The organism is Bacillus sp. PK6-16, from assembly GCF_056530295.1.
In genome coordinates, this window is record NZ_CP096511.1 from 4055598 (window position 1) to 4170940 (window position 115343).

Below are 115343 nucleotides of genomic sequence, written 5' to 3' on the forward strand. Positions count from 1 at the left end.
GTCGTTATGCAATCACCATTTGTGGATGAGACAGTGATGAACTTAGCAAAAGAATTCAAAGATCCACAGGCGTTAGAACTGTATCACGTCATCGGTACAGAAGAAACGGCTGTAAAGCGTACTGATGGACAAGTATCTGATTTCGTAGGGCCGAACCGTGAGTTAAATACGCTTCTTACAGATAGAAACTTCATCACGCATTACGAGGAATTTGAAGGCAATCATACTTGGAAATATTGGCAGACTGATTTACCGAAAGCCTTCTCTCATATTCTATCAATGAAATAATAGAGAGCAGTATTCAGAATAATTTGATATAATAGATAAAGAGATTTATTTATCTCAAAATCTAACTAGACTTACAAAGGGAGGAATTGGAACATGAAATTAGGCATTGTAATTTTTCCATCTAAAATGATTCAAGATAAAGCGAACGGATTGCGTAAACGTTATGACCCGCACTACGCATTAGTTCCGCCACATATTACATTGAAAACACCCTTTGAGGCGCAAGATGAACAATTAGAGTCGATTGTAAACGAGTTACATACAATCGCAAGTAAAACGAACCCTTTCACCCTTCATGTTGGGAAAGTTGGTTCATTCGCACCTGTTAATAACGTCCTTTACTTTAAAGTAGAAAAAACACCTGAACTTACTTTCTTAAATGAAGAAATGCATGGCGGGTTATTCACGCAAGAACGCGAATATGCTTTCGTACCTCATTTAACAATCGGACAAGGCTTATCAGACGCAGAGCATGCTGATGTATTGGGCCGACTACGTATGAAAGATTTCTATTATGAACAACCAATTGATCGTTTCCATCTTCTATATCAATTAGAAAATGGAACATGGACTGTACACGAAACATTCCGTCTTGGAAAGGGGAACAACTAATTTGCACGCACAGATTGTACAAACGGACGAACAACTAAGAGATGCATTCTCTGTACGTAAACAAGTGTTTGTAAATGAACAACGTGTCTCTGCTGAAGAAGAGTACGATGAGTTTGAAGAAACTTCAACACACGTTGTTATATATGACAATGATGTTCCAGTTGGTGCTGGACGTTTTCGCACCCTTGATGGTATAGGAAAAATGGAACGCATTTGCGTGCTAAATTCCCATCGCAAAAAAGGGATTGGAAAAATTGTTATGGATTCGCTTGAAGCGTATGCAAAAGAAAATTCGCTACCAAAATTGAAACTTCACGCTCAAACACATGCTGAAGATTTCTATAAAAAACTTGGATATGTAACAAGTTCTGATGTATTTATGGAAGCAAATATCCCGCACGTCGTAATGATAAAAGAATTGTAATTTGAAAGCAGGAGGTGACCCCTCCTGTTTTTTTACATTGCTATTTTCTTTTTCTTCCGCTAAAGTTAAATGTTGATGCTATAGTTTTGAAGGTGAACATATGACACAAGAAAAATTTTCACAAAAATCGTTAACACACGCTGATATTCCGCGTGCGACATATCATATTCCGAAAACATCTACCCATTTAATTATGGAAGAAGATGTAGATGCGGCTTATTTCCGCGCTCTTGAACAACAAAATGTTTTTTTAAACGAAAAACAATTAGAAGCCGTGCGCACAACAGAAGGTCCTGTTCTTACACTAGCTGGTGCCGGAAGCGGGAAAACATCTGTTTTAACAACTCGCGTTGGTTATTTAGTAAATGTAAAACAAGTTCATCCACGAAATATTTTATTACTTACATTTACACAAAAAGCAGCTGAAGAAATACGAAGTCGTGTTGCGAAGTTACCAGGCATGAATCATGCAGCAAGTAGCTACGTAGTTGCTGGTACATTCCACTCTGTTTTCTTAAAATTGCTTCGTAGCCAAGGGTATAATCAGCAAATTTTAGCAAATGAAAAACATAAACAAATTATGATAAAGAAAATCTTAAAAGAATTGCGTTTAAAAGACGATTATGATGCGGAAACGATGCTCGCGATGATTTCACTTGAGAAAAACAAATTAAATCGTCCGAAAGATGTAAAAGCGAAAACACCAGTCGAACAAGAATTTAAAGAAGTATACGAACGTTTTGAAGAGGTAAAACAAAGATACAATTATATTGATTTCGATGACATCTTATTGGAAACATATTATATGTTAGAAAATAATGCTCCTTTACTAACTCAATTACAACAACGGTTTCACTACATTGAAGTAGATGAGTTTCAAGATACATCGTATGCACAATATGAAATCGTAAAATTGTTAGCCACGCCAAGAAATAATTTATTTATCGCAGGTGATGACGACCAGGCGATATACGGCTGGCGAGGAGCAAGTCACCAAATTATTTTATCTTTTCCCAAAGAATTTGATAACACAACAATCATTGCACTAAATACGAATTATCGATCCAATCCCTTTATCGTCGGGCTTGGAAATGAAGTTATAAAATTAAATCAAGAACGTTTTGATAAAGAGCTATACTCTGTTCGTGAGGAAGGTGTACAACCTTTTTATGCAAGACCTGCTACGACTCTTGACGAAGCAAATCAAATTTTGCAGCTTATTCAAGAAAAAGTAGAGAGTGGTGAACGTAACTTTAAAGATTTTTGTTTACTGTATCGCACACATTCTGTAAGTCGTTCGTTACTTGATCAGCTTACCATTCATAAAATCCCGTTTATTAAACACGGGGCGAGCCAATCATTTTATGAACATTCTTTAATCAAGCCTGTATTAGATCATTTAAGACTCGTGATTGAGCCGTTTCGACTAGAATCACTTTCAAACATATTGCCGACGATGTATATCGGACGTGATGATTGTATTTCATTTATTGAACGTGAACAATGGAAATATGGTGAGGGACGCTTCCCTTCTCTTCTTCATTTCTTACTATTAAATCCAAGCTTAAAACCTTTTCAAGTGAAAAAGGTAAATGAGCGCATCGATTTTATTAAGTTTATTAAAGAATTAGAACCGAAAAAAGCATTAAAAGAAATCATTCATGGTAAAGGAAAATATTTAGAGTACTTACAAAGTAACGATCGTTCTTCCTTTACGATGCATAAAGACATACAAGAAGAAATGTTGGAAGAATTAATGGAGTCTGCAACTCGTTTCACCGATATTCCAGCTTATTTACAATTTATCGACGAGGCGATTCAAGGTCAAAAAGAAATGGAAGCATTAAAAACAATGCCGCAAAAAGATGCCGTTTCACTTATGTCAATCCATAACGCAAAAGGCCTTGAATTTCCATGTGTCTTTTTACTTGGAGCAAGTGATGGAATCCTGCCTCATACTTCTTCTTTAAAAGATGCAAATGATCGTGTTACGGAAACTTCTGAAGCGTTAGAAGAAGAACGCCGATTACTGTATGTCGCCATTACACGTGCGAAAGAAGAACTTTATATTTCTTCTCCGCAATTTTTCAGAGGAAAGAAATTAGATATATCTCGTTTTTTATATACTGTGCGAAAAGATTTACCTGAAAAGACATCCACTAAATAAGGATGTCTTTTTTTATATCACGTTATGTACATCCCTCCTATATAAATTCCTTGTTTTTATCGTGAGAATTAACGTAATATCAGCCATATTCCACTCATATTGTAATAGTGTATGTCAGAACTCACGAGAAGGAGTGAACATAATGAGCTGCAATTGTAATGAAGATCATCAACATGAGTGTGATTTCAACTGTGTATCGAATGTTGTTCGTTTTATACATGAACTACAAGAATGTGCAACGACAACATGTGGATCTGGTTGCGAAGTTCCATTTTTAGGTGCACATAACAATGCATCAGTAGCGAATACACGTCCTTTTATTTTATACACAAAAACTGGAGAACCTTTTGAAGCATTTGCACCATCTTCAAGCCTTACTAGCTGCCGTTCTCCCATTTTCCGCGTAGAAAGTATAGATGATGATGACTGTGCTGTATTGCGTGTATTAACTGTAGTTTTAGGTGATGGTACCGCTGTACCACCTGGTGACGACCCAATCTGTACGTTTTTAGCTGTACCAAATGCAAGACTAATATCAACCTCCACTTGCATTACTGTTGATTTAAGTTGCTTCTGCGCTATTCAATGCTTACGCGATGTTTCTATTTAAAACTAAATAATGAGTTAAGCATGGATTGGGTGGCAGATAATTCTGCCACCCAATCCATGCTTAAAGAGTATTCTTATGTAAATTTCTTAAAATTGGGAACTTGTCTAGAACATAGAACCTGTCCTTTTCATTAACTGAAAGTAGAAACAGATAAAGGAGTGAAAAACATGTTCTCTTCTGATTGCGAATTTACTAAAATCGATTGCGAGGCGAAGCCAGCTAGTACACTACCTGCCTTTGGTTTTGCTTTCAACGCGTCTGCACCTCAGTTTGCTTCACTATTTACACCACTATTATTACCTAGCGTAAGTCCAAACCCAAATATTACTGTTCCTGTAATAAATGATACAGTAAGTGTCGGAGATGGCATTCGAATTCTACGAGCTGGTATTTATCAAATCAGTTATACATTAACAATTAGTCTTGATAACTCACCTGTTGCACCAGAAGCTGGTCGTTTCTTCTTATCATTAAATACACCAGCTAATATTATTCCTGGATCAGGTACAGCAGTTCGTTCTAACGTTATTGGTACTGGTGAAGTAGACGTATCCAGCGGTGTTATTCTTATTAACTTAAATCCTGGTGACTTAATTCAAATTGTGCCAGTTCAGTTAATTGGAACTGTAGACATTCGTGCTGCAGCATTAACAGTTGCACAAATTAGCTAGTAAAAAGCGGTATTTCTAATACAGAAATACCGCTTTTTATATATAATAAAAAACACTCACAGTAGCATGAGTGTTTCATTCTTCATATTGTTTTATTGTGTTCTTCTTTTTCCCACAATTGCATCCCTTTTTCTTCACAAATCCTTGTTGTTGTAATTGTTCTTGATATGCCTGTTGTTGTGCTTGGTGTTGTTGCTGTATATGATACCACTGCTGCAGGTCATATGAATTTTGCCTTGGATTATTGCTCACAGCAAACATCTCCTCTACTGTCAATTCTGTCTATTTACTATATGAACAACTCTTTATTTCCGTTCCCTCATTCTTTTAAACTCCGCTTTTTCTCTTATTATGAAAATATATTATTCTCCCATAAAATATCCTGTAATCGTTTCAATGATTGCTGCTGCTCCTGCAATGGCTAATAATGCAAGTAACGGTTCTGCAACGATAGGAATCCAATTATATAAGACTAATAAAAAAGCACTAACCCATACACCTGTACACCAATAACAGCTTAACAATTCGCCAATCCACTTTCTTAATCCTTTACCTTTCACTTTTGTAAACGTTGATACACTTCCATCCGGCTCCGTAATCTCTAATTCATCAATAAATGGTCTTCGCAAAAAGGCTGTAATTTTATCATAAACAATTAAACGAGTGAGCCTAAAAGCAGCTAACGCAAAAATAAAAAATAAAAGCCAGCTTGTAAACAGCATGATTCCACCTTCCCTTATCCTCTTTCGCCTATTTAAAAAAAAAGGTCTTGAGATTGTGACCAAATCTCCTCGACTCCAATATCTTATTAATGTAAATACAAACAAGAAGATAAGGAGTGACATTAATGAGTTGTAACGAAAATAAACACCATGGCTCTTCTCATTGTGTAGTTGACGTTGTAAAATTCATCAATGAATTACAAGATTGTTCTACAACAACATGTGGATCTGGTTGTGAAATCCCATTCTTAGGTGCACACAATACTGCATCAGTAGCTAATACACGCCCTTTTATTTTATACACAAAAACTGGAGAACCTTTTGAAGCATTTGCACCATCATCAAGCCTTACTAGCTGCCGTTCTCCAATTTTCCGTGTGGAAAGTGTAGATGACGATAGCTGTGCTGTACTACGTGTATTAACTGTAGTTTTAGGTGACAGTTCTCCGGTACCACCTGGTGACGATCCAATTTGTACGTTTTTAGCTGTACCAAATGCAAGATTAATATCTACAACTACTTGCATTACTGTTGATTTAAGCTGTTTCTGTGCGATTCAATGCTTACGCGACGTTTCTATCGTAAAGTAAACTAAAAAACTATTGGGGTGGTAGAAGCTTTCTACCACCTTTACATATTTAAAAACCGGCCATACTAATCGATTGGATATCATCTATAGACAGCCTAATATCTCTCATACTATTTTGCGGCATAATAGATACAATGCCATTTCGATACGATATGATCGATCCAACATATGAGACTGTAGCTGTTTTTATTCTGCACCTTACTTTCGGAATGTAATGAGGGCGGTTTAGTAAAAAATGAATTTTTTCATCATTATTCATATCCTTAAATGATTTATTATACGGGACAGTTCTTACTGGTTCTGGTTCTTGCTCTTCTTGCTCTTCTTGTTCTGCGTGTTCTTCTTTTTCTTCTATTTTTTCTTCCACTTGCTGCTCTTCTTGTTGTTCTTGTTCTATTACCTCTTCCACAGCACTACTTACAATATTTTCTTGTCTATTACTTTTCTCTTTTTGATCTTCATTTTCAAAGTTTGTCAGGATAATCCTTTTTATTTTCGGTGCAGCAAGTTCTAAACTTACTTGCGTGATATATAACAACGGTTTTCCAACTGTTGAACTTTTATTTTTATTCTTCACACTCGTCCCTCCCACTTCCATACGTAGCTAAATAAATCGTGTACTATTATAGTTATATTCATCACCTGATAAGAACTTTCGTTAAAAATCGTTCTTTCTCAGAACAAATAAAAAGGACAATCTCATCATTTAGAGATTGTCCTTTAAAATTTAATATTATATTTATCCTAGGATATGATACCCTGAATCAACGTGAATGTTTTCTCCTGTTACACCTCGAGCTAAATCACTGAATAGGAATACTGCTGTATCGCCAACTTCTTCTTGCGTTGTTGTGCGACGAAGTGGTGCGCGCTCCTCAATTTCTCTTAAGATTGAGTTGAAATCGCCTACACCTTTTGCAGATAACGTACGAATTGGTCCTGCAGAAATAGCGTTAACACGAATACCGTGTTGACCTAAATCGTTCGCTAAATATTTCACGCTCGCTTCTAATGAAGCTTTCGCAACACCCATAACGTTATAATTTTTCACAACGCGCTCGCCGCCAAGGTATGTTAACGTTAAAATATTTCCGCCTTCTGTCATTACTTTTTTTGCTTCTCTTGCTACAGCTGTTAAAGAGAATGCACTAATATTTTGTGCAAGTAAAAATCCATCGCGAGAAGTATCTACAAATTCACCTTTTAAGTCATCGCGATTTGCAAAAGCAATACAATGTGCTACACCGTGAATAGTACCTACTTCTTGTTTAATTGTTTCAAAGCAAGCTGTAAGTTCCTCATCATTCGTTACATCACAAGGTAATACAAGTGATTCTTGTCCTTCTAATGTGTCCGCTAATTCACGAACGTTTCTTTCTAAACGTTCTCCTGCATATGTGAATATTAATTTTGCACCTGCATTATGCAAAGAGCGAGCTATTCCCCATGCAATACTTCTTTGGTTCGCAACGCCCATAACAACAAATGTTTTCCCTTGTAATAGTTCCATGATATATCCTCCCAGAAATACTTATACTTGTTATTAGTACCTGATACTATAATTATAGTACCATAAAACCGCTTAAAGGCAAACAAAAAAGTCATTAACAGAAATTTGTTAATGACTTTTGGTTTCTATAAAAAACCGCTCTAATCCTTCTTCCCAAGACGGCATTTGTGAAAAACCATTTAATCTTAGCATGTTATGTTGAAAAATAGAATATTTGGGCCTCGCAGCCGCAGCCCCGAATTCTTCCGTTGAAACAGGTAATACATGCACTTTCATATTGGCGTACGAAAATATCTTTTGTGCAAATTCAAACCAAGAGCATGAGCCTCTGTTTGATACGTGGTATGTACCGTATAAAGAAGTATGAATGAGCTTATTAATAACCATATTCAAATCCGCCACATACGTAGGAGAGCCAACTTGATCCGCTACAACAGATATTTCATCTCTTTCTTTTCCTAATCGCATCATCGTTTTCACAAAATTATTCCCATATTTACCATATAGCCACGATGTGCGAACGATAAAATATTTATTATGTAACTCTTTGACGAACTGCTCCCCCGCATACTTAGAGGCCCCATATATATTTATCGGTGCTGGACTATGAAATTCGTCGTATCCATCTGGTCTGGCGCCTTGAAATACATAATCAGTACTAATATAAACTAGCTTCGCCCCTACTAATTGTGAAGCAACCGCTACATTTCGAGCTCCGATTGCATTTATTCTATATGCAAGATCCTGTTCTTTCTCCGCATGATCTACTTTCGTATAGGCAGCACAATGAATAATTATATGTGGTTTTATTTCTTGTACCACTTGTTGTATTCGGGATATATTTGTCACATCTAATAACTTTTTATCAAATGGATATATATCATATTCTTCAGAGTCTAACTCTTCAAATAGTTGCTTTCCTAATTGACCGTTTGCTCCTGTTATGATAACCCTCTCTTTCATTTAACATGCCCCTTACTGGTCTTTTAGTGGTTTCCACCATTCCTTATTCTTTTCATACCATTTCACCGTCTCTTGTAATCCTTGTTCAAACGTATATTTCGGTTCCCAATCAAATTCATTCTTCATTTTCTCTGCATCAATCGCATAACGACGATCGTGCCCTAAACGATCTGTAACATATTCAATGTCTTTTTTTGTTTTTCCTAAAAGAGTAATAATTTGTTCCACAACTTCTACATTTGTTTTTTCATTATTTCCACCTATATTATATACTTCTCCGACACGTCCCTTATGCAAAACAACGTCAATCGCACTGCAATGATCCGTTACATGTAACCAATCTCTTACATTTAAACCATCACCATATAACGGTAGTTTTTTTCCTTCTAGTGCATTCGTAACCATTAATGGAATTAATTTTTCAGGATACTGGTACGGTCCATAATTGTTAGAACAACGCGTTACTATAACCGGTAATTGATATGTTTTATAGTAAGATAGAGCTATCATGTCCGCGCTCGCCTTACTTGAAGAATATGGACTATTTGGAGCTAACGGCGTTTTCTCTGTGAACTTCCCTGTTTTTCCTAAAGAGCCATACACTTCATCCGTTGATACTTGCACAAGTTTTATATGCGAATATTTTTTAACTAGTTCTAATAAAGTGACCGTCCCAATTACATTTGTATCATAAAAAGGAATCGGATTTTCAATACTACGGTCCACATGTGATTCAGCTGCAAAATTTACAATCACTTGTACGTCCCGCTCTTTTATAACGTGTTCTAATAGCTCTCCATTTTGAATTTCTCCCTTTACAAAAAAGTAATTCGGGTGATCCTGAAGAGATTTTACGTTATTTAAATTCCCGCTATATGTTAATGCATCGTAATTAATAATTTTATATGTTTCATAACTTTGTAGCATGTAATGAACGAAATTACTTCCAATAAATCCAGCCCCACCTGTTACTAATATATTCATAAACAACGCTCCTACTTAAAAACTATCTTCATATTCCTCTAATAATGGTAATATCTGATCCTTATCGGACAATATAGGATCGGTTACTGGCCAAGGAATTGCTAAATCTTTATCTTCCCAAAGTAATCCTGAGTCATGCTCTGCGCTATAATATTCATCTACTTTATACATAACGATAGTATGCGGAACAAGCGTGCAAAATCCATGCGCAAACCCTTTTGGCACTAGTAATTGCCGATGGTTATCTCCACTTAAAATATATCCTTTCCATTGTTTAAATGTTGGTGATTTTTTTCGCAAATCAACGATAACATCATAAATTGCCCCTTGCATAACTTGAATGAGTTTCGTTTGTGCTTTCGGTTTTTTTTGAAAGTGTAGTCCCCGAATCGTTCCTGCCTTAGCCGAATAAGATACGTTATCCTGTACAAATGAATACGTTATCCCTAATGTTTCTAGCACCTGCTTATTATAACTCTCTGAAAAAAAGCCACGCTCGTCTCCAAACAACCTCGGTTCTAACAATTTTGCATCGGTAAAATTTGTTTCTACAACTTTCATATTCTCACCTATTCTCCGTTAAACTGTTTCCCAAAATTAATATCACGCGCTAACGTATTCGCCTTTTGAAGCGAAGCATGAGTTCCCGCATCAGTCCACCAGCCGTTCATTTCATTATAAGTAAGTACCCCTCGTTTTAAATACCAATTATTTATATCTGTAATTTCAAGTTCTCCCCGTGCAGAAGGTTTTAATTCTTTAATATAAGAAAAGACTTTCGAATCATACAAATAAATTCCCGTAACCGCATAAGAACTTTTCGGCTCTTTCGGCTTTTCTTCAATTTCAACTATTTTTCGGTTTTGAATATGTGCTACGCCAAATCTTTCGGGATCTTCTACAGATTGCAATAGCACTTTCGCACCTTCTTTTTGATTTGCAAACTCTTCAACATACGGAAGAATATCATCTGAAAAAATATTATCACCTAATATAACTACCATACGATCATTCCCGACGAAATCTTCACAAAGCCCTAACGCCTGTGCGATCCCGCCCGCTTTATCTTGCACACGATACGTAAAGGACACTCCAAATTCATGACCACTCCCTAAAAAGCTAACAACATCCCCCATATGCTCTTTACCTGTAATAATCATAATATCTGTAATATCGCATTGTTTTAGCTTATATACCGCATGATAAATCATTGGATACCGACCAACAGGAAGTAAATGTTTATTCGTTACTTTCGTTATTGGATATAATCTCGATCCAGTACCACCTGCTAAAATAATTCCTTTCACTTTGCATCTCTCCTTTATGATGGAGATAATATATCTTTGTAATGTTCTACAAACACTTTCCGGTACTTCTCATATGTATCCGCATCAAACTCATCCCCGTTGTAATGAATACACCATAAATTTGCTTGATTTGGGATACCGATTAAATAACCAGCCCTTTGAAACTCTAAAGACTGTGACACATCATAAAAGTGAAACCCTTGAAACAAATCTTCTCGCCACGGAATATCATACTGCGTTGCCATGAATAAACCATCAATTGCCTGAACTGACAAAAATGGTTGATTACCATAAAAAACCTGATCTAAATTTAATAATTGATAATTCCGTCTTCTATACTCAATCACTTTCCCTACTAAATTTTTTCCTTCCCACCATATCCCGTTATTCGGTAAAAACTGAGCTCCAGCGACTCCTATTAAACCAAGCTTTTCATTTTCTTTAAAAAGAGATATAAGTGTAGAAAACATGTCTCGATTAATAAGATATGTATCTTGATGTATATACACTTTGTATTTCGCTGGATATGAAAGGGCTCGGTTGTATGCACTCGCCATACTTTGTGCATCTCGTATCGGAAAAATTTGTACGACATAACCAGGGGGAACAAAAATGTTTCTTATTTGGCTCTCACATTGTTTGAAAAGCTCCTCATTATTTACACAAACAACGACTAATATTGTATGATCTTTCATTTTTGTCCCCCCTTTTATTCTTCCTTATTTATATCTGACATATAGTGTTCCACAAATATTTTTCGATACTTTTCATAGTTCGTCATATTCACATCAAAATGATAATGGATACACCAAGCATCGCGCTGTACAGGTACACCAACTGTATATCCTGCTTTTTTAAATTCAAACGATTGAGATACATCATAAAAATCAAATCCGTCAAATAAGTCTTCTCGCCACGGAACATCATATTGTGTCGCCATTAATAAACCATCAATACATTCTACAGGAATAAATGTTTTTGATTCATGATACGGTTGTTCTAAACTTGCCATATAAAACAAATCATTCATATAACCAATGACCTTTCCTACAATTCCACGCCCTTCGTTCCATACACCAGTTGGAGGAACATATTGCGCTCCAACCATCCCAATCATACCAAGATGTTCATGTTCCTCAAATAATTGAAGTAATCCGTATAAAAAGGCTCTATTTATAATAAAAACATCTTGATGTATATACACTTTATACTTTGCTGGATGCGAAATGGCTTGATTGTATCCACTCGTCATACTTTTCGCATTTCGAATCGGCATAAATTGGACAATATATCCTGGCGGTACTAACAATTGCAATATATGTCGCACGCAGTTTGCATACAATTTCCGATCATTTATACATGTAACAAATAATATTGTTTTGTCTGCAGCACTCATAATTGTGATTTTTCAGCTTCAATAATATACTGAAATACAACTGTCTCAGCCATGAAGCCACTTCCAAGACGATATTTTTTACAAATTCCATATAACTCCTCAATAAGCGGCTCATACATTTTATGATCAACATATACACGATCTACTTTACTAATTGAATATCCTGCTTTTAAAAACATTCTTAGCATTTCATTGAATGTAAAGAAACGAATATGTGTTTTATCTAATAAACCATATTCTGTATACGTCCAATTTCCAGCAAGCAAGGGAGCTAATACTGAAATATGAGCAACGTTTGGTATACTTGCTAAAATCACACCATTTTGCTTTATATATGGCTTTACTTTTTCTATTACAGCCCATGGATTAAATAAATGCTCTAATACATCCCCAAATAGGACGCAATCAAATTGCCCCTCCTCATAAGGAAGATCTATTTTTTCTATATCCCCTAAAATAACATGATCTAGTCTTTCCTTCGCTTTTTCTGCCGCCTCTGGAAATGCCTCAATTCCTGATACACGTGTACCGTTTTCTTTAATAGCTGCTCCCAATGCACCGCTCGAGCAACCAATATCAAGAACTTCTTTCCATTCCTTTTTTATATGCTTTAATAAATTCGGATTCGCTGCATTATAATAATGCTCGGATTTTTCTTCATATAAAGAACTTTTTTCGCGACTCATTTCACACACTCCTTATGCAAATTGAATTAGAAATATAAATCTCATATGAATTCTATAAAGTGCAGATTTTGTTCATCCCCCACTGATTATTAGCCCACAAATAGTAGTATAAAACCTTTTATTTATATTGGTTACGTTACTGATACTCTAATATATAACCAATCTATTAGAGTTAGAATAACGATACATCATTTCTAAAAAACGAAACCTATTACACTTTATATGGTTTATCAAAAACTCCCCGAAAATATTTACGGTTATATTCAATTGCAGCATTATTCGGAACATAAGAAGCTGCTAATTCATTGTAATAATACGCTTTATCCTGCTCCCCTAACCTGCTATAACAAATACACATTTGTAAATAGGGTAGCCATGTGTAGCTAGCTGGACTATGGAAAGGACTCTCCGTTGCCATTGGTACTTCCGTTGCAAGTTTAAACCAAAATATCGCTTCATTATATTTTTCTTGTTCCATATATATATATCCTATTCTTGTACAATTCTCTCCTCTAGGGACGCCATACCGAAACGACTTCACACAAGATTCGATTGCCTTCTCCCACATTCCGAGCTTTGCATAGCAATCTCCTAACTTACCACATGCATAAATTTTCTCTTCATACCATCCTTCGTCTTGATTAAGAAATGTTTCATATAGAAGAACTGCATCATCATATTTTTGGTTATCCGTAGATTCATTTGCGTAATAAAATAAATCTCTCGGACTTAATTCTTCACCTGCCGCTACAGTATTTTGAAAAATTTTCAAATTACGATTTGTTACTTTTTTTTCTTTTTTATGTGTAATAGCAACATTACTACTAAAAACCTCACCAGAAATAGCTAAATACTCATGAACCTTTCCAAACCATTGGAATTGTTTTTCACGCTTTACAAGTCGATTTCTTTTTGTACAATATAAAGGTTTCCCGTTAGAATCCATCGCAAGATGATAAGGCATCGAAACAGCATCAATTTTAGGATCTAATTCTCTTTTTAAAAGTTTCAATGCTTCTTGAGCATCTTCTAATAATACGTCATCTGCATCTAGCCACAATATATACTCTTGCGTCGCTTTTGAAAAAGAAAAATTTCTTGCTGCTGCAAAATCATCAATCCACTGGAAATCATATATGTTAGAAGTGTATTTCTCTACGATTTCTTTCGTTCGATCGACGGAGCCTGTATCAACCACTATAATTTCATCCACAATTTTTTCAACTGTGTCTAAACAACGGGCTATTGTCTCCTCCTCATCTCGAACAATCATACATAAACTAATTGTAATTCCTTGCTTGTTCAACATAATCACCCTCTTCCAAATCAATCATATGTTATACATATACTAAACTTTCCATTTTTTTAAATTGTTCAAGTAGTTTAAGATTTCTTTTCAATAATTCAAATGTCCGTGTCATTTTCTTTCGGTTTTGCATCTACTATATAATGAACGCTTTATGGAGGTGAATTTATGTCAAATAATAATTATTCAAATGGATTAAATCCCGATGAATCTTTATCAGCTAGTGCATTTGACCCTAATCTTGTAGGACCTACATTACCACCGATACCACCGTTTACCCTTCCGACTGGGCCGACCGGGCCGACTGGACCTACGGGACCTACGGGGCCGACTGTACCTACCGGGCCTACGGGACCTACGGGGCCGACGGGACCTACGGGACCTACGGGTGGCACTGGGACTACTGGACCTACGGGGCCGACTGGTGACACTGGGGCTACTGGACCTACGGGGCCGACTGGTGACACTGGAGCTACTGGACCTACGGGGCCGACTGGTGACACTGGGGCTACTGGACCTACGGGGCCGACTGGTGACACTGGGGCTACTGGACCTACGGGGCCGACTGGTGACACTGGAGCTACTGGACCTACGGGGCCGACTGGGGCTACTGGACCGACTGGACCGACTGGACCATCCGGACTAGGACTTCCAGCAGGATTGTATGCATTTAACTCCGCTGGGATTTCTTTGGATATTGGACTTAATGCTCCAGTACCATTTAATACTGTTGGATCTCAGTTTGGTACAGCAATTTCTCAATTAGATCCTGATACTTTTGTAATTAGTCAAACTGGATTCTATAAAATTACCGTTATCGTATACACTGCAGCAGTAAGTCTATTAGGAGGACTTACAATCCAAGTAAATGGGGTATCTGTTCCAGGTACTGGGGCCACTTTAATCTCAGTTGGAGCACCTATCGTTGTTCAAGCAATTACGCAAATTACGACAACTCCATCATTAGTTGAAGTAATCGTTACAGGGCTTGGGCTATCATTAGCTGTTGGTACAAATGCATCTATTATTATTGAAAAAATCGCTTAATTTTTTACTTAGCAGTAAAACTGATATCAGTTTTACTGCTTTTTCAATTTCAAATTCAATCATGAAACATTCGCTATCTACATAATCATATTGTTGTATGACATTTTGCAGGAGGCACAAATATGGAAAGTAAATCTGCTGTTCAGCTTTATCTCGAATTGCTAAAGAAGACCATTTTATTTGAAATATGGTTAGAATATGAGGCATACTTACCCGCATCTCTACATATTTCGAAAGAACTAGAATTCGAGCCAGTTACAGTCCCCCTCCCTTTATTCATTAAGCAATATGCTGAAAACCATAACTTAAAAATTGTAAAACCAAATGTTTCAAAAAGTGAACGCCATGATGGAATGGATTGGCCAAGAGCAGCACATAGTATGATTGGTCGAGAACGTATGAACCAATTACAAGAGGCGATGGAAACCGTTGTTCGTGAAAATATAGAAGGTGATTTTATTGAAACAGGTGTATGGCGCGGAGGTTCATGCATTTTTATGAATGGTTTTTTACAAGCAAACAACATTACGAATCGTAATGTGTGGGTTGCAGATTCATTTGAAGGTTTGCCAGCACCGAATCTAGAACAATATCCAAAAGATTACGGTGATTATTTACACACATTCGATTACTTACGCGTCTCTTTAGAACAAGTACAAGAGAATTTCAAAAAATATGATTTGCTAAATGATCAAGTGAAATTTTTAAAAGGCTGGTTTAAAGATACTTTACCAACAGCACCAATCGAAAAAATTGCAATTGCACGGCTTGATGGTGATATGTACGAATCCACAATGGATGGTCTCGTGAACTTATATGATAAAGTTTCTAAAGGTGGCTATATAATTATCGATGACTACGGGCTACCGCCATGCGCTGAGGCTGTGACAGACTTTAGAAACCAACGAAATTTAAAAGCCCCTATTACTAAAATTGATGTATTTGGCGTTTATTGGAGAAAAGAATAAAAAAGATTTAATCTATAGGAGATTCCATTTTCACTCATTCTTCTCTTACTTCTAATCCAATTAAGTATTCTTTTTCGGAATCTCCCTACATATAACAATTGTTTTCCTGTGTTCTCTCACTACAAATTGAAAATTTTATTAATAGATTTACTGCATCTTCTCATACAAGAAAGGGGTATACTCATGAGCGAAATTAACAAAGAAATGACTTTACTCCCCCCTCCTGAACTCGTCCAATATGTAGGTGGCGACTTCAAAAGAGTTGGAAAAGAGTTCCTAAAGCATTTTATTCAAATTGGCGCTTTAAAACCAAATGAAAAAGTATTAGATGTAGGCTGCGGCGTCGGCCGAATGGCTGTACCATTATTGAATTACTTAAATGATGATGGGGCGTATTATGGATTTGATTTGTTTAAAGATGGAATTGCTTGGTGTCAAAATAACATTTCAACTATGCGTAATAATTTTCACTTTGAACATGTTGACATATACAATCAATTCTATAATCCAGAAGGAAAAGAAGATGCCTCTCAATATCGTTTTCCCTATGAAGACGGGACATTCGATTTTATCTTTTTAACTTCTGTATTTACGCATCTTCTTCCAAAAGAATTAGAACATTACGTATCTGAAATTGTACGTGTATTAAAAAAAGACGGGAGATGTTTCATTACATTCTTTCTTATAAATCCTGAATCGTCCTATTATTTAAATGCAGGACAAAGTACATTAGGTTTTTATCATCGAATCGAAAATTGCTACGTTGTAAATAAAGATATTCCGAATTTCGCAGTTGCTTATCCTGAGACAGATATTTGCAATCTATTGAATAAGTACGGCCTAGAAATAACCAATAAGCCGCATTACGGTTTATGGTGCGGCAGACATGAATATACAAGTTACCAAGATATTGTTCTTACAAAAAAAAGCTTCTGAAAGGAAGTTATGTATGATGAATGAAAAAAATCTACCTCTCGTTTCCATCCTTATTCCTACTTATAATCGGCCTCATTATTTCAAAATTGCTCTAGAAAGTGCATTGGCACAAACTTATTCTAATATTGAAATCATCATTGGAGATGACAGCACAAATGATGAAACAGCAACTTTAATACGCGAACAATACTTACCAAATTATAAAAATATAACATACATTCGAAATACCCCTACTCTAGGACAATTTCACAATGACCTTATGCTCATAGAAAAATCAAATGGTGAGTATATAAATTTTTTAATGGACGATGACGTGTTTTATAAGCATAAAATACAAAAAATGATGACCTATTTTGAGCAAGATCCCAATAAAAATCTTGCTCTTGTTACTTCTTATCGAGTACGCATTGATGATCATGGAAATCTAATAGGTGATTCCCATCCAACACAAAGGTTATATAGTGAAGACACCCCATTAAACGGGATATTTTTAGGTAATTGGATGTTAAAGGGCGGACACAACATTATCGGTGAGCCTACAACTACTTTGTTCCGAAAGGAATTGCTCACTGAACCTTTTGGCACCCTTAAAGAGCGACAATATTCTTGTAGTGTTGATATGGCCTCATGGATTTCTTTACTTTCTAAAGGAAATGCAATATACATTTCTGAGCCTTTAAGTCAATTTCGCTACCATGCTGGACAACAAATACACAATAAGCTCCTTCAAGGTTGTGAAGATTTCACACACCTTGTTATAACAGCAAAAGAATATGGCTTTTTACAAAATACTACGGACTATAGAGCAGCTCTACTTAGTGCTTACCAATGGTGTAAAAGTTCCTTAAAATACTATCTTCATCAACTAGATATTTTTCCTGACGCACATGTACGTCTCTCCCATTGTTTGGATATAATTATTAAAGAGCTAAACAATTAAACTACTCTGCAAAATTAAAAGTGTATGGACTATATGTGAATCATTCGTATAGTTCATACATTCTTTCTCATACTATAAAGTGAAACTTTAATCAGCTCTCACCAATCGGGCTTTTACGGGCAGTTGATCCCCCACCTAACTTCTTCGCTTTCGCTGAATTTTGAGGTGGGGGTCTTACTGCCCATTAATGCGGGATAAAATCCATTACTATAAAGAGCAGTAGAAAGGAATACCTACATTGAAAGATCCAAATTCTCAATATCAAATAGACTACGTATTACTATTTATTTTATTTGCCATTGGGATTGTTAGTTGTTGTGCTATTGCAAGTGCGCAAGCCTCTTTACCGCCATTTTTACAAAACGTCAATTTTGTACTAAAGCAAATCCAATGGTACTTCATTGGATTTATAGCCATTGGTGTTATTATGATTATCGATTTCGATCGTTATCAAAAAATTGCTTGGTATTTGTATAGCTTTGCAATGGTACTACTTATTGGACTAGAACTTCAAGTACCAGGTGCCGTTACAATTAAAGGCGCTACCGCTTGGTACAGGCTCCCAGGCATTGGAAATTTTCAGCCTTCTGAAATTATGAAATTGTTTTTAATTATCGTCATTGGAAGAATTATAGCAAATCATAATGAGAAATATTTTTCCCAAACGATACATGACGATTTTTTACTACTTGGAAAAATATTTGCGACAAGCTTGCCACCACTACTACTTATTGCAAAAGAACCAGATTTAGGAAACACAATGGTCATTTCAGCGATGCTTGCAGCAATGATACTAGTTTCTGGCATCCGATGGCGTTTTATTTTCGGATTAGTTTCAGGTACTTTCGTTGCTGGATCTACATTAATATATATTTTTTTTACTCACACAGATTTCTTTAAAGCACACATTTTAAAAGAATATCAATTAAATCGCTTCTACGGATGGTTAGCACCTTACAAATATGATGCACAAGGCTATCAATTAAGACAAGCATTCTTAGCGACTGGATCCGGAGAAATGCAAGGAAAAGGGTGGGAAAATGGACAAGTATATTTTCCAGAACCACATACAGATTTTATTTTCACTAATGTCGCTGAACAATTTGGATTTCTAGGCGCAAGTGTCATTATTTCTCTTTTTTTCTTACTCATTTTTCGAATGATTCATATTGCTTTAGAAAGTAATGACCCTTTCGGTAGTTACATTTGCGCTGGTACAATCGGAATGTTTACTTTCCAAGTATTCCAAAATATCGGGATGACAATCGGATTACTTCCCATTACAGGGATAACATTACCTCTTATGAGTTATGGAGGAAGTTCACTGCTTACATACATGATTGCGATTGGATTCATTTTAAATGTTCGCTCAAGAACGAAAATCTTTATGTTTAAATGAACAACACAAAAACGCTATATTTTTATCTCTATCCTTTTTTAGATATACTAATGAAAAATACGATGGAGGTTTAAATATGAAATATGACATTATAGGAGATATTCATGGATGCTTCCAAGAGTTTCAAAATTTAACAGAGAAGCTAGGATATAACTGGAGTAGCGGTCTACCGGTTCACCCTGACCAACGTAAACTTGCATTCGTTGGCGATATTACAGACCGTGGTCCTCATTCATTACGTATGATTGAAATTGTATGGGAACTTGTCATACATAAAAAAGAAGCTTATTACGCTCCTGGAAATCACTGTAATAAACTATATCGATTTTTCCTTGGGCGTAATGTAACAGTCGCTCACGGACTTGAAACAACTGTTGCTGAATATGAGGCACTTCCTTCTCATAAGCAAAACATTATAAAAGAAAAGTTTATCACTCTTTATGAACAATCACCGCTCTACCACATACTAGATGAAAAAAGAGTAATCGTATGTCACGCTGGGATTCGGCAAGATTACATAGGAAGACGAGATAAAAAAGTACAAACCTTTGTATTATATGGCGATATTACAGGAGAAAAGCATGCCGATGGCTCACCTGTCCGTCGCGATTGGGCGCAAGAGTACAAGGGGCAAGCTTGGATTGTATATGGACATACGCCAGTAGCAGAACCTCGATTCATCAATCAGACAGTCAATATTGATACTGGTGCTGTATTTGGTGGCAAATTAACCGGATTACGTTATCCTGAAATGGAGACTATCTCTGTTCCTTCTTCTTTACCTTTTGTCGCTGAGAAATTCCGTCCAATTTCATAACTACCTTACTTAGCGAAAGATTACTGTATTATTTAGGCAGATCTCATATAAAACTAGGTAAAGTAATTAAAAAAAGATGCAATAAAGTGCATCTTTTTTTAATTACACTACATATAATGTCGCAGGAGGTGACAGAATGAAGAAAAAATCTTCTAAACAAAAAAGAAAATTTCCCCCTTTATATCTGCCCATGTACGGAATTAACAACTGGTGTAGTATTCGGGCTGCAGCGATAGAAGAACTGGAAGAACAAGAGTCATCAAAAAAAAGCAAAGTAAAACCAACATATGTCTCTTTAGAAAATGCTGTGATGAGCCGCATAATCGATCGCAGAAAAATAAAGATGCAACAAAAAAATAAACAGCTCTCAAATCAAGATGAACAGGTAATACATTCTAATCAAACAGAAGAAAAGACGGAAGAAAATATTTCTGTAGCAATAAATAAAAAAGTGGAACCAGAAATTCCAGCTGCTATTATAAACAAAGTAAAAAAAATAAAAGAGGCATTGGCTTCATCGAATGATATACAAACTGAAAAACCACTCATAATTGAGACACCTACACCTGAAAATACAAAAGTTAAAAGGGGCGGCCGATATGCATATGCGGAAGGGCTTCACTCTCATGCGGAGGGCATGGCAGCACATGCGGAAGGCTTATTAACACACGCAAAAGGTTCTTTCTCTCATGCAGAAGGATCAAACTCAAAAGCAACCGGACATAGTTCCCATAGTGAGGGAAGTGAAACGACAGCAGGCGGAGCTTATTCTCATGCAGAGGGTAAACAGACGATTGCTTTAGGCGAAGCAGCACACGCAGAAGGAACCGCAACTATCGCTAACGGATCCTCTTCTCATGCGGAAGGTCATCATACATCAACAGCTCATTTTGCAGGTAGCCATATTATGGGGCGCTTCGGCACTGCAGAAGAAGCTTATTCTTGGTTTATTGCAAATGGTGTAAGCGACACCGACCATAATATCGGGGCTAAATGGCTTGCCCATAATGGAGAAATGTACATTGAGGGTGCGTCTTACAATGCAAGTGGAACGGATTTTGCACAAATGTTTGAAACCGAAGATCATAAACCTATTGATGTCGGTTATTTCGTTACATTTAGTAGCGAAGAAAAAATTCGGATAGCTACTTCACACGACTCGTTCATTTTAGGAATATCTAGTGCAACCCCTGCCCTTATAGGAAATAGCGGGGCTTTAAGTTGGCAAAAACGTTATAAAACAGATAACTTTGGAAAACGCCAATATGTATGGACGGAAGCCGAAGAAATACAACCTCTTTTAAATACAGAATGGGATCCAACTTGCAAATATGTAGCAAGAAAAGATCGCGCCGAGTGGCTTCCTGTCGGATTAATTGGACAAATGTTAGTACGTGATGACAGCACTTGCGAAGCACATGGATATTGTCGTCCAAATGACAATGGCATTGCTACAAAAGCCGAAAGTGGATTTTTCGTTATAAAGCGTACGGGTGAAAACCAAATTTTAATATTATTCCGCTAAGAAAAAAGGGAACAAAATTCTTTATAATATAAGAATTTTGTCCCCTTTTTAAGTATGCCGCAACACTTCTTGCATATCGCTTGGAAGCTTTATAGTGAAAGACATCTCTTTCTCTAAAATAGGATGATAAAACGTCAAAGATTTACTATGAAGTGCTTGCCGTTTCATTTCATCCCTTCTCCCTCCATATAAGCTATCACCAAGTAACGGATGTCCTATATGAGCCATATGCACACGAATTTGATGCGTTCTTCCTGTCTCAAGCTCAAGCGCTACATGTGTCTTATGATATGTACTATCAATTACCTTAAAATGAGTAACTGCCCTTTGTCCATCCTCACAAACCGTTCGCTCAATAATGCTATCAGATTTTCGACCAATTGGTGCATCAATCATTCCTTCTCGTTCTACAATCTTTCCGTGAACAATTGCTTCATACGTTCGTTTCACAGCTTTTTGTTGATGCTGCTTCGATAAAAGATGATGCACGAAACGATTTTTTGCAATAAGCATAAGCCCCGAAGTATCACGATCTAAACGTGTTACGATGTGCACTGTACTTGCAAGATGCTGCTTATCATAATGAGATAACAGCGCATTGGCAACACTTCCTGCCGGATGTTCTCTAGACGGAATCGTTGACATATTCGCCTCTTTATTAATGATAAGAACCGCGTCATCTTCATATATAATGCATAAAGGAATATCTTCTGCCATCATCCCTTCACTTCTTTCCTCCACTGGAAAAAAGACACGTAATTCTTCACCAGCACGCAACTGATGACGAACACTCGCATGTTGACCATTTACTTCAATTGCTCCGCCATGAAACTTTATATCCGTTAAAGCGGCTTTAGAAATACCTTTCGTTTTCAAAAATTCCCTAACTAAAGTTCCCTCTTCAGCCGGCCCTATATCCCATTTCAATGTAAATCTGTTCAAATATATAACCCTTTCTATTTATCTGCAACAAACGAGTCACGAACTCGTTTCCAGAACGGGAATGGGCGGAAACGAACAAATCGTACTTTCTCGTTTGCGACGCGATACTGGATTGATTTCACATCTTGATGAACCATCGTTAAGTGATCCACTGTAATTTGTAAGTTCATTCCTGCAGCTGGCTTTAACACACATGTATGATGCTTCGGCAATACGAGTGGCGATCCTACAGTACGAAATACACGATTGTTAATGGACGCCATTTCTGCAATTTGAATCGCTTCAATAGATGGGTGAATAATTGCTCCGCCAAGCGCTTTATTATATGCGGTACTTCCTGAAGGAGTAGAGATACAAAGGCCATCTCCGCGGAATGTTTCAAAATATTCTCCGCGTATTTCTACTTCTGTTACTAATGTACCTTCTGCACTTTTTACAGTCGCCTCATTCATCGCTAAATACTGTGACTCTTTACTTCCATTCACATAGCGAATAATAACTTCTAAAAGCGGATATTCCACCACTTGGAATGGTGTTTTCGCAATCGCAATTACTAATTTCTCTACTTCTGTCGGTAACCAATCTGCATAGAAACCTAGATGTCCTGTATGTACACCAACAAATGCTGTTTCATCCAATCGATTATAATAACGATGAAACGCATATAAAAGCGTTCCATCTCCCCCAACAGAAATTACAATATCGGGTTCCTTTTCATCCATTATAAATCCAAAATCTAGCAAGTACTCTTTCATCGTGCTTGCCAGTGTATCTGATGATTGATCTCCCTTTGACATAATTGTAAATTTCATCGCCCAACACCCTTTAGTTTATGATTCGGAATCTTTCGTTTCTTGCTTTCTTGAAAAAGCCTTTTGCGCTTCTTGAATTTCAAGACGAATAGAAGACATTTCTTCATCTAATAAAAACGCCGCTTCAGCTGCACGTTGCAATCGTATTTTAATATCTTCAGGAAAACGTCCACTATATTTATAATTTAAAGAATGCTCAATTGTTGCCCAAAAGTTCATTGCTAGCGTGCGTATTTGGATTTCTACCAATACTTTTTGTTCACCTTGAATCGTTTGAACAGGATAACTAATGACAACATGATAAGAACGATAACCGCTATCTTTCTTTTGCGTGACATAATCACGTTCTTCCACGATTTCAAAGTCATTTCGTTTTCGAAGATATTCTACAACAGGCTTAATCTCATCAACAAATTGACACATCATTCTAAGCCCAGCAATATCCTGCATATCTTCTCTCAATCGGTCTAGCGGTACATTTCTCTTCTCCGCTTTATCAATAATACTTGCAACCGACTTTACCCTTCCTGTTACAAACTCAATTGGAGAATGCTCTGTTAACATTGCAAATTGAGTACGCATTCCTTTTAGTTTCACTTTTAGCTCTGCCACCGCTTGGTGGTAAGGTGCTAAAAATTCTTCCCAATTTCGATTCATTTCAACCACCACCAAAATCAATCCATTTGCTTATAGAAATACTTTTTCTACAGCAGTTACTAATTCTTCTCCGTAATTTGCATTACCTTCAATATTTTCAACTAAATATTCTACTTCTTCTTTTAATCCTTCTAATTCCATTTCAATGTCATTCACGCGAACGAACATAACCACATCGTTATTCATCGCTTCATGCATTGCTTCCCAGCATGTGTGCGGAATACTTACATAAATGAAAGATGATTCATTTTCTAAGATATATAAAAATGATAAATTGTCTGAGTCTACAAGTACGTGATTACGCGCACTTAACTCCTTTACCTCTATTTCACTATTTTCCGCACAAAAAATAAGAGCATTCTCTCTCTTTTCTACGCTCTTAACTTGGATTTTATTTTGCATGCTCTAACTCCTCCATCTCAACTTCCTGTCTTACTTAACAGTATTATTGTATCATAACATGGACGCAAACAAATAAAACATTGAACCAAATTTATGAAAAAGCGATAATGTGTAAAGAATTATTTTTCAAAAGGAGATTATACAATGACACAAGAAATTGAAATTGAATTCAAAAATATCGTTACAAAAGAAGAATTCGATACATTATGTAAATCGTTTTCTATTGAAGCATTTACAAAACAAGTGAATCACTACTTTGAAACACCTGACTTCTCGTTAAAAGAAGCTGGCTCTGCACTTCGTATTCGTCATAAAGGAGAAACTTATACGTTAACGTTGAAACAACCTGCAGAAATCGGTTTATTAGAAACGCATCAAGTCGTAACAGAAGACGAAGCAAAAATGATGATGGAAACAAACACAATCATTCAAGGAGCAGTAGTAGATCAATTACACAAATTACAAATTCCTGTTTCTGCTTTAACATATATGGGTAGTTTAACAACAGAAAGAGCAGAAACATTATTTAAAGGCGGAACGCTTGTCTTTGATCATAGTTTCTATTACAATCACGATGATTATGAAATTGAATTTGAAGTGCAAGATGAAGAAACAGGAAAAGCTGCATTTATTCATTTATTAACGCAACATAACATACCTGTTCGCCATACAAATAACAAAGTAAAACGCTTTTTCCTTGCCAAACAAAAAAAAGCACGCTAAAGTGAAAATTCCACTAGTGAATATGTTTCACTAGTGGATACATCTCACTAAAAAAGTTTACACCCGTAGAATAAGCAAAGAATCTTTGAGAAAGCTGTTTATTTGCCCTCTCGAACATTCCATTGCTACAATAGATATACATTTCATGGAAAAAGGAGTTTATAAAGGATGAGCAAGCAACCGATGACACCATTTGAAGCAATTGGCGGTGAACAATGCATTGCAATATTAGTAGATACATTTTATTCCTATGTCAGTAAACACCCTGACTTATCTCCCATCTTCCCGGAAGATTTAACAGAAACCGCTAGGAAGCAGAAGCAATTTTTAACACAATATTTAGGTGGTCCTAATTTGTACACTGAAGAACATGGTCATCCTATGTTAAGGGCACGCCATCTTCCGTTTGAGATTACTCCAAAACGAGCAGAGGCTTGGCTATCATGTATGGAGCAAGCAATGGATGATACTGGAGTTCATGGTCATATAAGAGAGTTTGTTTTTGAACGTTTAGCATTAACCGCTCAGCATATGGTTAATACTCCAAACGAAACAGGTGAAGTGTAATGGATAAGCAGGAAGCAAAGCATATAAATATGCCATCTCCTTCCGCATGCGAGCATAAGTCTGTAGAAGCATATTTATTTATTGATCCACTTTGTAAAGATTGCTGGGAAATTGAGCCTTTTATTATTAAACTATGGCTTGAATACGGGAAATACTTCTCTATTCGTCATATCGTAACAGGAAAAGTGGATGGAACGAACGCTTCCTCACACAAATGGAATAAACCTGCTAATATTCGATTTGTGTGGGAAAAGACAACCAGTTTACAAGGTTTTTCATGTGATGGAAAGGTACATATGCAAGAAGCATCGTCAACACCATATTTAGTTTCGATGGCAATTAAGGCAGCGGAGTTGCAAGGCCGAAAAGCAGGTTCGAAGTTTTTGCGAAAACTCCAAGAATACATTTTCCTTGAAAATGTATCAAACCCTGACTGCGAACTATTACTTGCATGTGCGAAAGATAGCAATATTGATGTAGAAGAATTTAAAAAAGATCTACATTCTGCTAGTGCAAAAAAAGCTTTCCAATGTGACTTGAAATTCACAAATGAAATGCATATTACAGAAATACCTTCCCTCGTCTTTTTTCATGCGAACTCAGATGAAGAAGGTATTAAAATCGCTGGAAATTATTCCTACGATGTATACGTACAATTATTGAAAGAACTTGTAAAATGTGAAATTGAGCCAGAACCATTACCACCTTTAGAAGTGCTACTAGAAGCAACACAATTTATATCTTCAAAAGAAGTAGCATTTATTTATGATTGTCCGCAACAAGAAATTGAACGCGAACTAAAAAAATTACAACTGAAACGAAAAGTACAAATGATAGAAGTAAAATGCGAACGTTATTGGAAATGGATAGCAAAAGAAAAAGACCTGGTGTAAACACCAGGTCTTCTTCTTTACGGCTTATAAAAATATTAAAGGGGATGGGAGAAATTTTCACGTTCAAACAAAGGGGTATATGTTTGTATGTGAATTCGTTCACGCTTATTATATTACAAGATTCGACGTCAGATGACAACCCCTTTTGTCGAATTTCACACTTTTGTCACATTCTAAACGTTTTCATTTTTGAATAAGCTATAAAAAAGGTCATTTAGGGGGTTTATTTATGAAAAAATCTTATATTGCTCTTCTCTTTCTAGCTGTCATCGTTTCTTTTTTCTTGTACATCCTCTCTCTACTACAAGCTTTTCCTAAAATTATTGCCTTACCTCTTTTATTCGGAATCATCGTTATCACTCTCTCTTATTTCAATTATAAAAAACGATTCAAAGGGTTTTAATTTTAAAAATCAGTCGTAAAACTATCCTTTCAGTTAGAAAAACAAAGAAATTCACCTTTCTCTCCGACAAATATCGACATTGAATCTATTCAACAAAAAGACGAGGATACAATCCCTCGTCTTTTTTCATTACTTTTCTTCAAATAATAATGCTTCTAATTCATTTAATTTCTCTTCAAATACTTGTAGCGCCTCTTTTACTGGTTCAGGAGATGCCATATCTACTCCTGCTTTTTTCAGCACTTCAATTGGATAATCAGAGCTTCCTGCTTTTAAGAACTCGTTAATATAACGTTCTACTGCTGGTTGTCCTTCTTCTAAAATCTGTTTAGATAGAGCTGTCGCTGCACTAAATCCTGTTGCGTATTGATATACGTAATAGTTGTAGTAGAAGTGTGGGATACGAGACCATTCTAAACCAATCTCTTCGTCGATTACTAAAGCGTCACCGAAATATTTCTTATTTAAATCATAGTAAATTTCCGTTAACATGTCTGGCGTAACAGCATGTCCTTCTTGTACTTTCTTATGAATAATATGTTCAAACTCTGCAAACATCGTTTGACGGAACACAGTACCACGGAACCCTTCTAAATAATGATTTAATAAATATAGACGCTCTTTCTTATCTTCTGTCGTTTTTAATAAATAATCATTTAGAAGTGCTTCATTACAAGTAGATGCCACTTCTGCTACGAAGATGGAATAATCACCATATACGTGCGGTTGTGTTTTTCTTGTATAGTAACTATGCACCGAATGACCAAACTCATGAGCAAGTGTAAATAAATTATTTACATTATCATGCCAGTTCATTAAAATATACGGATTTGTTCCATATGCACCAGATGAATATGCCCCGCTTCGTTTTCCTTTATTCTCATACACATCTACCCAGCGATTTTCATATGCCTCTTTCAAAATATCAACATATTCATCACCAAGTACGTTTAAAGATTTTAATAAAAGGTCTTGCGCTTCTTCGTATTTCACATTCATTTTCACTTCTGGTACAAGTGGTGTATATAAATCATACATATGAAGCTCATCAAGTCCTAGTGCACGCTTACGAATATCGATGTAACGGTGTAATAAATGTAAGTTGTCATTTACTGTTTCAACGAGTTGATCGTATACTGCTTCCGGAATATTATTATTGCTCAGTGCAGCTTGGCGAGCAGAATCATATTTACGAACACGCGCATTGAAATTATTACGTTTTACTGCTCCGCTTAACGTACTTGCGAATGTGTTTTTAAATTTTCCATACGTTTCATATACAGCTTTAAATGCATCTTTGCGAACACGAGGATCATCACTTTCTAAAAACTGAATGTAACGGCCATGTGTAATTTCTATTTCTTCTCCGTCTTCCCCTTTAATAGATGGGAATTTTAAATCCGCGTTATTCAACATACCGAATGTATTGCTTGATGAACTCATTACTTCAGATGCTTCCGCTAATAAAGCTTCCTCAGCTTCTGATAATACGTGCGGGCGTTGACGTGTAATTTCTTCTAATGCATGTTCATATACACTTAAATCTCTATTTTCCTTCAAGAATGTTTGCAGTGTATCTTCTGAAATCGATAAAATTTCAGGCACAATATACGCTGTGCTACTAGATACTTGTGAATATAAATTTGTTGCACGATCATTTAATGCTTGATATACAGAGTTTGTTGTATCTTGATCGTAACGCATATGAGCATATGTATATAACTTACCTAATCGCATTGATATTTCATCTTCATATTGCAATGCCTCAAGTAAATTGTCCGCAGAGTCACCAAGTTTCCCTTTAAATTCAGTTAACTTCGGTAATAGCTCTTTAATAGCTTGGAATTCTTTTTCCCATTCTGCATCCGTTTGGAAAATATCTTCTAATCGCCACGTACTTGCTTCTTCAATCTCGTTGCGATCTGGTAATGCTTTCGCTTTGTTTTGTTCAGACATTCTTTAAGTCCTCCTTTAAATATCTCTACTTAAGTACAATTCGTTTTTTTCTTATGTAATTCCTTCACAATCATTCTTTATTATATCCGCTTTTCCTCCTCTCATGTTAAAATTTGCCTCAAATAAAGTTAGCGCATGTATTAAGCAAATCTCATCATGTTTCATAATTTCCTCCTCTGTTTTTAACATCACGGCATCCCTTATTTTTCGGTACGTATAAGTTCCCACTTTACGTAAAACACCTATATAGCATAAAAATGTCATATATTCAGTAACTGCCATTTTCCATATGTGCTGCGAAAAGTACGGAAGTGTCCGCCTTTTCGTATACCTTTTTACATAACTACACACGTATTGAAGAGAAATACACTCTCCCACTGCAAGCTCCCCTATACACTTCATATATAGAAAAGCTTGCCATATAAATGGGTTTGTTTGAAAAGCAAATGCAGAAGGGAGTGGAACACCAATTTCAGAAGGAAAGCTCGCTGGGGTACATTTAAATTGATATAAGAGGCGTAATAATGACTTATAATTATAATTCCAAATCGGTAAGGCATTTTGGCGAAAGTTCTTCTTTCTCTTCTTCCACTCTTCACCCAATCTTTCTTTCCCGAAAGGAACAGGAGAAAAAAGCATTTCAAAAGTAGTCGCATCAGTTGGTAAATATATAGTATGTGAGAAAAAAACATTTGTAGAAAAGGGAGTGACAAATGCACATTTCATAAATGATTTTTGTTTCGGACAGAAGAAAATAAGAAGTGGCTGAGGATAAGATTGTAAGGAGAAAGCCATAAGTGAGGAAAATTTCATCCAATATGCAGATTGCTTTTTCAATTGATTTCCACCAACGATCCAAATGACCTGTATACCAGTTTGCCAATACGAATATGTTCTTTTGTACAGCTGCTCTATAGCGAGGTTTGCACATTGGTATTCAATTGCAATTTTTCTACCCGCCCTCTCTACAAAAACATCTGGTCGTTGCTTAATTTCTGGGAGGTAGTACTCTATATCCACCTGAAAGTTTTGACGTTTGAACCATCTATATAACAATTCTTTACCATGCATATGATACTTTGATTCCGCTTCATAAAAGGCAAGACATGAATCCACTTTTTTATGAGCAAAATGCCAACTTTTTTGTTTCCCTAATTTCATTTGCACTTCCTTTCCGCAAGCTACACAAAAGAATCGTTCTTGTTGACGCATACGGCGCAAAAGCTCTTCATTACAATTATAGAGTAAATGAATTTTTTCACCGTTTTCTCTTTTAGCGATAAATATCGTAATCACACCCTTTCAGCTCCTTATATTCTACAATTTGTTACAAATTCCTTTTAAAAAAGAGATGTCCCAATTTCGGACATCTCTTTTTATAATAAAGGTGATAATAATCGGTACGTTGATTCAACAATTCGTCTATGAAGACGTCTTTTATGAAAATGATCACCATGAATTTCACTTGATTCTTCTAAATCATCTTTAAAGTCTTGAACAAGTTTTCGAATGCTATCTGTATCATATAAAAAGGCATTTACTTCAAAATTCAAATGAAAACTTCTCATATCCATATTAGCTGTCCCAATTGAAGCTAAATCAGAATCAACGATGACAATTTTACTATGAAGAAAACCTTTTTCGTATTCATATATCTTTACTCCTGCATCTAAAAGCTCTGGGAAGTACGATCTCGATGCGTAAAAGACAGTACGCTTATCCGGTTTACTCGGCATTAATAAACGAACATCAATACCAGCAAGTGCAGCAACCTTTAATGCGGATAAAATATCATCATCCGGAATAAAATACGGCGTTGCAATCCAAATTGATTTCCGAGCAGAAGCGATCATTGCGAAATATAAATGCTTAATCGTTTCCCACTTATTATCGGGGCCACCTGCAACTAGCTGCACTCCTCCCCAATGATCACCCTCAACTGCTTTTGCTTGTAAATATTCTGGGGCTAGCACAGCCTCTCCAGTCATATAAAACCAGTCTTGAAGGAAAATAAGTTGTAAACTTTGAACCGCTTCACCACGTAAATACAAATGCGTATCTCGCCAAAAGCCAAAATATTTATTTTTCCCTAAATACTCATCACCGATATTTAATCCGCCTACAAACCCTTCGTTCCCATCAATCACAACAATTTTCCTATGATTTCGATAATTAATCTTATCGTTTAAAATCGGAAAGCGCACAGGAAAGAATGGAATCATTTCTACACCTGCATCGTTTAATTCTTCAATATACGATTTCGATAACTTAAAACTTCCAACCGCATCATATAAAAAGCGAACAACAACGCCTTCTTTCGATTTTTGTATTAAAATATCTTTAATTTCTGTTCCTAATTTATCATCACGCACAATGTAATATTCCATATGAATGTGATGTTTCGCTCGTTTTAACCCATTTAAAATAGCCCGAAACGTTTCATCTCCATTTGTTAATGTCCTCGTTTCAGTTTGAAATGAAATATTTAAAGCTCCTAATCGATCCGCTAAACGAAATAACAGTTCTTGATGCTTATGATTGCGTAAAATTCGTTCTTCGTAATCTTCATGCCCTTTATATTGTAAAAACGCCTGTTCATCAAGTAACGCCTTCTTTTGGAACATTCTTTTTCTTCGAAAATTTTGTCCAAATAATAAATAAGCAAAGAAACCAAATACCGGAAAAATTCCTAAAACAATTAACCATGTAAGTGTTTTAGATGGATGTCGATTTTCTAAGAAAATAACGCAACCAATTAAAAACGCAGATACTGTAAATAAAATACTAATAATACCTAAAATCGAAACATCTTTTATCCCAATCACATCTGAATAAAATGCTACATCAATAAACATACGTAACGAAACAAATAATGCGAACAATAGCAGTATAAAGAAAATCAGCTTTAACGTATTTTTCATCTCTTACCTCCTAACTAAGAAAGCTTTCCTATTCTTCATATAAAAAGCCGATTTCATACTACAGAAATCGGCCTACGTTTTAGCAGGAAAATTATTGCGAATCGTTTCAAGCGCATGCTCTTTCACAATTTGTTTTCCATACTCACTTACACGATGAATTGTTAAAGTTGATTCTTCTCCATATTCTAAAATAATACTTAAAATACGATCGATTTCTTCTTCATCATGTAGCACTTCATCGAATTCCACATATACATAATAGCGGTCCTCAAATGAATACAGCTCATCTTTTATATCTTCAAAGATAAGACGATGACTTAATGAAATGACATCTTCAAAATCATTAAATTTAATTAAAAAGCCAAACGTACCATCTTCATTAAAGTTTGTTCCTGTTTGTTCTTCTACCTCTTCGACTAATTCTTGTTGGAATAATGATTCGATGCCTTCATCTAGAGGAATATCTATAATTTTGTCTACCCCTATCGGTAGTTCCAGCTTTTGTCCGTCCTTTGAAAGCTCTGCTTTCGTGACAAGTACTTCAATCCCTTTATCGACTGCTTGCACTTGAATCCATAACGGTCCATCAATAAAGAAATCGTCATGATCACGAGCTTCGTCCATCATCTCCCAAAAGAGCTCTTCACTTCGTTCGCGATCATACCAAATTTCTTCACGATTAAATCCTCTATCCTCTATATCAATGTACGTAATAAAAAATTTCATCGTATGATCATTAATTCTTTCAATATCCAAAATACAACTCTCCCTTCCTGCTTAGAATTGTTATGAAGGGATTCCCCACTCATATGACAAATCAATAGATTCTTGTACTCTCATTTTATGATAAGATTCTCCAGAATGGAAATAAAATCGATTTATTTTACAAAAATAGTTATATGCCTATCTTTACTCGATAAACTACATAAATATATTATTATAGCGATTTCTTACTTACAAAAAATTTGGACATACATTTCCACATTCCCCCGTACACTGTAATAAAGTGAAACTTCTATTAGAAGAGATTATCTAACAACAACTTTCTTCATCACATACATATAGTTCGCTTATTAAAACATCATAAATGGAGGCAGACGAATGGACTTAGAGTTTTTAACATCCGTACTAATGATTGTCGGTATCGATGTTGTATTAGGTGGTGACAATGCAATCGTCATCGCACTAGCTAGCCGAAATTTACCTGAATCGAAACGAAATAAGGCTATTTTGATCGGTACTCTTTTAGCGATTGTACTAAGAATCATCCTTACTATACTAGCTGTCTATTTACTCGACATTCCATTTCTACAATTGATTGGCGGGGTTTTACTTACATTAATTGCAGTCAATTTATTAACCGATAATAGCAACGATCTTTCTTCTATTCAAGGAAAAACAACTTTATTTCAAGCTGTGCGGACAATTGTTTTCGCGGATCTCGTTATGGGGTTTGATAATGTTATTGCCATTGCAGGTGCAGCTCACGGGAGATTTTTACTCGTCATAATCGGCTTACTCATTTCTATCCCGATTATTATTTGGGGCAGCAAACTTATTTTAATACTTATGGAACGATTTCCATTCCTCATTTATTGCGGTGCAGCGATTCTTGCCTATACTGCAGGAAAAATGGTTACACATGAAGACAGACTTGCAACCTTTTTTCATAACAATCCAAGTTTCACTACAAGCATTCCTTATTTGTTCATTTTCACTATTTTATGCATCGGCTTTATCGTACAACAAGTTCGATTACGCAATGTGAAACATTAAAAAAAACCTTCTACTATATAATAGGTAGAAGGTTTTCATATTATTATAATTAATTTACAAGACGTTGTGCTTCACGTAATTGGAACGTTCTTACTGTACGTGGTAAGAAACGACGAATTTCGTCTTCGTTGTAACCAACTTGAAGGCGTTTTTCGTCAATCATAATTGGACGACGTAAAATCCCTGGATAGTCACGAATCATCTTATATAAATCTTGAAGTGGTAAAGACTCTAAGTTTACATTCAATTCTTGGAAAACTTTCGAACGAGTAGAAATAATCTCATCCGTTCCGCTTTCTGTCATACGTAAAATCTCTTTAATTTCCTCAATCGTTAATGGATCTGAGAAAATATTACGTTCTGTATAGGGAATATGATTTTCCTCTAGCCATAATTTCGCCTTTCTACAAGACGTACAGCTTGGAGAACTATATAATGTTACCATACAAAGCTCACTCTCCTTAAAGAGTACAAATTCTGTACTAAATACAGTTTTAATTTCTAACTTCAGCAATTTTTCGCGATAACTTGTCTTATTGAAAAGTACAAAAATCGCATTTCATGTAAGCAACAACTTATAATAAACAACAATTACTTTTAATAAGTAACTTCTATAATCATTATACAATAGATTTTGCAAGAAATATACAGTAAATTTCCTGCTAGTTGAGAAAACTCTTCCGTGCATTTCACTGCTATGTAACATGATTACGCTCACTTCAGCTGTACTTTAACAATAACTTTCAATCCTTTTACTACTCACTTCTCATAGATTTTTCATATAATATATAGTTATTTATCTATAATCTTCCCTATGAAAAGGAGAACGTTTTCTTACTTTTTCTTGATAAATCAATTAAGAAATGTAAGACTATACAAATGAGAATAAAAAGGAACGTTTGTTCTCATTTTAACAAATATCCTCCCTCCTGTCTACACGATTTCTAAAGTAAATTAAATATTTTTCTGACATTTCTTTCTTTTTTATTTTTTATCTCATACAATAAACATACAGACAGGCAAAGGGGGAGTTTTCAAATGATTGCTTTTTTTATTGATTTTATTACGGTTGCTGCCCTCATCATCGGAATAACAGCATTGATTGGTGTCATTACAAATAGCATCGGCGAAAAGCTCTTTGGTGGAAAAGAAAAAATGAAGTTTGTTAACAAAAGTTTGGGTGTACAATCTGGCTGGAACCAAGTTGGCGGAAAAGGCATTTATAAGAAACGAACGTATTAAAAAAAAAGCAGGCGATCACCTGCTTTTTTTCTTATTTCTCTACTGACGCCCATTTAAAGCTTAAATCGCCGCCATATTTATGGTTATACATATTTTTAATTGAATCTCTTTGTAAATATGCTCTACCACGTTGATATACTGGAACGATCGCAGCATCATCAAGTAACATTTTTTCAGCTTCTAATAAGTTCTTCCAACGAGCATTTACATCGCTTCCATCTTTTTTCGCCTTCATAATGATTTCATCGTATTTTGGATTAGAGTACTTCATCTTATTTTGTGACCCATCTGTTACAAACATATCAAGATATGTAATTGGATCTGGGAAGTCCGCACTCCATCCAGAGAATGACATGACATAATCGCCCGCATCTTCTAATTTTAGTTTTTGTGCGAATGGTTGTTGTTTAATTTTTACTGTTAAACCTGGTAAATTCTTTTCTAATTCACCTTTTAAATATTCACCAGTTTTCTTTGATAACTCTACATCTTCATTTAATAATTCTAATTCGATTTCATTTTTACCAAGTTCTTTTTTACCAGCTTCCCAATATTTCTTCGCTTCTTTCACGTTTGGTTTTACAATATCCCCGTTTACAGCACGGAAATCTTTTTTATCTGGTCCTTTAATGAAGTTATCAGGAATTAATCCTGTTGCTGGCTTAGAACCGTTATTTAATAATGTATCCACGAATGGCTTACGGTCAAAAGCAAGTGAAATTGCTTTACGAATATTTTTATTTGCTAAAGCTGGATCTTTTTGATTTAAACGAAGGAAGAATACAGATGTATCTTCTACTGTTTGGAAATCTGGTTTTCCTTTATATTTATCAATAAACTCCGCTAATAACGACGCTCGATCAATTGCATTTGTTTCATATAAGTTAATTGGCGTAGATGTATCTTTTACAATATTAAAGTTTACTTCTTCAATCTTCACTTCTTTATTGTCCCAATATGACGCGCTCTTTGTCATTTTAAAGCTACGTTCATGTTGCCAATCACTTAATGTAAATGGTCCGTTATAAAGCGTTGTATTCGCTTCTAAACCAAACTTCGTACCTTGCTCTTTCACAAACTTTTCATTCACAGGATAGAAGATTGGATATACCATTAAATCTACAAGGTATGGAATTGAATTATCTAATTCCACTTCTAATGTATAATCATCAATCGCCTTTACCCCTAATTGATCCGGACTCATCTCTTTTTTATTAATTTTCTCTGCATTTTTTATATCATACATAATGTACGCTGATTTCGCAGCTGTATCTGGGTTAATCGCTCTTTGCCATGCGTATACGAAATCTTTTGCCGTCACAGGATCACCATTTGACCATTTTGCGTCTTCACGTAATTTAAATGTATATTTTTTACCATCTTCTGATTTTTGGAATTCCTTCGCTACACCAGGAACTAGCTTATCATCTTTTCCTAAACTGTATAAGCCTTCCATCGTATTACCCATTACTCTTGAAGAAACTGCATCAGCTGATAACGCTGGATCCATCGTTGGAATTTCTTGCGTTTCAATTAAGTTAATAACTTGCTTCGCACCGCTTTTCCCGCTATCCCCTTTTGCGTTCGCTTGCGGTTCATCTTTTTGGTAGCTACATGCCCCTAACATCATGCTCATTGCTACTGTTGATACTACAAAAACTGGCATCTTTTTTTTCATACTTCCACCCTCCACAAAAATGTTAGCCCTTTCATTTTCAAACAGAAAGAAATATATATATGTTCTAATAATTCATATTATACACACAAATATATTTTTTGTATATTTATATTTCTATTTCATTAAAATTTCCTGTTAAAAAATAAATCTTTGTAAACGTTTCATATTGCTGATTATTCTTACTAAAGTGTTAAAAACAATATTTTTTATACTTTTCTAAATTATCAGAGAAAAATGAATTTTATATCTCATAATACTTTATGTATAATTATCCTTTTGTTTTTATCATAAAATAGCACTCTCTTCATAATAAAAATATGTAGGCTAAAATGAGTGCAAAGGTTAAGAAAGTATGTTACGATACATTTTGCTAAAAATAGATATCGGTAAAGAGGGGACGGACATGGCAGCAATTCAGGCAAAAAACGGGCCTACTGAGAAATTAAGTTTATTCTTATTAACATGGCCTATTTTTCTAGAAGTTTTTCTTTTTATGTTAATGGGGATCGCTGATACTTTCATGTTAAGTGCATTATCAGACGATGCTGTATCTGGGGTTGGTGCAGCGAATCAATACCTCCATATCGCTATTTTGGTACTAGAAGTCATCGGGAACGGCGCAGCTATCGTCGTATCTCAATACCTCGGTTCCAAACGCTTTATGGAAGCATCTAAAATATCAGCATTAGCCGTCACATTAAATTTAATAGTTGGGCTCGTTATAAGCGCTGGTTTTCTTTTATTTTCGAAACATATGATGCTCGCAATGAACTTACAAGGCGATGTACTAACGTATGCGCAAAACTACTTATCTATCGTCGGAGGAGCCATCTTCCTACAAGCTATTATTAACTCATTAGCCGCAATTATCCGTGTACACGGTTTTACAAAGCAAGCGATGTTTATTTCACTCGGAATGAATATGATTCATATCGCTGGAAACTACGTACTCATTTTCGGGAAATTTGGTTTCCCTGAGCTCGGTGTACAAGGGGCTGCCATTTCTTCTGCTGTCAGCCGACTTATAGCGCTTATTGTTTTCTTCTGGTTACTATACCGCGTTATGGAATATCGTGTAAAATTACAATATTATTTCACCCTATCAAAAGAATATATCGGGAAAATTTTAAAAATCGGGATTCCATCTGCTTTTGAGCAAGTTATGTATCAAGCTTGTCAAATTGTCTTCTTATACTATGCAACATATTTAGGAACGGAATCGTTAGCGGCTAGACAATACGCTACGAACATTTCTATGTTCACTTATTTATTCGCTATTGCAATTGGTATGGGAACAGCCATTATTATTGGCCGCCTCGTTGGTGGTGGCGAAAAAGATGAAGCATACGAACGCTTGTGGAAAAGTGTAAAATGGGCGATTGGTGTAACTTTATGTATGGTCGCTCTCGTTATTACATTCCGTACACAATTAATGGGACTGTTTACAGATAATCCGTACATTATCGGGTTAGGCGCAAGTGTTCTTTTACTAAGTGTACTACTTGAAACGGGACGTACGATGAACATCGTCATCATCAATTCACTTCGTGCAGCTGGTGATGCAAAATATCCTGTTTTAATCGGTGCATTCTCTATGGTGTTAATGAGTTTACCACTAGGTTACTTTTTCGCCTTTCATTTAGATATGGGGCTCGTTGGTATTTGGCTAGCAATCGCCATCGACGAATGGACACGTGCCATTATTATGTTCTTCCGCTGGAAAAGTAGAGCATGGGAGCGTTATGCACTTGTTAAACCTGAAGAACAAGAGGAGAATGTTTCTGTTCAAGTTCAGTAATTTTGCATATGGATATCACTAACGATACATGAGATTTATATCGGCGATTCTTTAAATATATCGACTGACCGACAAATGTATACAATTCTTTTATATAGTAGAAAAAGAGCCATCCTTCCATAACAGAAGAATGGCTCTTTTTTTTATTGATAAATCTCTTTATATTTCTTGTACTCCGCTTCCGAACATAGTACGAAATGTCCTGGGCGAATTTCACGCATTGTTGGTGCTTCACTACCATAATTATGCTGTGATGGATCATATACGATACGTTTACGATTGCGCTCATAATCTGGATCTGGAAGTGGAATCGCTGATAATAGTGATTTCGTATATGGATGAATTGGATTCGCATATAATTCATCACTTGTTGTTAACTCAACGATTTGGCCACGGTACATTACACCAATACGGTCACTAATGTATTTTACCATTGATAAATCATGGGCGATGAATAAGTATGTTAAACCTTTTTCTTTTTGTAACTTTTTCAGTAAGTTTACAACTTGCGCCTGAATCGATACGTCAAGTGCTGAGATCGGCTCATCGGCAATGATAAATTCTGGGTCTACAGCAAGCGCTCGAGCGATACCGATACGCTGACGTTGTCCACCTGAGAATTCGTGTGGGAAACGGTTTGCGTGCTCTTTATTTAAACCAACTGTGTTTAATAGTTCATGAACACGGTCCATGCGCTCTTTTTTACTTTTCGCTAATCCGTGAATATCAATACCTTCTGCGATAATATCCCCTACTGTCATACGAGGATTTAATGATGCGTATGGATCTTGGAAAATCATTTGCATTTTACGGTTGAATTTCTTCAGTTCTGCGCGTGATTTCTTACCATGTACGTTTTCACCATCGAACAATACTTCACCAGCAGTTGCATCATATAAACGAATAATTGTTCTTCCAGTTGTCGATTTACCACAACCTGATTCTCCTACAAGACCAAATGTTTCTCCGCGGTAAATATCAAATGAAATATCATTAACCGCTTTGACAACACCACCACTCACGTCGAAGTGCTGCTTTACATTTTTTACTTCAATTAATTTCTCACGTTGTTTAGTCATGTTGTTCACCTGCTTTCATTTGAAGAATGCGTTTTTCAACGACTGCCGGCGGTTTTACTTCTGGAGCTTGCTCGTGAAGTAACCAAGTTGCCGCATAGTGCGTATCACTTACTTTAAATAAAGGTGGGTCCATTTCAAAATCAATTTTCAGTGCCTGCGGGTTACGTGGTGCAAAAGCATCCCCCTTTGGCGGCTTCAATAAATCTGGAGGCGTTCCAGGGATTGCATATAACTCTTCCTCTGAACCATCTAAACTTGGCATAGATGCGATTAAGCCCCAAGTATATGGATGTTTCGGATTGTAGAAAATTTCATCTACAGTTCCAATTTCAACAACTTTACCAGCGTACATAACTGCCACTCGGTCCGCAACGTTTGCTACTACACCTAAGTCATGCGTAATGAAAATGATTGCTGCTTCTGTTTTTTGCTGAATGTCTTTCATAAGTTCTAAAATTTGCGCCTGAATCGTAACGTCTAGCGCTGTTGTCGGCTCATCGGCAATTAATAATTTCGGGTTACAAGCTAACGCCATCGCAATAACTACACGCTGTCTCATACCACCTGAGAATTGGTGAGGATATTGTTTTAAACGAGCTTCTGGATTTGGAATACCTACAAGGTCAATTAATTCTAAAGCAACTTTACGTGCATCTGCTTTACTCATCCCTTGGTGTTTAATTAGACCTTCCATAATTTGATTTCCAATTGTCATCGTTGGGTTTAATGATGTCATTGGATCTTGGAAAATCATCGCGATATCTTTACCGCGTACTTGCTGCATTTCTTTTTCTGTTAATTTCGTTAAGTCACGACCTTCAAATACGATTTCACCATTTTTAATGCGTCCAGGAGGATTCGGAATTAATCCCATTAACGCTTTAGAAGTAACTGATTTCCCTGAACCAGATTCTCCTACAATCGCCAATGTTTCTCCTTTTTTCAAATCAAAAGTAACGCCGCGTACAGCTTGTACTTCACCTGCATGTGTATCAAAGGAGACTTGTAAATCTTTTACCTCTAACAATGTTTTCATCTTTGCCTCTCCCCTCTTTTACTTACGCATTTTTGGATCTAACGCGTCGCGTAATCCGTCTGCCATTAAGTTAAACGCTAAAATTAATATACTGATGACAACCGCAGGGATGAACATCATATGCGGATACGTTTGAATAGATTTATAACCATCATTTACAAGAGAACCTAGTGACGCAAATGGCGGCTGAATTCCTAAACCGATGAAACTTAAGAACGCTTCACCAAACACCGCTGATGGAATTGTAAACATTGTCATTACGATAATAGGTCCCATTACGTTTGGAATTAAATGTTTCACAATTAATTGTGTATTTGTTGCACCTAATGTACGAGATGCTAATACATATTCTTGGTTTTTTAACTTTAAGATTTGTCCACGAACAATACGCGACATCCCTATCCAACCTGTAATCGCCATCGCGAGTGTAATTGACCAAATACCAGATCCCATAATGATTACCATTAAAATAACGATGATTAAGTATGGAATACCGTTAATAATCTCCATAATACGTTGCATAATGTTATCTACTCTACCGCCGTAGAATGCTGAAATACCTCCGTATGCAACCCCAATTACTAAGTCAATTGCTGCTGCTAAAAGAGCGATATATAATGATACGCGTGTACCTTCCCATGTTCTTGTCCATAAGTCACGGCCAAGATCATCTGTACCAAACCAGAAGTACTCTTTAATATCACGTTTTTCATATTGGTCAACACCATATTGATCTGTACCGTCAAATGGTAACCAATGAACATTTTCAATAACTGGAATTTTTGGTGGTAATTTCGCTCGACCTAAATCTTGCTCTTTATACGAGTGTTTACTTACCATCGGTCCAAAAATCGCTAATAGTGCAATGATAACTAATAATACAAGGCCAAGCATCGCACCTTTATGTTGGAATAAACGTCTTCTTACATCTTGCCAAAACGTTAGGCTTGGACGGGCAATGACTTCATTATCAACATTATTTTGATTGGCTTGTTGAAATAAATCTGGAGATAATTTTTGTACATCTTTCATCATTTTTTCCCTCCCGCTAAACGAATACGAGGATCAATAATTCCGTATAAAATATCGACAATGAAAATAACTAAAATGAAGATTGCACTATAGAAAATCGTAGTTCCCATAATAACTGTATAGTCATTTAAAGTAATCGATTTAACGAATTGTTCCCCAAGTCCTGGTACAGCATAAATTTGCTCGATAACAAGTGTTCCTGTAATTAATGCCGCAACCATTGGTCCTAAAATTGTTACAACTGGAATTAACGCGTTACGAAGTGCATGTTTGACAATAATAACGCCTTGGCTAATTCCTTTCGCTTTCGCTGTTAAAATGTAATCGGCTTGCATAACTTCAATTAATTCTGCACGAGAGAAACGTGCGATTGTTGCGATAACTCCCATCGATAATGCAATTGTAGGCATTACAGTAAACTCTGGTCCTTTCCAGAATGCTACTGGGAACCAGCCAAGTTTTACCCCTACGAAATATTGCAGTAATGCGGCGAATACGAATGATGGTACCGACATTCCGAGTACCGAAATAACTGTTGCACTATAATCTACCCACGTATTATTACGAAGTGCGGCAACAATACCTAAAATTAAACCGATAAATGTTCCTAATATAATCGCTTGTAAACCTAATTGGGCTGATGGTCCAATACGATCCACAATCATGTCTGTTACTGGGCGGTTATCATATTGGAATGATACCCCTAAATCACCTTTTGCTAGGTTACCTAAGTAACGTGCGTATTGAACTGGTACCGGATCATTCAATCCGTATTTTTCAAGAATGATTTCTTTTTGTGCCGGTGATAGCTTCTCCTGGTTTTTAAGCGGAGAACCCGGAAGTAATTTCATCAAAAAGAAAGTCAGTGTAGTAATTAAAAATAATGTCAAAGCCATGTACACGAAACGTTTTAATACATAACGTCCCATATCAAGCACCTCCCCGTTTTTCTCAAAAGCAATAAGATAGTTTAAAATATTCTTACTTTTATTTTTTTAAAATAAGAGCATATGCCCATCATAGGCATATACCCTTGTAAACGATGGAAAAAAAAGATTATTTTTGTTCAACAGATGCCCATTTGTAAGTTAATTTACCACCATAGTTAATTGGGATAATATCTTTTACGGCACCTTTTACTACATACGCTGAACCTTTTTGGAAGATTGGAGTGATAACTGCATCCTCTTTAATTAACATCTTCTCTACTTCTAGAAGGTTGTCCCAGCGAGCTTGTAAATCTTTTGTATCTGTTTTAGCTTTTAGGATTAACTCATCATATTTCTGATTAGAATACCCTGTTTTATTTTGAGAACCATTCGTAACAAACATATCTAAATATGAGATTGGATCTGGGAAATCTGGTCCCCAAATACCAAACGCAATATCATATTGCTGAGAATCTTCTAATTTATTTTTTTGTGCGAATGGTTGCTGTTTAATTTTAATTGATAAACCTGGTAAGTTCTTTTCCATCTCACCTTTTAAGAATTCCCCAACTTTTTTAGCATCTTCATTATCAAAGTTTAAGAATTCTAGTTCGATTTTATCAGTTCCAAGCTCTTTCTTCGCTGTTTCCCAAAGCTTTTTCGCTTCTTTTGGATTTGTTTCAACTAGCTTTCCATTTTCAGCTCGGAAATCTTTTTTATTCGGACCTTCAGCGAAATCTTTTCCAACAAATCCGTAAGCTCCAATTGCACCGTTATTTAAAATAACTTTTGCAATGTTATCACGGTCAAAGGACATTGAAATTGCTTTTCTTAAGTTTTTATTACTTAAGTACTGATTACTTTGATTAAATCTTAAGTAAGCAACCCCTGCTTCTTTTCTTGTTTGGAACTCTGGGCTTTTTCTAAACTTATCAACAAATTCAGACGTTAAAGCCGCTCGGTCAATCGCGTTTGTCTCATATAAATTTACATCAGTTGCTGTATTTTTTACAATATTAAAGTTGATTTCTTCGATTTTAACCGTTTTATTATCCCAATATGAAGGATTCTTCTTGAATTGGAAACTTTGTTCATGTTTCCAATCACTCATAACGAATGGACCGTTATATAATGTTGTATTTGCCTCTAAACCAAATTTATCACCTTGTGCTTTTACAAAGTTTTCATTTAGTGGGTAAAATACTGGATAAACTGTTAAATCGATAAAGTAAGGAACGGGATTGTCTAATTCTACTTCTAATGTATAATCATCAATCGCTTTTACACCTAATTGGTCAGCAGGTAATTCTTTTTTATGAATTTTCTCTGCATTTTTAATATCGAACATAATGTATGAATACGTTGCTTTTGTATCTGGATTTACTGCTCTTTTCCATGAATACACAAAGTCTTTAGCTGTTACAGGTTCCCCATTCGACCATTTCGCATCTTTTCTTAATTTAAATATGTATTTCTTCCCATCATCTAGCTTTTCGACATCTTCTGCAACTCCAGGCATTCTCTTTTGATCTTTGCCAATACGATATAAACCTTCCATCGTATTATTTAATGCTGTAGAAGATGAAGAATCAGATGCTAATGATGCATCCATTGACGGAATTTCAGATAACTCTGTTAAATTAAGAATCTGTTTTCCGTTACTACTACTCGTAGCGTTCTCTTTCCCTTTTGCTTTTGCGTCATCTTTTTGGTAGCTACACGCGCTAAGCAACATACTTGCAGTTAAAGTTGATGCAAGTAATAACGGTATCTTTTTCTTCATGTTGTGTTGCCTCCCCTAATTGCACTTCCTGTACCCTCACTTGTTAAAAAGTAGAATTGAAAGAATAATCTCCAAGTTTCTACAATTTTCATTATACATATAATATAACAATTGTGAATATAGTTTTTTGTTTTTTTGTTAAAATTTTTAATAAAATATTTATATTTTTAATTTTTCGTAAAGGGATACATTAACATTGCTACCATCATCTTAAAATCAGACCTTTAATTGCGTATAATTTTCAAAAAATTAATCCTAGTACTTATTATAGCTTTTATAGTATAATAATTCTAGTAATATTTTGACGGAGGGGAATATTTTGAATAAAGTTTTTTTTCATACTTGTATACTAATTTTTATAGCGATGATTGCTTCTAGTATTGGTGCATTCCTCATTTCATCTCAATTTTTGTTGAACTTTGTCAACATTTTGTTTTATATTGCACTGTTTTTTATTCTTATCGGCGGTTTTTTATACATATTTCAAAATGGTTTTTTCAATGTAACCATTTACGCATTCCAAAGAGTATTTGGTACGAACAAAAAGATTGACTCTTTAATTGAAGAAGTCGAGGAACCTACAGATAAGAAAGAACGTATTTATAAAACATATTCATTCAAATGGACATATCCAATTTGTATTACAGGTATCTTCCTTGGGTTGTTCTCGACCCTCATTAGCTTTACTATTTTGATGTAGTTTGCAAACACTATCCCATATGATATAATAATCAGCAAAACATTTTGTTATAAAACTTTAGTTCTTTCATATTAAAAGAGCTCAAGTAACAATAAATAAATTTATATGTATGCGATGATAAAGAAGAGTACATATTGAGGCAATTTCAGAGAGCTTGTGGTTGGTGTGAACAAGTAATTGTACAGTATGGAATGGGCTTTTGAGCACCAAACCGAACCGAAAGTAGTAGGCTTTGGCGTTATATCCTAACGTTATTATGGATTAGAGAGATTTCACAGTAGTGAAATAATTAGGGTGGTACCGCGGTCCATTCGTCCCTATAGTTTTTGGGATGAATGGGCTTTTTTGTTTGCCTTCTCTTCCCCCCATCACGCATTCAATTTTAGGAGGAATTACTTATGTCAGTTATCTTTTCTGGTATTCAGCCAAGTGGAACGATTACACTTGGAAACTATTTAGGCGCAATGAAGCAGTTTACAGAGCTTCAAAATGAACACGACTGTTATTTCTGTATTGTAAACCAACATGCGATTACAGTACCTCAAGATCCCGTCGGACTTCGTAAAAACATCCGCAGTCTTGCTGCACTTTATGTAGCATGCGGCATCGATCCTGAAAAAGCTACTTTATTTGTACAATCAGAAGTACCAGCACACGCTCAATTAGGATGGATCATGCAATCTGTTGCTTACGTTGGAGAATTAGAACGTATGACGCAATATAAAGATAAAGCTTCGGGTAGAGATTCAGTTCCAGCTGGATTACTTACGTATCCACCATTAATGGCTGCTGATATTTTACTTTACAACACTGAAATCGTACCAGTTGGTGATGACCAAAAGCAACATATGGAATTAACACGCGACCTAGCAGAGCGTTTCAACAAACGCTTCCGTGAAGTGTTCACAATTCCTGAAATTCGTATTCCAAAAGTAGGCGCTCGCGTTATGTCATTAACAGAACCTACGAAGAAAATGAGTAAATCTGATCCGAATCCAAAATCAATGATCAGTATGCTTGATGAACCAAAAACAATTGAAAAGAAAATTAAGAGTGCTGTAACTGATTCTGAAGGTATTGTGAAATTCGATAAAGAAAACAAACCTGGAATCTCTAACTTATTAACAATCTACTCTTCATTCTCTGGAAAAACAGTAGAAGAAATTGAAGCGATGTACGAAGGAAAAGGATACGGCGACTTCAAAGGCGACTTAGCACAAGTAGTCGTAGAAGCAATTCGTCCAATCCAAGACAAATATAACGAACTAATCAACTCACCAGAACTAGACGAAATCCTAGACAAAGGTGCAGAAAAAGCAAACCGCGTCGCATTCAAACAACTACGCAAAGTAGAAAACGCAATGGGACTAAGCAGAAAACGTAGGTAACATATAAAGCGGAGGCGACTGCTTAGCCCTGACGGCTAAGGTTCTTTCCCACAGAAGGTGCTTTTTACCTTCTTGTGGGGAAGGTTCTTAGACGCGAAGGGTTAGGAGCCGGAGCTAGATTACATATAAAGCGGAGGCGGCTCGTTTAGCTCTGACTGGCTAAGGTTCTTTCGCATAGAAGACGCTTTTTGTCTTCTTATGCGAAAGGTTCTTAGACACGAAGAGCTCGCTGCCGGAGCTGGATTTCTACAAAAAGCGGAGGCAGCTCGTTTAGAATGTGAGAGGGATGGAGCTCCTGACGTAGAGACGCTTTTTGCCTCGCAGGAAGGCGCGAAGCCACCGAACATTCTTGCCGCTGGAGCTAGATTTCTACAAAATTAAAAAACCGCCAATTGGCGGTTTTTTAATTTACCTTTTGCTCATTTTCCATTTCCCATAACTTTTCAAAAAATGGCTGTCCTTTTACGAGACGCTCGCATAATTGTTCGTGCTTATCAGACCAGCCTGTTTTCGCTTCATCATACAGCTTAGCCCAAATATCTTCAAATTCCATATGTTGAACCATTCCATATGCTGATGGATCCCACTCTGTGAACCAATAGCGAATTTCTGCTGTGTTTTTCGTTGTATGTAATTGATCTAACGCCATAAATAATAATTGTTTTAGCTGTCTTTCTTTACGAGTCAAGCCATTCATAATGAAAGGCGATGGTGATAAAATATGATGTTCTTTTTCTGTTTCTTCTACTTGGAACTCATACTTTTCTGCTTGTACGTTTTCTACCATCTCATATACCATCTGCTCTTGGCGTGGTATAAGTCTACTTTTGCGAATTGGTACATTGTAACCAATTGTGTCAATCGCAATAATTCCTTTTCCATCTGTAACAACAAAGCAATACTCTTGCTGCAAACGTTCATGATTTTTACGAATATAAGCCTTATGATGTACGTCTTCCAGCATTTTTTGCGGAAGCTCTAACAATTCGTTCTCGATGTAATGATATAATGTGGCATCTACTTTTAATAATGGCACTTGATCTAATAGCTCAATCGTATCATCTTTCCGCCATTCGTAAAAATGACAAACGTTATACCCATTCTCTTCACCTTCAAACCAATTTACCCATACATCATGTAGATATAACATTCACTACCCCTCACTTCACTACTGTTTGTACCAATCATTATGTTCATTTTTGCTTAACTTTATTCCACTTGAGGAAATATATTCTAATTATTATTTTTTCTTCTATTAATACTAAAAAAACAGGAAATAGAACTCCTGTTTTTTTATATATGAAATGTACTTGCTTTATTCAATATTTCTTTTGCATCTATAGATAATAAAGAAAGTGTATCTTCTCCTTCCAAAGTTACACAATCTTTGACAATATGAAATCCAAGCGCATAGCCAAGCATCTTCGGATAAGAGTGAAAGCCATTTAATAAGATGTCATGTTCCCTTGTTCCTCGTTTTATACTTATTCTTTCATGTACAACATTTTTCCAATAATAAACAGCCTCTTCTTTTGAAAGATACGCCGTCCACGGTGCATTGTTTTTTTCTGTATACCTTTCTGTTACTGCTTGTTCCGCTAGCCCTTCCATAATCATCGTATCAAGTAATGTATATTCTGTTTCTTTCGTCTCAATTTGATGTAACCTGCATATGTGATGATATTCATGCGCCAATAACACTTTTAATTCTTCTACCGAATTCCGCCCACATACGAATAAGAAAATAACATGACGCATAGATAATCCAGCCCTACCGTTATACTCTTCTTGTACAGTTCGATTATAGGAATCTGATAATAAAATAAAGACAGGGACATCTGGGCCTTTTAACCAATTTTTCAGTTTATCATACTCCAGGCTCAATTCTTTCCAAATTTCCTTTTCCTCTAATTCTTTAATTTCCTTTTCTCCGCGCATGATCGGGCGATACATCCCTTTTGAAATTAAAAAGCGATACAACCTTTCTTTTGGCAACGGAATATACTTCGTAAATTTCTCACAAAGTTTTTCTGGCCGTCCATAATATAAATGTAGCCATTCAGCTGTTTCAACAATCCCCATCTTTATCCCTCCTTTTTCTTATGTATATGCTACAGGAGAAAAAGGCGTAAAAATAAATAAGGAGTTTTTTCGCAATAGATTGCGAAAAAACTCCTTATTTCATCGATTATTTATACGATTTAAATACTAACACTGCGTTATGACCACCGAATCCTAATGAGTTACTTAATACTGCATTTACTTCTTGGTGTCTCGCTTGATTTGGTACGTAATCTAAGTCACATTCTGGATCTGGTGTCTCATAGTTAATTGTTGGAGGAATTACTCCGTCTGTAATTGATTTAATAGAGAAAATCGCTTCAACAGCACCAGCTGCTCCTAATAAGTGACCTGTCATTGATTTCGTTGAGCTAATTGCTACTTTATACGCGTGCTCGCCGAAAGTTTCTTTAATTGCCATCGTTTCATATTTTTCATTCGCATCCGTACTTGTACCGTGCGCATTAATGTAATCAATATCTTCTGGCTGTAGGCCTGCATCAGCTAAAGCTTGACGCATTGCACGCACTCCGCCTTCCCCACCAGGAGCAGGCATTGTAATATGGAATGCATCTCCAGTTGCACCATAACCAGCAATTTCCGCGTAAATGTGAGCACCGCGTGCTAATGCATGCTCTAATTCTTCAAGAATTAGAATACCTGAACCTTCACCCATTACGAAACCGCTACGGTTTTTATCAAATGGACGGCAAGCCGTTGCTGGGTCTTCATTAAATGTTAATGCTTTCGCTGAGCTAAATCCTGCGAATGCCATACTTGTTAGCGGCGCTTCTGCTCCGCCTGTAATCATTGCATCAGCATCACCACGCTGAATTGCTTTAAATGCATCACCAATTGAGTTTGCACCAGATGCACAAGCCGTTACAGAACAAGTGTTAATTCCTTTTGCTCCTGTTGCGATTGATACTTGACCTGCTGCCATATCTGGAATCATCATCGGCACGAAGAATGGGCTCACGCGGCGTGGGCCTTTCTCAGTAAAAATCTTAAATTGTTCTTCGTATGTTTCCATACCGCCAATACCAGATCCAATCCATACACCAATTCGAGGTCCGTTTTCTTCTGTAATTTCAAGCTTTGCATCTGCAACTGCCATTTTCGCTGCTGCTACTGCATATTGTGTAAAGCGATCCATACGGCGCGCTTCTTTTTTATCAATATATTTCTCGACTTCAAAGTCGTTAATTTCCGCTGCTACTTTTGCTGGAAATAGTTCTGGATCAATTCTTGTAAGTCGCCCGATTCCAGATACACCCTTTTTAATGTTTTCCCACGCTGTTTCAACATCTGTTCCGACCGGTGTAACAGCTCCTAGTCCTGTAATTACGACCCTCTTTTTTTCCATACAAAATACACTCCTTTTTTTCTCTCAGTCCTTATTTACCCCAACGAAGAGCGACTGCTCCCCATGTTAATCCGCCGCCAAAACCAACAAGTATAATTAAATCACCGTCTTGAATACGTCCGTTTTGCAATTCCTCTACCATTGCAATCGGAATGGAAGAAGCTGATGTATTACCGAACTTCTCAATTGTCATACTCATTTTTTCTTGTGGTAAATTTAACCTCTCTCTTGCAGATTCCATAATACGAATGTTTGCTTGATGCGGTACTAAGAAATCCACATCTTCTTTTGTAAGACCAGCTTTATCTAAAACGCGAAGACAAGAATCACCAAGTTGACGAACGGCAAATTTAAACACTTCTCTGCCATTCATCATAACATACTCGTCTTGATAAAGGTGCTTGCCGCCACTTCCGTCTGCTCCTAATTCAAAAGATAGAACACCTTTACCTTCTGAAACAGCTCCCATTACGATAGCACCGGCTCCGTCTCCAAATAGTACTGCTGTATTTCGATCGTTCCAGTCTACAATTTTAGATAATTTATCACTACCAACTACTAATACATTTTTATACGTTCCTGTTTGAATAAATTGCTGCGCTGTAATCATTCCGTACATAAAACCGGCACATGCTGCACTTAAATCCATTGCAGCTGCATGTTTCGCTCCTATTGCTTCTTGAATTACACAAGCAACTGCTGGAAAAGCACGATCTGGTGTTACTGTTGCTACTAAAATAAGATCGATATCCTCTCCGCTAATTCCTGCATCTTCAAGTGCTTTTTTAGAAGCCTCTACGGCCATATATGAAGTATCTATTGTATCATCGGCAATGCGTCTTTCTGCAATTCCCGTTCTCGTACGAATCCATTCATCGGATGTTTCCATTATTTTCTCTAAATCGTGATTTGTGACTACTTTTTCTGGCACATATCTTCCGATCCCTAAAATGCCCACGTTCACATCGCAGCCCTCCGTTTTATATCAATTATTATGACTTGGTACTAATTTTAAAACATAAATGTATTTTTGTCTAGAATATATTTCGCATAAAACAGAAAGCTAACGCATTATTCACGTTATTTTTCATTAAAAGAAACAGAAACATACCTCTCAAATATAAAAAGACTCAAACCGCTTCTATTTACGGTTCGATCCTCTCTTTCATCTAAAAAGATGCTTTTTTATTCTTTATCTGTTTTCCTTCTAAACTAGAGAGTTCTCCTCACTACTTTTCCTTTATCCTCTTCATATCTCTAGTTTTCCCCCAGGCGAGAATAAAAAAGGCCCTGACCGCTTCTATCCACGGTTCGGGCCTCTCTTCCATCTTAAGAAGATGCTTTTTATTCTTGATCTGCTTTCCTTCTAAACTAGAGAGTTCTCCTCACTACTTTTCCTTTATCCTCTTCATATCTCTGGTTTTCTCCCAGGCAAGAATAAAAAAGGCCCTGACCGCTTCTATCCACGGTTCGGGCCTCTCTTCCATCTTAAAAAGATGCTTTTTATTCTTTTTATTCTTTATCTGCTTTCCCGAGCTCATAGGCCTCGTTCATAACTTTCATTAACAACTCTAACACCGGCTGTGCCTTCTCCATATCAAGTGGAATTCCATTATCATCTAAAATTGCCTTTGCTTCCGGTAAATGCTTCATTGCGATTTGTAAAAACTGCATGCTTTTTTCGTTCATATTATGCTCTTCCTCTCCATTAAAACTTTCACATACAATAGTGTAACACGCGTACTACCCTTCGTATAACTCTTTATATTTTTTCATGTGTGCCAGTTGTTTATTTAAACCGTATTCTAACGGAGTATTTCTTTTTATTGAAATTACCTCGATAGCCTCATCTCTTACTTCGTTATTATTTTTATTTACTTTATCATCCGCGCGTAAAAGATTCATACCTTTTTCCCATAATGACTGTTTACCACTAAGTAAATTGTATATACCAAGCTGCTCCCCGTTCGTTCCATTTTCCCATAAGTATTCACATACATCTTCAACGTAAAGTAAATCATTCCCCTTTTCCTCAATCGTACAACGGCACTCTTTTTCACCTAATTCTGATAAAATAAGCTGATGAAACATCATAAAGGACGGTTGCCACGGTCCATATAATGTTGGAACTCGAAATACACTATATTGTAAATTCCCTTTTTTCAATCCTTCTTCTACTTTCAAAAATAGTCGCTTATTTTCGGATTCATCTGTACTGCCTACTTCAATAGAAGAAATTAAATTTAACTTCACTTTTTGTTCTTCACACATTCTTATAATTCGCTTTAAATATTGTAATATGACTCTTTCATTCCGAAATCCACTTTGCTGATTTGGCTCATATAAGCAAAAGTAAACAGTATCGAATCTCTCTTCCTCAACCAATCTCCATCCATCTTCATCTCTTATCGAATAATACGTAAATAATGCATTTCTCCCAATTAATAATAACTTCTCTTCATTAATTTTCGTCATACTATCGAATTCATCAAAATCAAGACCATATACTTCCACTTCTTCTGCAATCATTTTATTTACAAGGTGATAACCTACAAACGTAAGTGCACCTACAATTAGCACGCGTTCCATACCACCAACCCTTTCCCTCTGAAACAAATAGCTCCTCATTTATGTATATGGGAGCTTCATAATTCTTCTTCATATTTTTTAAAGAAATCGGTCGTTTGCCTAACCATTTTATATTTCACATCTTGCAGATGGAACAAGACAGAAGTATCACATTGATTTAGTTGCCTCATTTTCTCATATCTACGCAACTGCTGTTTTCTTCCTCTTTTTTCTTGTGTTGATACGAAAATTTTAACAGGTACACAAGATGGAAGAAGCGTAAATGATTTCTTATTTATTTTTAATTCTAATTCTTCTTCTTTGGCATCATACGCCAAACTTAATTCCTTCACGAGTCTCTTGTAAAAAAACTTATGCTCTTTCTCAAACTCCACATATTCTGGTAAATCTAAACACGGATTTAACATAATGACAGAGCGTATACACTCAGGGTATTTGTTCATCATTTCGAGTGCTACAAGTGCTCCCATACCATCTGCCATAATGTGCATTTTCGCATTCAATGTCTCTTTTCTCAACACAACGTCATATAAACGTTTTGCTAGACGAACAGATTGGTCGTTTCCCCAATGTCTTCCGTATAAATTAGAAGAAAAGACTGTGTAGCCTTGCTCAATAAGGCCATGTAAAAAATAAGATCTACCCGCATGCTGTGTCCATAAACTTGTACCATTCTCAATAAAGTAGTTATAATCACCGAGGAGCATAACAGAAAATCCATTTGGCTTCTCCGGTAAATAAATGACACATGGTTCTTTTTCTAAGTAAAAAAAACGTTCCGTAATACTCATTTTTCCCCCGCCTTATTTTCTAAACATATAAAACCACTCTTTTATAATGTATGAACGGAATGCAAATTTGCGTTGAAAAATCTACAAATATTTTTCTATATTCTTTTTTCAATTGTGTTACAATAAGGACAGATTGAACGAATAGAGGTGTAAAATATGCGTTTCATTTGGGCATTAATTTGGTCGTTCTTACTTGTACATATGATGAGCTATGTAATCGGCTCTATGACTGGCGGTACATACGACTTTAACCAAGCGTCTATTTTCTCAGTTGTTCTTGCTGTGTTAGTACTAGCAATTTCAGCTGCAATTCCAAACGAGCCAGTAGAACAACACTAAAAAAAGAGTCCGGATTTTATCCGAACTCTTTTTTATTTTTATTTCACATGAACGACTAATTCGTTATTTTCTACATCAACAACTACGTGACTATTACCAGTAATTGTTCCTGCAATTAATTCTCGTGCTAATTTCGTTTCCACTTGACGCTGTACGTATCGTTTTAATGGACGAGCTCCGTACATTGGGTCGAAACCGGCTTCCACAACAAATTCTTTTGCTGCATCTGTTAATTCTACTGTAATGTGACGGTCAGCTAGACGACCTTGTAGTTCTTTTACAATTTTATCAACAATGCCTTTAATTTCATTCGTTGTAAGAGGTTTGAATAAAATAATTTCATCCACACGGTTTAAAAATTCAGGGCGGAAATGTCCTCTTAATTGCCCCATTACAAGGTCTCTTGATTCCTCTTTAATCGAACCATCTTCTTCTAATCCATCTAGTAAATGAGCAGATCCAATATTTGAAGTCATAATAATAACTGTATTTTTAAAGTCCACTGTACGACCTTGCGAATCTGTAATGCGTCCATCATCTAACATTTGTAATAAAATGTTGAATACTTCTGGATGTGCTTTTTCAATTTCATCTAATAAAACAACGGAATATGGTTTACGTCTTACCGCTTCTGTTAATTGACCGCCTTCTTCATATCCTACATATCCAGGAGGTGCACCAATTAAGCGAGACACGGCGTGTTTTTCCATATACTCAGACATGTCAATGCGAATCATTTGCTCTTCACTATCGAATAAAGACTGGGCTAACGTTTTTGCAAGTTCTGTTTTACCAACACCTGTTGGCCCTAAGAAGATGAAAGAACCAATCGGGCGGTTCGGATCTTTAATACCAGCGCGAGCACGAAGAACCGCGTCTGACACTAAGCTTACTGCTTCCTCTTGTCCGATGACACGCTCTGATAAGATTTGCTCTAAGCGTAATAATTTCTCGCGTTCACCTTCCACGAGTTTCGCAACAGGAATACCAGTCCAGCGTGAAACAATATCTGCAATTTCTTCTTCACTTACTTCCTCACGTAATAAACGATTTTCTTGTTTATTATGCGCGCCCATTTCTTCCGCTTCTTTTAACTCTTTTTCAATTGCGGGAATTTTCCCGTGACGAAGTTCGGCTGCTTTATTTAAATCGTAATTGCCTTCTGCTTCTTCTAATTCACGACGCAAACGTTCTAAATGCTCACGTAAGTCACGAACTTTGTGAATGTCTTCTTTTTCTTTCTCCCATTTTGCTCTCATGCCACTGGCAACTTCTTTTAAATCCGATAATTCACGTTGCAATGTTTTTAGACGCTCTTGGCTACCACGATCCGTTTCTTTCCCAAGAGCCGCTTCTTCAATTTCCAGCTGCATAATGCGGCGCGTTACTTCATCTAATTCTGTTGGCATAGAATCAATTTCTGTACGAATTGTTGCACACGCTTCGTCAACAAGATCAATTGCTTTATCTGGTAAGAAGCGATCTGAAATATATCGATCTGATAAAACAGATGCTGCTACAATCGCACGGTCATGAATATTTACACCGTGATAAATTTCAAAGCGTTCTTTTAATCCACGTAAAATGGAAATCGTATCTTCAACAGTTGGCTCTTCTGCTAATACTTGTTGGAAACGTCTTTCTAGCGCTGGATCTTTCTCAATATATTTGCGATATTCATCTAGTGTTGTGGCTCCAATACAATGCAGTTCACCACGTGCAAGCATCGGTTTTAACATATTTCCTGCATCCATGGCTCCTTCTGTTTTACCAGCTCCAACTATTGTATGAAGTTCATCAATGAATAATAAAATGCGTCCTTCACTCTTTTTAATTTCATTTAATACAGCTTGCAGACGCTCTTCGAACTCACCACGGAATTTCGCACCAGCTACGAGTGCACTCATATCTAACGCAAAAATCGTTCTATCTTTCAATCCTTCAGGTACATCCTTTTTCACAATACGCTGGGCTAGCCCTTCAACGATTGCTGTTTTACCAACACCTGGCTCCCCAATTAAAACCGGATTGTTTTTCGTTTTACGTGAAAGAATACGGATTACACGTCGTATTTCACTATCACGGCCGATTACAGGATCAATTTTCCCTGCTCTCACTTCCGCCACTAAATCACGACCATATTTTTCTAACGCTTCATAAGTTGCTTCTGGATTTTGACTCGTCACTCTTTGATTCCCCCGAACTGTCATTAAAGACTGTAATAAGTTATCTTTCGTAATATGCAATCTTGTAAATAATTGATTTATATCGCCTTTTTCTTCAGAAAAAGCAAGCAATACATGTTCTACTGAAATGTAATCATCCTGCAGTTTTTCTGCTTCTTTCCCTGCTCTTACAAGCAGTTGTTGCAGAGCGCTCGTTACATACAATTTTCCAACTTCTGCACCGCTCCCCGTTACAGAAGGTTTCTTTTTAATTAAACTTTCAGCACCTTGCTTTAATGCTTCTATATCAACATTCATTTTTTGAAATATACGTACCGCTAACCCATCTTGCTCTTCTAATAATGCAAGTAATAGATGAACAGTATCCACCTCTTGGTGATGATGAGATACCGCTAAAGATTGGGCACTCATAATCGCCTCTTGTGTTTTTGTTGTCATTTGATTTAAGTCCATCTTTACAGCCCTCCAAAAGTTCGACTTTCTTTGACCTTTGATTTGATTATACGCCAACTGACTTTTTTATACAATAATTTTGCCTATGTATTTTCAAACTTATTATTTGAAAAAGAAAAAGAGAGCATTCATTATACTGCTAAAAAATACGGTAAATGAAATTACAATGTGTAACGACAAAAAAGCCGCAATAATGATTGCGGCTTCTGTTACGGTTTTCTTTTATATGTCCACTGGCGGTTATGATTCGTGTTATCCGGAAACTTTTCACCGGCAGTTAATTTCACCATTTGCGGATCTTTCACCATACTTCCCGTTTCACCAATTTCTACGTAAATGCCATCATTCGGCGCTTTTTGTCCAGAACGAAACCTGCGATTTTGTCCCATCTTCATTCTCCTTCCATGACGTCTTGCCTCATTAGTATATCCATTTTAAAAGAAAGCTTTTCTGTCATGTTTAGGAAACAGTACTACATCTCATTCTTGTACATATATATGAATGACACAAGCGTAAGCAGGGATTTCTTTCCTACTTGTAGAAAAAAAAAGAAACCAACCTACTCTAGGCTAGTTTCAAAGGAGAGTCAAACATATACGAGAAGATTACATGTTCATTATATGCCTCATCACACGAGCAATGTAACCCTTTTCACAATTTGTACATAATGAAAGAAACATTGTTTGAACTTTCTAAAAAGATGTTGACTTTTCTTAATTTCCAACGATAAATAGTAGACACCACAGCACTTTGAGACGTAAGATGGATATATAGTGAAATTTCCATCTATGGTGATTCCACCGAGTCTAACCTCTTATTTCTGCATATTAAAAACGGAAATACAGATAGATACAAAAAAATTATTATAAGAGGTGAAATTATGAACAAACAACATTTAATCGCATTAGACTTAGACGGCACTTTATTAACAGACAACAAAATAATTTCCACTCGAACGAAACATACAATTGCAAAAGCAAAGGAACAGGGACATATTGTCGTTATTTCAACAGGACGTCCATTCCGTGCTAGTTATGATTACTATAAAGAACTTGATCTTAACACACCTATCGTAAACTTTAACGGCGCTTACGTACATCATCCTCTTGATTCAAACTGGGGAACACATCACTCTCCTCTTGAGCTAGCAACAGCGCAAGAAATTGTCCGAGCTTGCTTTGATTTTGGCGTAAAAAATATATACGCGGAAGTAATGGACGATGTGTATGTTCGTGAAATTGATGAAGATAAAAAACATATTTTCGAATTCGGCTCTCCTAAGATTTTTACGGGAGACTTATTAAATATTTTAAACGATCATCCAACTTGCTTATTAATTGACGCCCATGACGAGCATTCTACTGCAATTCGTCAACATTTAACCGATATGCATGCGGAAGTAATCGACCATAGAAAATGGGGCGCACCTTGGCCGATTATTGAAATTGTGAAAAGCGGATTAAATAAAGCAGTTGGATTACAAAAAATTTCTAGTCATTACAACATTCCACAAGAGCGAATTATCGCTTTCGGTGATGAAGATAATGATTTTGAAATGATTGAATTTGCTGGTCACGGCATCGCAATGGGAAATGCCATCCCTGAATTAAAATCACTCGCAAACCATACGACGTTAACGAACGAAGAAGATGGTATTGCTTTATATTTAGAAGAGGTTCTTGGGTTGTAATCTAAAAATTTCCTACTTATAGTTTCCTGCCAAATGTCCATACTATAAGTAGACGCATGAGACATTGCGTCGATTGTTTTCAGCTAAATAAAGGGGGTTTTTCGAATGGGTAAAAAGAACAAATCAAAACGTTTTATCCAACAAGGAGCCGATGCTGTTATGAAGCATGATGCAAGATTCCCGTACAGAGGTACATTAGCTGAGGCAGAAAAAGCAAGAAGTAACTCTTCTTTTGGAGGGGTTTAAATGGGGAACTTACTATTCCAACAAGCTAGAGATGCTGTTGAAAATGCCGTATCTTGTTCAAGCGGTACTGAGCAACAAGATCTCGTGTATAGAGCAAAAAATGCTTTGCAATCCGCTTACGCAAACTCTTCAACTGCTGAAAAAGTTCAGCTCCGTGAAATGCAAGAGCAATTGCAAAACATTACGAATTTACATTAAAAAAGAGGACCAACTTCGGTCCTCTTTAATCTTTCCGAAACAATCCGAACACCCCAACTGTTTGCAGTATATTTGTAAATGCACCTGGGTCCACTTGTTTAATAATCCTCTCTAATTCGTATAACTCATAACGAGTAATAACCATCATTAACATTTCTTTATTTTCATTCGTATAAGCACCTGTTGCTGGTATCGTTGTAATCCCTCTTACTAATCGCGAGTGAATCGCCTTTCTTACATCTGCCCCATTCTTCGTAACAATTAATGCTGTAATCTTTACATGACGAGTATGAATTGCATCAATAATTCTCGTTGATACATATAAAGTCACTAACGTATATAACGCTTTTTCCCATCCATATACATAGCCAGCAGCGATAATGATAATTGCATTAAAAAAGAAAAAGTATGTACCGACAGGCTTATCTTTTATTTTTGATAAAATCATGGCGATAATATCTAATCCACCTGTAGAAGCACCCCACTTTAAAGCAATCCCTACTCCAATCGCCGAAATAATCCCGCCAAAAATCGCATTTAATATGATATCATTCGAAACCGCTCTAACAGGGATGACTTCTAGAAACAAAGTCATAAATATAACACAAAGAAAACTGAAAAAGGTGAAGGCCTTTCCAACCTTTTTCCACGCTAAAATAACGACAGGAATATTAAATAAGCTAAACAATACTCCCGTAGATATGTGAATCGATAAAAAATCACCTAATATTTGTGATAATAATTGAGACAATCCAGCAAAGCCGCTCGCATACACTTTTGCTGGCGTTAAAAATAAATTCATCCCAATCGCATTTAATAAACCTGCGATGATTACAACGATTAACTTCTTTATAAGTTCAGTATAATTCAACTTCAAATCCATTTCGAATCCACCTTTACCCTTCATAAATGCACCGCTATACATAGTCTTTACGAAAAAGGAAATGATAAACGTACAACGTTTAGAAATGGAGTTGATACATATGCCACATACGAGTGATAACGACAAAAAAGCACGCGATAATAACGCAAAACGCACACAAAAAAATGAGCAAGAGCAAAAAAATATTCAGCAAGGTAAACGTGCATACTCTAAAAAGACCGATCACCTTTGATTCCATCGTACATCAACAATTATGTTGATGTACTTTTTTACATTTTAAAGGAAAAAAACATTAAAAATTCACTTCATGTTCACTTCTATATTCTACAATAGCGATAACATATTCGGATGAGGTGTTGGCATGAGAGGGAAACATATTTTCATTATTACTGCACTAATAAGTATATTGATGCTATCTGCTTGCGAACAAAAGAATGGCTCAGCTACAGTCGCTACAGCAACAGACTCCACCATTACAAAGGATAACTTCGAAAAACAATTGAAAGATCGTTACGGAAAAGACATGCTATACGAAATGATGGCACAAGACGTCATCACAAAAAAATATAAAGTACCTGATGAAGAGGTAAATAAAGAAGTAGAAAAAGTAAAAAAACAATATGGAGATCAATTCAAAAAAGTATTAGAAAATTATGGTTTAAAAGATGAAGAGGATTTCAAAAATCAAATTAAGTTCAAACTTGCTATGAATGAAGCGATTAAGAAAAGCATTACAGAAAAAGACATAAAAGACCACTATAAGCCAGAAATTAAAGCGAGTCACATTTTAGTAAGTGACGAAAATGAAGCGAAAGAAATAAAGAGTAAACTAGATGCTGGTGCTTCATTTGAAGAATTAGCAAAACAAGAATCACAAGATCTACTATCAAAAGATAAAGGCGGAGACCTTGGATACTTCAATTCAGGTACAATGGCTCCTGAATTCGAAACGGCTGCCTACAAACTAAATGTTGGACAAATTAGCAATCCCGTAAAATCATCAAACGGTTATCACGTTATTAAATTAACTGATAAAAAAGATTTAAAACCTTACGATGAAGTAAAAAACTCTATTCGCAAAAACTTAGAGGAAGAACGTACTGCTGATCCTGTATTCAGCAAAAAATTGTTACAAGAGGAATTAAAAAAGGCAAATATTAAAATAAATGATAGTGATTTGAAAGATACATTTACTCTTATTTCTCCGCAAGGAAATTAAAAAAAGCACACCCTTATCTTTTTAGATAAGGGTGTGCTTTTTAATCTTTCATCAATATTTTCAACTTTTTCTTCAAGCTTTTATAATGCCAATTGATGTGATCTAATTCTATCTCCACTTCAATTAGCGCATCTATTAAGTCTTCTTTAGATTGCCGAGAGTTTATAATATTTTCAAGCAATTTTTCAAAACTTTTACTACTTTCATATATATCATTTAAATCCACCGCTAATATTTCACGTTCTTTTTCAGTGGATAATACGGAAAGTCGTTTTATTAATTTTTCTAGTACATTATCTTGCATTATCATAACTCCCTTTTCCTCATGGATTGCTTCTATTACCGTCATAGAAGAATAATTAATTTAAAATAAAAAAGTGTATCTCAAAATCAAACTATTTGTTTAGGTTTTGAAATACACCGAATAGACTTTACTTTTCTTTTTCAAAAATACCAGCCAAGATAAAACTAATCCCCAGAAAAATTACAATTATCACGTTAATTGTATAACCCAAGAACGACATATACGAGGTAAAACTTACTAGAATTGTATATATGAGACCTACTACTAACACCATTGTAGCTCGATAGTTTTTCCTTTTTAACATAATCACCAATAATGCTACAATAAAAACAACATTATATATACCAATCATTGTATGTATCGTCTTCATTTTACTAATCTATCTTCTTCTTTTCTTAGAATTAGTTTTTTTCGGCTTATAATCTTTATATCCTTTTTATATCCCTTATAATATCCATCTACAAAAACCGCCGCGTCCGGAATCAGCCCTATCCCTCCAACAGCTTTACTACCAGTGAATAACGCTCCTTTAGCCCTTGACTTCACTGCATTTTTTAGTATTTGCTGCTTTTGAACGCGCTGTCCTGGCGATAAATTTGCGATTTCTTTTTTCGAGTTACTTCTAGATGATTTCCATTCATTGTAATCGGATCATCTTCATCACCCAGATCCGGATCCACCGATAAGAACACACCATGCTCTGGTTGATAATATCTTGCAATCAAGTAATACATGCCAATTTCTTTATCATACATGTATCCTGCATATCCAAATGGATTGTCCGCTGCGATACCTTTTACGTCGCTCTTTAGTACGTTACCCCACGAATCATATTCATACGTTGCTACAACTTCTCTATTTTGATCTGTCATCGCAACGACATTACCATGAAGAAGTTGTAGTATACTATTTGTCTTCGTGATTTCATTGCTCAACGTACACCATTTATTAAATGCATATATTGACGAAGGGCAGTCCCATTTCCATCTATCCCATATAACGGTGGGATACTACCTCTGCCTTAAGAATAATAGATTATTTAAAATAAAAAGTGCATCTCAAAAATTACCTGTTTAATTTTCGAGATGCACTGAATCTACAAAACTTTATATTCCACTCATCATTAAAAATGAATATTATCAATGAATTAATTTTATAATCCTAGAACGACATGTATAAAATATTACTACTTTCAATATTTGCATTGTCATTCCTTTATTGCAGACCAGCATAGTTTTCAACTAAAGCTTTCCTATACCTTTTTCCTCCATCGCGAAAAATTTCTTTATGGTACTCCTCCGTTTCAATAAGAAAATCAGAAAGAGTCTTCCATATCATGGAATCAATCATCTGCTCTCTATAAATATCTTTTTCACTAATTAACAATGCCACTTCATTATGAACATCGATCACCAATAACACCTTTCCAGAAGAAAATAGTATATACAGTACATAATGATCACGCAGTGATAATCCGAACTCTTTTCCATCCTTTTCTTCCCGCCATGTGATTATGTCCCAATAGTCTTCTGATGATATATTTACATCAAACTTTGCTGCCTTTTTTACATCTTCATCATAATATCCACTCTTAGTAAAAAATAGAAAGGTTCGATATTGAAAGGTTTGTTTTGTACATATATATGCCGTACGCTCTCCTAAAACTTCGCCTATTTGTTTTAACGAATCAAGAAATTCATCTTCATCAAATTCATAGTCACTAAATAACAATACATATTTATCAAGATCACCTCTTACTACATACTCTGGTAAACTTTTTTCCATATCTACTATCTCGGCAATCCTTGTATAAACAGAACTATACTCGTTCTCGGTAAGCTGAAATAAGCTATCTATTTTTTTCAACCTTTTTCCCCTTTCCCTTTAACCTAAACTTAATAACATTATTCTTTTTCTTCTTCCCTCTTGGATAATAATCAGCAGTATTAAAACCACCACTAGATCCATCGCGAGTAGTTATTTTCCTTCCATTTTTAGTGAAATTCCTAATTTGCAAACCATTTTTGTAAAATGTTTCTTGATTCCATCCTGCTTTTCACAATCTATTGTGTAATTGGCGTAGACTTATATTCGCCTGAAAATTAGGCTTGGATTTCTTTGTCGTAATATTAGTAAACTTAAGCTTTGTACCATATTTAAATGTGTTATATGCTAATTTTGCACCTTTATAAGCTGCCCCACCAACTAATCCAGCACCAACAGCTACTGCAGCTGCTTTCCAGCCATTCTTTTTATACGCTTTATAACCATCATAAGCCGCAAAACCTGCGTTCAATGCCATCCAAGCAAAATGACCATCTGGATCGGTCAGCATGACTGGATTATTATCCGCATACGTATACCCATTCATTGTAACCGGGTCATCCTCATCGCCCGGATCAGGATCCACCGATAAAAACACACCATGTTCTGGATTATAGTATCTCGCAATCAGGTAATACATGCCAATCTCTTTATCATACATGTATCCGGCATATCCAAATGGATTGTCTGCTGCGATACCTTTTGCATCACTCTTTAATACGTTACCCCATGAATCATATTCATAGCTTGCGACTATTTGTCCATCTTTGTTGGTCATTGCTAGGCGGACACCGTCTTTGTTGTAAACGTATATGCCCCATCCTAACTTTCTATCTGTAAAAAACTTTGCAACAGAGCCATCTGCTTCATTCCATGTGTATAGAAAAGGAAGAAGACATTTTCTCGCCTCTTCCCTTAATTTTATAATCTATTAATGTTTCAATTTACTCTGTTTCCATTCGTGTTAATCCATAGGCCAATAATAAATTCAAGAGAAAACTATTTACTTACGCAAAAGCACATCAATATCTTCCTTGAATTTCAAAATACAAATTATTAATAAAACAAGTAAAGTAGCTATATTAAGAACATTAAAGATATACCAAAAAAACAACACTCCTATCAGTACATCAGATATAAATCTTTCCCTGACATTTTTTAAATATTGATTGAATTTTTTTGAAGACAGCATAACTTTCTCTAGTATAAATATGGTAATGCCAGCAAGAAAGAAGACTATCTTTTTCAAATCCGAAGGCTGATCTACTAAAACATAAGCTACTATATATATAAATAGCAAATCAATAATTCTGAACCGTTTAAGCATATTATTCACTTTTACCATTTGGCTTTCTTCCATTTCCCTTTTGATTTACCTTCGTCATATTTTAAATACCACTGTTTAGAATTCAATTTTTTTCTATAAGTTAAAGTAATTTTAGTACCCGGTTCTGGGACTGGCTTTATAAATTTTTCCCCAACATAATAGCCCCCTACTATCTCTAAACTCTTCTGTCGACTTGGAGCTTTTATATATTTTAAACCAATGTTTTTAACTACATTACCAGCATTAAAACTGACAACTGCTCTCGCAATTTGTCCTGAATAATAATTAAATTTAGTTTGCTTATAACTTCTTTGGTAATATTCATGCTTACCTTTTTTCCAATATTTATATCCACTTACAACTTTTTTTGCCTTATACCCATCCGGATCCACCATCATCACCGGATTATTATCACCATACGTATACCCATTCATTGTAATCGGATCGTCTTCATCACCCGGATCTGGATCCACCGATAAGAACACACCATGCTCTGGGTTATAGTATCTTGCAATCAAGTAATACATCCCAATTTCTTTATCATACATGTATCCCGCATATCCAAATGGATTGTCCGCTGCGATTCCTTTTGCTTCACTCTTTAATACGTTCCCCCATGTATCGTATTCATAGCTTGCGACTATTTGTCCGTCCTTGTCGGTCATTGCTATTACGTCACCGCGCGGGTTGTAATGGTAGTATACCGATTGATCTTGTATTTTCATTGCTAGGCGGACGCCGTCTTTGTTGTAAACGTATTGTCGGAGGACTTTTCCGTTCCCGTCTGTTTCGTATAGCGGGTTGATGCTGTCACCATCGTAGAAGTAACGGGTTTCTTGTCCGTTTACGTTCTTTTCAATACGACGGTTTTCGTTGTCGTATTTATATGTTGCGAACGGTTTGCCTTCCCCTTTTTTCGTTACAGCAACAAGTTGGTCTGCTTCGTTCCATGTGTAGGTGTATTTCCCATCAGATGTACGGTTACCATTTGCGTCATACGTTAACGATTCGTTTCCGAATTTTAGAAGTTGATTTCCTTCGTTAAATGTTGCGATTACTGATTTTGTTTCTTTTCCATTTTCTGTTACTTTCATACTCGTACGATTGCCAAATCCATCATACGTGTAGTCTCTAACTGTTCCATTTGGTGTAGATTCTTTTAATAATTGATTAATTGGATCATATACATAATTTGTTTCCGTTATTTTCCCATCAGGACTTTCATGTTTAATCTTCGTACGGTTTCCTGTTTTGTCATACTCATATTTCTCTAATAGTAGCATTTGCTTTGGTGTTGCAATAGCTAAATCCGATAGTTTCCCTGTTTGGTCATAATTATACGTTGCACTAGCATCATTCGGTGCGATATACGTACGTACATGGCCGTTCTCATCATAATGGAAATTATAATGTGCCCACATTTCATCCCAAACAGATGTGTTTTGATCTAAAGCATTATATTCATATTTTATTTTACTGTTATACCCACCGTGTGTAATTGACTGTTCTTTTAACTTTTCGGTTTTGCTATTTGCTTTATCATGATATGCCCAATCAATTTTCCCACCTCGGCTATCCGTTATACTCGTGATCCGATCTGCTGTATCATATGTTTTGCTTTTTTCAACCCCATTTACATGATCTTTCACTTTCGTTTCTTGTCCATTAGCATCGCGTTCGAATGTAAAGGCATCTTTTCCATTTCGCTTTTCACCTATAATGCGATCCGCTGTATCATAACCCCATTCAATCAGTGAGCCATTTGGCATTTTCGTTTTTGTCTTATTTGCATTTGCATCATATTCATATTCAATGCGACGATTTAACGCATCGATATACGTTGTAATTTTATTATCTACATCATACTCATATTTGTGTGTTTGTGTTTTCCCACCAAACATTATAGATTTTTCAGTTGTATTGCCATTATGATCATAATTATAACCAACAGAAGTTCCATTTTTTAATGTCACTTTTTTAAGTTGATTATCTTTATTGTAATCGAAAGATTTTGTATTCCCTCTCTCATCGGTTTCTGACTTTTTATTTCCGACTCCATCATAAGAAAAGGCTATTTTATTTCCTTCTTCATCATACGAAGCTGTTACATTTCCATCGTTGTCATATTCATTTTTGACAAGCACATTCCCTTCTAATAACCGAATATCATCAAACCATACTTTTCCTTTGTTTTCATTTCTAAATAACAAATAAGTATCGATATGTTTAATCGGCTTTGTCGCTGGAATGAATACCGCACTACGATTCCAATCATTCGTTCCATTCGGAAACATAGCTGTAAAATTGGCAGTACTACCATCTTGATACGTTACATCTGCTCGTACTGCATAATCTTTCGATAATTTTTCTCCTGCACTATTCTCTACTTTCTCGGATTTTGACATAGCAGTTAAAGTTAAGTTTTGTGCTTCTTTTTGATTTAGTACAACACGACTTTGGTAACTAATGTCCTTCTGATTATATTGTAAGTTTTCTAATACAATAGAAGAGCCACCATGGAATCCTTCTGTTGCTATATCTTTTCGATTACAATTTTCCGGACAATTTCTAGTCCAATTCGGAACAGATCCAGTTTCCGAATACTCTTCAAAACTACTATTTACAATTGGATTAAAACTAGATGATACATCTCCTTTTTCAAGCTGCAACTTATCAAACCAAGCTGCTCCACTTACAGATTCTCTTTCATGTTCAATGACTAAATGTATTTTTGCTTTACTTGCCTTATCTGTCGTTTTAAACGTCAATTGACGATTCGACCATCCATTTTCTGATTTTAAATTATTTGAGCGATTGTCGGACCAATCCGTTCCACCAGTCGGATTTCCATTTTCATCTAAGAACATGACATTAAAATAGGCATCTGCATTTTTCAGTGTAGTTTTCACCATACCCGTTAATGTATAGTTCGTACTAGGTTCTACTTCTACTTCCTGTGCTATTGCTGTATATCCCCAAGAACTAGCACCAGTTATTTGCGCAGTTAACTTCAATGAACCTGAGCCACCAAGCCCTCCCGGTGCTCCTTCCGCCTCCTTTGTCATAGAGCCCTTACTATCTTTATTCACCATTGCCCAATTTTGTAATGTGTCCATTTCAAAGCTTGGATTTTTTAGAAGGTTTCCTCCTACACCAATATTTTTACTCGTTTGAATGATATTCCCAAATTTATCATACTGTTTTACTTCAGCTGTTTCGGAGGCATGATTTGTTTCTGAAACAGCTGCATTTGCTTGTTGATACGCTATGGTAGTTTTCCGATCTTCTACATCTGTCGCTTTAATAACATCATTATTTTTATTATATTCAAACTTTTCAGTCCCTTTTGGATCTGTTACAGAAGTCACATTACCATTGTTATCATATGTGACTGTTTCCACTTGATTTTTAGGCGTTGTCGTTTTCTCCAAGTGATTCGCTTTATATTCATATGTTGTCGTTAACTTTAAATGCTCTGCATCCACAACTATTTTTGCTGGATTACCAGCTTGATTATAGCTATGCACCGTTTTACGAGCTTTAGCATCCGTCAACGTTACCTCTTTAGCTGCATCGTTATAAGATAATACAGATTCCTTTCCTAGCGGGTCTGTTACCTTTACTAATTTATTATTTTCATACGTATATGTCGTTTTATATGGTTTTGTTTCCGTATGTTTCGGATCAAACGTATAACGTAGTTTTCCATTCTCATAGCCATAACGATACTTCTTTCCTTCTGGTGTCGTAGATCCTACTAACTGATCATTTTCGTATTCGAACGTTACAGTGCTATTTTCTGGCCCTATAAATTGAGAAACAAATTTCCCTGTATACGTAATAGTAATAGTACGTCCTGATGCATCTGTAATCTTAATCGGCCTTTGATTTGTATCATATTCATACTTCACAACATTTCCAAAGCTATCTTTCTCTTGTTGTACTTTTCCTTGCTTTGAAAATGTTATAACAGATTGATCTTTATCTTTTAATTCAAATCCATCAGCTATTTTCTTTACTTCTAAATGAATACCATTTGGTGCTTGATATTGATTATCACCTGTTTTAGTAAATAGTAATGTGGATTTGTCTCTCGTTGTATATAAAATATTTCCAGAAGATTCTTCTTTAATCACTTCTTCTAATGAACTATGCCAGCCTTTCCCGAATAAACCAGTTCCGGTATCTTGACTATTATACGTTCGATCAATAGATACATTCGGGCCTTTTCCAGACAGATTAAAATCCGTCTCATCCATAACAAAATTCCCATTAATAGCAGTAACCTTTCCGCCAATTACATTCACTGCTGCCCAATAATCTTTCGTGCCAAGCCAAGAAACGTCATTCGAAAAAGTTGGTGTAAACTCTTGTGAAATTTCACTTTCTGCATGACCCGCTTTACTATACGCTGTTACCCGGAACCAATAGTTTTTGGAACCACCATATATACCACCAGAATTGCGGTAGACTGGAGATGGATCTAGCGAAAGCTCATTTCCTTTTTGGTCATGATGAAGTTGATATTTCCCACTAGAAATTTCCGCTTCTGTCGGCCAAATATTTTGTCCTTGCGTTGTCCATGTTGTTGTATTACCAACATCAAATGCTTCATAGTCTTTCCCGTTATAAATCCATACTTTATAACCACTTGCCTCTGGTACAGGATCCCACTTTACTGATACATATCCTGTATTACTACCCGGCCCATTTGTATAAGCTGATCCAGCTGGCCTCTTTACTTGCTCTAGCGGAACATAGGAAACTGTTTCATCTGACAACGGACTATCACCGTATGGATATTCCGCTACGATTCGAATCCAGTACCCACGAGCTGAACTATAATCCCCATATGGGCTACCTGCCAAATAAGCATTTTTGTACATTGGGCCAGGGCTTACGGAAAAATCCGTCCCCTTTCCATCTTTATGAAACTCAAATTTCCCTGCATTTATTTCATCTTGTGTAGGGAAGATTTTCTTATCTTTCGTACTCCAACTTGTTACATTTCCGACAGGAATATATTCATAGTCATATCCATTAAAAATGGCAACTTTATATCCTTTTGCACCTTGAACTGCGTCCCATTGTATATTGAAATGCCCTGCTTCACTTCCAGTTCCATTCGAATACGCTTGTACCCTCGGTTTATTCAATTTTTCATATGAATAATTAACCGCTAAATATGGCGCATTCGAACCATTTTGAGCTGCGACAAACTTCTTCCAATGCGTCTGTCCATTTCCGTTAGCATGTAATTTGAAGCCGTAATTCGGTCTCGTTCCATCTACCCACGCTTTTACTGTATTTGTTACATTAAATTGCGCCCACTTCCCGCGACCTACATTTGCTTGAGCAATATTATTTGATCCTGGCTTATTACTCCAATTAATATTAGAAACATTCCAATTTCCCGTTACTTCATCAAGCCATACACCATTTGGGCTATCTCCGTAATAATGCCATATAGCATACGTATGAAATGTTGCACTTTGAATTGTTGCACCTTTTAAATTAGAAATATCAGATTTAATAAAAGCATCATTTGTGCCTGTTCCTGCATTAAAATAACCGACTTTTAACGTATATGCCTTTTGTCCTTCATCCCATAAACTACCGCCTGAATAATTAATATTAGGATCTGCACTTGATGCATACGCATTTTCAAATCCCCTTACCGTAACCGAAGGATCTATAAAAACAGGATACTTACGTTCGGCTGATTCTAACCATTTTGGATCTGCAGTAACTGTTAAATTGTATTTCTTCCCCCCAGCAGGAGTTATCTCATATTTCACATCTTGAGATGTAACAGCTTCTCCGGATTCTTGATTAATATTTGAGTCAGCCATATAAGGCTTTGGTAGTACAAATACATTCTCCTTTTTTTCATTTTGAAAAATAATAGAACCATCTTCTTTTAAACTCGGCTGTAAATCTGTCTGTAATTCGAATGAAAAAATGTGATGCCCTGTATATTGATGGAGTACAAAGTCTTCCTTTACATTTTCATTAAATGTTGTACTTTTTAAATCAATACTTGGAAAAATCCCTTTATACCATACTGTATTCTCTTCATGCGACGCTGTAACAGCTGTCGGTTTTAATTCACCCTTTTCACCACGTGCGCCTGTCAATTCATACTGAATCGTATGTCCATCCACTTCGAATTGAACATACTTTCCATCCTTTACTACTTTCTCAAACTTCGGCTTTAATGCTGTATTTTCTGTTACGATTTTTTTATCTGGTGATTCTACTAAATTAGTAGAAACCTCTTCTAATTTCCCATTCTTTTCTGCATGAATTGGTTCAGTATATATTTTTTTAGTAAACGTACCATCTTGATTATCAAAAACCTTTTCTGTCTCCGTCCGTTCTTCTACAACTTCAGTCGGCTTAGCTTTTGCATTGGCATTTTTTTGTTTTATCTGATCTGGATGTGGAGCTGGTAATTCCTTCTCGTCTTTCTGTTCTACTTGTGGACTTGGTTCTGAATTTGGCGACGGTGTAAACGGCGGTGCCGTTTCCGCCAGTCCATTCATCGGTATAGAAGTAACAATTAATGCAACTACCATAAGCTGTATGAAGTACCTATACCATTTTTTCTTAACTTGCTTCTTTTCCATACATTCACCCCTAATTCGCATCGGTTTTATTCTTACAATTAACAATTTAAAGAATTTTCCGAGGGGCTTCAACACAAAAATGACAATATTGCGACATTTTTTCTAAAAATGTATATTTTTCGACGATTTACCATTTTATATTCCTTTTTCCTTATAAATACAGTAAAATATTTGTAGATTAAACGTTTTATTACACTTTATTTACTTTTTATCTACTTTATAATAAAAAAGAACTATCTCTTCTCTTAAAAATTCAGAGAAAGAATAGTTCTTTTTTCATTTACTTTATTTCTTAAAGTACGTCCAACCTTCTTCTTGGTAAACCTTTTCTTCTTTCATCAACTTACCAAGTGCACGCTTAAATGCAGCTTTACTCATGTTAAAGCGTTCTTTAATATCTTCTGGATGGCTCTTATCCCAAAACGGCATTGCTCCGCCTCGTTCTTCCATATATGCATAAATTACTGCAGCATCGTCTTCCATTCCTTCTTCTTTACGAGGAAGAAGTGAAATGTTAATTGTACCGTCATCTTTTACGTCAATAATACGTCCTGTTACACGCTGACCGATGCGGACTTGTTCTTTTCTTTCTGTATGGTGTAAGAAAGCACGGAAATGTTCATCTGTTAAAACGAATGAACCTACTTGAAGCGAACGATACACACGTCCGTTTACGTTTTTATTACGCATAGATGGTGTCGCATCTACAACGATTTCTTGCATATCACTATCTCTTGCTGGAAGAGCAATTAAACGATCACGATTCGTTAATTTTAACGTACAATATAATTCGTCTCCAACTTCTGGCCATACCGGCATATAAATTGGGAATTCATCAGCTGGAATTAGTATATCTTTTGATACACCAATATCAACAAACACACCTAAACTCGGAATAACTTCTACAACCTTTACCCAGTTCCAATCATACGTTGTAATAATTGGCTCCTTCATTGTTGCTGAAATACGATTTTGGTGATCAAGGTATAAGAATACGTCAATCGTATCGCCTTCTTCAATTTCTCCAGCTACTTCATTTTTATGTAGGAAAATTTCTTCTTCTTCATTCCCAACCATATATCCGATTTCCGTTTCGCGTAAAACAGTTACCTGTTCAATCGATCCTATTTGCAAATACATATTTTTTAATTCCCTTCTATATATATAAAATTATCTTTTTTATCATTCCAAACAAAAGTTAATTATAACATGATTTTTCCTATATTTGTCCAACTGCCCAAAATTCACTATAATAAAATGAGGTTACATGAATATAAATACGAAAACACTTAAGTCTAGACTCGTTTTCAGCTATACTTTAGTATGTACAGTACATAACAAGATTAGAAATTTATTTGGAGGTGCTAACTATGGCAAAAGATAGTTCTTTTGACATCGTTTCGAAAGTAGAATTACCTGAAGTAACAAACGCAATTAATATCGCATTAAAAGAAATCCAAAACCGATATGACTTTAAAGGAAGTAAAAGTGATATTAAATTAGAAAAAGAAGTACTTGTTTTAACTTCTGATGACGAGTTTAAATTAGAGCAAGTAAAAGACGTTCTTATCTCTAAACTTGTAAAACGTAACGTTCCAATTAAGAACTTAGATTACGGAAAAGTTGAAGCTGCAACTGGCAACACTGTTCGCCAACGCGCAACACTTCAACAAGGTATCGATAAAGATAACGCGAAAAAAATTAACAACATCATTAAAGAAATGAAATTAAAAGTAAAAACACAAGTACAAGATGATCAAGTACGTGTTACAGCGAAAAGCCGTGATGACTTACAAGCAGTAATTGCAGCTGTTCGTAGCGCTGATTTACCAATCGACGTACAGTTCATTAACTACCGCTAAAAAGAAAACTCCTCTTAATTAGAGGAGTTTTCTTTTTAGTCTTGTAGAGACAATATTACGAGAACAAACTATAGAAAAAAGGGTATGTGCGGTAAAAATCGCTAAGTAAATTGAAAATAAGGAAAAGACACCTTAAGACGTTTTCCCTTCGATTTGAATTACTTTTCTTAGCAATTACATCCTAGGCCAAAGTCATCTTAAAAATTGCTATAACTCATAATTCCTCTCCTCGCCGAAACGTAACAATTTATGAGTATAAGAATATTTTCCAACCTTTAATGTAATGTAAAATTAATAAGTATTTTAAAAAATGTTAATTAAAAAAGAGTTAGAAGTGGTTATTTGAAGAAATTAATATTATGGTTTTTATTGGCCACATTCTCCTTAAATACTGTAGGATGTTCTAATAATACGAATACACTAACGGATAAGTCTAACTGTATCAACAAAGCTTGGTACAAAAAAAATATGTCATGTAATCATTTAAAAAAACATTAAATAGTTAATGATAAAGGTCATAAAAAAAGACACCTCAAAGTGCCTTCCTCCGACTTGAATCATCTCAATCTTAACAATATTTGGATGTGATTAAAAAGAAGCATAAATTGTTAATAATGATGCAGACTTCAAAATAAAAAGTACACTAAGTAAACTCTTATTCAAAAATTTATATTAAACACTAATATTTTAGAAACAAGTTTATAAGTATAAAACCTACAGAGATTTTCCCTGTAGGTTTTATTATATTTCAAGTGATTTCCAAATGAATTATAAGTGACTTTTTTCAGTTTGGTTTTCTAAATATTTTTCTTTAACCATTTTTATCAGATTTTCTTTTTCTGTTAGTTCAAATATAAATAATGCTTTTTTCATGTTATTTGCAATATCTTCTTCATTCTGTTGTTTAAATCTTAATAAATTCCATCCCTTTAAATAGTAAAGTTCACCTAATAAGTATAAAGTATTTAGATTAATAGCTAATTTGATTCCTTTATCAATGTATTTTACCGCCTCTTCATATTGATAGGTCATACCTAAACATTTCGCTAAATTAAAAATGATTTTTAATTTAATCGCTTTATCTCTCGGGAAATCTAACTTATTAAAATTAGTTAAACACCTTCTTAATATAGTAATACTTTTATCATATTCTTTATTTTCCGCATAAAATATAGACATTGTCTGCATAATATCTATTTCTCTTTCTGATAAAAAATCAACATTGGTTAAAGTTAGTTTTAATGCATTATTTAAAAGCTTTAAAGCAGTTTTTATAGATCTGTTCACCTCAAATATAGCAATCGCTTCATGCCATAGGAGAAATTGTTTATCTTCTTTTGCCTGGAAATTCTTTTCATCTTTCTCTTTTTTCACGATTTCATAAAGTTCATTATATTGTTTTTGCTTTAAGCAATCTTTTATTACGCATTTTACATTTTCTACATATTTTAATTTTTTGTTTTGAGTTAATGCAAATATATTATTTGGGTCAATACCAAGTCTTTCTGATAATTGATATAATAATATACTAGATGGATAAATCACACCTTTTTCTATTTTGCTAATTTGACTTTGTGAACATATTCCATGACATAATTCGGATTGTGATATATTTTTTTTAATTCTAAGCTCTTTAATGGTAATACCCAAATCGTAAAACTCCATTTTCCCACCTACTATTTAGCACTATATTAGTATAAGAGTATTCTCTAACTTTTAATGTAATGTAAAATTAATATAGTTGCAATTATTGTTTCAAAGGTCTTTCTCTATCCGTATGGACACAAAAACAGGCTAGGAAGAAGACTTTCTCCCTAACCTGGCCCCACCGAACAAACTTACAAATCCAATAAGAAGACATGAACATAGAGTGAGTAACTTCTCATCTCATCTACGTTTCCTTTTAACTGCAATTAGAAACGCAATAAATAATACATTCACACCAACGATTAAGGAGATAAATAACCAATTCACACCTGTTTCTCCGTTAACTTTATACACGTTTGATTCTTCACGCTTTAAAACGAGATAAAATTTTCCGTTTTCCTCTCTTATAATTTCATCCTGCAACAATCCTCTTAACTCTTGTTTTTCACCAATTTCACTTGCAGGTAAGGAGACTTTTTGTGTTTCTTTCGTATTATTAATTGCTACTAAAGTTACTTCATCTTTATATTTTCGTTTTAGTATACTCATCCCGCTCTTATCATACAGAAGCTCAAACGTACCGCGTCGTAAAGACGGTCTCGCCTGCCTAAGTTCACCTAGTTTTGTTATGTGTTGCATAAACTTTTCGTCTGACTTAAAATCCATTAATCGTCTATTATCGGGTACACTTCCTCCATCTAATGCAATTTCAGTTCCGTAATAAAAATTCGGAATCCCAGGTGATGTTAACAAATAAGTAAGCGCCAACTTTAAACGTGATGGCGGATAATACATATTTTCTTTTGCAATACGCGCATATCTTTTTGTTTCTTGATCATCTAAAAACGTAACAAAGTCCCCTTCTTTTTTACTCACATCGTATAACGATTTCACCGATACATCCGCTTCGGAAAACGATTCTACTATTTTTTCGTTGTATTCGCTATCCTCCTTTGTCATAATACGAAAATCTTTCTTTATCACTTGCATATCTTTTTGCGCGTTATCCCAAAAGGAACGCGGCTTTTTTTCACTATGTATAACATAACTTCCGTCTAAATCAACTTCTTTTATCCACCATTTCATTGCGTCAATTACCTGTCGTTCGTTTTCTCCAAGCGGAATTTGAAATACAACTTTCATTCCTTTTGCATGAGCTTCTTTTACAAGTTCTTTCACATCATTGTCTGTCCCGAAATGTTCATTTACCTTTTTTAAATTTCGCACGTCTAATCCATCGTACTTTCCACTTTCAAAAAGCGGCGAAAGCATAACGGTAGTAAAACCCATTTCTTTTATGTAATCCAACCTTTTTATAATTCCTCTTATATCCCCGCCTTGATACCCTTCTAAATTACCAACTTCTAATTGTTTGTCATTTTTCGGTTCTCCATTATTGAAGCGATCAATCATAATGGAGTATATAACTTCATCTTTCCACTCTCTTTTTTCGTCTGCAAAAGTATGTATTGGTACAAACAAAACAAAAGCTAAGCAAAAACAAATGAATAGTTTCCTAGTCCGTATTTTTCCCACACGCATCCCCCAAGTTTTTAATTGTAAGAATATTATACCAATTATTCAAGAGAAACGCATATGTCGATTTCAATCCTCACAAAATAATCTATGTTACATTTTCTAACATCATGTATATAATTTTCTGAATTTTTAGTTGATTTTTAGTTTAATTTCGAATATGATATGAAACATAACAAAATGATGTTATTTTTTCTAACATTATAGGAGGAGAGATCATGGATATGGGAGATACAGTTTTTATGTTTGTAACGACAGTAATGGTCATGTTAATGACACCAGGATTGGCACTTTTTTATGGAGGTATGGTTCGCAGCAAAAATGTACTCAGCACAACGATGCATAGTTATAGCGCAATGGCTATCGTTTCGATTCAATGGATTGTTATCGGCTATTCTTTATCATTCGGACCAGATTGGCACGGGATTATCGGTACACTTGATTGGTTCGGGCTAAACGGAGTTACCTACGCACCAAATCCAGACTACTCATCTACTATTCCTCACAATTTATTCATGATGTTTCAACTCATGTTCGCCATTTTAACTCCAGCTTTAATTTCAGGTGCATTTGCTGAAAGAATGCGATTTTCTGCCTTTCTTATTTTTATCCTTCTATGGACAACGATCGTTTACAATCCTGTCGCTCATTGGGTATGGGGCGTCGGCGGTTGGCTAAGGGAACTTGGGGCACTAGACTTTGCTGGCGGAAACGTCGTTCACATCACTTCCGGAGTCGCTGGTCTTGTATTAGCTATTTTCCTCGGAAAACGAAAAAACATAAATGGTTCTTCTCCTCACCATTTGCCATTTACAATGTTAGGCGCAGGATTATTATGGTTTGGCTGGTTCGGTTTTAACGTCGGAAGCGCATTATCTTTAAATGATGTAGCTTTAACTGCATTTATTAATACAAATATAGCTGCTGCTGCCTCAGCATTAACTTGGATGCTTTCAGAGTGGTTCTTCCAATCAAAACCGACTGCGATGGGAGCTGCTTGTGGCGCCGTTTCCGGTCTAGTCGCTATTACACCAGCTTGCGGGTTCGTTACACCTTTCTCAGCTCTTCTTATCGGAGCAATTGGCGGCGTATTATGCTTCGGAGCGGTCTTTTTCTTAAAAACAAAATTCGGATACGACGATACACTCGATGCATTCGGATGTCACGGCATCGGTGGAACTTGGGGCGGTATTGCGACAGGATTATTTGCAACTACTGCCGTAAACGGCGATGGCGCTAACGGATTATTTTACGGAAACGCCTCGCTGCTGTTGAAACAACTTGTAGCGATCGGCGCAACATATGCGTTCACAATTATAATGACGTATGCCATTATTAAAGCAATCAACTTCTTCCTCCCTGTCCGGGTAGATGAGCACGAGGAACATATGGGACTTGATATTTCGATGCATGGGGAGAAAGCTTATGAGTATACTGAGCGAGTGAACTAAAAAAGAGATGCAATCTATCGATGATAGATTGCATCTCTTTTTTGCGCACCGGGTAACATACCCCACCTAGTATAACTGGAAATATATTAACGGTTTTTTGGATATATCAACGATTTTTCAAATATATCGATTGTTTCTTTCAATATATCAACGTTTCGACACAAGATATTGATTTACCAACAAATTCCGACATAACGAAACTGAAGAATACCCGCGTGTAACTTTACACATAAAAAAGACGACCGAAACCCAGTCGTCTTTTCCTATTTATTTCGGAGCATTTCCTACATATTGCGTAATATCAACATTTAATGCCTGCGCTAAACGCATACCGTATTCTTGATCTGCACGGAAGAAGTTACAAACAGCTAATAATTTTGTGCGTTCATTTACGTCTTTCAAGTCATTTGTTAAGTTTGCAATTAAGTTATCTTGCTCTTCTTTAGAGAATGAACGGTAACGCTCACCTGCTTGTTTAAAGTCATTTGGTTTCTCAATTTTTTCACGAGATACATAGCCTTCTACTTTCATAGTTGAATCGCGGTAAGCTGGGTCTTCAACTGGATTTTCAGCATGACGGCTCGGTTCGTAGTTGATTGTAGATGGGTTTTGATTTACTTGCATCGCACCATCACGTTGTTGATTATGAACAGCTGCGTATGGGCAGTTTACAGGAATTTGTAAGTAATTTGCACCAAGACGATAACGTTGTGTATCTGGGTAAGAGAATAAACGACCTTGTAATAATTTATCTTCCGATGGCTCAATACCATTTACAGTTGCACTTGGAGAGAACGCTACTTGTTCTACTTCTGCAAAGAAGTTTTTCGGATTACGATTTAACGTCATTGTCCCTACTTCCATTAATGGGAAGCGATCTTCTGGCCACACTTTCGTTGGATCTAGTGGATCAAAGTCTAAAGAGTCCATTTCATCTAATTGCATAACTTGTACGTGTAAATCCCATTTTGGGTAATTTCCTTTTTCGATTGCATCGAACAAGTCACGAGTTGCATGATTGAAGTCTTTCCCTTGTACTTCTTGCACTTCTTTCGCATTTAGGTTACGTACACCTTGCTGTGGTTTCCAGTGGTATTTTATATAAACAATTTTACCTTCTTCATTAATCCATTTAAATGAATGGACGCCGAAACCCTCCATTTCACGATAGCTTGCTGGTGTACCGTAATCAGAAAATACCCATGTCATCATATGTGTAGATTCTGGACTTAACGTCATGAAATCCCAATAACGATCTGGCGTTTGAATATTCGTATCAGGTGCTGGTTTTAAGGAATGTACCATATCTGGGAATTTAATTGCATCACGAATGAAGAAAACTGGTAAATGATTACCTACGATATCGTAGTTTCCTTCTTCTGTATAAAATTTAACAGCGAACCCACGTGGGTCACGTGCTGTTTCAGGAGAACCTTGACCATGAATAACCGTTGAAAAACGAACAAATACAGGCGTTTCAGTTCCTTCATTTTGTAAAAATGCCGCTTTCGTATATTGCTTCATACTATTTTTCGTTACGAATACACCGTGAGCACCTGCACCACGTGCATGCACAACGCGCTCTGGAATACGTTCACGATCAAAGTGTGCAAGTTTTTCTACTAAATGATAGTCTTCTAATAATACTGGTCCACGACGACCAGCTGTACGAGAATTTTGGTTGTCTCCAACTGGAGCACCTTGGTTTGTTGTTAAGCGATTATTTGGATTCATCTAAGGGGATCCTCCTCTTTCTTTCATAGTAATTATTATTTATTTAAAATTATTATAAATTAATTATTATTCAAAACTAAATCTTTGTCAACTATTTCCTTCACTTTTTTGGAAACAATTTCAGCCAAACAGTCGATAAATGCAGATTGTGCATTCGGCATATTTGGTCTAAAATATTTGGCATTTAATTCATCAGTTACAACTTTACATTCATAATCGTTGTCATATAAAACTTCTAAATGCTCCGCTACAAAACCAACTGGGCAATATATGAAAGATTCGTACCCATGCTCTTCATATAAATCTTTCGTTAAATCTTGCACATCTGGACCAATCCACGGATCTGGAGTATTCCCAGCACTTTGCCAACCGATTGTATAGTTTTGAATATTTGCAGCTTCTGCAATTAAATCTGCCGTATGCTTTAGTTGTTCTACATAAGGGTCTCCTGCTGCAATAATTTTTTCTGGCAAACTATGCGCTGAAAAAATTACGACTGCTTTCTCTTTATTTATAATATTAGTAAACGTCTCTTTTATTTGGTCTGCCCAATACGAAATAAACTTCGGTTCATCGTACCATTGTTCAATTGGTTCAATAACAGGACCACCGATTTCTTTTGAAAGACGAATAGCACGGTCATTATACGCTTTAATGCTAAATGTAGAATAGTGCGGTGCTAATACGATACTAATCGCTTGCTCGATCCCATCACGCTTCATTTCTTCTACCGCATCTTCTATAAATGGTGCAATATGTTTTAAACCTAAGTAACAAGTAAATTGATACTCTGTAAATATGTTATTCATTGAATCTGTTAATTTATGCGCCTGTTCTTTCGTAATTTTTGCAAGCGGCGAAATTCCACCAATCGCTTTATAGCGCCCAATTAAATCTTCAAGCGCTTCTTCTGATGGCGTACGCCCGTGACGGATATGTGTATAATATGCCTCTACATCGTCTAATGATTCTGGTGTTCCATACGCCATTACGAGTAAACCTATTTTTTTCTTTGTCATCTATATAACACCTCAATTTTATAAATGAGAATCTTTTTCAGAACGTTTGTTTCCAATTATAACAAGTAATAATAAGTACGTCAAAATAATAATTCTAATTAAGTATTATTTATAAGGTGATTTTGAATTTTATATGACAATTTCTTTAATAAAAAGCGACTTACATAATTGTAAGCCGCTTTTCCCTTATTCCTTAATATTTACCCCATATTCTTTAAACCAAACATGAATTTGTGCTAAATGAGCTAAAAGCTGTGGCCCAGTCATCAATTGACCAAACCATGGTGTTTGAAATGCACTGCCGCCAGACTGAATTAATCCGCTCAACTGCTCTTTATCAAACAGTTCGTGTAAAATTGAACCTTTATCCGTTAATAGATTTTGAAGCCATACTGTTACTGCTTTTGTATAGTGCGGATTGTGCGTTTTCGGATAAGGACTCTTCTTTCTATATAAGATGTCATGTGGAAGTACACCTTCTAACGCTTTACGTAATAGACCTTTTTCGCGGTTTTTATACATTTTCATTTCCCAAGGAATATTCCACGCATATTCGACAAGACGATGATCTGCAAATGGAACACGTACTTCTAAGCTCGCTCCCATACTCATGCGGTCTTTTCTGTCTAATAATGTTGTCATAAACCATACCATATTTAAATAAAATAATTGGCGTCTTTTTGCTTCTAGCGGACTTTCCCCCTCTAAAATAGGAACTTCTTGAATCGACTCTTCATAGCGCCTTTGTACATATTGTTGTAAATTTAATTTATTTCTCCATTCTTTTTTTAGAAGTTGTTCACGTGCCTCTGTAGAACGCATCCACGGAAATGCACTCGATTGTAAATCATCTTCTCTATAAAACCACGGATATCCACCAAATATTTCATCTGCACATTCTCCAGATAAGCCAACGACAAAATCTTGTTTAATTTCTCGGCAAAACCATAATAATGACGAATCGATATCTGCCATACCAGGCAAATCACGAACGAGTACTGCTTCAGTTAAATACTCTGCTAATTTTTCATTCGAAATGACGCAGCGATGATGGGTTGTTTGAAATGTCTCAGTCATTAAATTAATAAACGGAGCATCTGAATTTGGCTGGAATGCATTCGCTTTAAAGTATTTGTCATTATCTTCGTAATCAATAGAATACGTGTGTAATTGCCCTTTTCCCGATCTCTCATATTCTTTCGCTGCAATAGCTGTAATAGCGCTCGAATCTACACCACCCGATAAAAAAGTACATAGTGGTACATCAGAAACAAGCTGTCTTGTAATCGCATCTTGTAATAAAAAGCGCGTTTTCTCTACTGTTTCTTCAAAAGAGTCTTCATGTTTTTTACTTTCTACATTCCAATATCTCCATATACATAAACCGTTTTTTGAAAATGTCATCGCATGACCTGGACGCAATTCTTTTATACCAGCATAAATACCGTGGCCAGGCGTTCTTGACGGTCCGAGCCCGAATATTTCTGATAATCCTTCTAACGTTACTTCCGCCTTCACATCTGGATGCGACAATATCGCTTTTAACTCCGAACCAAATAGTAAGCGTCCGCTATCATATTTATAAAAAAGTGGCTTTACACCTAATCGATCTCTCGCAATAAATACTTGTTCTTTCTGTTCGTCCCATACTGCAAACGCATATATACCGTTTAAATGATCGACACATTCTTCTTTCCATTCAATATAAGAAGCTAATAATACTTCTGTATCAGAATGACCTTTGAACGTATATCCTCTTCTTAATAATTCCTTTCGAATGTCTTCTGTGTTATAAAGTTCACCGTTATAGCAAATGGCGTAATTCGTTTCATCTTTTAAACAAGTCATCGGCTGTTTACCGCCCTCAGGATCCACAACGATTAACCGCTTATGCCCAAATGCGACATTTCCTTTAATCCAAACTTTATTATCATCCGGCCCCCGTTTCGCTAACGTCTCAGCCATCTTCGTAACGACATCTCTTTCTCCTTCTAATGAGCGTTTATAATCCACCCATCCTGTAATCCCGCACATATAAATCATCCTTCCATCTTATTTCTTTTCTTGAACGTGCAGTAATCCCCACCCTAAGAGTGCGGATCAAAAAAATGAAAAACTTGACGATAACCTACTATCCACATATGGAATAGCATTTTCACTCAGTAAAACGTGTTTTATTGTATGCCCACCTATGTCTATATGTGTCTAGTTATAAAGAATGCACGAACTGTCTATAACAGGAATAACTACTTTTCATAAAGGAGAAATCGTGTATGATACAACGTAAACATATTTTATATAATCAGCCCCGTGCTCATACAGTCGGTAATGTAGAATATATAAACAATGAGTGGGTATTCTTTGATGATGAAAATGATGAAGCGTTTTTATTAGAAGATATTGCCGAAGATGGGTTTGAAATTTTGTATAATAACAATTGGCTACCAGCCCGTTTCTATGAACAAGATGTATTACAAATCGCCAACGAGCAACACCATTTGCAAAATGGTGAAATGATACGTATTCGAAAAAAGTTACTTCTTAGCTATAATGAATGGCTGGAGGAATTACCTGACTCTGTCTTCACATTATTAACCGAATCATTACAATCACTTCACTACTCTTTATATGATTGCATGTATTGTCATAATTATTTATCTTTCTTACCGCAAGAGGAGTCACGCGAAGGAGTAAATATTCTTTTGTTTGATAACGAAGAAATGATCTGTACACTGCAGCACCATTTCGTCCGTCACACTACGTCAAATAAAAATATGTTCCGTTTTACGAAAGTAAATGGAGAAGAGTTGCATATCGATGCGACATAAAGTGAAACTTTAATCAGTGGGGTAGCCCACTGATTATTAGCCTTCACCAATCTGATGTTTACGGGATAAAGTAAAAAACCACCTTATAATCTCCCAAGTCTTTGAGATTATAAGGTGGCTTTATTTTTTATTAGAATACTTTCCAGCCAATCGGTAATTTCAGCCCAAGATAAAATACTGCTACTAGCGCAACAATAAATAAGCCCCAAACCGCCCCTGTTGGTTTGTTTTTGCTCATTTTCACAAGAACCATTTCCATTCCACCGATAACTAAAATACCAGCTAACATTTTTAAGCCATACCACATGTGCATGCTACCTGTTGCTGTCTTCACAATACTCATGTACAACATGAAGCCTGTCACAATAATAATGATATACATTAGGCGAAGCCCCATATGTACACCTTTCCCTTTTCTTCCTGCTGAATAAAGTGAATACGCAACGAAGAATAAAATTAAACCTAACGCCCATGCTGTAATATGCATATGTACCATCGTATCCCTTACCTCCTCTTTTCACACTTTTTCACTCTATATGATAACATGTTCATTTATTTTCAGGAAATGTTTCGCTTTTTTACATTTAAATGCTATAATATTTAGAGTATTTACAAACTTCTTGTAATAACAAAAGGGGGAACAATCATGATTCAAACTAAGGATATTATCGAACTTACAGACACATACGGAGCAAATAACTATCACCCACTTCCAATCGTTATTTCTAAAGCAGAAGGTGTTTGGGTAGAAGATCCTGAAGGAAACCGCTATATGGACTTATTAAGTGCATATTCTGCAGTAAACCAAGGTCATCGTCACCCGAAAATTATTAACGCTTTAATTGACCAAGCTAATCGTGTTACGTTAACTTCTCGTGCTTTCCATAGCGATCAATTAGGTCCTTGGTACGAAAAAGTTGCGAAACTAACTAATAAAGAAATGGTACTTCCAATGAATACAGGTGCTGAAGCTGTTGAAACTGCAATTAAAACAGTTCGTCGCTGGGCTTATGATGTGAAGAAAGTGGAAGCAAACCGTGCTGAAATCATCGTTTGTGAAGATAACTTCCACGGACGTACAATGGGTTCTGTTTCTATGTCTTCAAATGAAGAGTACAAGCGTGGATTCGGTCCAATGCTTCCTGGCATCGTTGTAATTCCTTACGGTGATTTAGAAGCATTAAAAGCCGCAATTACACCAAACACAGCAGCATTCATTTTAGAGCCAATTCAAGGTGAAGCAGGAATTAATATCCCACCAGCTGGTTACTTAAAAGAAGCTTTTGAAGTATGTAAAAAAGAAAACGTTTTATTTGTAGCAGATGAAATCCAAACTGGCTTAGGCCGTACTGGTAAAGTATTTGCTTGTGACTGGGACAATGTAACTCCTGACATGTACATACTTGGTAAAGCACTTGGCGGCGGTGTGTTCCCAATCTCTTGCGTAGCAGCAAACCGCGACATTTTAGGTGTATTTGAGCCAGGTTCTCACGGTTCTACATTCGGTGGTAATCCACTTGCATGTGCTGTTTCTATCGCGGCTCTTGAAGTGTTAGAAGAAGAAAAATTAACAGAGCGTTCTCTTCAATTAGGTGAAAAATTAGTTGGGCAATTAAAAGAGATTGATAACCCAATGATCACTGAAGTTCGTGGTAAAGGTTTATTCATCGGTATCGAATTAAACGAGCCAGCTCGTCCTTACTGTGAACAACTAAAAGCAGCTGGTCTATTATGTAAAGAAACACACGAAAATGTAATTCGTATCGCACCACCTCTAGTAATCTCTGAAGAAGATTTAGAGTGGGCATTCCAAAAAATTAAAGCTGTATTATCGTAATGATAGAGAGGTTGTCCGACATGTTGGGACAACCTCTTTCTTTTTATATTCATTTATATTAAGATAAAATTGTAATTTTCTGTATTTTAAAATCGTAAAGGAGGTGCGACATGCTATTAAGATATGGTAAACATATTAACTATTTAGCTACAGCTTTTATTTTAGTTACATTCTTTGGTTTCCTACTTTCCACAACATGGCTTCATTACTCAACTCCTACTACACTCACACTACTGAAAGCATCATTTTGGACTGCTGTTATTCTTACTATCATTGGTTTTGGACGAGAAAAAAGCGCACTTACGGTTATACTATTTGGCATTTGTACACTTGCATTCATTGGTCTTTACACTTTTGCCGTTATCGATTACCTCTATAACCCAAGGCCATAAAAAAGAGCTATCTTTTAACAAGATAGCTCTTTTCTTTATTTCACTACATTTCGTAAAGTACCAATTCCTTCTACTGTAATGACCACTTCATCACCAGCATGTAAAAACTTCGGTGGTGTAAAACCTTTTCCGACACCAGCCGGCGTTCCTGTTGCGATAATATCGCCTGGTTCTAAAGTCATTCCTTTACTTATCGTTGAAATAATTTCTTCTATTGAAAAAATCATTTTATTTGTGTTAGAAGTTTGCCTTACTTCTCCATTTACTACCGTTTCAATGTGTAATGCATTCGGCGCATTAACCACCGATTTATGAATTAAATACGGTCCCATCGGACAAAATGTATCGAAGCTTTTCCCAAGGAAAAACTGTTTATGTTTTCTTTGAATGTCTCGAGCTGTTACATCATTTATAATCGTATAACCAAAAACATGCTCAAGCGCTTTTTCTTTTTTTATTTGCTTCCCTCGCTTACCAATAATGATAGCTAATTCTCCTTCGTAATCTAGTTCGTCCGTTGCATGAGGGTGACCATTAATTTGCTCATTTATGCCAATAACTGTTGTTGGCGCTTTCGTAAAGATCATTATATTTTCTGGAATAGACTCTACTCCGCCCATTTCTACCGCATGCTCACGATAGTTTTTTCCAACACACAAAATATTCTTTCTTGGCCTTGGAATCGGCGCTAATATTTTCACCTCTGTTAACGGATAATACGCCGCTTCCCCGTTCTCTTTTGCCCAATTTACAATTTCACATACTTTCTCAAAGCATTCAGTCCCTCTTTCAATACACTCTAACATTGTAATAGGGATTGTAACCTTTTCCCCTTTTTGTCTTTGCGCTTCTCTTAAGTGTAATACCTTTTCTTCTTCTTCATCTACAATACCTACAAATACCTTTTCTTCTTTCTTCGCCGTTACAAAACGCAATATTTCCACTCTCCATCCTAAAACTCATACCCTTTAATTGTATTCGCATCCGCAAGAAAAAAACCTTCTCATGCACGCTAATTTTTACAATATTCTTCTCATCCCCTATTCGTTACCCCTTTATCATTTGGCATAAAATGTAGAAATTTTACTTTTTTTAGCGAATGCATTTCTTTTTTATGAAGTTTTTGTATAATATGTACTACATATATACTAAAAATTTCATTTAGAGATGGAGCCGATTTCAATGTTTGAGCAAGCGATTGAAAAAAAACGTGAAAAAATGATTTATTTTGCTGAACGCTATGGAATGACTTCTCAAAAAACAGTGGATTGTAGCCAAGAACTGGACAGGCTCTTAAATGTAATTTGTCATGTACATACGGATTTACACCCTAATCAAACGTTCAACACACACACGCAATAATGCGTGTGTTTCTTTTATTTCAAAAAAATACACATTTTATTGGAAACGCCCATACAATAGTAGAAAAGAAAATTTTAAAAACGAAGGGTGTTTTGTATGCCAGCTATGGTCGGACATATTCGTATCGTCAATATTGGATCAAGTGGTATTTTTCATATTGGAGATGTATTTGCGATTAGGCCTATTAGTTACTCACGTGCTTTCGCCGGGGCCGGCTCTTTCAACGTTGGAGATAATGTTTCTGTCTACAATTATCAAAGTGCAACGACTGTCAACGATTCAGATGTAATCGATCAAGCGATAATTGGCTCAACTTAAAGGAGGCAATTGCATTGAATTTTTATGTAAACCAAAGTATCATCATCAACAGTATTAAAATTGATAGCATTACAACCTCTTCTGTGTTCCAAATTGGTACTGCCGGAAGTATTAAAGCCCTATCTAAATTTTCAAATACGGGCGGATTTACGGAACCGCTTCGCCCATTACAGGCAAAAGGACAAATTATTTCTATCAAACCATCAACTAGTTCTTCTTAAGACATCCTTGTCATAAATATATAGCAGGAATATTTTTACCCTCCCTATTGAAAAGGAGGTTTCACAAATGAATCAAGATATATATACTTACTTACACCAACTTCAACAAGCTCTTCAAACACAACAAGCATCCATCCTGAATTTAGAAGATCAAGTGCGCCAACTCCAAGAAGAGCTTAACGAATTAAAAAATCGCCCCTCCTCTTCTGTAGGAAAAGTGGAATACAAATTCGATCAATTAAAAGTCGAAAATTTAAATGGTACTTTAAATATTGGTTTAAACCCATTTTCAGCAAAAGGACAACAAATTGAAGATTTTCAAGTGGATACAGAAACATTGAAGGTAAACCCTGAAACCGAAACAAACCCAGACTTTTATCAAGGTATCCTCCAAGAAATGCATCGATACTTAGATGAAGAAGCATATAATCGTATTCTCCATTTTGAACAAGAAGAGAGAACACCGCTTGATGAAATGTATCGACAAATGATGGTGGATGACATAAAAAAACAGATGGAGCATCGACTCCCTTATTATTTATCACAAGCGCAATCATATGAAGGTATTTCAACAGATCCAGATTATTTACGAGATATCATTATTCAGGCAATGAAACAAGATATTGACAAAGCCTTTCTCTCCTTTATTCAGCACATACCGGGAAATTTCCGAAAGGAGTAAGTAGGTATGAACCTTAACGTTGTAAACCGTGAATTAAAAGTCGGACAGATTAAAATGAACGGTGTATCGTCGTCCGCACTCTTTTTAATTGGAGATGCAAATCTCCTCATTCTATCTTCTATTCTCGATACACCATTTGAAACAGTTACAGAGGGTCCATTTGTACCATTAGTAACAGATGTCCCTCCTACTCCAGGTTAAGGAGACTGAAAAATTATGTTGCATCATGTGTCTATTGTCCAAAATGTTTCTATTGTTTCGTTAGGGATTGCTGCCGTATTTCAAGTTGGAGATGCCAATCAAATGGAATTAAAAAGTAGAGCTATTGCCGTCCACCGTGAAATTCCTTGTTATATAAGGGGAGAAGGTAGCTTTGATGCTTTTGAAATCTTTACAGATGAACACATTACAATTCCAAAACGAACGACAGATGTAAAATTAAATATTGTAAATGAATGCCCTTTTATTGAAGTGAATAACGTTGAATTGCGGACACTTTTAAATTCTGGTTGCTTTCAAATTGGAAATGTTGATTATGGTTTTAATAACTCTCGTATTATACAAATCCGCCAATATATTACGGATGAACCTTCCGCACAATAATTCATATAGTAATTAAAAAGCTTAGTAAAGTAGGTGGATGGTATGCCTTCGGTTGTAGGAAATCTCGTCGTGCAAAACAGTAACGGCTCTTTCAACTTAGGAGATTTTTATAACGTATCTCCGAAAGAAAACACGAAAGCCTATAACGGATCTGGAGCTTCCAATGTTGGGTTTGTCGTGAATACGTTTAACGGTGTTAGCGCAACGAATACATTTGATTCTGATGTGGCAGATCAAGATCAGATTGGAACAGCGTAAAAAAAGTAGGAGATATTCTCCTACTTTTTTCTTTTATCTAATTCAAAATTATTAAAATGAAATTTTAATAAGCAAGAGCTTTACAGTCCACAAATAGTGGTATAAACAAGTAAGTAGTGAAGAGGCACTATTTCATTTTATTTAAATGATAACCCACTCTCCTCCAAAGCCTTCCTAAGCTTCGGCAAAGACGCAGGTCCCATACCATGCAGTTTTAAAATTTCTTTTTCACTATATTTTGAGAGTTCTTCTACAGTTTGAATTCCACGGTGCTCTAATGCCCTTCTTGCTGGCGCTGAAAGAAGAGAGAGAAAACCTTCTTTTGGTTTTCTCTCTTTCTCACAGACTGGGCAAGTTGGACAATCGCTACTTTTATAGTACTCGTGTCCCTGTTCACAAGTTCTTAACGTTTTTTCCGTTACCATTTTCAAGCCCCTCTATTCTTCAATATTTACAACGTGATTCCCATCAAAGAAGTATAAACATTTCTCTTTTACAGGATGTTGTAAGCTTTTCTCCAATGCTTTTGCATATAACGAAAGCTGCACTTTATATCGATCTTCTAAAATTGGTTTCGCTTGTTCGAATCCGCCTGGGAATTTCCCTTCAATCGTATCTGTTTTAAAGTCGATTAACGTAATGCCATCTTCCTCTTCAATCATGCAGTCGATAACCCCTTGGACAAGAATCATTTCCCCGCTCTTCCCTTGCCAATCTTGATATGCTTCTTCTGCTGCAAGCATCATCGTAAATGGTACTTCACGCTCAACACTTTTCGCCGCTAATACCCTTTTACCTAAGTCACTGTCAAAGAATGAAATTACTTTTTCAATCGCTATTTCTTCCGCCTGCTCGAATGTTAATAATTCCTTATTTACCATTCCAGCAATTTGCTCTTGAAGAACCTCAATCGTAATCGGCTTCTTCAAATCAACATGCTGCATAACGGCATGCACTGCTGTTCCGCGCTCTGCGTACGTTAACCCTTTTTTCTCCATAAATCGCGGGCGTGTTTTAATTGGTGCACGTAGTTTTTTAATAAAGGCGTTATCGCTACCTTCTTCAGATTGATAATTTCTCTTTATTTCTGTAACAGATTGCTTCGCACGATGAGATGTCGCATCCTCATATCCGTACTTCCACATTAATCTGTCGTACACTTCTTCTTTCCGTTCACTTTGCAGGGGAACAGCCTTTTTCTCACGAAGCGCTTCTAACAATTCTTGTTTCTCTTCTTGAACTGGCTCTGGTGCAAGTAGCGTGTTACCGTCCACAACTTCTACTTTCCAGCTAGTGTCATACCCGTAAATTTCATCTGGAATACTTCCTTGTCCTAATTCAAGAAGCATTTCACTATCACGGTGTCTATATAATGAAGGTGCAATCCAGTCTAAATAACAAGACGCTCCGGCACGTATGTGATCTGGTAATAACCATTCACTATGTTCCCTCGCATCAAGCCATTTTTCCATTTCCTTATTTGCATCCTTAACTGTGCCGATTAAAATTAACTTCTCTTTCGCACGCGTCAATGCTACGTATAGTACGCGCATTTCTTCCGCAATTAATTCCATTTTCATTTTACGCTTAATCGCAAGCTGTGATAATGTTGTATATTTAATTCGTTTACGCGGATCGATAAATTGCGAACCGAAACCGAAATCTTTATGCAATAAGAAACGTTTCATTAAGTCTTGTGTATTAAAACGACGACCGAGTCCAGCTACAAATACAACTGGGAACTCTAACCCTTTACTTTTATGAATTGTCATAATGCGAACAACGTCTTCTTGTTCACCGAGAGCCCTCGCCGTACCCATATCATCACCGCGTTCTAAAATACGTTCAATAAAACGTAAGAAGCGGAATAATCCTCTAAATGATGTTGCTTCATATTGTCTTGCGCGGTCATATAGTACGCGTAAGTTTGCCTGCCTTTGCTTTCCAGCTGGTAAACCGCCAACGAAGTCGTAATAACCTGTCTCACCGTACACTTTCCAAATTAAATCAGAAAGTGATTGTTGACGTGCAAATTCACGCCATCCTTGCAGTAAGTTATAAAACCACTCTAATTTATCATGAAGTTCTTGCTCCTCTTCAAGCGGTGCCCCTTTTAAGAATGAGCTCATTACTTCATAAAACGAGCCTTTCTTTCCATGAGCACGAAGCGTTGCAAGTTCTTCATCGCTCAATCCAACGATTGGGGAACGAAGTACAGCGGCAAGCGGAATATCTTGCATCGGATTATCAATAACGCGGAATACATTCATCATAATATTTACTTCCGTCGCTTCAAAATAACCAGTCGCGAGGTCAGCGTATACTGGAATTCCTTGTAATTTTAACTCTTCCATAATTTGCGGGGCCCACGGCATGGAGCGAAGTAAAATAACGAAATCGCGGTATTGCACCGGACGCATACTATCATTTTTACGGTCATACACTTCATAACCGGAATCAACCATCGCTTTAATGCGCTGCGCCATAAGGCGAGCTTCAAGCTGTGCTTTTTCGACTTCTGCACCTTCTTCACCGTCTATTACTTCTTCTTCCGTTTGCTGAATACATAATAATTCTGCTGCTACATCTTCACCTTCTGGATAGGTCGCACCTAGCTTTAGTTCGGCGTCAGCATCGTAGTCAATTTCCCCAACTTCTTCGCCCATAATTTGTTTGAAAATAAAGTTCGTACCTGCTAGTACTTCATGACGACTACGGAAGTTTTTCGCTAAGTCAATCTTCATTCCGCCGCCTAATCCTTCTTGTGTGAAGCGTTTATACTTTCCTAGGAATAATCCTGGTTCTGCTAGTCGGAAACGATAGATCGACTGCTTCACGTCACCTACCATGAACAAGTTTCCTTCACTCTCAGAATCTTTCGTTACGAATTTAATAATTGATTCTTGTACGAAGTTCGTATCTTGATATTCATCGACTAATACTTCAGCAAATTTATTACGATATTGGAGCGCCACTGCTGACGGATTCATTTCACCATTTTCACTTTGTTCACTTAAAATTTGTAAACAGAAATGCTCTAAATCTGTGAAATCGACCATTCCTTTATCTCGCTTCATCGCTTGGAAACGCTCTGTAAATACTTTTACAAGTTGAACAAGCTTTTCTAATACTGGGTGCATATCTTGAAAATCTCGTAAGAAACTTTCAGGTTTGCGGCTAAATAACTCTTCTTGTAATTTCTTCACTTCATCTTTCGCTTTATTACGAAGAGAGTCTACTTGTTTTACAACATCTTCATTGTAATCACTTTTCTTAATACGCTTTAACGTTTGCCACGATACGTTTTGCATCGCTTCATACACACTTGTCCACGATTCACGAGCAGCTGATGATAGCGTTCCAAGTAATGCTACATCTGCTTGCAGGGTTTCAATGCGAGGCGCTGGACCATCAGGAAGCATTGCGAGTTCAGTTGCCTTACGAATATGCTGTTCCGCTGTTTCAAGCTGGAATTTCACGTCTTCTAATAAATAAGAAGCATATACTAAATCTTCAATTGTCTTTCCTTCTACGTCATATGCTTCTACTAATTTATCAAGCCATTTTTCCGGATTTGGATGCGCCCTTGATTCTGTATGAAGCGCTAAAATCATACGTTGCAAGTCATCATCACTACGGTCACTCGTATAACGATCAACAAGTTCAAAGAAGATTGTATTATCTTCGATTCCGTACTCTTCTTCTAATATGTCATCTAGCACTTCTTCTTTTAACAATTCATTTTCTGTTTGATTCGCAATACGGAAACGAGGATCAACATCAAGCATGTAGTAATATCCTCTAATTACTTGTAAACAAAATGAGTGAATTGTTGAAATGGAAGCTTTATTTAATAGGCTCAGCTGCTTTCTTACGTGTTGAGAGCCTGGTTCATCAATTAATACCTTTTCTAACGCTTCCCCGATTCGGTTTTTCATCTCTTGCGCTGCTGCATTCGTAAATGTTACAACGAGCAGGCGGTCGACATCGACTGGATTCTCTTCATTAATAATCTTTTTAATAATACGTTCAACTAATACTGCTGTTTTACCTGATCCAGCTGCAGCCGCAACTAAAATATCACGCCCGTTCGCTACAACAGCTTTCCACTGGTCATCTGTCCATTGACTACCTTCTGGTTTTTTAGGCCAATTTTCTATCATTCTCCGCCAACCTCCTCTCTTATTTTCTCCATCGCTTCGCTATCTTTCATATCTTTTAACGATCGGAACTGATTATCTTCCAGTGACTCATCAAATTGACAAACAGACTTGAAGTTACAGAACGTACATGCTGCTTTATTTCCCATTTTATAAGGAGCAATATCGATAACACCTTCTGTAATATCTTTTCCGATATTTTCAAACGTATGGTGTACATATTTTTGCAGTACGTTAAACTCTTGCTCACTTGCAATACTTGAACGCGCACTAAAGCTACCGTCTTTTTTCAGGCCAGCAGAAATAATATCTGAGCTCCCTGTTGAAAGTTTGTTATCCATTAAACGAACAACGTCAGCATCTCCTAATACGAGTCCTTTCATTTTAAATTTCTTTAAAATTTCTTTTTCAATTTCAGCTTCAGATGCGTCACCTTTCATCTCAACGATTGGGTTATGAATATGGAAATACAATACACCAGCTGGTGATGCTGCGTGGCCTTTTTTCATCCACGTCTGTGCATTCGAAGTAACGACATCTAAATACGTTAACATTTGAAGTGCTAATCCGTAATACACTTCCGTTAAATCTAACGCTTTTGAACTTGATTTATAATCAATAATACGTAAGAACGTCCCGTTTTCATCTTCTGCCTTATCAACACGGTCAATACGGCCGACTACTTCCATCTTCACACCATTTGGTAATGAGAATTCCATCGGCGGAAGTGATCCTGTACCACCCATACCGAACGGCACTTCTAAATCAACTGGTACGAATCCGCTTGACTTCGCATGTTCACGAAGAATGATTGAAGTACGGAAAATGATTTGTTGTAGTTTTTGTTTTAAATAGAAATGACGGTTTGAACTTAATAAGATTTGTCGTTGTAATAACGGTGCGATTTCTTCTATTACTAAAACAGAAAGATGCTCACACTCTTTTATGGATAAATCCGCCCAAGTACGGTTTTCACGCAATAACTTGTCCGCAATTTTCTTTAATGCCGCATGGAATAATTCGCCGATGTCCGGCGCATCAAGCTTAAAAATATCACGCTCTCTAAGCGATAAACCGTGCTGCGCAAAATGAGCGTATGCACAACGGTTAAATAGTTCCATACGAGAGACGCTTCCTTTAATTATATCTCCGTATAAATCTCTACTTACTGCTGTACTTAGTTTCTTCGCACGATTTCGATAGAATAAACTTGATAAGACGCGGCTGCTTTTTTGTTTCCATTCATCTGAAGTTACGTAGAAATTATATACGTCCCACCAAAAGTCTAAATTCCCTTCAAATCCGTATCGCTTCCACGTTTGTAGTTGCTGCATAACGTAAGATAACGTTACTTCTGGCGTTGCTACGTATGCAATTTGTTCTGAACGTGATAAATCGTTTACATCATTCGTAATAAATGAATCTTTCACATTAGGGAACATTCTTTTTATTTTCTTAATAAAGCTAGACGCAAGTAACGTCTTTCCTTCTTCATCTGCAAGCGGGCATGAAATGTATAGCTTCTCAGATGCTCTCGTTACCATTTGATACATAACGAACTGTTCTTCTAACAAAGTTTGTCTCGTCGTTGGCGCTAATTCAATCCCTGCTGCACCAAGAACTTCTCTTTCTTCATCAGAAAGCATACCTTCGTCCATAGGTGCTGCTGGAATAACACCCTCATTTACACCTATAATAAACGTTGCTTTCACGTCAGATAACCTGGAGTGATCAATATTAGCAATTAACACTTGGTCTAATGACGGCGGAATGTTAGCAAATTGAAGCGCCTCAAGACCAGTCGACATAACGTCCGTAAACATAGAAAGAGACATTTTCTCTTCACCAAGCATCTCTACAAACGTATCAAGAAGGCTCATTACTTCTTCCCATACTTGTTCATGATCTGTCGCAAATAAGAAATCTCCACTTTCTTCTGCACGTATACGTAATTCTTCTAGTTTTTTCGGAACATCCAGTTCTTCTAAAAATAAGTAAACTGCTTCACACATTTGCATAACTGTTCCTGCACGCTTTAACCTTTTTTGCATGCGAATAACAGGTGTTCTTACAACGTCACGTAACCTATTTATTTTCTCTTCCATTTCACGTTCACTGTCTGTGATCATCCCGTTCGTATCATCAAGAGAACGATAACGGCGATACATCCATGGATCCTCTGAAGTCCATCTCTTTCCTTGTACACCGTACGCTAAACAGTAATTTTCAAATTCATCCATTTCTTCACGCATCGTTTCTTTTCTTACGTCTAATGGATATAAAAGCTCTGTTTTCACGCAACGGAACACCGCATCATAACGCCAATTCCCACTAATAATCTCGAGTGCAGAACGAATACATTCTACTAATGGGTGGTGTGACATCGGGCGCTTTTCATCGATGAAGTGCGGGATATTATAATCTGTAAATAACGTTCGCATCACATCGTAATAACTTTCCCCATTACGAAGAAGCACTGCAATATCCCGGTAACGATATTTTTCATTCGCAACAAGTTTACGAATTTCACGAGCAACACCTTCTACCTCCGCTCGTAAATTCGCAGCTGTACTAATCGTTACACTCGCTTCACCGTTAAATTTTTCATTCGGACGCGCTTCATAATGCGCTTCTAAATGCGCTAATGCTGGAGAATGAAAACGCGGCTGTTCCATAAGTGGAATTGTTTTTTCAATTTCTATTTTCTCTTCACGCGCTACTTGTTTTATTTTTTCATACGTTAACGTCGTTTCATAAAATAAATCGAGTTCATTTACTGGCTGCGCTAACGTTTTTTCATCTATCGTTAACGTGATCGTAACTCTCGCTCCGCAAATCATAAGCTGTCTTACAATCTCTAACTCTTGCGGGGAGAATGAATGAAATCCATCTATATAAATTTCCGCACCATTTACATATTCAGACTGCGGAAGCTTTTCCACTAGCAATTGCAGGTAGTCTTCTGAATCTAAGTATTTTCCAATTAAAGCACGTTCAAAATCATCGTATAATAGCTGTAAATCATACACTTTATTCGCTAGTAACTTTTGTTCGGCACTGCTACTATGCGCATCTAATTGTTGCCACATTTCATATACGTTAGATGGCGTTACATTGTAACGTTTAAACTCTGCAATCATACTGCCAAGATGTTCAAAGAAACCGTTTTGCTCCGCTGCTTTTTGGAACACCGATAATCCATCTTTACGAGACTCTACAATTTTACGGAGTAACATATGTACACCAGCTTCATCAATATGAAGACGACTCGCTCCGCCAACTTCTTGCAGTACCTTCCACGCTAATCGTGAAAAACTAAAAACTTGTGCCCGAATAGAACCTCTTACATCCTCACTTCCAATTAACGCCTGCTGCGTCTGGAATGTCATCTGTTCTGGCACAAGATATAATATTGTTTTCCCTCTCGGGCGTTGTTTTAACTCTTCTTGCACTTCGCGTAAACAAAGTGTACTTTTTCCACTTCCCGCTCTACCAATCACAAATCGAAGTGACATGTAACCCCACCTTTCACTTACATAACGAACGTTAGTTTGCTACTATAATTGTATTATAGTACACGAAAAAAGACAAACTGAGTTGTTTGTCTTTTCTATACTTCTACTTCATTATATCAACCTTTTGAAAAATTCGTTTGCACCTCTTGAATTGGCCAATATCGCAAATCAACTTTACCGACAACTGTATCAGCTTTTACAAAGCCAAAGTGTCTACTATCCCAGCTCCCGAGCCGGTTATCACCTACTACAAAAATAAACCCGGGTGGCACCAGCTTTTCTTTCGTTAACTCTTCTAATGTAAAGTCGCCTGTTAGTTGCCTTCCATTTATCTCTTTCTTATACTTCTCTAAATAAGGCTCATCAATAAATTGACCATTTATATATAACTTATCCTGCTTATATTCAATATGATCTCCAGGTAAACCGATAATCCGCTTTACATAGTCCTCTTTTTTATTCGCATGAAATACCACAACGTCAAATCTGTTCAAGTCCCCAACTTGATAACTCACCTTATTTACAACTAGCATATTGCCATCTTGCAATGTCGGCATCATTGACTTCCCCTCTACAACATACGTTGAAAAGAAAAACGTTCGAAAAAATACAGCTAATAATACACCAATTAAAATTGTTCGTATCCACTCTATGCCTTCTTTTTTCAAAGTTTTCTTCATCTGCTTCTCCCCTTATCCTTTAATACTGAAGCTTTCCTTTACAAAGAAGACTATTCTTAATGTAGTTCTAACTTTACTTCGATTTTCTTACCGACATACCATAAAATAAAAATACCAATCGCTACAATGACTGATTTCACCGGGTTATGAATAAATGACATTAAATCATGACCGATATACGTTAAAATAAAAATCATCACAAGTTTTCCGAATGCTAACGCTAGACCAAACTGTTTTACACTAATTCGGGATAAACCAGCGACAACATTTATGAGCGCTGACGGTGTAAACGGAAAACAAAATATAACAAAAATCGGTGCGAATCCTTTCCTTTCAATCCACCCCATTGCTTTTCGTACTCTCTCATGCTTATTTACAAACGAAAAGAAACGACTGCGACCAAAATGGCGGATGATGAAAAAGACAAGTAACGCACCCATTACTGATCCAAGCCATGAATAAAGAAAACCGAGCCAAAAGCCAAATGCAACAGCATTCGCCAGTACAAATACAATAAGCGGTAATGCTGGAATCAACGCCTCTATCATCGGTAAACCAATACCAAGAAGTGGTCCGAACGCTTTATAACTCTCAACAATATGATCCATATTTTCTGGTGAAAAATACTCTTTGATTGTCTGAAAATCCATTCTACACTTTACCCCTTTACTCTAAATACTATCCCTACTGTATCATTGCTTATATGAAAGAGGAAATGGTAGATACGACATATGGAGATGTATTTATTAAAGTTTCCATATCTTTCATAAGAATTCCTTCATTATTTAGCTATGATAATCTATCAATATTCGACAGGACGTGTCATTCGTTTTGTTATTTAGATTGTTTTTTTGATTTTTTCGGTAAATGAAATTACAATGGGGATTTTCTAAATATAACAATTACAACTCGGTTTTTCTAATATATCGCCTTACCTACAAAGACTGATAAAGTGAAACTTTAATCAGTGGGGATTTTGTTGATACCCCGCTTAACTTCTTTGCTTTCGCTGAATTTTGAGGCGGGGGTCTTACTGCCCACAAATAACAGGATAAACAAAAAAAGAATGGGGATTCCCCCATCCTTTCACACTTCGCCTTCCTTCACAAAATACACACTCTCATAAGCGGGTCTTAATGTTGATTCCTCTTTTTTATCAACCTCTTTAAAACAAGGACTCCCTTGTTTTTTCCTACGATCTTCATATTCAGTACGTAATTTTGCTGTACGATTTTGTTGATTTTCAAAACTAGTTTTTGATATTTCTAATTTCACAGCAAAGCCATTTATAAATCTAATAATAAGATTTCCATCTTTTAATTCTTTATTACTTTCAATATAAAAATGAGACAACCAAGCGCACTCTTTTCTAGAGTAAGAATAGGTAGGGAAAAAATAAAGTTGATCTGCTGGACTAATCGCAATCGGTGCTTTATGTGTAATATGAGTTAACTCTTTCGTTCCTTCTTTTCTGCCTAAGAAACTAGAGCCATGCTTGCGGCAACTTCTTTCTATAATATCTAGAGGTTTTTGAAATACGAAAAAAGAATCATTCATTTCAACGACTCGCGTAACAATTTTCTTTTCACTTAGAACGACAGGAAGTAAGGCCATCGTATTTTTCGTTACAACATAATTTTCGACATAGCGTTCCACTTTACTTTCCATACTCCATTATCTCCTTTTTTCCATTTATATTAGCAGCTGCATATATAATTTTAGCATCTATGAAAAGGAAATAGCTTACAAGTTCCGCTTTTTTACAATTTTTTATCATTTATCAAACATTTGTTAAATAAAAAAATCACGATATAGTAATGATTTAATTTTAAAGTTATAAAAACAGCATTTATACTACCTATAAATATTTATTATCCCTTCCTATTTTCACATCATGAAAACAATTAACTTTGCTATAATTAAAATGTAAATCCAATATATGGAGGGCCATTATGGAAGAAAAAGAGATCCAACCATCGATTCAAATGAAAAATAGTAGCGTCATTATCGTGAAAAACTCAGCTAGTATTATATTTGGTTTATTTTTCATTCTGCTATTCTTTGCTAAACCGTTTCGTAAATCAAGATGTCCAGAATGTAAAAAACGTGAGAAGAAAAAATCAGGACAAGAACAATAAAAGGCCTTCCTTTATGGAATGCCTTTTTACATTTGTAGTATCATTTTATTTATTCTTCTCCCTAAAAAAAACAACTATATTTTCTCCCAAGGTTCTCTACATCTTTTTTGATTTGTAATATGATCCTTATATAAAACATGAGAAAGAGTATTACTTGTTACCCGCTTTTAATTTTTATTAAACACTTCAAATTTGTACATCTTTATCCATCACTAACAATTCGTTAATTAGTTAACTTTGTAATATAAGTTTTGTATATAATGTCATTCAAAAACACAATATATATAAGTAGCTATTTATAATTACATTGCTTTTTATCGAATTCCAAAAAGGAGCTGTATACTATGGACAAAGAAAATCTATTAAGCCAGCAGGTTAATAGCATCCCCTCAGATGCTCTGAATACCCCTAGTAAGGAACAAGAACAACTGTTAGAAACATCATCTCAAAACGTACAAAATTCCAACAACAATGCTAACAAAAAAGATGTTACTCAAGGTCTATCTGGAAAAGATTCCCCTATTTCAATAGAGAATACAAATTTATAGTTATTTACTATCATACGCAGCAAATGCTCTTGCTGAACTAATTCTTCTACAGAAACTAATAAGCATTCCAGATAATTTTTCACCCGTTGTAACATAGAAAAAGAGATTTAGATATAAAAACAGGCTCTGAAAAAACTTTCCCCACAACAAAAAAAGGATGGCATTAGCCATCCTTTTTTCCATCATCAACTATAAAATTATAGTTTGATTACGTTTTTAGCTTGAGGTCCACGGTTACCTTCTTCGATTTCGAAGCTAACTTTTTGGCCTTCTTCTAGAGATTTGAAACCTTCAGTTTCGATTGCAGAGAAGTGTACGAATACGTCGTTTTCGCCTGGAACTTCGATGAAACCGAAGCCTTTTTCGTTGTTAAACCATTTTACTTGTCCTGTTACTGCCATGATTATTTCCTCCTAAGAAAATACAAATTTTTAATTTTTTAGTCTTCCTGTCTAAAAAAAGAATCCACACATTATCAAATACGAAACATAAACTAGTTCTCACATACTTTTTCTCGTTCGTTTCCAGCACTTGATAACATATGGATTGCTTAATTTAACTATTCAACTGACATCATCATAGCACATTAAAATAAAATGTACAATCTTTTTCGAAAATAGAATTTCTAATTTTTAGTATTTCTTATAAAATATAATTATCTCTATTCTAAATAAGGAGGAGTTTATGGCAAATAAAATTTCTAGAAAAACATTAAAAAGAATTGAAGAGGATATTGAAAATAATAATCTTGGAAAAGCAAGGGATAGATTGCATGGCCTCATCTTTACATACCCAAATGAATTACATCTTCGAAAACAACTCGGAGATATTTATTATACATTACAATATCCAGAAATGGCTGGACGTTACTGGTATCTAGAGGAGCATAAAGTGAAACTTTAATCAGTGGGGGTTTTGTTCATTCCCCACTGATTATTAGTTGAACCAATCGGGCTTTTACGGGCAGTTGATCCCTCACCTAACTTCTTCGCTTTCGCTAAATTTTGAGGTGGGGGTCTTACTGCCCGTTAATGCGGGATAAAACAGACATTATGCATGAATCATGTTTATTATTTGAAAAATCAATGGGAAATAATCCTCATCATATTGCACGTGCTTTAAAGTTTAAAGGCGATTCTAACCATATAAAAGGTTTGTATAAAGATCAACCTTTATCTTCAGTGCAGAAGAAAGTAGCAGAGGAGTTAATTTATGAGTATAAAGAAACATGGCAAGATAAGCTAGTTCCTTTTTGCTGTCTAGCATTGCTTGCTTCCCTTCTCTTTTCTGCCGTTGTTGGTCTATTTACTATTTGGAATTGGATTTTTTAATTATAGGGGGAATTTTTACATGTCAAACTACGATAACGAAGAAAAGCTAACAGGCGGAAACGTTTCGAACGTATATCGTTCTAAAAATACTGTTCGTCGAGAGTTAAAGCCAGATAGTGCAAAGATCCATAAGCTATTACAACACTTAGAAAACAAGGGATTTCATCATGCGCCAAAGTTTTTAGGTGTAGATGAAAAAGATAGAGAGATTTTATCCTTTATTGAAGGAGAAGCTGGCAATTATCCTTTAAAAGAATATATGCGATCTAATAATGTATTAAAAGAAATAGCAAAGATGCTCCGCCTTTACCATGATGCTGTAAGTGATTTTCCGTTATTAAATGATTGGAAACCGATGGATCACACGCCAAATAACATTGAGGTTTTATGTCACAATGATTTTGCCATATATAACATTATTTTTAATAATGAGAAGCCAGTAGGGATTATTGATTTCGATGTTGCTGCTCCTGGTCCAAGACTATGGGATATCGCTTATACACTTTATACTTGTGTGCCTTTAAGTAGAGTGTATTATACAGAATCCGGTGAAGCCGTTCATTATGACTCATCGCAACATGCAGATCGTATTAAAGAGAGAATGAATTTGTTCGTTCAGTCCTATGGTAAAAATATGAATGAAGATTACTTAGGAATGGTGTTGCTTCGATTAGAAGGGTTATGTACATATATGAAACGAAAAGCGCAAGAAGGCGACTTGAATTTCCAAAGAATGATTGATGAAGGACATCTAGAGCATTATGAGAAAGATATAAAGTTTATTCGTGATCATAGGGCTGAGTGGAGTTGATTTAGTAATAAAGAAAAGGAAGTATCGTTTTTTGCCGACAACTCCCTCTCTCTTTTCGAATCGTTTAGAAAATAACAAGGGGCACCTTTTATTTCGTAAACTGTGCTTCTTCTGTAGATCCTTTTAACGCTGTCGTTGATGAAGTTCCGCCTGTAATCACTTGTGCCACTTCATCAAAGTAACCTGTTCCTACTTCGCGTTGATGACGTGTTGCAGAGTAGCCGTGTTTTTCAGCTGCGAATTCTGCTTGTTGTAGTTCAGAGTATGCTGCCATGCCGCGCTCTTTATAGCCACGTGCTAGTTCAAACATACCGTAATTTAATGAATGGAATCCAGCAAGTGTTACGAATTGGAACTTGTAACCGTAAGATGCGATTTCCTTTTGGAAGCTTGCAATTGTTTTTTCATCTAGTTTTTGTTTCCAGTTGAATGAAGGTGAGCAGTTATATGCAAGTAGCTTCCCTGGATGCTCCTTATGAATTGCGTCCGCAAATCGTTTTGCATCTTCTAAATTTGGTTCTGACGTTTCACACCAAACGAGGTCTGCGTACGGTGCATACGCTAAACCGCGCGCAATTGCTTGATCAAGACCTGCATTCGTACGGTAAAATCCTTCTGGTGTTCTTTCTCCTGTAATAAATGCTTTATCAACAGGATCGATATCGCTCGTAATTAAATCAGCTGCATCCGCATCTGTTCTTGCAACGATAATTGTCGGCACTCCCATTACATCTGCTGCAAGGCGTGCAGAAATTAAATTGCGTACTGCTGTTTGCGTTGGTAGTAGTACTTTTCCACCTAAATGGCCACATTTTTTCTCTGAAGATAATTGATCTTCAAAATGCACACCTGATGCACCTGCTTCAATCATACCTTTCATCAGTTCGAATACATTTAATTGCCCACCAAATCCAGCTTCTGCATCTGCTACAATCGGTACGAAATAGTCTGTATCATCGCTTCCTTCCATATGCTGAATTTGATCCGCACGTTGAAGCGTTTGATTAATTCGTTTTACTACAGCAGGTACGCTGTTCGCTGGATATAAACTTTGGTCTGGATACATATGTCCAGAAAGGTTTGCATCAGCTGCTACTTGCCAACCACTTAAGTAAATCGCTTTTAACCCAGCTTTTACTTGTTGCATCGCTTGGTTTCCTGTTAATGCGCCAAGTGCGTTAATATAGTCTTCTGTATGAAGCGATGTCCAAAGCTTCTCAGCACCGCGACGCGCTAACGTATGTTCAATGTCAATTGACCCGCGCAGGCGAATTACATCTTCTGCCGAATATGGACGTGTGATCCCTTTCCAACGCTCATCTAATTCCCAGCTTTCTTGCAACTTCTCGATTCTTTCGTTTTTCATTTGTTCCATCCCCTTTTCGTTTTTTATAAAATTTCATAACCCGGTAATGTTAAAAATGGTACGAATTCATCATTTCGAACGAGATTTGTAAACAACGTTGTCGCCTCTTGGAATCTCCCTTTCTTAAAGGCTTCCTTACCAATCTCTCTTTCTATTTTTGCTAATTCTTCTTCTTTTAGCTCTTCCATTAATTCAAGCGTAATATTACGACCATCATTTAGTTTTCCACCTTCATGACGAATCCATTGCCATACTTGTGCTCTTGAAATTTCAGCTGTTGCCGCATCTTCCATTAAATTATAAATGGGTGCTGCTCCCCGTCCGCTTAACCAAGATGCAATATATTGAATACCTACGCTAATATTCATGCGAAGGCCCTCTTCTGTAATCGTTCCCACCGGTACCTCTAGTAAATCGTTTTCTGTTACACATATTTCTTCACGTTTTCTAAAAATTTGATTTGGTGTTTTCATAATGTGATTAAACACTTCCATTGCAACCGGTACAAGTCCAGGGTGGGCGACCCAAGTCCCGTCATGACCGTCTAAAGCTTCGCGTTCCTTATCAGCACGCACTTTTTCAAAAGCTGCTTCATTTGCTTCTGGATTATTTTTAATCGGAATTTGTGCCGCCATCCCTCCAATTGCTGGTGCATTACGGCGGTGACATGTTTGAATTACTTTCAAAGAATACGAACGCATAAATGGCGCCGTCATCGTGACTTGTGCTCTATCTGGTAGTAAGAATTTATTATGATTACGGAAACTCTTTAAAAAGCTAAAAATATAATCCCATCTTCCGCAATTTAAGCCAGCAGAATGATCTTTTAGCTCATATAAAATTTCATCCATTTCAAACGAAGCGTGAATCGTTTCTAGTAACACAGTTGCTTTAATCGTTCCATTTGGAATGCCGATATATTTTTGAGCAAATACGAATACATCATTCCATAATCTCGCTTCTAAATAACTTTCCATTTTCGGTAAGTAAAAGTATGGGCCGCTCCCTTTTGCTAAAAGAGCTTTCGCATTATGGAAAAAATACAAGCCGAAATCTACTAAACTACCCGACATATTTTTCCCATCAACTTGCATATGCTTTTCCTCTAAATGCCATCCTCTTGGACGTACAATGAGTACAGCTGTTTTCTCATTTAATCTATATTCTTTCCCTTTATCATTTTTATGTGAAATCGTTCCCTTTACTGCATCTCGTAAATTGATTTGCCCTTCAACTGCGTTTTCCCAAGTTGGTGAATTCGAATCTTCAAAATCCGCCATAAAAAGATGCGCTCCTGAATTTAAAGCGTTAATGACCATCTTTCTATCTACCGGTCCAGTAATCTCTACGCGGCGATCCTCTAAGTCTTTTGGCAGCTTGGCAATTGTCCAATCCGCTTCACGTATATGTTTTGTTTCTTCTAGAAACTTCGGAAACTCCCCTGCATCAATTCTCTTTTGTTTTTCTACACGTTTTTGTAAAAGTTCTATGCGGCGCTCATTAAAATTCTCATGTAGTTCCTTCAAAAAACTAAGCACCTCAGGTGTCAATATTTCGTTGTACGCTGGTAACATTTCTCCGGGCAATGTAACCCGTGAAGTTTGCGTCGACATATTAGCATCCCCTTCTTAAACTGTTTTATAACAGATTTGATTTCATGTTTTATATTATATAACAAATCTTCAGAAAAGGAAGTTTTTTTTGAAAATTCATTTCATTTTTTTTCAAAACGCCATTCTTTCGCGCTTTATTTCATACAAAAAAGGCCGCTGTTATACAACAACGACCTTTTTGTATTATTTTTAAATTTCACTTTGACTAGTTAAACTTTATTACTGCCCTTGTTCCATATCATGCAATATTGCTCTATGTAAAAACTGTGCGTATTGTTCTCTCGTTACCTTCATAGACGGACCGAATTTACCTTCTCCGATTCCCATTGTAATACCATTTGTTTGTACTGCACTAATTGCATTCGTTGCCCATGAATTTGCTGAAACATCATTAAAGTTATGAGATCCCTTTGCCTGTAAGTCAAAAGCATTCGTAAGAACTTGTGCCATTTCCGCACGCGTTAACGTCGCCTTCGGTCTAAAGTTTCCATTCTCGTCTCCCTGGAAAATTCCCATTTCCGTTAAAGCCAATATCTCCTCGATAAAGCTTGTTGAATTTTCATCAATATCTCCATATGGGTTTTCATATTCATCTTGTTCTTCCATATCAAACACACGGTAAATTAAAGCTGCAACTTGCTCACGTGTTACATTATCCCCAAAACCGAATATTCCATCGCCATATCCTAAAATAATTTCTTGTTCCGCTAATTCATGAATTGCCTCATATGCCCAATGTCCTTTTGGTACATCTTTAAATACAATTGTATTTGTTTTTTGCAACAGTGCACTTTCCGCTTTTACACTGTTACTCTCTGCTGAGAATAACACCCCACCCATAATTGTTAATGCTGTAGCTGTTTTTAATAATTTTTTGCTCATCTAATTATCTCCCCAATATGTATATGTTTTTTTAAAAATATACAGAATAAATAGTATAGTGACAATATATTTTTCGACACATTTCGTGACGGTTTTGTGAATCATATTACACATCATGTCTTTTTCATCGGGTTGATTATAAAGCTTGTGTATAACCATAAAAATACATAAATTCGAATAATAATTCTTTTTTAAACAAACAAAAAAGCACAAATATTTCTATTTGTGCTTTCATATTTCACTCTACTTCCAATCCTCTTTCAAATGATAATTAATAATCGCATTATTAATAAACTGAGCATATTGTTCTCTAGGTACAGGGCGATTTAATTCATACATGTCATTCCCAGTTCCTCTCACAACATTATTAGATTGTAACGCACTAATTGCGTCTTCTGCCCAGTGGCCTTTTGGAATATCTTTAAATGTATGTTTTTGTTTCGTTTCAAAATGAAATGCTCGTTTTAAAATGACAGCCATTTCCGCTCTAGAGATTGGTGCTTTCGGCCTAAAATTCCCTTGGCCATCCCCTGAAAAAACACCACGTTTTGTTAACGCCAAAATTTCCTTTTTAAAAGTTGTTGTACTATCAGAAACATCTTTATACGGATTCGCTACTGGCCCTTCTTCTTTTATCTCAAGTGTTCTGTAAATAGTCCCAGCTACTTGTTCACGTGTTATAAGATCGCCAACACCATACTTCCCGTTTCCATACCCTAATATAATTTTATGATATGCTAAATCCATAATAGCATCATATGCCCAAAATCCGTATGGAACATCTTCAAACACAATCATTTGTGGATACTCTTCCGCTTTTACAGGCGTCACATTCGTCCCTGCAAATATACCTCCTGCCATTGTCGCAATCATCATTACACCCAATATTTTTTTCTTCATTGTCCTCTCTCCCTATTTCATTCAAATAAAATGAACTTCATTGTTTCAGGAGTATTATTTTTTGGTGAATGTAAGATAAAATGTAAATCTTCTAGAAGAAATATTTCCACTACCTTTCTGCTTTATACTCCCTTCTTTCTTTTTCAAAAAGGAAGTTGTCACATCTAAGGTGTTATATACTAAAACATTCTACAATCTCTTTATAAACTCCTTTTCACTTTATAACTTCCCTTTATTGGCACCTAAAGGAGATACATAGTGGAGGCTACTATATTCATGGTTTATATTTCAGAGGTAGCATTCCCCTTCACTGATAACTCGTTTTCGCTGATTTTTGAGGTGGGGTCTTACTGCCCAGCAAATAGCGGGATAAAAAAATCATCCTTTTTTCTTAAAAGAGGATGATTTTTTTATCTTTATTAACACTCAAATATGCTACTACTTTTGAAGAGTAAATTGGGCAACTATTTGTTTTAGTTTTCCTGCTGCGTTATGCATATGTTCAATTGAAACCGAAATCTCTTGAACAGATTTTTCTTGCTGTTGAATAGACTCTTTTACCCTATCAGTTCGGTCAGATGATCTTTGGGAAATTTGAGCCATGTCTTCTGCAGAAGCCGAGATTTCCTCACTACTCGCTGCAATTTCATCTGTAGACATAGATACCGTTTGAATTTGCTCAGATACTTGCTGTACTTTTTCTGTAATTGTTCCAAATACTTTTTCTGTATGCATTACTACTTGTGTACCTGCCTGTACCTCATTATCTACTTTCCCCATCATATGTACCGTATGGTTCGTTGTTCCCATAACTTGAGTAATAAGATTCTCAATTTGTTTTGCAGAATCACTAGATTGTTCTGCTAATTTCCGCACTTCATCTGCCACAATTGCAAATCCTCTACCACTTTCACCAGCACGTGCAGCCTCAATTGCGGCGTTTAATGCTAATAAGTTAATCTGGGAGGTAATACCTTGCATAACATCAATGATTTTAACAATTTCTTCTGATTGTTCTTTCATAGTCTCTACTTGTTTCACACCGCTATGTACCGAATTTTGGATTGTATCCATCTGTTGAATCATTTGTTTCATTAATTTGTTACCACTCTCTGCATCTAATGCTGATTGAGCAGATAATTCATTTACAGAGGATGATGTATTGACTATACTCTGCATTCCTTGTGTCAACTCTTCCATCGCACCCGCAGTTTGTTCCATTGCTTGCATTTGACTCTCTGCGCCATTTGCGACTTCTTCAATATCCATAGTGATTTTTTTGGCTGCACTACTAGATACTTCTGACGCAGATGCTACTCCGTCTGCATATTGGAATAGAAGCTGAATATTATTCTCTACTTCTTGCATATTTGTTCTTAGCCCTGCAATCATCTCATTAAAATTACTTACTAATACACCTAATTCATCCTTAGCAGTATAATCACCATGTACAGTTAAATCTCCTTCTTTCGCTCTTTCCATCATACGACTAACCGTTTGTAAAGGAGCAACTATAAGCTTGCTAATAATATAACTTACTATACATATAACGATTGTAGTAACTACTACAAGAATGATAAAGGTAATAACGGAACGATCAATCATTTTTTGCGACTCTTTAAATACTTGGTCAGCTAAATTTGAAACATACGATTCTAGATCCACTGCATAACCGGCTAACTCTATTCCCTTCGGTTTTAATTCCTTCTGAAATTCATTTACCATTTGCGGCTCGTTTGTTGCCTTTGCCTTTTCAAATAATTTCTTATATGTATCTTTATAACTTGGTAAAGATTTCTTCATCTTCTGAAACAGTTCATCCTCTTGCTTACTTAAATTAAAACCATCATCATATTCTTTTAATAAAGAATCATATTTTTTAAGATCCTTTTCAATATTATTAATTATTCCCTCTTTATTTGCCACTTCATTTTGTGATGCCGTAATTAACTCTAATAAGTTATATTCTAGTGAATTTTGTGTGCGAAGCATTCCTTCTAATAAAATTGCAGAATATTGATAATCATCTACTACAACCTCTGTATCGTGCTTAATCTTATTAATAGAATGAATTGCTACACTGCTTATAATTACCATACCTAAAACTGCTAATGAAATAAGCGCTAATAATTTATATTTCACTTTTAAATTTTGTAAAAAATACATTTTTTCACCTTTATTCCTTTATATATAGATTTTTAGAATTTTATAGCTTATTATTTACAAAATCGCAATAAAAAGCAATGATAAATATTCCCAATATGAAACTTATATCTCTATAAAAAAAAGTAGCATAATAGCTACTCCTTTTTTCTTTGTTTCTCATATTGTTCAAACGTATGAATTCTTTCAAAAATTGGTGGGTGCGTATATAAGAAAAATTTCACTAACGCAGGCGGATTCACTTGGCTTAAACTTGTTTTTGATAAATATTGAAAAGTTTTCACACCAGATTTTCCGTCCTTCGTCATATTTAAAGCATATTGATCTGCCGCTCTTTCTTCTATACGTGAAACATAGTTTGTTGCTGGTTGTACTGCAAATGAGAGTATAGAAGAAATTAAGAAAAATAAAGGTAAAATGGAGAAACATGCCACTTTTGAAATTTGCAATGTATCTCCCCATTTGCGAATACACATATTTATAATACGACTAATTAAAAACATACCTATAAACGATAGCAATACATAACTTGCAACGCCAAAATATATATGTTTCATAACGTAATGCCCCATTTCATGGGCCATTATAAATAAAATCTCTTTATCTTTTAACTGCTTAAGTGTTGTATCCCACATTACAATACGGGCGTTAGGGCCAATTCCTGTTACGTAAGCATTTAATGCATTCGTTTTTTCTGACATATTTACTTCATATACGTGTTTAGCAGGAATGTCCGCTTTGTCTGCTATCGCTAAAATTTTCGTTTCTAATTCTTTATTTTTCAGCGTCGAGAAGTCGTTATAAAGCGGATCAATAACGACAGGCTGTATGAATGTTAAAAAGATTGTAAATGGAACAGAGAGCGCCCATCCTGCTAGCCACCATCTCTTCGGAAATTTACGGATAAGCCATAATAGAACGGTAACTACGATTAACATAGTCGCATAACTTTCCCAAAAACCGATAACATGATCTTTTATCCAGCTTTGTGTACTTTGCGTTGAAATGCCGTAATCAACGGACACTTTCCGGCCAATCCATTGCATCGGTAAGGCAAGCACTGTTGTCAATAATGATAAGTAAAAGAAATAAATCGCAACTTGCAAAACACTTATTTTAGTCGTTTCCTTCGACCATTTCTCAAACTTTCTTGAAATACCTAGCACAAGTACAAATAATAAAATAATCCATTCAAGAGGCGTCGCTAAAAAGTATAGTAAATTTTTCACGCGCGAATAATCTTGGCTTAGCGTAAGCTCTCTAGCACTCATAAACGTTTCTGGATCTGCACTCGTTCCCTTATACATGTCCGGAATAAGTTCATGATTCCATCCAAATAAATACCAATATATAAGTAACGCAAATCCAACGTACAAAAAAAGCGACCAACCGATAACCTTCCTCACGCTATTCCCTCCTCTATGCTGCCTGTCTATTATTATTGTAAGTTCGTACACGCTAAATTAGAACAAGCTTATTATGTGAATTGCTCTGAATCTTTTTATTTACATAAAAAAACTCTTCTACATAAGAAGAGTTTTACCTATCTTTAAACATTTTCTTCGGTTCACAATCCGTAATAAGGATCACACTTACAAACCAGCACGTACCCTACTTGCTTTTTAGATAACATAAAAAGCCTCTTTAAGGAAGTACATCTATTAATAAACTAAAATCTTGTAAAGAGAAAGAACTATATTTCATAATACCCTGTACAGCTAAAAGTAAAACAAGACCGATCACACACATATAGTTAACGCTTTCTTCATTCTTTTTTTCAGTAACGACTCCACCACTTATACATAAAATCCCCAACAAATGGAGCGCTAAATACATGAAAAAATAAGCTTCCTCCCAGCGCAAAATAACATTCACTGTCGTTATTAACACTAGACTAAGTAAAATCAAATAAAAAAACTTATTTGATGATATCGTTTCATTCATATAATTTTATACATCCCTTTCAAATTTCGAATTAATGATGTTTCAAAGCTATAAAGTAAATGATTGTTTTTATACCATAAAACAAAAGGAAAGCCACCATTACTTTCTCGAATACTTTATGAACCCACACATACTTCTCTCCATTCTTTTTGAAGATGCGCTTCATCATTTCTTCTACAATTAGACCAAATATTAGTAAAACCCCGAACACAAGTAAGAAGAGAAATAATATTTTCTTTTAAATGAGTACTAGAAAATACGTAATACTCTGGAAACACAATCGTATCTACTACAGGTTGAAGCCAATGACAAACGCTTTTATCACACATATCTGTAATAGACGTAGAATCTATAATGTCTTTTAATATTTTTTCAACCGTCTTCTTCATCTTATTTACTCCCGACTACATCTGAAAAGCTCTTTTCCTGCTCTGCATATATAACCGGCACTTCTTTACTCCAATATTTGCGATTAACAAATAAAAAGATAAGTACTAAGTTTAATCCTGTTATAAAAATAATAAGTCCAGGAAAGAATGTCGTATAATTTGAGAAATCGGCAAAACTAATAATTTTTTCTCTACTTATTAGAAAAGACGCACCTATTACAAATGCATTGTTTAACATATGTATTGCAATTGGCATGAGTAAACTTTTCGTACGAATATATACGATTGACAATACGATGCTGAATATGGCTGCACCGAGGAAATCAACATGTAACAACGCAAACAATATTGCTACAACGATGGTCGCTATGCTCGTTCCCCATTTTGTTGCAAAACGTTGAAGTAAAAATCCGCGAAAAACAAATTCCCCGATAATTGGTGCGATGAATACGACCCTAATGACTTGAGATACATATCCCCCAGTACTATCTACAATTGGTTCATGCAGGGCGTTCATAATAAAGTCCGGTGTAATCCATGCAAAACTATACATATACAAAATAAGATACCCGTAACTAAACATGCATAACATAACCGTAATGTATAAAACTTGTACCAAGTTAAATGTTTCATTTTTATTAACAAATAATGAAAATGAAATGTGGTGCTTTCTATACTCATAAGAAATCCATACCATTGGAAGGATATAGAATATAAGAATATTTATAAAAGAAGAATTTTGTATATGAAATATACTTGTTAGCAAATCGCCACTACTTCTCGCTATTAAAATTAATAGTGCAAATACAATTAAAAAATATCTAGCTCGCATCACTTGAAACGGGTTCACACTCATCTCCTCCCCTATGTTACTTTTATCATATCATTTGATTCTTAATTTTTTGCGAAAGAAAACCTTAAAATTTCCTTAAAAATTCCATAAGTTACAAAATGATGATATGATATTCGAGGAAATTAGGAGGGATGTTTATGTACCAAGCAAATATTTTACTCGTTGATGATGAAACAGCAATTTTACAATTACTAACTACCATTCTTGAAAAAGAAGGCTTTTCTCATATTACAACTGCAACATCAGCTGAAATGGCTTTATCTCTAACTAAGCAAAACAATTACGATTTAATTATTTTAGATGTAATGCTTCCTGGACAATCTGGTTTTGATATTTGTCCAATCATTCGCCAACAAACAGATTGTCCAATTTTCTTCCTATCAGCAAAAGCATCTGATTTAGATAAAATATCCGGATTTTCATACGGTGCAGATGATTATATTACGAAACCATTTAATCCATTAGAAGTAGTAGCACGTATGAAAGCACAGCTTCGGAGACATATGAAACAAACCGTACCACACGAACAAAAATCACACTCGATTTCATTTGGAAGATTTGAAATTGATCAGCACTCTGCAGAACTAACAGTAGATGGGCACATTGTCGAATGCTCCGCTCAACTCTTTCAACTACTACTCTTCTTTTGCGAGAATCCGAACTACGTATTTTCGAAAGAGGAAATATACGAAAAAGTTTGGGGAGCACCTGCCTATAATGGCGATGACAACACTGTTATGGTCCACATTCGAAAACTACGTGAAAAAATTGAACATGATCCAAGTAAACCAGAATATATAAAAACCGTTCGCGGGCTTGGTTATAAGTTCGTTACAAAGTAGGGTGACGATATGAATTTTAATAAACGACTTATTATTCAATTTATCATGCAACACGTTTTTGTTTTAGTTACATTACTTATCGCTGTAGTTGCTGCTTTTACTTATTTAATTTTTCTTCTTACTAGTACTTTATACGAACCTAACATTCCGGATTCTGATAGTTTTACAATTTCAAGATACATCTCTTCAGAGGATGGGCATATTTCGTTACAATCTGAAGTGCAAGATTTAATAAAGGAGAAAAATGATTGGCTCCAAGTTGTAGATGAAAACGGAAAGATCCTCTACCACTTTAATACACCAAATGATGTTCCGGATGCTTATACGAAGACATCTTTAGTCGCATATATACAACATCATATCGAAAGCAATTATAAATTTACATATTGGGAAATTGAATTAGAAGAAAAGAAAGCACTTGTTATTTATGGTGGTATGTTAAAAAGCAATGCGTTACTGACAGCAATTCAAAAGGATCACTCCTCTTTAATGATGGATTCGTTCGCATTAACAGATCAAGAAAAACAGTTACTGTCTAAAGAAAAAGCAACACTTCAAATATTTAATCAAAATGGCGAAGAGGTTTTTTCCTATCCAACTGGAAAGAAAAAAACATTTTCAGCAATACAAATTACCCTTAATGAAAAAGAACCGTGGAATCATAAAGAAAACACGTCTAGCTTTTACGATGCAAATAGTGGCAACCTTCTCGTTGTAACTGCAAAAAATGAGCACTATTATCCAGATGACGAAATTGAAGATGTATTTACTAAGAAGTTTCTCATCGGATGCGGATTAATCCTTCTTATCGTATTTGTTTATTTAGTCATTCTTTCTATTTGGTACGGTAATAAATTCGGGAAACCGTTATTACATGCGATGCGCTGGCTTAAAAATATCGCTGGTGGAAAGTATGAAGAACCTATTAGTAAAAAAGGAAAACCTGTCAGGTTCCGGCGATCTGGTAAAGAAAAATGGTCATTTCGTTTGTTTAGAGATGTAACAAGTTCACTAGAACACCTTTCTATTACACTCAAAAAAAATGATGCGATGAGGCAAGTACTCCAGCAAACACGAGAAGAATGGATTACCGGTCTAACGCATGATTTAAAAACACCACTTAGCTCTATATATGGCTACGCATTATTACTCGAATCGAATCAATATAACTGGACTGATCGTGATATTCAGCAATTTGGTAGTGTTATGAAAGAGAAATCTCAATATATGACGACATTAATTGATGATTTAAGCTTAACGTATCAATTAAAAAATAACAGCCTTCCTGCCCAACACGTAAACGTTGAAATCAATCAGTTCGTTCAAAAAGTGTTATTGCAATTTATTAACAATCCAACACTCCAAAATCAAAATATTGAATTCGTACCGAGCTCAAATAAAATTCAATATTTTATTGAAGAAAAATGGTTCCAGCGTATTATCGAAAACTTACTCGTAAATGCTGTAAAACATAATAACGAAACAACTACTGTCATCGTAAAATTATCACAAAACGCTAATTCCTTTACACTCTCCATTTCAGATGACGGAAAAGGAATGGATGAAAAAACGAAAGAACTTCTATTTGAACGATATTACCGCGGAACAAACACAGAAGAAAGCAACATCGGAACTGGACTTGGCCTAGCCATTACAAAACAGCTCGTTCATGCTCATAACGGAACAATTTCCGTTGATAGTGCACTCGGAAAAGGAACGACGATTATTCTTGTATTTCCGTTTCGTTCGTAGGAAAGACGCTATGTGGCGTCTTTTTTCTTCCCTGGAATAATTTTACTGTAATTAAAATTATGTGGATCGTTTTTTTTGAGGTGTTTTATCGGTATATGAAATTATATCGGCGCAATTCGAATTATATCAGCGATTTTCTAGATATATCGACTTACCGACAAAAACCGACAATACTAACCTGCTTCCCTACTATACAAAGTAAAAGTAAAAGTAAAACTATTAACAAATACATTTCTAAACTGTTATACTATAAATAGAAGTATAAACTAACTAAGTTTTGCATAAAATGAAGTAGACGAGGTGCTTCCAACACCCCGTCACTGCAACTAATTACCGCAAGGTGGAAGGTTGCAACTAAAGCTTATTTGCGCTTAGAAGACTTCCCACGCTTCGCAGGCAGACGGGTGGTCTTCTTTTTGCGCTTTTTTTGCCGTTAATTTCTTAAATCCAAAAACTATACCTTCTCTAGCTATAGTTTTTGTAATTTCCAACAAAATTTGCAAAAGAAATTCCATACGATTACACCTCCTTTCTTCACAAAATGAAGAAAGGGCATAACCTTCCACCCGCAATATTTAATTGCTATTTTATTTTACCATTTTCATATGTATTACAGATAAAACAATACAAATTTAACAATCCACTTATAAAGTGAAACTTTAATCAGTGGAGGTTTTGTTCATCCCCCATTGATTATTAGCCCTCACCAATCGCGCTGCCCGGCAAATAGCGGGATAAAAATAACCTTTCATAACTCACTATGAAAGGTCACTCCATATTTCAGCTATTTCCCTACTAACACAAACACATTCTCATCAGGTGCTTCCATTACTGCAACATGTCCTGATTCTGTTGGAAATGGTTCGCGAATCCACTTTACATCTTTATTATCTTTTAAACTTTCATACGTTTGTTGTACATCTTCTACTAATACTTCGACTTCCGTAAAATTAATATCCGGATGATTGCTTATTACTAACTCTGAACTTTTCTCATCTGGAAACTTCAATCCTATTA

General features: G+C 35.9%; 114 protein-coding genes, 6 pseudogenes and 1 other annotated feature (2 of these 121 cut by a window edge). Of the genes and pseudogenes, 49 read left to right on the forward strand and 71 right to left on the reverse strand.

What is annotated here, in order from left to right; genetic code table 11:
• The 6 genes from M1D66_RS20785 to exsF all read left to right on the forward strand — a co-directional run.
• Positions 1 to 288, forward strand: the final stretch of a protein-coding gene (locus tag M1D66_RS20785) for an alpha/beta hydrolase (protein ID WP_000084013.1). 444 nt of this gene lie to the left of the window's left edge; the window shows 288 of its 732 coding nt (coding positions 445-732); its start codon lies off the left edge, out of view; the stop codon is at positions 286 to 288.
• Positions 289 to 381: 93 nt separating this feature from the next.
• On the forward strand, positions 382 to 900 hold the full coding sequence (locus M1D66_RS20790; RefSeq protein ID WP_000765862.1) for a YjcG family protein: 519 nt from the start codon (positions 382 to 384) through the stop codon (positions 898 to 900).
• Position 901: 1 nt separating this feature from the next.
• On the forward strand, positions 902 to 1324 hold the full coding sequence (locus M1D66_RS20795; RefSeq protein WP_000543307.1) for a GNAT family N-acetyltransferase: 423 nt from the start codon (positions 902 to 904) through the stop codon (positions 1322 to 1324).
• Between the two features lie 100 nt (positions 1325 to 1424).
• Complete coding sequence (locus M1D66_RS20800; RefSeq protein WP_000191204.1) at positions 1425 to 3491, forward strand: ATP-dependent helicase; 2067 nt, start codon at positions 1425 to 1427, stop codon at positions 3489 to 3491.
• A 142-nt stretch (positions 3492 to 3633) separates the two neighbouring features.
• Positions 3634 to 4101, forward strand: coding sequence for a spore coat protein CotY (gene cotY / locus M1D66_RS20805; protein WP_001277719.1), 468 nt, complete (start codon positions 3634 to 3636; stop codon positions 4099 to 4101).
• A 167-nt stretch (positions 4102 to 4268) separates the two neighbouring features.
• Positions 4269 to 4772 carry an exosporium protein ExsF gene (gene exsF / locus M1D66_RS20810; RefSeq protein WP_000492939.1) on the forward strand — a complete coding sequence of 168 codons (504 nt, stop codon included), beginning with the start codon at positions 4269 to 4271 and terminating at the stop codon, positions 4770 to 4772.
• A 75-nt stretch (positions 4773 to 4847) separates the two neighbouring features.
• Here exsF and M1D66_RS20815 read toward each other — a convergent pair whose 3' ends face one another.
• Both M1D66_RS20815 and M1D66_RS20820 read right to left on the reverse strand, forming a co-directional pair.
• A complete protein-coding gene (locus tag M1D66_RS20815; protein WP_029948404.1) occupies positions 4848 to 5033 on the reverse strand; it encodes a hypothetical protein in 186 nt (61 codons plus the stop codon).
• A 101-nt stretch (positions 5034 to 5134) separates the two neighbouring features.
• Positions 5135 to 5494 carry a DUF1360 domain-containing protein gene (locus tag M1D66_RS20820; RefSeq protein WP_000899662.1) on the reverse strand — a complete coding sequence of 120 codons (360 nt, stop codon included), beginning with the start codon at positions 5492 to 5494 and terminating at the stop codon, positions 5135 to 5137.
• A gap of 125 nt (positions 5495 to 5619) precedes the next feature.
• Here M1D66_RS20820 and exsY point away from each other — a divergent pair, with 125 nt between their 5' ends.
• Entirely contained in the window at positions 5620 to 6084 is a 465-nt protein-coding gene (gene exsY, locus M1D66_RS20825; protein WP_001277744.1) for an exosporium assembly protein ExsY, read from the forward strand.
• Positions 6085 to 6132: 48 nt separating this feature from the next.
• Here exsY and M1D66_RS20830 read toward each other — a convergent pair whose 3' ends face one another.
• The 10 genes from M1D66_RS20830 to M1D66_RS20875 form a co-directional block, all read right to left on the reverse strand.
• Positions 6133 to 6681, reverse strand: a complete 549-nt coding sequence (locus tag M1D66_RS20830) for a spore coat CotO family protein (RefSeq protein WP_002023550.1) — start codon at positions 6679 to 6681, stop codon at positions 6133 to 6135.
• 141 nt (positions 6682 to 6822) lie between these two features.
• Positions 6823 to 7593, reverse strand: coding sequence for an enoyl-ACP reductase FabI (gene fabI / locus M1D66_RS20835; protein ID WP_000421886.1), 771 nt, complete (start codon positions 7591 to 7593; stop codon positions 6823 to 6825).
• A 108-nt stretch (positions 7594 to 7701) separates the two neighbouring features.
• On the reverse strand, positions 7702 to 8556 hold the full coding sequence (rfbD, locus tag M1D66_RS20840; protein ID WP_000664652.1) for a dTDP-4-dehydrorhamnose reductase: 855 nt from the start codon (positions 8554 to 8556) through the stop codon (positions 7702 to 7704).
• A gap of 12 nt (positions 8557 to 8568) precedes the next feature.
• Positions 8569 to 9540, reverse strand: a complete 972-nt coding sequence (gene rfbB, locus M1D66_RS20845; RefSeq protein ID WP_001024166.1) for a dTDP-glucose 4,6-dehydratase — start codon at positions 9538 to 9540, stop codon at positions 8569 to 8571.
• Between the two features lie 15 nt (positions 9541 to 9555).
• Entirely contained in the window at positions 9556 to 10101 is a 546-nt protein-coding gene (rfbC, locus tag M1D66_RS20850) for a dTDP-4-dehydrorhamnose 3,5-epimerase (RefSeq protein WP_000869418.1), read from the reverse strand.
• Positions 10102 to 10109: 8 nt separating this feature from the next.
• Positions 10110 to 10847: a sugar phosphate nucleotidyltransferase gene (locus M1D66_RS20855; protein ID WP_000676157.1), complete on the reverse strand. Its 738-nt coding sequence runs from the start codon at positions 10845 to 10847 to the stop codon at positions 10110 to 10112.
• Positions 10848 to 10861: 14 nt separating this feature from the next.
• Positions 10862 to 11542 (reverse strand): glycosyltransferase family protein, encoded by a 681-nt coding sequence (locus M1D66_RS20860; protein ID WP_000651527.1) that lies wholly within the window; start codon positions 11540 to 11542, stop codon positions 10862 to 10864.
• A gap of 14 nt (positions 11543 to 11556) precedes the next feature.
• Complete coding sequence (locus tag M1D66_RS20865; protein ID WP_001271180.1) at positions 11557 to 12243, reverse strand: glycosyltransferase family protein; 687 nt, start codon at positions 12241 to 12243, stop codon at positions 11557 to 11559.
• Positions 12240 to 12929: a class I SAM-dependent methyltransferase gene (locus M1D66_RS20870; RefSeq protein WP_242554755.1), complete on the reverse strand. Its 690-nt coding sequence runs from the start codon at positions 12927 to 12929 to the stop codon at positions 12240 to 12242. Before M1D66_RS20870 ends, M1D66_RS20865 begins: the two co-directional genes overlap by 4 nt.
• 211 nt (positions 12930 to 13140) lie before the next feature.
• On the reverse strand, positions 13141 to 14238 hold the full coding sequence (locus M1D66_RS20875) for a glycosyltransferase (RefSeq protein WP_000932908.1): 1098 nt from the start codon (positions 14236 to 14238) through the stop codon (positions 13141 to 13143).
• 165 nt (positions 14239 to 14403) lie between these two features.
• Between M1D66_RS20875 and M1D66_RS20880 the strand changes: the two genes are divergently transcribed.
• The 7 genes from M1D66_RS20880 (at position 14404) to M1D66_RS20910 (ending at position 21867) form a co-directional block, all read left to right on the forward strand.
• Positions 14404 to 15282: a BclA C-terminal domain-containing protein gene (locus M1D66_RS20880; RefSeq protein WP_242554756.1), complete on the forward strand. Its 879-nt coding sequence runs from the start codon at positions 14404 to 14406 to the stop codon at positions 15280 to 15282.
• Positions 15283 to 15404: 122 nt separating this feature from the next.
• Positions 15405 to 16250 (forward strand): TylF/MycF family methyltransferase, encoded by an 846-nt coding sequence (locus M1D66_RS20885; protein WP_000444386.1) that lies wholly within the window; start codon positions 15405 to 15407, stop codon positions 16248 to 16250.
• A gap of 183 nt (positions 16251 to 16433) precedes the next feature.
• A complete protein-coding gene (locus tag M1D66_RS20890; protein WP_242554757.1) occupies positions 16434 to 17186 on the forward strand; it encodes a class I SAM-dependent methyltransferase in 753 nt (250 codons plus the stop codon).
• A gap of 13 nt (positions 17187 to 17199) precedes the next feature.
• The gene (locus M1D66_RS20895; RefSeq protein ID WP_012593172.1) at positions 17200 to 18126 is read left to right on the forward strand and encodes a glycosyltransferase family 2 protein; all 927 of its coding nucleotides are present in this window, start codon (positions 17200 to 17202) and stop codon (positions 18124 to 18126) included.
• 238 nt (positions 18127 to 18364) lie between these two features.
• A complete protein-coding gene (locus M1D66_RS20900) occupies positions 18365 to 19525 on the forward strand; it encodes an FtsW/RodA/SpoVE family cell cycle protein (RefSeq protein WP_000654702.1) in 1161 nt (386 codons plus the stop codon).
• Between the two features lie 76 nt (positions 19526 to 19601).
• On the forward strand, positions 19602 to 20342 hold the full coding sequence (prpE, locus tag M1D66_RS20905) for a bis(5'-nucleosyl)-tetraphosphatase PrpE (RefSeq protein ID WP_000872697.1): 741 nt from the start codon (positions 19602 to 19604) through the stop codon (positions 20340 to 20342).
• Between the two features lie 136 nt (positions 20343 to 20478).
• Positions 20479 to 21867 (forward strand): peptidase G2 autoproteolytic cleavage domain-containing protein, encoded by a 1389-nt coding sequence (locus M1D66_RS20910; RefSeq protein ID WP_242554758.1) that lies wholly within the window; start codon positions 20479 to 20481, stop codon positions 21865 to 21867.
• A gap of 48 nt (positions 21868 to 21915) precedes the next feature.
• Here M1D66_RS20910 and M1D66_RS20915 read toward each other — a convergent pair whose 3' ends face one another.
• Genes M1D66_RS20915 through M1D66_RS20930 form a run of 4 tightly spaced genes read right to left on the reverse strand, consistent with a single transcriptional unit; the run spans position 21916 to position 24680 of the window.
• Positions 21916 to 22809 carry an RluA family pseudouridine synthase gene (locus tag M1D66_RS20915; RefSeq protein ID WP_001079136.1) on the reverse strand — a complete coding sequence of 298 codons (894 nt, stop codon included), beginning with the start codon at positions 22807 to 22809 and terminating at the stop codon, positions 21916 to 21918.
• A gap of 14 nt (positions 22810 to 22823) precedes the next feature.
• A complete protein-coding gene (locus M1D66_RS20920; protein WP_000673190.1) occupies positions 22824 to 23621 on the reverse strand; it encodes an NAD kinase in 798 nt (265 codons plus the stop codon).
• 18 nt (positions 23622 to 23639) lie between these two features.
• On the reverse strand, positions 23640 to 24278 hold the full coding sequence (gene yjbM, locus M1D66_RS20925) for a GTP diphosphokinase (RefSeq protein ID WP_001081482.1): 639 nt from the start codon (positions 24276 to 24278) through the stop codon (positions 23640 to 23642).
• A 30-nt stretch (positions 24279 to 24308) separates the two neighbouring features.
• On the reverse strand, positions 24309 to 24680 hold the full coding sequence (locus tag M1D66_RS20930; RefSeq protein ID WP_001180003.1) for a UPF0738 family protein: 372 nt from the start codon (positions 24678 to 24680) through the stop codon (positions 24309 to 24311).
• 144 nt (positions 24681 to 24824) lie between these two features.
• Here M1D66_RS20930 and M1D66_RS20935 point away from each other — a divergent pair, with 144 nt between their 5' ends.
• The 4 genes from M1D66_RS20935 (at position 24825) to M1D66_RS20950 (ending at position 27266) form a co-directional block, all read left to right on the forward strand.
• Positions 24825 to 25403, forward strand: a complete 579-nt coding sequence (locus tag M1D66_RS20935; RefSeq protein ID WP_000191121.1) for a CYTH domain-containing protein — start codon at positions 24825 to 24827, stop codon at positions 25401 to 25403.
• A 168-nt stretch (positions 25404 to 25571) separates the two neighbouring features.
• On the forward strand, positions 25572 to 25970 hold the full coding sequence (locus M1D66_RS20940; protein ID WP_000043386.1) for a globin domain-containing protein: 399 nt from the start codon (positions 25572 to 25574) through the stop codon (positions 25968 to 25970).
• Positions 25970 to 26863 (forward strand): ClpXP adapter SpxH family protein, encoded by an 894-nt coding sequence (locus M1D66_RS20945; protein WP_000360645.1) that lies wholly within the window; start codon positions 25970 to 25972, stop codon positions 26861 to 26863. Before M1D66_RS20940 ends, M1D66_RS20945 begins: the two co-directional genes overlap by 1 nt.
• 229 nt (positions 26864 to 27092) lie before the next feature.
• On the forward strand, positions 27093 to 27266 hold the full coding sequence (locus tag M1D66_RS20950; protein ID WP_000750355.1) for a hypothetical protein: 174 nt from the start codon (positions 27093 to 27095) through the stop codon (positions 27264 to 27266).
• Between the two features lie 129 nt (positions 27267 to 27395).
• On the opposite strand, the gene pepF is transcribed toward M1D66_RS20950, so the two are convergent.
• From pepF to mecA, 4 genes are all read right to left on the reverse strand, one after another.
• Positions 27396 to 29222 (reverse strand): oligoendopeptidase F, encoded by a 1827-nt coding sequence (pepF, locus tag M1D66_RS20955; protein ID WP_000003348.1) that lies wholly within the window; start codon positions 29220 to 29222, stop codon positions 27396 to 27398.
• A gap of 51 nt (positions 29223 to 29273) precedes the next feature.
• On the reverse strand, positions 29274 to 30518 hold the full coding sequence (locus tag M1D66_RS20960; RefSeq protein ID WP_242554759.1) for a competence protein CoiA: 1245 nt from the start codon (positions 30516 to 30518) through the stop codon (positions 29274 to 29276).
• Positions 30519 to 30598: 80 nt separating this feature from the next.
• A complete protein-coding gene (locus M1D66_RS20965; protein ID WP_000799194.1) occupies positions 30599 to 32143 on the reverse strand; it encodes a cardiolipin synthase in 1545 nt (514 codons plus the stop codon).
• A gap of 72 nt (positions 32144 to 32215) precedes the next feature.
• A complete protein-coding gene (gene mecA, locus M1D66_RS20970; protein WP_000350713.1) occupies positions 32216 to 32899 on the reverse strand; it encodes an adaptor protein MecA in 684 nt (227 codons plus the stop codon).
• A gap of 345 nt (positions 32900 to 33244) precedes the next feature.
• Here mecA and M1D66_RS20975 point away from each other — a divergent pair, with 345 nt between their 5' ends.
• Positions 33245 to 33919 carry a TerC family protein gene (locus M1D66_RS20975; RefSeq protein ID WP_000362607.1) on the forward strand — a complete coding sequence of 225 codons (675 nt, stop codon included), beginning with the start codon at positions 33245 to 33247 and terminating at the stop codon, positions 33917 to 33919.
• A gap of 49 nt (positions 33920 to 33968) precedes the next feature.
• Here the strand turns inward: M1D66_RS20975 and spx are convergent, their stop codons facing one another.
• Positions 33969 to 34364, reverse strand: coding sequence for a transcriptional regulator Spx (gene spx / locus M1D66_RS20980; protein WP_000258267.1), 396 nt, complete (start codon positions 34362 to 34364; stop codon positions 33969 to 33971).
• Between the two features lie 593 nt (positions 34365 to 34957).
• Here spx and M1D66_RS20985 point away from each other — a divergent pair.
• Positions 34958 to 35161: a hypothetical protein gene (locus M1D66_RS20985; RefSeq protein WP_000559972.1), complete on the forward strand. Its 204-nt coding sequence runs from the start codon at positions 34958 to 34960 to the stop codon at positions 35159 to 35161.
• A gap of 31 nt (positions 35162 to 35192) precedes the next feature.
• Here the strand turns inward: M1D66_RS20985 and M1D66_RS20990 are convergent, their stop codons facing one another.
• A complete protein-coding gene (locus M1D66_RS20990) occupies positions 35193 to 36839 on the reverse strand; it encodes a peptide ABC transporter substrate-binding protein (protein WP_000728609.1) in 1647 nt (548 codons plus the stop codon).
• Between the two features lie 352 nt (positions 36840 to 37191).
• On the opposite strand from M1D66_RS20990, the gene M1D66_RS20995 reads away from it, so the two are divergent.
• Entirely contained in the window at positions 37192 to 38637 is a 1446-nt protein-coding gene (locus M1D66_RS20995; RefSeq protein WP_002164600.1) for an MATE family efflux transporter, read from the forward strand.
• A 143-nt stretch (positions 38638 to 38780) separates the two neighbouring features.
• Here M1D66_RS20995 and M1D66_RS21000 read toward each other — a convergent pair whose 3' ends face one another.
• The 5 genes from M1D66_RS21000 to M1D66_RS21020 all read right to left on the reverse strand — a co-directional run bounded on the left by M1D66_RS21000 (position 38781) and on the right by M1D66_RS21020 (position 44496).
• Positions 38781 to 39716 (reverse strand): ABC transporter ATP-binding protein, encoded by a 936-nt coding sequence (locus tag M1D66_RS21000; protein WP_000166348.1) that lies wholly within the window; start codon positions 39714 to 39716, stop codon positions 38781 to 38783.
• Positions 39709 to 40752, reverse strand: a complete 1044-nt coding sequence (locus tag M1D66_RS21005; protein ID WP_000854346.1) for an ABC transporter ATP-binding protein — start codon at positions 40750 to 40752, stop codon at positions 39709 to 39711. The genes M1D66_RS21000 and M1D66_RS21005 overlap by 8 nt, the downstream gene beginning before the upstream one ends.
• 18 nt (positions 40753 to 40770) lie before the next feature.
• On the reverse strand, positions 40771 to 41787 hold the full coding sequence (gene opp3C / locus M1D66_RS21010) for an oligopeptide ABC transporter permease (RefSeq protein WP_000974106.1): 1017 nt from the start codon (positions 41785 to 41787) through the stop codon (positions 40771 to 40773).
• A complete protein-coding gene (gene opp3b / locus M1D66_RS21015; protein ID WP_000534167.1) occupies positions 41784 to 42713 on the reverse strand; it encodes an oligopeptide ABC transporter permease in 930 nt (309 codons plus the stop codon). The genes opp3C and opp3b overlap by 4 nt, the downstream gene beginning before the upstream one ends.
• Before the next feature lie 127 nt (positions 42714 to 42840).
• Positions 42841 to 44496, reverse strand: coding sequence for a peptide ABC transporter substrate-binding protein (locus M1D66_RS21020; protein ID WP_000727217.1), 1656 nt, complete (start codon positions 44494 to 44496; stop codon positions 42841 to 42843).
• A 319-nt stretch (positions 44497 to 44815) separates the two neighbouring features.
• On the opposite strand from M1D66_RS21020, the gene M1D66_RS21025 reads away from it, so the two are divergent.
• The 3 genes from M1D66_RS21025 (at position 44816) to M1D66_RS21035 (ending at position 46965) form a co-directional block, all read left to right on the forward strand.
• The gene (locus M1D66_RS21025; RefSeq protein WP_001044997.1) at positions 44816 to 45196 is read left to right on the forward strand and encodes a DUF3899 domain-containing protein; all 381 of its coding nucleotides are present in this window, start codon (positions 44816 to 44818) and stop codon (positions 45194 to 45196) included.
• Between the two features lie 105 nt (positions 45197 to 45301).
• Positions 45302 to 45518 (forward strand) — a binding site (T-box leader).
• 76 nt (positions 45519 to 45594) lie between these two features.
• Positions 45595 to 46584 carry a tryptophan--tRNA ligase gene (gene trpS, locus M1D66_RS21030; protein WP_000110985.1) on the forward strand — a complete coding sequence of 330 codons (990 nt, stop codon included), beginning with the start codon at positions 45595 to 45597 and terminating at the stop codon, positions 46582 to 46584.
• A gap of 198 nt (positions 46585 to 46782) precedes the next feature.
• Positions 46783 to 46965, forward strand: coding sequence for a hypothetical protein (locus M1D66_RS21035; protein WP_242554760.1), 183 nt, complete (start codon positions 46783 to 46785; stop codon positions 46963 to 46965).
• Between the two features lie 22 nt (positions 46966 to 46987).
• Here M1D66_RS21035 and M1D66_RS21040 read toward each other — a convergent pair whose 3' ends face one another.
• The 7 genes from M1D66_RS21040 to M1D66_RS21070 form a co-directional block, all read right to left on the reverse strand.
• Positions 46988 to 47734, reverse strand: a complete 747-nt coding sequence (locus M1D66_RS21040; protein ID WP_000966127.1) for a YjbA family protein — start codon at positions 47732 to 47734, stop codon at positions 46988 to 46990.
• A 143-nt stretch (positions 47735 to 47877) separates the two neighbouring features.
• Positions 47878 to 48666, reverse strand: a complete 789-nt coding sequence (locus M1D66_RS21045) for a DUF2268 domain-containing putative Zn-dependent protease (protein WP_000513278.1) — start codon at positions 48664 to 48666, stop codon at positions 47878 to 47880.
• A 106-nt stretch (positions 48667 to 48772) separates the two neighbouring features.
• A complete protein-coding gene (gene fabF, locus M1D66_RS21050) occupies positions 48773 to 50011 on the reverse strand; it encodes a beta-ketoacyl-ACP synthase II (RefSeq protein ID WP_000412656.1) in 1239 nt (412 codons plus the stop codon).
• Between the two features lie 31 nt (positions 50012 to 50042).
• On the reverse strand, positions 50043 to 50975 hold the full coding sequence (fabH, locus tag M1D66_RS21055) for a beta-ketoacyl-ACP synthase III (RefSeq protein WP_001100545.1): 933 nt from the start codon (positions 50973 to 50975) through the stop codon (positions 50043 to 50045).
• Positions 50976 to 51523: 548 nt separating this feature from the next.
• The gene (locus M1D66_RS21060) at positions 51524 to 51700 is read right to left on the reverse strand and encodes a ComZ family protein (RefSeq protein ID WP_153595095.1); all 177 of its coding nucleotides are present in this window, start codon (positions 51698 to 51700) and stop codon (positions 51524 to 51526) included.
• 54 nt (positions 51701 to 51754) lie between these two features.
• A complete protein-coding gene (locus tag M1D66_RS21065) occupies positions 51755 to 52627 on the reverse strand; it encodes an NAD-dependent epimerase/dehydratase family protein (RefSeq protein ID WP_012593171.1) in 873 nt (290 codons plus the stop codon).
• A 29-nt stretch (positions 52628 to 52656) separates the two neighbouring features.
• Positions 52657 to 53391, reverse strand: coding sequence for a lipase family protein (locus tag M1D66_RS21070; RefSeq protein ID WP_000028711.1), 735 nt, complete (start codon positions 53389 to 53391; stop codon positions 52657 to 52659).
• A 156-nt stretch (positions 53392 to 53547) separates the two neighbouring features.
• Here M1D66_RS21070 and M1D66_RS21075 point away from each other — a divergent pair, with 156 nt between their 5' ends.
• On the forward strand, positions 53548 to 53730 hold the full coding sequence (locus tag M1D66_RS21075; protein ID WP_001211116.1) for a YjzD family protein: 183 nt from the start codon (positions 53548 to 53550) through the stop codon (positions 53728 to 53730).
• A gap of 38 nt (positions 53731 to 53768) precedes the next feature.
• Here the strand turns inward: M1D66_RS21075 and clpB are convergent, their stop codons facing one another.
• Both clpB and M1D66_RS21085 read right to left on the reverse strand, forming a co-directional pair.
• Positions 53769 to 56369, reverse strand: a complete 2601-nt coding sequence (clpB, locus tag M1D66_RS21080) for an ATP-dependent chaperone ClpB (protein WP_242554761.1) — start codon at positions 56367 to 56369, stop codon at positions 53769 to 53771.
• 209 nt (positions 56370 to 56578) lie between these two features.
• A complete protein-coding gene (locus M1D66_RS21085) occupies positions 56579 to 56758 on the reverse strand; it encodes a YjzC family protein (protein WP_000531421.1) in 180 nt (59 codons plus the stop codon).
• A 491-nt stretch (positions 56759 to 57249) separates the two neighbouring features.
• On the opposite strand from M1D66_RS21085, the gene M1D66_RS21090 reads away from it, so the two are divergent.
• From M1D66_RS21090 to M1D66_RS21100, 3 genes are all read left to right on the forward strand, one after another.
• Positions 57250 to 58059, forward strand: coding sequence for a Cof-type HAD-IIB family hydrolase (locus M1D66_RS21090; protein WP_001041232.1), 810 nt, complete (start codon positions 57250 to 57252; stop codon positions 58057 to 58059).
• A 105-nt stretch (positions 58060 to 58164) separates the two neighbouring features.
• Positions 58165 to 58305: a hypothetical protein gene (locus M1D66_RS21095; RefSeq protein ID WP_000516816.1), complete on the forward strand. Its 141-nt coding sequence runs from the start codon at positions 58165 to 58167 to the stop codon at positions 58303 to 58305.
• A complete protein-coding gene (locus tag M1D66_RS21100; RefSeq protein ID WP_000527407.1) occupies positions 58306 to 58503 on the forward strand; it encodes a DUF3813 domain-containing protein in 198 nt (65 codons plus the stop codon).
• Positions 58504 to 58528: 25 nt separating this feature from the next.
• Here the strand turns inward: M1D66_RS21100 and M1D66_RS21105 are convergent, their stop codons facing one another.
• Positions 58529 to 59386: a YitT family protein gene (locus M1D66_RS21105; protein ID WP_000364444.1), complete on the reverse strand. Its 858-nt coding sequence runs from the start codon at positions 59384 to 59386 to the stop codon at positions 58529 to 58531.
• A gap of 100 nt (positions 59387 to 59486) precedes the next feature.
• On the opposite strand from M1D66_RS21105, the gene M1D66_RS21110 reads away from it, so the two are divergent.
• The gene (locus M1D66_RS21110) at positions 59487 to 59618 is read left to right on the forward strand and encodes a DUF3941 domain-containing protein (protein WP_001120851.1); all 132 of its coding nucleotides are present in this window, start codon (positions 59487 to 59489) and stop codon (positions 59616 to 59618) included.
• Positions 59619 to 59747: 129 nt separating this feature from the next.
• The gene (prsA, locus tag M1D66_RS21115; RefSeq protein ID WP_086385475.1) at positions 59748 to 60605 is read left to right on the forward strand and encodes a peptidylprolyl isomerase PrsA; all 858 of its coding nucleotides are present in this window, start codon (positions 59748 to 59750) and stop codon (positions 60603 to 60605) included.
• Positions 60606 to 60645: 40 nt separating this feature from the next.
• Here the strand turns inward: prsA and M1D66_RS21120 are convergent, their stop codons facing one another.
• From M1D66_RS21120 to M1D66_RS21155, 8 genes and pseudogenes are all read right to left on the reverse strand, one after another.
• Positions 60646 to 60909, reverse strand: a complete 264-nt coding sequence (locus tag M1D66_RS21120) for a hypothetical protein (protein WP_048568758.1) — start codon at positions 60907 to 60909, stop codon at positions 60646 to 60648.
• A gap of 366 nt (positions 60910 to 61275) precedes the next feature.
• Positions 61276 to 61455 carry a hypothetical protein gene (locus M1D66_RS21125; RefSeq protein WP_323653501.1) on the reverse strand — a complete coding sequence of 60 codons (180 nt, stop codon included), beginning with the start codon at positions 61453 to 61455 and terminating at the stop codon, positions 61276 to 61278.
• A gap of 86 nt (positions 61456 to 61541) precedes the next feature.
• Positions 61542 to 61921, reverse strand: a pseudogene (locus M1D66_RS21130) (RHS repeat domain-containing protein); the annotation flags it as partial.
• Between the two features lie 203 nt (positions 61922 to 62124).
• On the reverse strand, positions 62125 to 62775 hold the full coding sequence (locus M1D66_RS21135) for a hypothetical protein (protein ID WP_000717785.1): 651 nt from the start codon (positions 62773 to 62775) through the stop codon (positions 62125 to 62127).
• A 190-nt stretch (positions 62776 to 62965) separates the two neighbouring features.
• Positions 62966 to 63544, reverse strand: a pseudogene (locus M1D66_RS21140) (RHS repeat-associated core domain-containing protein); the annotation flags it as partial.
• A 192-nt stretch (positions 63545 to 63736) separates the two neighbouring features.
• Positions 63737 to 64093 (reverse strand): hypothetical protein, encoded by a 357-nt coding sequence (locus M1D66_RS21145; RefSeq protein ID WP_479831910.1) that lies wholly within the window; start codon positions 64091 to 64093, stop codon positions 63737 to 63739.
• The gene (locus M1D66_RS21150) at positions 64072 to 70689 is read right to left on the reverse strand and encodes a DNRLRE domain-containing protein (protein ID WP_242554764.1); all 6618 of its coding nucleotides are present in this window, start codon (positions 70687 to 70689) and stop codon (positions 64072 to 64074) included. The genes M1D66_RS21145 and M1D66_RS21150 overlap by 22 nt, the downstream gene beginning before the upstream one ends.
• A gap of 285 nt (positions 70690 to 70974) precedes the next feature.
• Positions 70975 to 71829 (reverse strand): CvfB family protein, encoded by an 855-nt coding sequence (locus M1D66_RS21155; RefSeq protein WP_000281265.1) that lies wholly within the window; start codon positions 71827 to 71829, stop codon positions 70975 to 70977.
• Between the two features lie 230 nt (positions 71830 to 72059).
• Here M1D66_RS21155 and M1D66_RS21160 point away from each other — a divergent pair, with 230 nt between their 5' ends.
• Positions 72060 to 72551 carry a YajQ family cyclic di-GMP-binding protein gene (locus M1D66_RS21160; protein ID WP_001040149.1) on the forward strand — a complete coding sequence of 164 codons (492 nt, stop codon included), beginning with the start codon at positions 72060 to 72062 and terminating at the stop codon, positions 72549 to 72551.
• Positions 72552 to 73319: 768 nt separating this feature from the next.
• Here M1D66_RS21160 and M1D66_RS21165 read toward each other — a convergent pair.
• A complete protein-coding gene (locus M1D66_RS21165; RefSeq protein ID WP_086385471.1) occupies positions 73320 to 74216 on the reverse strand; it encodes a helix-turn-helix domain-containing protein in 897 nt (298 codons plus the stop codon).
• 222 nt (positions 74217 to 74438) lie between these two features.
• On the reverse strand, positions 74439 to 75740 hold the full coding sequence (locus M1D66_RS21170) for an alpha-amylase family glycosyl hydrolase (RefSeq protein WP_242554765.1): 1302 nt from the start codon (positions 75738 to 75740) through the stop codon (positions 74439 to 74441).
• A gap of 212 nt (positions 75741 to 75952) precedes the next feature.
• Between M1D66_RS21170 and M1D66_RS21175 the strand changes: the two genes are divergently transcribed.
• Positions 75953 to 77185 carry an ammonium transporter gene (locus tag M1D66_RS21175; RefSeq protein ID WP_086385469.1) on the forward strand — a complete coding sequence of 411 codons (1233 nt, stop codon included), beginning with the start codon at positions 75953 to 75955 and terminating at the stop codon, positions 77183 to 77185.
• A 267-nt stretch (positions 77186 to 77452) separates the two neighbouring features.
• On the opposite strand, the gene katB is transcribed toward M1D66_RS21175, so the two are convergent.
• The 3 genes from katB to asnB all read right to left on the reverse strand — a co-directional run bounded on the left by katB (position 77453) and on the right by asnB (position 81972).
• A complete protein-coding gene (gene katB / locus M1D66_RS21180; RefSeq protein ID WP_086385468.1) occupies positions 77453 to 78919 on the reverse strand; it encodes a catalase KatB in 1467 nt (488 codons plus the stop codon).
• A 59-nt stretch (positions 78920 to 78978) separates the two neighbouring features.
• The gene (hemH, locus tag M1D66_RS21185; protein WP_000162629.1) at positions 78979 to 79938 is read right to left on the reverse strand and encodes a ferrochelatase; all 960 of its coding nucleotides are present in this window, start codon (positions 79936 to 79938) and stop codon (positions 78979 to 78981) included.
• 186 nt (positions 79939 to 80124) lie between these two features.
• Positions 80125 to 81972 carry an asparagine synthase (glutamine-hydrolyzing) gene (gene asnB / locus M1D66_RS21190; protein WP_016122095.1) on the reverse strand — a complete coding sequence of 616 codons (1848 nt, stop codon included), beginning with the start codon at positions 81970 to 81972 and terminating at the stop codon, positions 80125 to 80127.
• A gap of 239 nt (positions 81973 to 82211) precedes the next feature.
• On the opposite strand from asnB, the gene M1D66_RS21195 reads away from it, so the two are divergent.
• Entirely contained in the window at positions 82212 to 82766 is a 555-nt protein-coding gene (locus M1D66_RS21195; RefSeq protein WP_000616046.1) for a DUF2777 domain-containing protein, read from the forward strand.
• Positions 82767 to 82896: 130 nt separating this feature from the next.
• On the opposite strand, the gene M1D66_RS21200 is transcribed toward M1D66_RS21195, so the two are convergent.
• On the reverse strand, positions 82897 to 83262 hold the full coding sequence (locus tag M1D66_RS21200; protein ID WP_000233494.1) for a YisL family protein: 366 nt from the start codon (positions 83260 to 83262) through the stop codon (positions 82897 to 82899).
• A gap of 150 nt (positions 83263 to 83412) precedes the next feature.
• On the opposite strand from M1D66_RS21200, the gene rocD reads away from it, so the two are divergent.
• Together rocD and M1D66_RS21210 are read left to right on the forward strand one after the other, a co-directional pair.
• Positions 83413 to 84603: an ornithine aminotransferase gene (rocD, locus tag M1D66_RS21205; RefSeq protein WP_000616658.1), complete on the forward strand. Its 1191-nt coding sequence runs from the start codon at positions 83413 to 83415 to the stop codon at positions 84601 to 84603.
• Positions 84604 to 84713: 110 nt separating this feature from the next.
• A complete protein-coding gene (locus M1D66_RS21210) occupies positions 84714 to 84995 on the forward strand; it encodes a hypothetical protein (protein WP_000926857.1) in 282 nt (93 codons plus the stop codon).
• A gap of 35 nt (positions 84996 to 85030) precedes the next feature.
• Here M1D66_RS21210 and M1D66_RS21215 read toward each other — a convergent pair whose 3' ends face one another.
• The gene (locus M1D66_RS21215) at positions 85031 to 85930 is read right to left on the reverse strand and encodes a fumarylacetoacetate hydrolase family protein (RefSeq protein WP_001213071.1); all 900 of its coding nucleotides are present in this window, start codon (positions 85928 to 85930) and stop codon (positions 85031 to 85033) included.
• 247 nt (positions 85931 to 86177) lie between these two features.
• Between M1D66_RS21215 and M1D66_RS21220 the strand changes: the two genes are divergently transcribed.
• The 7 genes from M1D66_RS21220 to gerPF all read left to right on the forward strand — a co-directional run bounded on the left by M1D66_RS21220 (position 86178) and on the right by gerPF (position 88439).
• Complete coding sequence (locus M1D66_RS21220; protein WP_242554766.1) at positions 86178 to 86357, forward strand: aspartyl-phosphate phosphatase Spo0E family protein; 180 nt, start codon at positions 86178 to 86180, stop codon at positions 86355 to 86357.
• 96 nt (positions 86358 to 86453) lie between these two features.
• Positions 86454 to 86675, forward strand: coding sequence for a spore germination protein GerPA (gene gerPA, locus M1D66_RS21225; RefSeq protein WP_001111187.1), 222 nt, complete (start codon positions 86454 to 86456; stop codon positions 86673 to 86675).
• 14 nt (positions 86676 to 86689) lie between these two features.
• A complete protein-coding gene (gerPB, locus tag M1D66_RS21230; RefSeq protein ID WP_001012508.1) occupies positions 86690 to 86896 on the forward strand; it encodes a spore germination protein GerPB in 207 nt (68 codons plus the stop codon).
• Between the two features lie 67 nt (positions 86897 to 86963).
• Positions 86964 to 87578, forward strand: coding sequence for a spore germination protein GerPC (gerPC, locus tag M1D66_RS21235; RefSeq protein ID WP_242554767.1), 615 nt, complete (start codon positions 86964 to 86966; stop codon positions 87576 to 87578).
• A gap of 6 nt (positions 87579 to 87584) precedes the next feature.
• Entirely contained in the window at positions 87585 to 87779 is a 195-nt protein-coding gene (gene gerPD / locus M1D66_RS21240) for a spore germination protein GerPD (RefSeq protein WP_001052807.1), read from the forward strand.
• 15 nt (positions 87780 to 87794) lie between these two features.
• The gene (locus M1D66_RS21245; RefSeq protein WP_000902331.1) at positions 87795 to 88181 is read left to right on the forward strand and encodes a spore germination protein GerPE; all 387 of its coding nucleotides are present in this window, start codon (positions 87795 to 87797) and stop codon (positions 88179 to 88181) included.
• Positions 88182 to 88223: 42 nt separating this feature from the next.
• A complete protein-coding gene (gene gerPF / locus M1D66_RS21250) occupies positions 88224 to 88439 on the forward strand; it encodes a spore germination protein GerPF (RefSeq protein ID WP_001141566.1) in 216 nt (71 codons plus the stop codon).
• A 137-nt stretch (positions 88440 to 88576) separates the two neighbouring features.
• Here the strand turns inward: gerPF and M1D66_RS21255 are convergent, their stop codons facing one another.
• The 6 genes from M1D66_RS21255 to M1D66_RS21280 form a co-directional block, all read right to left on the reverse strand.
• Entirely contained in the window at positions 88577 to 88864 is a 288-nt protein-coding gene (locus tag M1D66_RS21255; RefSeq protein ID WP_000255728.1) for an RNA polymerase alpha subunit C-terminal domain-containing protein, read from the reverse strand.
• Positions 88865 to 88876: 12 nt separating this feature from the next.
• Positions 88877 to 92602 (reverse strand): helicase-exonuclease AddAB subunit AddA, encoded by a 3726-nt coding sequence (addA, locus tag M1D66_RS21260; protein ID WP_242554768.1) that lies wholly within the window; start codon positions 92600 to 92602, stop codon positions 88877 to 88879.
• Positions 92599 to 96114, reverse strand: coding sequence for a helicase-exonuclease AddAB subunit AddB (addB, locus tag M1D66_RS21265; RefSeq protein ID WP_098212804.1), 3516 nt, complete (start codon positions 96112 to 96114; stop codon positions 92599 to 92601). The genes addA and addB overlap by 4 nt, the downstream gene beginning before the upstream one ends.
• Before the next feature lie 116 nt (positions 96115 to 96230).
• The gene (lepB, locus tag M1D66_RS21270; protein ID WP_023521412.1) at positions 96231 to 96794 is read right to left on the reverse strand and encodes a signal peptidase I; all 564 of its coding nucleotides are present in this window, start codon (positions 96792 to 96794) and stop codon (positions 96231 to 96233) included.
• A gap of 56 nt (positions 96795 to 96850) precedes the next feature.
• On the reverse strand, positions 96851 to 97444 hold the full coding sequence (locus tag M1D66_RS21275; protein WP_000347517.1) for a TVP38/TMEM64 family protein: 594 nt from the start codon (positions 97442 to 97444) through the stop codon (positions 96851 to 96853).
• A gap of 436 nt (positions 97445 to 97880) precedes the next feature.
• The gene (locus M1D66_RS21280; RefSeq protein ID WP_065381911.1) at positions 97881 to 98462 is read right to left on the reverse strand and encodes a competence protein ComK; all 582 of its coding nucleotides are present in this window, start codon (positions 98460 to 98462) and stop codon (positions 97881 to 97883) included.
• 284 nt (positions 98463 to 98746) lie between these two features.
• Between M1D66_RS21280 and M1D66_RS21285 the strand changes: the two genes are divergently transcribed.
• Both M1D66_RS21285 and M1D66_RS21290 read left to right on the forward strand, forming a co-directional pair.
• Positions 98747 to 98932 (forward strand): hypothetical protein, encoded by a 186-nt coding sequence (locus tag M1D66_RS21285; protein WP_078404202.1) that lies wholly within the window; start codon positions 98747 to 98749, stop codon positions 98930 to 98932.
• Between the two features lie 344 nt (positions 98933 to 99276).
• Positions 99277 to 99480, forward strand: a complete 204-nt coding sequence (locus M1D66_RS21290; RefSeq protein WP_000356912.1) for a hypothetical protein — start codon at positions 99277 to 99279, stop codon at positions 99478 to 99480.
• A 197-nt stretch (positions 99481 to 99677) separates the two neighbouring features.
• Here M1D66_RS21290 and cspA read toward each other — a convergent pair whose 3' ends face one another.
• Positions 99678 to 99881 carry an RNA chaperone/antiterminator CspA gene (cspA, locus tag M1D66_RS21295; protein ID WP_000301522.1) on the reverse strand — a complete coding sequence of 68 codons (204 nt, stop codon included), beginning with the start codon at positions 99879 to 99881 and terminating at the stop codon, positions 99678 to 99680.
• A gap of 283 nt (positions 99882 to 100164) precedes the next feature.
• Here cspA and M1D66_RS21300 point away from each other — a divergent pair.
• The 3 genes and pseudogenes from M1D66_RS21300 to M1D66_RS21310 form a co-directional block, all read left to right on the forward strand.
• Positions 100165 to 100368 (forward strand): annotated as a pseudogene (locus M1D66_RS21300) (DUF6584 family protein); the annotation flags it as partial.
• Between the two features lie 152 nt (positions 100369 to 100520).
• Positions 100521 to 100811 (forward strand): annotated as a pseudogene (locus M1D66_RS21305) (DUF6584 family protein); the annotation flags it as partial.
• Positions 100812 to 100830: 19 nt separating this feature from the next.
• Positions 100831 to 101622, forward strand: a complete 792-nt coding sequence (locus M1D66_RS21310) for a phosphotransferase (RefSeq protein ID WP_242554769.1) — start codon at positions 100831 to 100833, stop codon at positions 101620 to 101622.
• A gap of 88 nt (positions 101623 to 101710) precedes the next feature.
• On the opposite strand, the gene aceA is transcribed toward M1D66_RS21310, so the two are convergent.
• The 10 genes and pseudogenes from aceA to M1D66_RS21360 form a co-directional block, all read right to left on the reverse strand.
• A complete protein-coding gene (gene aceA, locus M1D66_RS21315) occupies positions 101711 to 102988 on the reverse strand; it encodes an isocitrate lyase (protein WP_000787346.1) in 1278 nt (425 codons plus the stop codon).
• Positions 102989 to 103011: 23 nt separating this feature from the next.
• Entirely contained in the window at positions 103012 to 104601 is a 1590-nt protein-coding gene (aceB, locus tag M1D66_RS21320; protein ID WP_000107314.1) for a malate synthase A, read from the reverse strand.
• A 219-nt stretch (positions 104602 to 104820) separates the two neighbouring features.
• Positions 104821 to 105483, reverse strand: coding sequence for an S-layer homology domain-containing protein (locus M1D66_RS21325; RefSeq protein WP_242554770.1), 663 nt, complete (start codon positions 105481 to 105483; stop codon positions 104821 to 104823).
• A 243-nt stretch (positions 105484 to 105726) separates the two neighbouring features.
• Positions 105727 to 106383, reverse strand: a complete 657-nt coding sequence (locus tag M1D66_RS21330) for an S-layer homology domain-containing protein (protein ID WP_000727102.1) — start codon at positions 106381 to 106383, stop codon at positions 105727 to 105729.
• Between the two features lie 438 nt (positions 106384 to 106821).
• On the reverse strand, positions 106822 to 107775 hold the full coding sequence (locus tag M1D66_RS21335) for a methyl-accepting chemotaxis protein (protein WP_404978304.1): 954 nt from the start codon (positions 107773 to 107775) through the stop codon (positions 106822 to 106824).
• A gap of 42 nt (positions 107776 to 107817) precedes the next feature.
• A pseudogene (locus tag M1D66_RS21340) lies at positions 107818 to 108549 on the reverse strand (MCP four helix bundle domain-containing protein); the annotation flags it as partial.
• A 134-nt stretch (positions 108550 to 108683) separates the two neighbouring features.
• On the reverse strand, positions 108684 to 109952 hold the full coding sequence (locus M1D66_RS21345; RefSeq protein WP_001233316.1) for a M48 family metallopeptidase: 1269 nt from the start codon (positions 109950 to 109952) through the stop codon (positions 108684 to 108686).
• Between the two features lie 238 nt (positions 109953 to 110190).
• Complete coding sequence (locus M1D66_RS21350; RefSeq protein ID WP_001006050.1) at positions 110191 to 110490, reverse strand: DUF2101 family protein; 300 nt, start codon at positions 110488 to 110490, stop codon at positions 110191 to 110193.
• 31 nt (positions 110491 to 110521) lie between these two features.
• Positions 110522 to 110879: pseudogene (locus M1D66_RS21355) on the reverse strand (hypothetical protein).
• Between the two features lies 1 nt (position 110880).
• The gene (locus tag M1D66_RS21360; RefSeq protein WP_001067984.1) at positions 110881 to 111729 is read right to left on the reverse strand and encodes a CPBP family intramembrane glutamic endopeptidase; all 849 of its coding nucleotides are present in this window, start codon (positions 111727 to 111729) and stop codon (positions 110881 to 110883) included.
• A 140-nt stretch (positions 111730 to 111869) separates the two neighbouring features.
• Between M1D66_RS21360 and M1D66_RS21365 the strand changes: the two genes are divergently transcribed.
• Positions 111870 to 112574 carry a response regulator transcription factor gene (locus M1D66_RS21365; protein WP_000283871.1) on the forward strand — a complete coding sequence of 235 codons (705 nt, stop codon included), beginning with the start codon at positions 111870 to 111872 and terminating at the stop codon, positions 112572 to 112574.
• 9 nt (positions 112575 to 112583) lie between these two features.
• Positions 112584 to 114326, forward strand: a complete 1743-nt coding sequence (locus M1D66_RS21370; protein WP_242554772.1) for a sensor histidine kinase — start codon at positions 112584 to 112586, stop codon at positions 114324 to 114326.
• Positions 114327 to 114697: 371 nt separating this feature from the next.
• Here M1D66_RS21370 and M1D66_RS21375 read toward each other — a convergent pair whose 3' ends face one another.
• Both M1D66_RS21375 and M1D66_RS21380 read right to left on the reverse strand, forming a co-directional pair.
• Positions 114698 to 114841, reverse strand: coding sequence for a hypothetical protein (locus M1D66_RS21375; protein ID WP_006916098.1), 144 nt, complete (start codon positions 114839 to 114841; stop codon positions 114698 to 114700).
• A 269-nt stretch (positions 114842 to 115110) separates the two neighbouring features.
• Positions 115111 to 115343: the 3' portion of a VOC family protein gene (locus M1D66_RS21380; RefSeq protein ID WP_000473638.1), read on the reverse strand. It continues 133 nt past the right edge of the window; 233 of the gene's 366 nt are visible here — the last part of the coding sequence; its start codon lies off the right edge, out of view; its stop codon occupies positions 115111 to 115113.

Excerpts from the sequence above, each read along its gene's own strand:
- cspA (WP_000301522.1), bottom strand. The coding sequence starts at position 99,881 with ATGGCAGTAACAGGACAAGTAAAATGGTTTAACAACGAAAAAGGCTTC.
- prsA (WP_086385475.1), top strand. The coding sequence starts at position 59,748 with ATGAGAGGGAAACATATTTTCATTATTACTGCACTAATAAGTATATTG.
- M1D66_RS21110 (WP_001120851.1), top strand. The coding sequence starts at position 59,487 with ATGCCACATACGAGTGATAACGACAAAAAAGCACGCGATAATAACGCA.
- M1D66_RS21325 (WP_242554770.1), bottom strand. The coding sequence starts at position 105,483 with ATGAGCAAAAAATTATTAAAAACAGCTACAGCATTAACAATTATGGGT.
- M1D66_RS21040 (WP_000966127.1), bottom strand. The coding sequence starts at position 47,734 with ATGTTATATCTACATGATGTATGGGTAAATTGGTTTGAAGGTGAAGAG.
- M1D66_RS20860 (WP_000651527.1), bottom strand. The coding sequence starts at position 11,542 with ATGAAAGATCATACAATATTAGTCGTTGTTTGTGTAAATAATGAGGAG.
- hemH (WP_000162629.1), bottom strand. The coding sequence starts at position 79,938 with ATGACAAAGAAAAAAATAGGTTTACTCGTAATGGCGTATGGAACACCA.
- M1D66_RS21120 (WP_048568758.1), bottom strand. The coding sequence starts at position 60,909 with ATGCAAGATAATGTACTAGAAAAATTAATAAAACGACTTTCCGTATTA.
- aceB (WP_000107314.1), bottom strand. The coding sequence starts at position 104,601 with ATGTCGACGCAAACTTCACGGGTTACATTGCCCGGAGAAATGTTACCA.
- M1D66_RS20815 (WP_029948404.1), bottom strand. The coding sequence starts at position 5,033 with ATGTTTGCTGTGAGCAATAATCCAAGGCAAAATTCATATGACCTGCAG.
- rfbD (WP_000664652.1), bottom strand. The coding sequence starts at position 8,556 with ATGAAAGAGAGGGTTATCATAACAGGAGCAAACGGTCAATTAGGAAAG.
- M1D66_RS21145 (WP_479831910.1), bottom strand. The coding sequence starts at position 64,093 with ATGGAAGAAAGCCAAATGGTAAAAGTGAATAATATGCTTAAACGGTTC.
- M1D66_RS21210 (WP_000926857.1), top strand. The coding sequence starts at position 84,714 with ATGCTATTAAGATATGGTAAACATATTAACTATTTAGCTACAGCTTTT.
- gerPD (WP_001052807.1), top strand. The coding sequence starts at position 87,585 with ATGAACCTTAACGTTGTAAACCGTGAATTAAAAGTCGGACAGATTAAA.
- M1D66_RS20930 (WP_001180003.1), bottom strand. The coding sequence starts at position 24,680 with ATGCAAAATAAAATCCAAGTTAAGAGCGTAGAAAAGAGAGAGAATGCT.
- fabI (WP_000421886.1), bottom strand. The coding sequence starts at position 7,593 with ATGGAACTATTACAAGGGAAAACATTTGTTGTTATGGGCGTTGCGAAC.
- M1D66_RS20940 (WP_000043386.1), top strand. The coding sequence starts at position 25,572 with ATGAGCAAGCAACCGATGACACCATTTGAAGCAATTGGCGGTGAACAA.
- pepF (WP_000003348.1), bottom strand. The coding sequence starts at position 29,222 with ATGTCTGAACAAAACAAAGCGAAAGCATTACCAGATCGCAACGAGATT.
- M1D66_RS20890 (WP_242554757.1), top strand. The coding sequence starts at position 16,434 with ATGAGCGAAATTAACAAAGAAATGACTTTACTCCCCCCTCCTGAACTC.
- aceA (WP_000787346.1), bottom strand. The coding sequence starts at position 102,988 with ATGAAAAACGAAAGAATCGAGAAGTTGCAAGAAAGCTGGGAATTAGAT.
- M1D66_RS21085 (WP_000531421.1), bottom strand. The coding sequence starts at position 56,758 with ATGGGACAAAATCGCAGGTTTCGTTCTGGACAAAAAGCGCCGAATGAT.
- clpB (WP_242554761.1), bottom strand. The coding sequence starts at position 56,369 with ATGGACTTAAATCAAATGACAACAAAAACACAAGAGGCGATTATGAGT.
- gerPC (WP_242554767.1), top strand. The coding sequence starts at position 86,964 with ATGAATCAAGATATATATACTTACTTACACCAACTTCAACAAGCTCTT.
- yjbM (WP_001081482.1), bottom strand. The coding sequence starts at position 24,278 with ATGAATCGAAATTGGGAAGAATTTTTAGCACCTTACCACCAAGCGGTG.
- M1D66_RS21255 (WP_000255728.1), bottom strand. The coding sequence starts at position 88,864 with ATGGTAACGGAAAAAACGTTAAGAACTTGTGAACAGGGACACGAGTAC.
- M1D66_RS21280 (WP_065381911.1), bottom strand. The coding sequence starts at position 98,462 with ATGGAAAGTAAAGTGGAACGCTATGTCGAAAATTATGTTGTAACGAAA.
- M1D66_RS21245 (WP_000902331.1), top strand. The coding sequence starts at position 87,795 with ATGTTGCATCATGTGTCTATTGTCCAAAATGTTTCTATTGTTTCGTTA.
- M1D66_RS21105 (WP_000364444.1), bottom strand. The coding sequence starts at position 59,386 with ATGGATTTGAAGTTGAATTATACTGAACTTATAAAGAAGTTAATCGTT.
- addA (WP_242554768.1), bottom strand. The coding sequence starts at position 92,602 with ATGATAGAAAATTGGCCTAAAAAACCAGAAGGTAGTCAATGGACAGAT.
- opp3b (WP_000534167.1), bottom strand. The coding sequence starts at position 42,713 with ATGGGACGTTATGTATTAAAACGTTTCGTGTACATGGCTTTGACATTA.
- spx (WP_000258267.1), bottom strand. The coding sequence starts at position 34,364 with ATGGTAACATTATATAGTTCTCCAAGCTGTACGTCTTGTAGAAAGGCG.
- trpS (WP_000110985.1), top strand. The coding sequence starts at position 45,595 with ATGTCAGTTATCTTTTCTGGTATTCAGCCAAGTGGAACGATTACACTT.
- M1D66_RS21000 (WP_000166348.1), bottom strand. The coding sequence starts at position 39,716 with ATGACTAAACAACGTGAGAAATTAATTGAAGTAAAAAATGTAAAGCAG.
- M1D66_RS21020 (WP_000727217.1), bottom strand. The coding sequence starts at position 44,496 with ATGAAGAAAAAGATACCGTTATTACTTGCATCAACTTTAACTGCAAGT.
- M1D66_RS20935 (WP_000191121.1), top strand. The coding sequence starts at position 24,825 with ATGACACAAGAAATTGAAATTGAATTCAAAAATATCGTTACAAAAGAA.
- M1D66_RS20870 (WP_242554755.1), bottom strand. The coding sequence starts at position 12,929 with ATGAGTCGCGAAAAAAGTTCTTTATATGAAGAAAAATCCGAGCATTAT.
- M1D66_RS21045 (WP_000513278.1), bottom strand. The coding sequence starts at position 48,666 with ATGGGGATTGTTGAAACAGCTGAATGGCTACATTTATATTATGGACGG.
- M1D66_RS20875 (WP_000932908.1), bottom strand. The coding sequence starts at position 14,238 with ATGTTGAACAAGCAAGGAATTACAATTAGTTTATGTATGATTGTTCGA.
- gerPA (WP_001111187.1), top strand. The coding sequence starts at position 86,454 with ATGCCAGCTATGGTCGGACATATTCGTATCGTCAATATTGGATCAAGT.
- M1D66_RS21290 (WP_000356912.1), top strand. The coding sequence starts at position 99,277 with ATGGACAAAGAAAATCTATTAAGCCAGCAGGTTAATAGCATCCCCTCA.
- M1D66_RS21200 (WP_000233494.1), bottom strand. The coding sequence starts at position 83,262 with ATGGTACATATGCATATTACAGCATGGGCGTTAGGTTTAATTTTATTC.
- M1D66_RS21090 (WP_001041232.1), top strand. The coding sequence starts at position 57,250 with ATGAACAAACAACATTTAATCGCATTAGACTTAGACGGCACTTTATTA.
- M1D66_RS21275 (WP_000347517.1), bottom strand. The coding sequence starts at position 97,444 with ATGGATTTTCAGACAATCAAAGAGTATTTTTCACCAGAAAATATGGAT.
- M1D66_RS20995 (WP_002164600.1), top strand. The coding sequence starts at position 37,192 with ATGTTACGATACATTTTGCTAAAAATAGATATCGGTAAAGAGGGGACG.
- gerPF (WP_001141566.1), top strand. The coding sequence starts at position 88,224 with ATGCCTTCGGTTGTAGGAAATCTCGTCGTGCAAAACAGTAACGGCTCT.
- M1D66_RS20830 (WP_002023550.1), bottom strand. The coding sequence starts at position 6,681 with ATGGAAGTGGGAGGGACGAGTGTGAAGAATAAAAATAAAAGTTCAACA.
- M1D66_RS20990 (WP_000728609.1), bottom strand. The coding sequence starts at position 36,839 with ATGAAAAAAAAGATGCCAGTTTTTGTAGTATCAACAGTAGCAATGAGC.
- M1D66_RS21160 (WP_001040149.1), top strand. The coding sequence starts at position 72,060 with ATGGCAAAAGATAGTTCTTTTGACATCGTTTCGAAAGTAGAATTACCT.
- fabF (WP_000412656.1), bottom strand. The coding sequence starts at position 50,011 with ATGGAAAAAAAGAGGGTCGTAATTACAGGACTAGGAGCTGTTACACCG.
- M1D66_RS20820 (WP_000899662.1), bottom strand. The coding sequence starts at position 5,494 with ATGCTGTTTACAAGCTGGCTTTTATTTTTTATTTTTGCGTTAGCTGCT.
- M1D66_RS20975 (WP_000362607.1), top strand. The coding sequence starts at position 33,245 with ATGGACTTAGAGTTTTTAACATCCGTACTAATGATTGTCGGTATCGAT.
- rfbB (WP_001024166.1), bottom strand. The coding sequence starts at position 9,540 with ATGAATATATTAGTAACAGGTGGGGCTGGATTTATTGGAAGTAATTTC.
- M1D66_RS20985 (WP_000559972.1), top strand. The coding sequence starts at position 34,958 with ATGATTGCTTTTTTTATTGATTTTATTACGGTTGCTGCCCTCATCATC.
- opp3C (WP_000974106.1), bottom strand. The coding sequence starts at position 41,787 with ATGATGAAAGATGTACAAAAATTATCTCCAGATTTATTTCAACAAGCC.
- M1D66_RS21335 (WP_404978304.1), bottom strand. The coding sequence starts at position 107,775 with ATGATTGCAGGGCTAAGAACAAATATGCAAGAAGTAGAGAATAATATT.
- M1D66_RS21175 (WP_086385469.1), top strand. The coding sequence starts at position 75,953 with ATGGATATGGGAGATACAGTTTTTATGTTTGTAACGACAGTAATGGTC.
- M1D66_RS20950 (WP_000750355.1), top strand. The coding sequence starts at position 27,093 with ATGAAAAAATCTTATATTGCTCTTCTCTTTCTAGCTGTCATCGTTTCT.
- M1D66_RS20800 (WP_000191204.1), top strand. The coding sequence starts at position 1,425 with ATGACACAAGAAAAATTTTCACAAAAATCGTTAACACACGCTGATATT.
- M1D66_RS21035 (WP_242554760.1), top strand. The coding sequence starts at position 46,783 with ATGCGAAAGGTTCTTAGACACGAAGAGCTCGCTGCCGGAGCTGGATTT.
- M1D66_RS21060 (WP_153595095.1), bottom strand. The coding sequence starts at position 51,700 with ATGAACGAAAAAAGCATGCAGTTTTTACAAATCGCAATGAAGCATTTA.
- M1D66_RS21165 (WP_086385471.1), bottom strand. The coding sequence starts at position 74,216 with ATGGAGTTTTACGATTTGGGTATTACCATTAAAGAGCTTAGAATTAAA.
- lepB (WP_023521412.1), bottom strand. The coding sequence starts at position 96,794 with ATGAAGAAAACTTTGAAAAAAGAAGGCATAGAGTGGATACGAACAATT.
- exsF (WP_000492939.1), top strand. The coding sequence starts at position 4,269 with ATGTTCTCTTCTGATTGCGAATTTACTAAAATCGATTGCGAGGCGAAG.
- prpE (WP_000872697.1), top strand. The coding sequence starts at position 19,602 with ATGAAATATGACATTATAGGAGATATTCATGGATGCTTCCAAGAGTTT.
- cotY (WP_001277719.1), top strand. The coding sequence starts at position 3,634 with ATGAGCTGCAATTGTAATGAAGATCATCAACATGAGTGTGATTTCAAC.
- M1D66_RS21005 (WP_000854346.1), bottom strand. The coding sequence starts at position 40,752 with ATGAAAACATTGTTAGAGGTAAAAGATTTACAAGTCTCCTTTGATACA.
- M1D66_RS20790 (WP_000765862.1), top strand. The coding sequence starts at position 382 with ATGAAATTAGGCATTGTAATTTTTCCATCTAAAATGATTCAAGATAAA.
- M1D66_RS21365 (WP_000283871.1), top strand. The coding sequence starts at position 111,870 with ATGTACCAAGCAAATATTTTACTCGTTGATGATGAAACAGCAATTTTA.
- rocD (WP_000616658.1), top strand. The coding sequence starts at position 83,413 with ATGATTCAAACTAAGGATATTATCGAACTTACAGACACATACGGAGCA.
- M1D66_RS20965 (WP_000799194.1), bottom strand. The coding sequence starts at position 32,143 with ATGAAAAATACGTTAAAGCTGATTTTCTTTATACTGCTATTGTTCGCA.
- M1D66_RS21100 (WP_000527407.1), top strand. The coding sequence starts at position 58,306 with ATGGGGAACTTACTATTCCAACAAGCTAGAGATGCTGTTGAAAATGCC.
- asnB (WP_016122095.1), bottom strand. The coding sequence starts at position 81,972 with ATGTGCGGGATTACAGGATGGGTGGATTATAAACGCTCATTAGAAGGA.
- M1D66_RS20865 (WP_001271180.1), bottom strand. The coding sequence starts at position 12,243 with ATGAGTGCTGCAGACAAAACAATATTATTTGTTACATGTATAAATGAT.
- M1D66_RS20945 (WP_000360645.1), top strand. The coding sequence starts at position 25,970 with ATGGATAAGCAGGAAGCAAAGCATATAAATATGCCATCTCCTTCCGCA.
- M1D66_RS20895 (WP_012593172.1), top strand. The coding sequence starts at position 17,200 with ATGATGAATGAAAAAAATCTACCTCTCGTTTCCATCCTTATTCCTACT.
- M1D66_RS21330 (WP_000727102.1), bottom strand. The coding sequence starts at position 106,383 with ATGAAGAAAAAAATATTGGGTGTAATGATGATTGCGACAATGGCAGGA.
- M1D66_RS21350 (WP_001006050.1), bottom strand. The coding sequence starts at position 110,490 with ATGAATGAAACGATATCATCAAATAAGTTTTTTTATTTGATTTTACTT.
- M1D66_RS21070 (WP_000028711.1), bottom strand. The coding sequence starts at position 53,391 with ATGAGTATTACGGAACGTTTTTTTTACTTAGAAAAAGAACCATGTGTC.
- M1D66_RS21095 (WP_000516816.1), top strand. The coding sequence starts at position 58,165 with ATGGGTAAAAAGAACAAATCAAAACGTTTTATCCAACAAGGAGCCGAT.
- M1D66_RS21285 (WP_078404202.1), top strand. The coding sequence starts at position 98,747 with ATGGAAGAAAAAGAGATCCAACCATCGATTCAAATGAAAAATAGTAGC.
- M1D66_RS20880 (WP_242554756.1), top strand. The coding sequence starts at position 14,404 with ATGTCAAATAATAATTATTCAAATGGATTAAATCCCGATGAATCTTTA.
- M1D66_RS21375 (WP_006916098.1), bottom strand. The coding sequence starts at position 114,841 with ATGGAATTTCTTTTGCAAATTTTGTTGGAAATTACAAAAACTATAGCT.
- addB (WP_098212804.1), bottom strand. The coding sequence starts at position 96,114 with ATGTCACTTCGATTTGTGATTGGTAGAGCGGGAAGTGGAAAAAGTACA.
- M1D66_RS21220 (WP_242554766.1), top strand. The coding sequence starts at position 86,178 with ATGTTTGAGCAAGCGATTGAAAAAAAACGTGAAAAAATGATTTATTTT.
- M1D66_RS21370 (WP_242554772.1), top strand. The coding sequence starts at position 112,584 with ATGAATTTTAATAAACGACTTATTATTCAATTTATCATGCAACACGTT.
- M1D66_RS21155 (WP_000281265.1), bottom strand. The coding sequence starts at position 71,829 with ATGTATTTGCAAATAGGATCGATTGAACAGGTAACTGTTTTACGCGAA.
- M1D66_RS20920 (WP_000673190.1), bottom strand. The coding sequence starts at position 23,621 with ATGAAATTTACAATTATGTCAAAGGGAGATCAATCATCAGATACACTG.
- rfbC (WP_000869418.1), bottom strand. The coding sequence starts at position 10,101 with ATGAAAGTTGTAGAAACAAATTTTACCGATGCAAAATTGTTAGAACCG.
- M1D66_RS21075 (WP_001211116.1), top strand. The coding sequence starts at position 53,548 with ATGCGTTTCATTTGGGCATTAATTTGGTCGTTCTTACTTGTACATATG.
- M1D66_RS21195 (WP_000616046.1), top strand. The coding sequence starts at position 82,212 with ATGATACAACGTAAACATATTTTATATAATCAGCCCCGTGCTCATACA.
- M1D66_RS21150 (WP_242554764.1), bottom strand. The coding sequence starts at position 70,689 with ATGGAAAAGAAGCAAGTTAAGAAAAAATGGTATAGGTACTTCATACAG.
- M1D66_RS20885 (WP_000444386.1), top strand. The coding sequence starts at position 15,405 with ATGGAAAGTAAATCTGCTGTTCAGCTTTATCTCGAATTGCTAAAGAAG.
- M1D66_RS20910 (WP_242554758.1), top strand. The coding sequence starts at position 20,479 with ATGAAGAAAAAATCTTCTAAACAAAAAAGAAAATTTCCCCCTTTATAT.
- exsY (WP_001277744.1), top strand. The coding sequence starts at position 5,620 with ATGAGTTGTAACGAAAATAAACACCATGGCTCTTCTCATTGTGTAGTT.
- katB (WP_086385468.1), bottom strand. The coding sequence starts at position 78,919 with ATGAATCCAAATAATCGCTTAACAACAAACCAAGGTGCTCCAGTTGGA.
- M1D66_RS21170 (WP_242554765.1), bottom strand. The coding sequence starts at position 75,740 with ATGCGTGTGGGAAAAATACGGACTAGGAAACTATTCATTTGTTTTTGC.
- M1D66_RS21310 (WP_242554769.1), top strand. The coding sequence starts at position 100,831 with ATGTCAAACTACGATAACGAAGAAAAGCTAACAGGCGGAAACGTTTCG.